Origin of the sequence: Cupriavidus metallidurans CH34 (assembly GCF_000196015.1) — a bacterium.
Lineage (GTDB): Bacteria > Pseudomonadota > Gammaproteobacteria > Burkholderiales > Burkholderiaceae > Cupriavidus > Cupriavidus metallidurans.
This window is the reverse complement of record NC_007972.2, coordinates 1-113,012: the sequence shown is the minus strand read 5'-3', so window position 1 is coordinate 113,012 and position 113,012 is coordinate 1. Positions and strand designations below refer to the sequence as shown.

General features: G+C 60.6%; 107 protein-coding genes and 3 pseudogenes (1 of these 110 running past the window's edge). 54 read left to right on the top strand and 56 right to left on the bottom strand.

All coding sequences use genetic code 11. The features are described 5' to 3' along the window. Window positions 1-709: the 3' portion of an IS21-like element ISRme9 family helper ATPase IstB gene (istB, locus tag RMET_RS31410; RefSeq protein WP_011239931.1), read on the top strand. Its footprint begins 47 nt before the window's first position; 709 of the gene's 756 nt are visible here — the last part of the coding sequence; its start codon lies off the left edge, out of view; it ends in the stop codon at window positions 707-709. 4 nt (window positions 710-713) lie between these two features. Here istB and RMET_RS33395 read toward each other — a convergent pair whose 3' ends face one another. Continuing rightward, window positions 714-2,243 carry a DUF6531 domain-containing protein gene (locus RMET_RS33395; RefSeq protein ID WP_011514897.1) on the bottom strand — a complete coding sequence of 510 codons (1,530 nt, stop codon included), beginning with the start codon at window positions 2,241-2,243 and terminating at the stop codon, window positions 714-716. A 668-nt stretch (window positions 2,244-2,911) separates the two neighbouring features. Between RMET_RS33395 and RMET_RS31400 the strand changes: the two genes are divergently transcribed. Together RMET_RS31400 and RMET_RS31395 are read left to right on the top strand one after the other, a co-directional pair. Next, the gene (locus RMET_RS31400; RefSeq protein ID WP_011514896.1) at window positions 2,912-7,336 is read left to right on the top strand and encodes an ATP-binding protein; all 4,425 of its coding nucleotides are present in this window, start codon (window positions 2,912-2,914) and stop codon (window positions 7,334-7,336) included. Beyond that, window positions 7,336-8,778 (top strand): hypothetical protein, encoded by a 1,443-nt coding sequence (locus RMET_RS31395; RefSeq protein WP_029309942.1) that lies wholly within the window; start codon window positions 7,336-7,338, stop codon window positions 8,776-8,778. Before RMET_RS31400 ends, RMET_RS31395 begins: the two co-directional genes overlap by 1 nt. A gap of 301 nt (window positions 8,779-9,079) precedes the next feature. Here RMET_RS31395 and RMET_RS31390 read toward each other — a convergent pair whose 3' ends face one another. The 8 genes from RMET_RS31390 to RMET_RS31355 form a co-directional block, all read right to left on the bottom strand. Further along, the gene (locus tag RMET_RS31390) at window positions 9,080-9,580 is read right to left on the bottom strand and encodes a hypothetical protein (RefSeq protein WP_011514894.1); all 501 of its coding nucleotides are present in this window, start codon (window positions 9,578-9,580) and stop codon (window positions 9,080-9,082) included. Then, a complete protein-coding gene (locus RMET_RS31385; protein ID WP_029309944.1) occupies window positions 9,577-11,490 on the bottom strand; it encodes a tyrosine-type recombinase/integrase in 1,914 nt (637 codons plus the stop codon). The genes RMET_RS31390 and RMET_RS31385 overlap by 4 nt, the downstream gene beginning before the upstream one ends. Next, window positions 11,487-13,145, bottom strand: a complete 1,659-nt coding sequence (locus RMET_RS31380; protein ID WP_011514892.1) for a tyrosine-type recombinase/integrase — start codon at window positions 13,143-13,145, stop codon at window positions 11,487-11,489. The genes RMET_RS31385 and RMET_RS31380 overlap by 4 nt, the downstream gene beginning before the upstream one ends. Then, window positions 13,120-14,265, bottom strand: coding sequence for a tyrosine-type recombinase/integrase (locus RMET_RS31375; RefSeq protein ID WP_011239934.1), 1,146 nt, complete (start codon window positions 14,263-14,265; stop codon window positions 13,120-13,122). The genes RMET_RS31380 and RMET_RS31375 overlap by 26 nt, the downstream gene beginning before the upstream one ends. A 779-nt stretch (window positions 14,266-15,044) precedes the next feature. Next, window positions 15,045-15,413 (bottom strand): hypothetical protein, encoded by a 369-nt coding sequence (locus RMET_RS31370; protein ID WP_011239935.1) that lies wholly within the window; start codon window positions 15,411-15,413, stop codon window positions 15,045-15,047. Further along, entirely contained in the window at window positions 15,400-16,626 is a 1,227-nt protein-coding gene (locus tag RMET_RS31365) for a DUF1173 family protein (protein ID WP_011239936.1), read from the bottom strand. The genes RMET_RS31370 and RMET_RS31365 overlap by 14 nt, the downstream gene beginning before the upstream one ends. 11 nt (window positions 16,627-16,637) lie before the next feature. Next, entirely contained in the window at window positions 16,638-18,098 is a 1,461-nt protein-coding gene (locus RMET_RS31360) for a 3'-5' exonuclease (RefSeq protein WP_011239937.1), read from the bottom strand. Further along, window positions 18,095-18,544, bottom strand: a complete 450-nt coding sequence (locus tag RMET_RS31355; protein ID WP_011239938.1) for a hypothetical protein — start codon at window positions 18,542-18,544, stop codon at window positions 18,095-18,097. Before RMET_RS31355 ends, RMET_RS31360 begins: the two co-directional genes overlap by 4 nt. 157 nt (window positions 18,545-18,701) lie before the next feature. Here RMET_RS31355 and RMET_RS31350 point away from each other — a divergent pair, with 157 nt between their 5' ends. The 4 genes from RMET_RS31350 to RMET_RS31335 all read left to right on the top strand — a co-directional run bounded on the left by RMET_RS31350 (window position 18,702) and on the right by RMET_RS31335 (window position 21,210). Next, window positions 18,702-19,226: a hypothetical protein gene (locus RMET_RS31350; protein WP_017510437.1), complete on the top strand. Its 525-nt coding sequence runs from the start codon at window positions 18,702-18,704 to the stop codon at window positions 19,224-19,226. A 162-nt stretch (window positions 19,227-19,388) separates the two neighbouring features. Further along, window positions 19,389-19,592, top strand: a complete 204-nt coding sequence (locus RMET_RS31345) for a hypothetical protein (RefSeq protein ID WP_231138460.1) — start codon at window positions 19,389-19,391, stop codon at window positions 19,590-19,592. Window positions 19,593-19,695: 103 nt separating this feature from the next. Next, window positions 19,696-20,175 carry a hypothetical protein gene (locus tag RMET_RS31340; RefSeq protein ID WP_011239940.1) on the top strand — a complete coding sequence of 160 codons (480 nt, stop codon included), beginning with the start codon at window positions 19,696-19,698 and terminating at the stop codon, window positions 20,173-20,175. Between the two features lie 141 nt (window positions 20,176-20,316). Then, the gene (locus RMET_RS31335; RefSeq protein ID WP_011239941.1) at window positions 20,317-21,210 is read left to right on the top strand and encodes an N-6 DNA methylase; all 894 of its coding nucleotides are present in this window, start codon (window positions 20,317-20,319) and stop codon (window positions 21,208-21,210) included. Window positions 21,211-21,434: 224 nt separating this feature from the next. On the opposite strand, the gene RMET_RS33385 is transcribed toward RMET_RS31335, so the two are convergent. Beyond that, entirely contained in the window at window positions 21,435-21,833 is a 399-nt protein-coding gene (locus tag RMET_RS33385) for a hypothetical protein (RefSeq protein WP_152560225.1), read from the bottom strand. Window positions 21,834-22,501: 668 nt separating this feature from the next. Between RMET_RS33385 and RMET_RS31325 the strand changes: the two genes are divergently transcribed. From RMET_RS31325 to RMET_RS31245, 17 genes are all read left to right on the top strand, one after another. Beyond that, window positions 22,502-24,187, top strand: a complete 1,686-nt coding sequence (locus RMET_RS31325) for a PRTRC system ParB family protein (RefSeq protein ID WP_029309946.1) — start codon at window positions 22,502-22,504, stop codon at window positions 24,185-24,187. Window positions 24,188-24,263: 76 nt separating this feature from the next. After that, on the top strand, window positions 24,264-24,731 hold the full coding sequence (locus tag RMET_RS31320; protein ID WP_011239943.1) for a PRTRC system protein E: 468 nt from the start codon (window positions 24,264-24,266) through the stop codon (window positions 24,729-24,731). Window positions 24,732-24,741: 10 nt separating this feature from the next. Beyond that, window positions 24,742-24,966: a PRTRC system protein C gene (locus RMET_RS31315; RefSeq protein WP_011514885.1), complete on the top strand. Its 225-nt coding sequence runs from the start codon at window positions 24,742-24,744 to the stop codon at window positions 24,964-24,966. A 90-nt stretch (window positions 24,967-25,056) separates the two neighbouring features. Further along, complete coding sequence (locus RMET_RS31310; RefSeq protein WP_011239944.1) at window positions 25,057-26,196, top strand: PRTRC system protein F; 1,140 nt, start codon at window positions 25,057-25,059, stop codon at window positions 26,194-26,196. 9 nt (window positions 26,197-26,205) lie between these two features. Then, window positions 26,206-26,925: a PRTRC system protein B gene (locus RMET_RS31305; RefSeq protein WP_011239945.1), complete on the top strand. Its 720-nt coding sequence runs from the start codon at window positions 26,206-26,208 to the stop codon at window positions 26,923-26,925. Window positions 26,926-26,927: 2 nt separating this feature from the next. Beyond that, a complete protein-coding gene (locus tag RMET_RS31300; protein ID WP_011514884.1) occupies window positions 26,928-27,569 on the top strand; it encodes a PRTRC system protein A in 642 nt (213 codons plus the stop codon). Continuing rightward, on the top strand, window positions 27,566-28,369 hold the full coding sequence (locus RMET_RS31295) for a PRTRC system ThiF family protein (RefSeq protein ID WP_011239947.1): 804 nt from the start codon (window positions 27,566-27,568) through the stop codon (window positions 28,367-28,369). Before RMET_RS31300 ends, RMET_RS31295 begins: the two co-directional genes overlap by 4 nt. A 194-nt stretch (window positions 28,370-28,563) precedes the next feature. Then, window positions 28,564-29,268: a hypothetical protein gene (locus RMET_RS31290; protein ID WP_029309947.1), complete on the top strand. Its 705-nt coding sequence runs from the start codon at window positions 28,564-28,566 to the stop codon at window positions 29,266-29,268. A gap of 73 nt (window positions 29,269-29,341) precedes the next feature. Further along, window positions 29,342-29,599: a hypothetical protein gene (locus RMET_RS31285; protein WP_152560226.1), complete on the top strand. Its 258-nt coding sequence runs from the start codon at window positions 29,342-29,344 to the stop codon at window positions 29,597-29,599. Window positions 29,600-29,749: 150 nt separating this feature from the next. Beyond that, window positions 29,750-30,223, top strand: coding sequence for an outer membrane lipoprotein (locus RMET_RS31280; protein ID WP_011239949.1), 474 nt, complete (start codon window positions 29,750-29,752; stop codon window positions 30,221-30,223). Window positions 30,224-30,445: 222 nt separating this feature from the next. Beyond that, window positions 30,446-30,829, top strand: coding sequence for a hypothetical protein (locus RMET_RS31275; protein ID WP_011239950.1), 384 nt, complete (start codon window positions 30,446-30,448; stop codon window positions 30,827-30,829). A gap of 12 nt (window positions 30,830-30,841) precedes the next feature. Further along, window positions 30,842-31,312, top strand: coding sequence for a hypothetical protein (locus tag RMET_RS31270; RefSeq protein ID WP_011239951.1), 471 nt, complete (start codon window positions 30,842-30,844; stop codon window positions 31,310-31,312). A 243-nt stretch (window positions 31,313-31,555) separates the two neighbouring features. After that, the gene (locus tag RMET_RS31265; RefSeq protein WP_011239952.1) at window positions 31,556-31,948 is read left to right on the top strand and encodes a hypothetical protein; all 393 of its coding nucleotides are present in this window, start codon (window positions 31,556-31,558) and stop codon (window positions 31,946-31,948) included. Between the two features lie 57 nt (window positions 31,949-32,005). Continuing rightward, window positions 32,006-32,359 (top strand): hypothetical protein, encoded by a 354-nt coding sequence (locus RMET_RS31260; protein ID WP_011239953.1) that lies wholly within the window; start codon window positions 32,006-32,008, stop codon window positions 32,357-32,359. Between the two features lie 65 nt (window positions 32,360-32,424). Beyond that, window positions 32,425-33,975 carry a hypothetical protein gene (locus RMET_RS31255; protein WP_011239954.1) on the top strand — a complete coding sequence of 517 codons (1,551 nt, stop codon included), beginning with the start codon at window positions 32,425-32,427 and terminating at the stop codon, window positions 33,973-33,975. A 449-nt stretch (window positions 33,976-34,424) separates the two neighbouring features. Then, complete coding sequence (locus tag RMET_RS31250; RefSeq protein ID WP_011239955.1) at window positions 34,425-35,399, top strand: DUF932 domain-containing protein; 975 nt, start codon at window positions 34,425-34,427, stop codon at window positions 35,397-35,399. A 267-nt stretch (window positions 35,400-35,666) separates the two neighbouring features. Next, window positions 35,667-36,038, top strand: a complete 372-nt coding sequence (locus RMET_RS31245; RefSeq protein ID WP_231138459.1) for a hypothetical protein — start codon at window positions 35,667-35,669, stop codon at window positions 36,036-36,038. 100 nt (window positions 36,039-36,138) lie between these two features. Here RMET_RS31245 and RMET_RS31240 read toward each other — a convergent pair whose 3' ends face one another. From RMET_RS31240 to RMET_RS31230, 3 genes are read right to left on the bottom strand one after another with little or no spacing between them, the layout of a single operon-like run. Then, the gene (locus tag RMET_RS31240) at window positions 36,139-36,558 is read right to left on the bottom strand and encodes a bactofilin family protein (protein WP_011239956.1); all 420 of its coding nucleotides are present in this window, start codon (window positions 36,556-36,558) and stop codon (window positions 36,139-36,141) included. Between the two features lie 11 nt (window positions 36,559-36,569). Then, on the bottom strand, window positions 36,570-37,208 hold the full coding sequence (locus RMET_RS31235) for a hypothetical protein (protein WP_011239957.1): 639 nt from the start codon (window positions 37,206-37,208) through the stop codon (window positions 36,570-36,572). Then, the gene (locus RMET_RS31230) at window positions 37,195-37,761 is read right to left on the bottom strand and encodes a hypothetical protein (protein WP_011239958.1); all 567 of its coding nucleotides are present in this window, start codon (window positions 37,759-37,761) and stop codon (window positions 37,195-37,197) included. Before RMET_RS31230 ends, RMET_RS31235 begins: the two co-directional genes overlap by 14 nt. A 649-nt stretch (window positions 37,762-38,410) precedes the next feature. Between RMET_RS31230 and RMET_RS34060 the strand changes: the two genes are divergently transcribed. The 10 genes from RMET_RS34060 to RMET_RS31165 all read left to right on the top strand — a co-directional run bounded on the left by RMET_RS34060 (window position 38,411) and on the right by RMET_RS31165 (window position 51,469). Continuing rightward, complete coding sequence (locus RMET_RS34060) at window positions 38,411-38,719, top strand: DUF7696 family protein (RefSeq protein WP_035822786.1); 309 nt, start codon at window positions 38,411-38,413, stop codon at window positions 38,717-38,719. Beyond that, complete coding sequence (locus RMET_RS31215) at window positions 38,668-39,984, top strand: recombination directionality factor (protein ID WP_011239959.1); 1,317 nt, start codon at window positions 38,668-38,670, stop codon at window positions 39,982-39,984. Before RMET_RS34060 ends, RMET_RS31215 begins: the two co-directional genes overlap by 52 nt. A gap of 96 nt (window positions 39,985-40,080) precedes the next feature. Next, window positions 40,081-41,529, top strand: a complete 1,449-nt coding sequence (locus RMET_RS31210; protein WP_011239960.1) for a metallophosphoesterase family protein — start codon at window positions 40,081-40,083, stop codon at window positions 41,527-41,529. A gap of 178 nt (window positions 41,530-41,707) precedes the next feature. Continuing rightward, window positions 41,708-42,223: a hypothetical protein gene (locus tag RMET_RS31205; protein ID WP_011514882.1), complete on the top strand. Its 516-nt coding sequence runs from the start codon at window positions 41,708-41,710 to the stop codon at window positions 42,221-42,223. Beyond that, window positions 42,211-44,535: a sbcc family protein gene (locus tag RMET_RS31200; RefSeq protein ID WP_011239961.1), complete on the top strand. Its 2,325-nt coding sequence runs from the start codon at window positions 42,211-42,213 to the stop codon at window positions 44,533-44,535. The genes RMET_RS31205 and RMET_RS31200 overlap by 13 nt, the downstream gene beginning before the upstream one ends. A gap of 291 nt (window positions 44,536-44,826) precedes the next feature. Next, a complete protein-coding gene (locus RMET_RS31190) occupies window positions 44,827-45,111 on the top strand; it encodes a hypothetical protein (protein ID WP_011239962.1) in 285 nt (94 codons plus the stop codon). A gap of 107 nt (window positions 45,112-45,218) precedes the next feature. Continuing rightward, window positions 45,219-46,988, top strand: coding sequence for a phosphoadenosine phosphosulfate reductase domain-containing protein (locus tag RMET_RS31185; RefSeq protein ID WP_029310261.1), 1,770 nt, complete (start codon window positions 45,219-45,221; stop codon window positions 46,986-46,988). 136 nt (window positions 46,989-47,124) lie between these two features. Further along, window positions 47,125-47,496 carry a hypothetical protein gene (locus RMET_RS31180; protein ID WP_017510401.1) on the top strand — a complete coding sequence of 124 codons (372 nt, stop codon included), beginning with the start codon at window positions 47,125-47,127 and terminating at the stop codon, window positions 47,494-47,496. A gap of 435 nt (window positions 47,497-47,931) precedes the next feature. After that, a complete protein-coding gene (locus tag RMET_RS31965; RefSeq protein WP_198162178.1) occupies window positions 47,932-48,318 on the top strand; it encodes a DUF3304 domain-containing protein in 387 nt (128 codons plus the stop codon). Between the two features lie 211 nt (window positions 48,319-48,529). Further along, window positions 48,530-51,469, top strand: coding sequence for a Tn3 family transposase (locus tag RMET_RS31165; RefSeq protein ID WP_011239964.1), 2,940 nt, complete (start codon window positions 48,530-48,532; stop codon window positions 51,467-51,469). A gap of 90 nt (window positions 51,470-51,559) precedes the next feature. On the opposite strand, the gene cnrT is transcribed toward RMET_RS31165, so the two are convergent. The 7 genes from cnrT to cnrY form a co-directional block, all read right to left on the bottom strand. Then, entirely contained in the window at window positions 51,560-52,615 is a 1,056-nt protein-coding gene (cnrT, locus tag RMET_RS31160) for a nickel diffusion facilitator CnrT (RefSeq protein ID WP_011239965.1), read from the bottom strand. Window positions 52,616-52,660: 45 nt separating this feature from the next. Then, window positions 52,661-55,891: a nickel efflux RND transporter permease subunit CnrA gene (cnrA, locus tag RMET_RS31155; protein ID WP_011239966.1), complete on the bottom strand. Its 3,231-nt coding sequence runs from the start codon at window positions 55,889-55,891 to the stop codon at window positions 52,661-52,663. Then, the gene (cnrB, locus tag RMET_RS31150; protein WP_011239967.1) at window positions 55,888-57,075 is read right to left on the bottom strand and encodes a nickel efflux RND transporter periplasmic adaptor subunit CnrB; all 1,188 of its coding nucleotides are present in this window, start codon (window positions 57,073-57,075) and stop codon (window positions 55,888-55,890) included. Before cnrB ends, cnrA begins: the two co-directional genes overlap by 4 nt. Next, entirely contained in the window at window positions 57,072-58,328 is a 1,257-nt protein-coding gene (gene cnrC / locus RMET_RS31145) for a nickel efflux RND transporter outer membrane subunit CnrC (RefSeq protein ID WP_011239968.1), read from the bottom strand. Before cnrC ends, cnrB begins: the two co-directional genes overlap by 4 nt. A 72-nt stretch (window positions 58,329-58,400) precedes the next feature. Then, window positions 58,401-58,976: a nickel resistance ECF sigma factor CnrH gene (gene cnrH, locus RMET_RS31140; protein ID WP_011239969.1), complete on the bottom strand. Its 576-nt coding sequence runs from the start codon at window positions 58,974-58,976 to the stop codon at window positions 58,401-58,403. Next, window positions 58,973-59,419, bottom strand: a complete 447-nt coding sequence (gene cnrX / locus RMET_RS31135) for a periplasmic nickel sensor CnrX (protein WP_011239970.1) — start codon at window positions 59,417-59,419, stop codon at window positions 58,973-58,975. The genes cnrH and cnrX overlap by 4 nt, the downstream gene beginning before the upstream one ends. Continuing rightward, on the bottom strand, window positions 59,416-59,703 hold the full coding sequence (cnrY, locus tag RMET_RS31130; RefSeq protein WP_011239971.1) for a cobalt/nickel resistance anti-sigma factor CnrY: 288 nt from the start codon (window positions 59,701-59,703) through the stop codon (window positions 59,416-59,418). The genes cnrX and cnrY overlap by 4 nt, the downstream gene beginning before the upstream one ends. A 238-nt stretch (window positions 59,704-59,941) precedes the next feature. On the opposite strand from cnrY, the gene RMET_RS33895 reads away from it, so the two are divergent. Further along, on the top strand, window positions 59,942-60,109 hold the full coding sequence (locus RMET_RS33895) for a YHYH domain-containing protein (protein ID WP_349677146.1): 168 nt from the start codon (window positions 59,942-59,944) through the stop codon (window positions 60,107-60,109). Window positions 60,110-60,217: 108 nt separating this feature from the next. Here the strand turns inward: RMET_RS33895 and RMET_RS31125 are convergent, their stop codons facing one another. Further along, a complete protein-coding gene (locus tag RMET_RS31125; RefSeq protein WP_029310258.1) occupies window positions 60,218-60,586 on the bottom strand; it encodes a COG4315 family predicted lipoprotein in 369 nt (122 codons plus the stop codon). A gap of 280 nt (window positions 60,587-60,866) precedes the next feature. On the opposite strand from RMET_RS31125, the gene RMET_RS31120 reads away from it, so the two are divergent. From RMET_RS31120 to RMET_RS31075, 10 genes are read left to right on the top strand one after another with little or no spacing between them, the layout of a single operon-like run. Continuing rightward, window positions 60,867-61,841 carry a chromate resistance protein ChrB domain-containing protein gene (locus RMET_RS31120; RefSeq protein ID WP_011514878.1) on the top strand — a complete coding sequence of 325 codons (975 nt, stop codon included), beginning with the start codon at window positions 60,867-60,869 and terminating at the stop codon, window positions 61,839-61,841. A gap of 42 nt (window positions 61,842-61,883) precedes the next feature. Continuing rightward, window positions 61,884-63,089, top strand: a complete 1,206-nt coding sequence (locus RMET_RS31115; RefSeq protein ID WP_011514877.1) for a chromate transporter — start codon at window positions 61,884-61,886, stop codon at window positions 63,087-63,089. 19 nt (window positions 63,090-63,108) lie between these two features. Further along, on the top strand, window positions 63,109-63,702 hold the full coding sequence (locus tag RMET_RS31110) for a superoxide dismutase (RefSeq protein WP_011239974.1): 594 nt from the start codon (window positions 63,109-63,111) through the stop codon (window positions 63,700-63,702). A 17-nt stretch (window positions 63,703-63,719) separates the two neighbouring features. After that, window positions 63,720-64,061 carry a rhodanese family chromate resistance protein ChrE gene (gene chrE, locus RMET_RS31105; RefSeq protein ID WP_011239975.1) on the top strand — a complete coding sequence of 114 codons (342 nt, stop codon included), beginning with the start codon at window positions 63,720-63,722 and terminating at the stop codon, window positions 64,059-64,061. Further along, window positions 64,058-64,480: a chromate resistance protein ChrB domain-containing protein gene (locus RMET_RS31100; protein ID WP_011239976.1), complete on the top strand. Its 423-nt coding sequence runs from the start codon at window positions 64,058-64,060 to the stop codon at window positions 64,478-64,480. Before chrE ends, RMET_RS31100 begins: the two co-directional genes overlap by 4 nt. Window positions 64,481-64,538: 58 nt before the next feature. Beyond that, a complete protein-coding gene (locus RMET_RS31095; RefSeq protein WP_011514876.1) occupies window positions 64,539-64,898 on the top strand; it encodes a hypothetical protein in 360 nt (119 codons plus the stop codon). 19 nt (window positions 64,899-64,917) lie between these two features. Then, window positions 64,918-65,226 carry a hypothetical protein gene (locus RMET_RS31090; protein ID WP_011514875.1) on the top strand — a complete coding sequence of 103 codons (309 nt, stop codon included), beginning with the start codon at window positions 64,918-64,920 and terminating at the stop codon, window positions 65,224-65,226. 22 nt (window positions 65,227-65,248) lie between these two features. Then, entirely contained in the window at window positions 65,249-66,490 is a 1,242-nt protein-coding gene (locus RMET_RS31085) for an MFS transporter (protein ID WP_011239977.1), read from the top strand. Between the two features lie 57 nt (window positions 66,491-66,547). Next, the gene (locus RMET_RS31080) at window positions 66,548-67,474 is read left to right on the top strand and encodes a DUF1259 domain-containing protein (protein WP_011514874.1); all 927 of its coding nucleotides are present in this window, start codon (window positions 66,548-66,550) and stop codon (window positions 67,472-67,474) included. Between the two features lie 16 nt (window positions 67,475-67,490). After that, on the top strand, window positions 67,491-68,537 hold the full coding sequence (locus tag RMET_RS31075) for a YncE family protein (protein WP_011514873.1): 1,047 nt from the start codon (window positions 67,491-67,493) through the stop codon (window positions 68,535-68,537). A gap of 187 nt (window positions 68,538-68,724) precedes the next feature. On the opposite strand, the gene RMET_RS31070 is transcribed toward RMET_RS31075, so the two are convergent. From RMET_RS31070 to merT, 13 genes are all read right to left on the bottom strand, one after another. After that, the gene (locus RMET_RS31070) at window positions 68,725-70,212 is read right to left on the bottom strand and encodes a tyrosine-type recombinase/integrase (RefSeq protein WP_011239980.1); all 1,488 of its coding nucleotides are present in this window, start codon (window positions 70,210-70,212) and stop codon (window positions 68,725-68,727) included. Further along, window positions 70,209-71,162: a DNA-binding protein gene (locus tag RMET_RS31065; protein ID WP_011514872.1), complete on the bottom strand. Its 954-nt coding sequence runs from the start codon at window positions 71,160-71,162 to the stop codon at window positions 70,209-70,211. The genes RMET_RS31070 and RMET_RS31065 overlap by 4 nt, the downstream gene beginning before the upstream one ends. Before the next feature lie 364 nt (window positions 71,163-71,526). After that, complete coding sequence (locus RMET_RS31060; RefSeq protein WP_011239982.1) at window positions 71,527-71,949, bottom strand: HU family DNA-binding protein; 423 nt, start codon at window positions 71,947-71,949, stop codon at window positions 71,527-71,529. A gap of 83 nt (window positions 71,950-72,032) precedes the next feature. Then, window positions 72,033-73,091 carry a hypothetical protein gene (locus RMET_RS31055; protein ID WP_011514871.1) on the bottom strand — a complete coding sequence of 353 codons (1,059 nt, stop codon included), beginning with the start codon at window positions 73,089-73,091 and terminating at the stop codon, window positions 72,033-72,035. A gap of 39 nt (window positions 73,092-73,130) precedes the next feature. After that, a complete protein-coding gene (locus RMET_RS31050; RefSeq protein ID WP_011514870.1) occupies window positions 73,131-73,565 on the bottom strand; it encodes a hypothetical protein in 435 nt (144 codons plus the stop codon). A gap of 56 nt (window positions 73,566-73,621) precedes the next feature. Then, window positions 73,622-76,591, bottom strand: coding sequence for a Tn3 family transposase (locus tag RMET_RS31045; RefSeq protein WP_011239983.1), 2,970 nt, complete (start codon window positions 76,589-76,591; stop codon window positions 73,622-73,624). A gap of 2 nt (window positions 76,592-76,593) precedes the next feature. Beyond that, a complete protein-coding gene (locus RMET_RS31040) occupies window positions 76,594-77,154 on the bottom strand; it encodes a recombinase family protein (protein WP_011239984.1) in 561 nt (186 codons plus the stop codon). Window positions 77,155-77,283: 129 nt separating this feature from the next. Beyond that, window positions 77,284-78,273: a DUF3330 domain-containing protein gene (locus RMET_RS31035; RefSeq protein WP_003132006.1), complete on the bottom strand. Its 990-nt coding sequence runs from the start codon at window positions 78,271-78,273 to the stop codon at window positions 77,284-77,286. Then, window positions 78,270-78,506, bottom strand: a complete 237-nt coding sequence (gene merE, locus RMET_RS31030) for a broad-spectrum mercury transporter MerE (RefSeq protein WP_003132004.1) — start codon at window positions 78,504-78,506, stop codon at window positions 78,270-78,272. Before merE ends, RMET_RS31035 begins: the two co-directional genes overlap by 4 nt. Further along, window positions 78,503-78,868: a mercury resistance co-regulator MerD gene (gene merD / locus RMET_RS31025; protein WP_000995360.1), complete on the bottom strand. Its 366-nt coding sequence runs from the start codon at window positions 78,866-78,868 to the stop codon at window positions 78,503-78,505. The genes merE and merD overlap by 4 nt, the downstream gene beginning before the upstream one ends. A 17-nt stretch (window positions 78,869-78,885) precedes the next feature. Next, on the bottom strand, window positions 78,886-80,571 hold the full coding sequence (gene merA, locus RMET_RS31020) for a mercury(II) reductase (protein ID WP_003158917.1): 1,686 nt from the start codon (window positions 80,569-80,571) through the stop codon (window positions 78,886-78,888). Window positions 80,572-80,642: 71 nt separating this feature from the next. Then, window positions 80,643-80,918, bottom strand: coding sequence for a mercury resistance system periplasmic binding protein MerP (gene merP / locus RMET_RS31015; RefSeq protein WP_003131987.1), 276 nt, complete (start codon window positions 80,916-80,918; stop codon window positions 80,643-80,645). Window positions 80,919-80,930: 12 nt separating this feature from the next. Continuing rightward, window positions 80,931-81,281 carry a mercuric ion transporter MerT gene (gene merT / locus RMET_RS31010; protein WP_006224622.1) on the bottom strand — a complete coding sequence of 117 codons (351 nt, stop codon included), beginning with the start codon at window positions 81,279-81,281 and terminating at the stop codon, window positions 80,931-80,933. 71 nt (window positions 81,282-81,352) lie between these two features. On the opposite strand from merT, the gene RMET_RS31005 reads away from it, so the two are divergent. Continuing rightward, complete coding sequence (locus RMET_RS31005; protein WP_003131969.1) at window positions 81,353-81,787, top strand: mercury resistance transcriptional regulator MerR; 435 nt, start codon at window positions 81,353-81,355, stop codon at window positions 81,785-81,787. 32 nt (window positions 81,788-81,819) lie between these two features. Here RMET_RS31005 and RMET_RS31000 read toward each other — a convergent pair. Continuing rightward, a pseudogene (locus RMET_RS31000) lies at window positions 81,820-82,149 on the bottom strand (recombinase family protein); the annotation flags it as partial. A gap of 238 nt (window positions 82,150-82,387) precedes the next feature. Between RMET_RS31000 and RMET_RS30995 the strand changes: the two are divergent. The 4 genes from RMET_RS30995 (at window position 82,388) to RMET_RS33380 (ending at window position 84,404) form a co-directional block, all read left to right on the top strand. Continuing rightward, complete coding sequence (locus RMET_RS30995; protein WP_011342941.1) at window positions 82,388-82,666, top strand: hypothetical protein; 279 nt, start codon at window positions 82,388-82,390, stop codon at window positions 82,664-82,666. After that, complete coding sequence (locus tag RMET_RS30990; protein ID WP_011342942.1) at window positions 82,663-82,947, top strand: type II toxin-antitoxin system RelE/ParE family toxin; 285 nt, start codon at window positions 82,663-82,665, stop codon at window positions 82,945-82,947. The genes RMET_RS30995 and RMET_RS30990 overlap by 4 nt, the downstream gene beginning before the upstream one ends. Before the next feature lie 406 nt (window positions 82,948-83,353). Continuing rightward, a complete protein-coding gene (locus RMET_RS30985; RefSeq protein ID WP_011514928.1) occupies window positions 83,354-83,914 on the top strand; it encodes a chlorite dismutase family protein in 561 nt (186 codons plus the stop codon). A gap of 133 nt (window positions 83,915-84,047) precedes the next feature. Beyond that, on the top strand, window positions 84,048-84,404 hold the full coding sequence (locus RMET_RS33380) for a cupin domain-containing protein (RefSeq protein ID WP_012435589.1): 357 nt from the start codon (window positions 84,048-84,050) through the stop codon (window positions 84,402-84,404). A 558-nt stretch (window positions 84,405-84,962) separates the two neighbouring features. On the opposite strand, the pseudogene RMET_RS30980 reads toward RMET_RS33380, so the two are convergent. The 6 genes and pseudogenes from RMET_RS30980 to RMET_RS30955 all read right to left on the bottom strand — a co-directional run. Further along, window positions 84,963-87,248: pseudogene (locus RMET_RS30980) on the bottom strand (Tn3-like element IS1071 family transposase); the annotation flags it as partial. Window positions 87,249-87,431: 183 nt separating this feature from the next. Continuing rightward, a complete protein-coding gene (locus RMET_RS30975) occupies window positions 87,432-87,647 on the bottom strand; it encodes a hypothetical protein (protein WP_011229369.1) in 216 nt (71 codons plus the stop codon). 53 nt (window positions 87,648-87,700) lie between these two features. After that, a complete protein-coding gene (locus RMET_RS30970) occupies window positions 87,701-88,534 on the bottom strand; it encodes an ExeA family protein (protein WP_008651548.1) in 834 nt (277 codons plus the stop codon). Then, window positions 88,531-89,970: an IS481 family transposase gene (locus tag RMET_RS30965; RefSeq protein WP_008651549.1), complete on the bottom strand. Its 1,440-nt coding sequence runs from the start codon at window positions 89,968-89,970 to the stop codon at window positions 88,531-88,533. The genes RMET_RS30970 and RMET_RS30965 overlap by 4 nt, the downstream gene beginning before the upstream one ends. A gap of 111 nt (window positions 89,971-90,081) precedes the next feature. Beyond that, window positions 90,082-90,627 (bottom strand): transposase, encoded by a 546-nt coding sequence (locus tag RMET_RS33375; protein ID WP_124682078.1) that lies wholly within the window; start codon window positions 90,625-90,627, stop codon window positions 90,082-90,084. 128 nt (window positions 90,628-90,755) lie between these two features. Beyond that, window positions 90,756-91,400, bottom strand: a pseudogene (locus tag RMET_RS30955) (DUF4158 domain-containing protein); the annotation flags it as partial. Window positions 91,401-91,687: 287 nt separating this feature from the next. On the opposite strand from RMET_RS30955, the gene RMET_RS30950 reads away from it, so the two are divergent. Continuing rightward, window positions 91,688-92,038, top strand: coding sequence for a hypothetical protein (locus RMET_RS30950; protein WP_011514926.1), 351 nt, complete (start codon window positions 91,688-91,690; stop codon window positions 92,036-92,038). A gap of 57 nt (window positions 92,039-92,095) precedes the next feature. Here RMET_RS30950 and RMET_RS30945 read toward each other — a convergent pair whose 3' ends face one another. From RMET_RS30945 to RMET_RS30930, 4 genes are all read right to left on the bottom strand, one after another. Then, complete coding sequence (locus RMET_RS30945; RefSeq protein ID WP_150982636.1) at window positions 92,096-93,127, bottom strand: hypothetical protein; 1,032 nt, start codon at window positions 93,125-93,127, stop codon at window positions 92,096-92,098. Window positions 93,128-93,248: 121 nt separating this feature from the next. Beyond that, window positions 93,249-93,734 (bottom strand): hypothetical protein, encoded by a 486-nt coding sequence (locus RMET_RS30940; protein WP_029306746.1) that lies wholly within the window; start codon window positions 93,732-93,734, stop codon window positions 93,249-93,251. Between the two features lie 1,132 nt (window positions 93,735-94,866). Next, window positions 94,867-95,139: a hypothetical protein gene (locus RMET_RS33365; RefSeq protein ID WP_011514922.1), complete on the bottom strand. Its 273-nt coding sequence runs from the start codon at window positions 95,137-95,139 to the stop codon at window positions 94,867-94,869. 74 nt (window positions 95,140-95,213) lie between these two features. Further along, window positions 95,214-96,482 (bottom strand): DUF5623 domain-containing protein, encoded by a 1,269-nt coding sequence (locus tag RMET_RS30930; RefSeq protein WP_011514921.1) that lies wholly within the window; start codon window positions 96,480-96,482, stop codon window positions 95,214-95,216. Window positions 96,483-96,687: 205 nt separating this feature from the next. Between RMET_RS30930 and RMET_RS30925 the strand changes: the two genes are divergently transcribed. Continuing rightward, complete coding sequence (locus RMET_RS30925) at window positions 96,688-100,482, top strand: SIR2 family protein (protein WP_152560224.1); 3,795 nt, start codon at window positions 96,688-96,690, stop codon at window positions 100,480-100,482. 64 nt (window positions 100,483-100,546) lie between these two features. On the opposite strand, the gene RMET_RS30920 is transcribed toward RMET_RS30925, so the two are convergent. The 4 genes from RMET_RS30920 to RMET_RS30910 form a co-directional block, all read right to left on the bottom strand. Further along, on the bottom strand, window positions 100,547-101,986 hold the full coding sequence (locus RMET_RS30920; protein WP_011514919.1) for a Shedu immune nuclease family protein: 1,440 nt from the start codon (window positions 101,984-101,986) through the stop codon (window positions 100,547-100,549). 48 nt (window positions 101,987-102,034) lie between these two features. Beyond that, entirely contained in the window at window positions 102,035-102,844 is an 810-nt protein-coding gene (locus RMET_RS30915) for a TIGR02391 family protein (RefSeq protein WP_011514918.1), read from the bottom strand. A gap of 91 nt (window positions 102,845-102,935) precedes the next feature. Further along, on the bottom strand, window positions 102,936-103,160 hold the full coding sequence (locus RMET_RS33360; protein ID WP_029306644.1) for a hypothetical protein: 225 nt from the start codon (window positions 103,158-103,160) through the stop codon (window positions 102,936-102,938). Continuing rightward, window positions 103,141-103,704 (bottom strand): hypothetical protein, encoded by a 564-nt coding sequence (locus tag RMET_RS30910; protein WP_029306645.1) that lies wholly within the window; start codon window positions 103,702-103,704, stop codon window positions 103,141-103,143. Before RMET_RS30910 ends, RMET_RS33360 begins: the two co-directional genes overlap by 20 nt. Window positions 103,705-103,847: 143 nt before the next feature. Between RMET_RS30910 and RMET_RS33890 the strand changes: the two genes are divergently transcribed. Continuing rightward, window positions 103,848-104,051, top strand: coding sequence for a hypothetical protein (locus tag RMET_RS33890; protein WP_029306646.1), 204 nt, complete (start codon window positions 103,848-103,850; stop codon window positions 104,049-104,051). 538 nt (window positions 104,052-104,589) lie between these two features. On the opposite strand, the gene RMET_RS31955 is transcribed toward RMET_RS33890, so the two are convergent. Continuing rightward, window positions 104,590-105,420, bottom strand: coding sequence for a hypothetical protein (locus tag RMET_RS31955; RefSeq protein ID WP_011239987.1), 831 nt, complete (start codon window positions 105,418-105,420; stop codon window positions 104,590-104,592). A gap of 612 nt (window positions 105,421-106,032) precedes the next feature. Here RMET_RS31955 and RMET_RS30895 point away from each other — a divergent pair. Beyond that, on the top strand, window positions 106,033-106,842 hold the full coding sequence (locus tag RMET_RS30895; RefSeq protein ID WP_231138457.1) for a tyrosine-type recombinase/integrase: 810 nt from the start codon (window positions 106,033-106,035) through the stop codon (window positions 106,840-106,842). Window positions 106,843-106,872: 30 nt separating this feature from the next. Here RMET_RS30895 and RMET_RS30890 read toward each other — a convergent pair whose 3' ends face one another. The 6 genes from RMET_RS30890 to RMET_RS30870 form a co-directional block, all read right to left on the bottom strand. Further along, on the bottom strand, window positions 106,873-107,529 hold the full coding sequence (locus RMET_RS30890; protein WP_008649485.1) for an RES family NAD+ phosphorylase: 657 nt from the start codon (window positions 107,527-107,529) through the stop codon (window positions 106,873-106,875). Further along, on the bottom strand, window positions 107,529-108,236 hold the full coding sequence (locus RMET_RS31950) for a hypothetical protein (RefSeq protein ID WP_008649482.1): 708 nt from the start codon (window positions 108,234-108,236) through the stop codon (window positions 107,529-107,531). The genes RMET_RS30890 and RMET_RS31950 overlap by 1 nt, the downstream gene beginning before the upstream one ends. Window positions 108,237-109,103: 867 nt before the next feature. Then, window positions 109,104-109,295: a hypothetical protein gene (locus tag RMET_RS33345; RefSeq protein WP_080710358.1), complete on the bottom strand. Its 192-nt coding sequence runs from the start codon at window positions 109,293-109,295 to the stop codon at window positions 109,104-109,106. 114 nt (window positions 109,296-109,409) lie between these two features. Beyond that, a complete protein-coding gene (locus RMET_RS30880) occupies window positions 109,410-110,588 on the bottom strand; it encodes a helix-turn-helix domain-containing protein (RefSeq protein ID WP_008649479.1) in 1,179 nt (392 codons plus the stop codon). 238 nt (window positions 110,589-110,826) lie between these two features. After that, window positions 110,827-111,825, bottom strand: coding sequence for a ParB/RepB/Spo0J family partition protein (locus RMET_RS30875; protein WP_008649477.1), 999 nt, complete (start codon window positions 111,823-111,825; stop codon window positions 110,827-110,829). After that, complete coding sequence (locus tag RMET_RS30870; RefSeq protein WP_008649475.1) at window positions 111,822-113,012, bottom strand: ParA family protein; 1,191 nt, start codon at window positions 113,010-113,012, stop codon at window positions 111,822-111,824. The genes RMET_RS30875 and RMET_RS30870 overlap by 4 nt, the downstream gene beginning before the upstream one ends.

The following is a 113,012-nucleotide window of genomic DNA, read 5'->3' as shown; positions in this document are numbered from 1 at the left end:
CGGGATGGCGCGGGCCTTCGAGGAACAGTCTGCCCTGACCGCCAGCTCCAGCCTGCCGTTCGAAGAACGCTTCTCCATGCTGGTCGACCGGGAGATTGCTTGGCGTGACACCAGGCGCCTGGAGCGGCTGCTGCGCTCGGCCAAGCTCAAGCACGCCCAGGCATGCCTCGAGGATGTGGTCTATGACGGCAGCCGCGGTCTTGACCAGCGGCTGGTCGCCAGCCTGGCCAGTTGCGACTGGATCCGCAATGCTCAGAGTCTCATCCTTACCGGGGCGACCGGTGCCGGCAAGTCCTGGCTGGCCTGTGCGTTTGCTCAGCAGGCCTGTCGGCAGGGATTCTCTGCGCTCTACCTGCGGGTGCCGCGACTGTTCGAGGAACTGCAGATCGCCCACGGCGACGGGAGCTTCACCCGCCGCCTGGCACAGCTCGCGCGCATCGATGTCCTGGTGCTGGACGACTGGGGCCTACAGGAGCCTTCTAAAAGCGCACGCGGCGATCTGCTGGAAGTTCTGGACGATCGCGTCGGCACCCGCTCGACCATCGTGACCAGCCAGCTCCCGATCGAGCATTGGCACCAGTGGTTGGATGATCCGACGCTGGCTGACGCCATTCTGGACCGGCTGGTCCACCAGGCGCACAAGGTATCGCTCAAAGGCGAATCCATGCGCAAGCGCTCGGCTACCGACGTCAAGAAACGGGCATCGTGATCACCTACGCTACAATCTCCTGACCGCGCAGTACCACCTTCCTTCCCTGATCACGTTCGCCGAAACCGCTGATCACCTTCACCGAAATCCGCACCTTCCCCGCCGCATCGTAGGAAGTCGATTTCGCAATGTCACCGCACTCCGGGCAAGCGGCCGAAGCTGAAGTCGGTCGCAAAACGGTACCTTGCAGTTCCGAGCTCAGCGTAAAGCCAGTGCCACTGGGAGAAATGACCGACGTTTGGCCATTCCCCAGGACATTGAACTGGAACCTATCTACGCCGCCAGCATGTTCAGTGCTGATGGCGCGGCCGAGCGAGTCATACGCATAGGTAGCATAGCGAACACCCTTCTCATCCGTGATGCCAGTCAGCGCATAAGCGAATCGGCTGTCCTCATAATGGTACTGCCGGATCTTTTGATCGGACCACGTTACCGTGACCAGCATATTGTTGTTGTCGTATTGGTAGTCCGTGGCTTTGCCGGCCGGACCGACCACACGCGTGATTCGCACACGCGAGTCATAGATCAACTGCATCTCACGGCCAAACTGACCCCGAATCTTGATCAGGAGCCCGCTTCTTGGCGCGATGCTTATCGGGGTGGTGGCATCGCTGTAAACAAGGCCCGTCTGCCAGCCATTTAGCGCCGTGACGGATCGCAGCAGTCCAGTGTTGTCGTAGGCCTCAACGGTGCCATCCTCTGCGGACTCATATTGCCATCCCGTAATAGCGCCCGTGCTGCTGAACGATGGAATCAACCGATCTCGCCCTTCGGAGGAAAGCCAAACCGAGCCGCTCTTGAAAAACCGCAGATAGTTACCGTCTCCTCGCAGCGCCGCCACGCTACCACCCGGTTCGTACATGATGGAGGTGTCCAGCCGCTTCTGATACTGGTGCATCCAAACGGCACCGAATCCGTTCTTGGGGGCAATGTGAAAGCTCGAACGGTAAGTGCGTATCAGCGAGAGCGCGTCCGCACCCGCTGCGGCGTAATCAATTTCGGTCGCAACCTTAATGCCTGTCCCGGGGAAGACCGGGTTCCCATATGGGCAGGACTTTTCCCGCGCTTTACAACTGGCAAGCGATACCCCATTGAACGACAAGGCCACTTTGGCGCCGCTCCCGCAGCTATCTTCCGGCCAATCCGCCACCGGGCATATATATGCGGAATTAGTAAACTCTAGACCATCAGGACACTTGAAAAAGCGTTCCACCGTCGCAAAACTACCGTACTCGATTTCCTGATTTGCTGTGTTCAGGATAATTGCGTTGCAGTGAACTAGTCGCTCAACGTAGGGATCCTGTTTAAGGTACCACCGCACGGTAGGATATTCATACACTGCACTAAACGCCTGGAATGCATCCGGACAAGCATCCTGCGGCGCGCTATAGAGAAAATCGGTGTTTAATTTCGTGCCCTGCGGAACCGCAGCGAGCTTCCAGTATGTCTTTCTCTCTGCGGCATGAGATGGGCCAATGCAGAATATTAATTGCAGAAAAAATAGAAAAAGTACAAGACAATGTCGTCGACCCACCTTCCCACTCCCCGAAATTGTTATTGCTATCCAAGCATTATTCTCTAGCTGGTGCGGCGTACTGCCGGCAGAAGTCTACGGCGAGGACGACTTCGACATGTACTGAGATGCTCACATCTGATATCAATATGGGTTACATCGGCCACGCTCTATAGGGGTCAGACAGCCTTGCCTCCGTGAGGATGGAGCACTCGCGAGCGAGCCCCGTACGAAACTAGGCGCTTGCGGCCAGTTTCGGTTCTGACTTAACCTGAAACGCGTCCGAATGGCCGTACGATATCGCGTAACTGCCGTTGCCATGGGTTGGCTGAACGGCTCAGAAGGGTCGATTCCAGCCAATCGCCGTGGTCGAACCGAGCGACGGCTCACATTAATACCCGACCTCCGAGCACAGCTGACGCGACTCCCTGCTTTACTGCGGGCTGTCGTCGAGCCGCCTTAGGAACTCCGAAGTCCAAGCACATCCTTCAGCGCAGCAACAAGCCTCCTTGCAAGGGAGTTGCTATGATCTTTTGACGTGCCCTGTTCCTTGAGCAGTTTCTGCCACTACTGCGAGGCTCCGGCGCCGCCAATGTAAGCTGATAGGTGCGTGTGCAAGAACTAGTGTTCCGCAAGCGGCGTCACAAGGCCGTTTGCTCGGTCAATACCTTTGCCGGCCATCCCATTCCATGTCTGAAGAGATTAAGAACACTGCGATAACCGCCGCCGGCTACATCTATCAGAATCGGCAGGGACTGAGGCTTCTTTGCGATTGGCTAGATGCGCCGACACGCTTCACCCGTGTGAAGTTTGAGTGTGACGACGAGGCCGTTGCGCCGAAGGGACTGGACGACATCGTCGCCGAGCGCGCAGATGACCTCATCGATCTGGAGCAGGTCAAGTACACACCGAACCCGGGTGCGCACGCGCTGAGCTGGGAGTGGATGCTTGAGAAGGCAGGCACGACTGCGCGGTCGAGGTCCATGCTTCGGAAGTGGTTTGACGCGTTCGCCGCTTTGGACCCCGCTCGGGTTGGCGTCCTATCGCTGAGGACGAATCGCCGGCCAGATGCGGAAGTTGAGGCGTGCTTGTCCGGGGGGAAGATCGACTTCGCCAAAGTTCCCGAGCCGCGGCGCTCAGCGTTAATCGCCGAGCTGGGCGACCAGGAGAAGTGCGAAGCCTTCTTCAGTCAGCTGCAGGTTCTTCACAGCGACAAGGGGTTCGAATCGCTCGAGCACGAGGTCGATGCTCGACTGCACCGGCACGGTACGCCTGAGGGCATTGCGAACCTCAAGAATGTCGCTTTGAACTGGGCGATTCGGAAGAATTCCCCGCCGCCTGACGGGTGGATCTCCTTGAACCAGGTGCTCACAATCCTGCGAGCTGCGCCGGCGGCCCCCTTGCCTGAAGACTTTTTCGTGCCGCTCGGATATGAAGTGCCAGACGAAACGTTCCACCGGGACTTCGTGCGCGACACCGCCGCCGGTGCCGGACAGGCATTCGTGCTCACGGGGCCGCCTGGCCGCGGGAAGAGCACGTACTTGAGCGCGCTGTGCGACAAGCTTGCTAGCTTGGACATTCCCACGGTCCGTCACCACTACTTCCTGTCGACGACCGAGCGGGGGCGCGACCGCGTGCACAGCTATGTGGTTGAGCAGTCCATCGCGGCTCAGGTCAAGCAGTTTCATCCAGGGGTTCAGGCACTCGGCGGTGACTTGCGAGGGCTCCTCGAAGCTTGCGCGGCGTACTACGAGGGTAAGGGCAAGCCGTTCGTGCTGGTTCTGGACGGCTTGGACCATGTCTGGCGCATCAATGCCGCCGACAAGCGTCCGCTGGACGACTTGTTCTCGCAGGTCTTGCCGTGTCCGGACAACATGGTTCTGTTGGTGGGCACGCAGCCGGTTGACGACGCCCAGCTTCCTAGGGACCTCTTGGCGGTAGCCCCGAAGGCCAGTTGGCGTGAGTTGCCAGCGATGTCCGAGAACGCAGTGTTGTCGTACCTGCGCAAGGCTGTTGACGAGGGCAGGCTGTCGACCCGATTCGACGATGAGGGGCAGTCGGAGCGCCAACTGCAGGAGGCGGCGACCGCGCTTCGCAAGAAGACCAACGGCCACCCGCTGCACGTCATCTACGCCACCGCGGAGGTTGAGCATGCCGGGGGTGACCTGGACAGCTGGGATATCGAGCGGCTGCAAGGGGATATGACCAAGGAGGTTAAGTTCTACTACGCGTCCCTGTGGGAAGAGCTGCCACCCAGTCTGAAGGACACGCTGCGCTTGGTGTGCGCGTTCCCCTTCTTCTGGCCAAAGGCTGGGTTCTTGGAGATTGCGGCGAAGCTTGGCACTGCTCAGCCCGATGTCGCGAAGGTGGAGCACCTACTGCATTCCTCAGCGGCTGGCCTGAAGGTCTTCCACGAGAGCCTGGCCGTCTTTGTGCGCTCAACACCGGACTACGACGAGCGCATCAAGGAACTGATGCCGGCGGTGGCGGGCTGGCTTGAAACATCGGCACCGCCTTCTTTGCGCGTCAACTGGCTCTGGTCGGTTCAGGCCAGGCTCGGTGACCCCAAGAACCTCATTGCCGGGTTGACCCGCGACTGGATCATGCTCCGCCTGGAGGAAGGCTATCCAGAGTCGCTGTTCGACACCTTGTTGTCGGAGGCCATGGTCGCGGCGCTGGATACCAATGCGTTTGCCGACGCCTACCGCCTTGACCATCTCAGGGCGCGGATGGTCCGTGGCAGCGAGTTTCAGATGCAGGACGACGACATGGCTCGGCTTGTGTCGTTTACGCTGAGGCTGACAGCCGACGACTGTGTTGTCCGAGAGGCTGTGGCGTCGCGGCACGAGACGGACATCCTGCGTGTGGCAGCCCTTGGCTTGGCCTTGCAGGCGCGAGGACATGCGGTACTGGCCAAGACCTGTGGTTCCGAGGCACTGCGGCGTTTCAGAGGTCTCAGCCGCTTCTCCACGCGGTACTCGTCAAACGAAGGAACTGCTGATTTCAAGTTCTTGGTCGAGGCGTTCGCGCGCTTGGGTGTCATCGGTGCGACCTCAGAGGCGTTTGCCAAGCTGGTTCGCGAGAACGCCCCTGTCGTGTGGATGCCGAGAGCCCGGATGCTGGTTGATGAGGGCGTGCTGGACGACCTGATGGACGCGGCCACCCCGCTGCCGCCCGACGATCCGGATAAGAGTGTTCTCAGCGACGTCTGCGTCCGGGCGGCTGCAACGGCGGGGGTGAGCATCTTTGACCGCGACGACTTCAACAAACTGGCGCGAACCCCATTTGTTGCCGCATTGGAGGCCGCCCGCACACGGGGCTCCAAACCGCTGAACGAGCCCATCCCCATTGAGTGGCTCAAGGGTGACTACTACGAGCGCAAGGACGACCTGAGTGCGCTCGTTCATCATTGGTTCTTCAGCGGCGTGCACCTGAGCCTTTGCATGAAGGCAGAAGGACAAACCGGCTTCGAGTTCGTGCGGGCGCCCACCTACGAGGACAGGAGGAACATCAGCTACTTCTTGAATTCCCTCTCAGCAATTGCAGCTCAGGTTGCTGAGCGCTGGTGGCGCGGGGAGTTCGTGGACTTTCATGAGCTGTTCGAACTGCTCAAGCCTATCCAGTTCAGGCGCTTTAGGCAGGGTCACGATGCCAGCTCAGCAGCGGAGGATTTCCGGGCTGGACTGCATCGCATTGCCTGCGACATCCGGCTGGGGAGCTGCCTGCTTGCCGGTCGCGACGATGTTGAACTCACTGAGGCCACCATGGTCGCCTCAGCTACTGGCGAGTGGTTCGACCCTGCGTCCTTCCGCACCCAGTACGCGGCAGGATTGCTGACCAGGATGAGCGATGAAGCTGCAGCGGCCTTCATCCAATCCCAACGCGTCCTGCTCGATGCTGAGATCCGCCAGGAGACCAGCGTTCATCTTCAGACGCCTCTGCAACTCTGCGGCATCACCCTTAGCCACGGCTTAAACACCAGCGCCCGGGAGCTCTGCACGCAGACTTGGGAGCTGGTGACCGGCTACGGGCACCGCAAGGACCCCACGTTGAACAACACCGTCGACGCCATTGACTACCTGGTGGAGGTCGTGCCAGACGATGCTCGACGGCTGCTCAGCTCGATTTCGCCCCAGATCCACCGCGTGCTGGACTTCACGGACGGAAAGGGCACGAGGCACGTGCTCTCAGCCGCTGACCGCCTGTTGGCGAAGCTCTGCCCACCAGCTCTGGTGGTGAAGTATGAGGAGCACACGGCCGCCGGCGATTGGTCGCATGCGGAGGACAGCCTGCGGGCGTACGTAGAGCAGGGCGTGCGGGACGGTTGGCCCCTGGATGCGCTTATGCGCACGGGTGTTCACCCAGAGGTCCAAGACGCGTTGATGCAGCTTGAGCGCAATGGTCAGGATGGCGCTGCCGAGCGGCTGCGTGTTCTCAGGGAGCATGCCGGCTGGGACGTCGGCGTGCTTCAGCGTGCAGACTCGTCTAGCGGCGACATTGACAGCAAGCCGTATACGGGCGATGTCACCACGTTTGCACCGGAGCAGGTCGACGAGATGCTGGCAAGCCTGTCGACCAGCTACAACGAGAAGAAGAGGCTCTTTCGGACATGGTACGAGCACTGGGATAAGGCCGGACATGGCAAGCGCCTTCTCGCGGCGTTGGACGGCTTTCTTCACTCAGACGAGGGGCGCATGAATGGCATCCTCGAACTGTCTGACCTCGCCTTTGAGACGAGGCGCAGGCTGAGCGGCTCGAAGGCTGCGTGGAATTACCTCGTTCAGGCACAGGTCCGGAAGGGTGCATGGCTGGGCTTCGCGGAAAGCGAAGAAAAGACGCGTGAGAGGCTGGATATGGTCGTTCAGCACTACCCGAGTCGTTGCGACGAGTTCGTCGCTGAGACGACGTATGGCATGTTCGGAGAGCCCGAGCCGCCGCGTGTAGCGCCGACGAATCTGATGGTCTATTTCTATGCACGGCAGAAGCGCGTTGCCGACGCCGTGAAGTTCGCCGAGATGATGGTGAATTGCGTTCTTGAAGACACCCGAACCCTTCCGCTGGAACGGCCGCGCTGGGCAGAAGAGCTCGACGCTGCGAGGGCGAAGGGCACATGATGGATGACCTTCGCATCCTCGTCGCTAGGCTGGGCTGGCCGTCGACCGCTGCACGGTGGTGGACCATGCAGGAGCTCGCCGCTCGGCTGGGCGCGCCGGCGTCCAAAGCGGCGACGGAGGCCGCACTTCTTGAATTCCTCGGCACAAGGAAGCTCGAGGCCGAGGTGGTGGAGGCGCTCTTCGTCTTTTGGATGGCCGCGCAGGCGCACGGGTACGAGGCCAGCCAGAAACTGGCCGAGAGCATTCCTAAGACGTCCGTCCTCTCGGAGCTATTGCTAGAGAGCCTCGGGCTGTGGGCGGACATCCCGGACGAAGGCCTAGAAGAAGTGCCTGAGGACTTCGAGATTCCACAGGATTTCAACGGAGTCCAAGGTGCGGACCTTCCGCGGATGTTCCGTACCTCCATGACGGAACTTGAGGCCGCTACGCGGCTGCCGTTCGTCCGCCAGATGGCTTTCGAGTGGTCGATGAACAAGGAGGCCTATCCGGATGCTCCTTTTCAGGGTGACCCTTGGCATTTCTCGCGCCTCTTGGGCGACGGGTTCAGCGGTCAAATCTCATCCCGGACTGCCTTGCGGATGATCTCCGCCTACCACCGCACGTTGGCGGTTGCTGAGGAGTTCTGGGGCATGCCTCCCGATACAGCGGAAGAATGGGCTCTATTGGCTTTGCCTGTTCACCCGACACTTGCACTGCTTAGGCCTAGGCGGCCAGCTTGGTTTCCAGGCCGAACGGAGTTCGACGGCGATGACGAGGCTATTGGTGGGGCTGTCCGCAGTCTCGTTGAACGGGTTCAGCTAGAACGTCCCGGCGACGAACTGATGGCCTTCGCGTCTCCCGTTGTGATGTCAATGGACCGCTGTGTGGAGGTCTCGGTCGTCCGGTGGGCGCAGGTGGCAGGTAGCAGCGTCGCTGATGAAGGCTTGGCTGAACACTTGAAGGATCTGTGGAGAACTGGAGAGCTACTCGCTAGCGACTTCCACGAGCCCCTAGGAACGACGACGGTCCTGGAGTCACCGGCGCATCAAGCGATAGCCGATCGGGAGAGCAGAGCTTGGCCGCTGGCAAAGCTGCTCGACTTTGAGCGCCTCGGTTACCTGCAGCTCGATCTTTATCCCGGCCGCCTCTACTTGCCTGCAATTCCAAGGCGCGACCAGTTGGAGGTCACGCCTCGTGATGGGGTGCTGGAGGTTAAGTCGGGTAGCGCCGTCATCGCCGACCTCAGCTATTGGAATGCAGGCTGGGGTCCGGTTCGCCCCATGCAGTTCGACGGAAACTGCGGCATGGCCCTTGTCTCCAGAGGTACGGCATATCGCATATCACCGGATGATGCAGTTCAGGAGGTGCGATCGTTCTACTTCTGGCGTGTGAGAACGCTCCATAGGAAGGGCGGATTCAACGGCTTTGAAGAAAAGCTGTCTTTTGGTGCCACGTTCGTGTGACCCAGCCCTCCATTCAACTAACTTTCACAGGAGCGCAGCCAGAGCTAGTGGCCGCTTAGTGGCCGACAGCGTGAGTTCACCCGTTCAAGCCGACCGACAGCAATCGCTGCGAAGCAGACGTTGTTCAGCGAACCCCGATCGGGCAGCAACGGGTCGAGGGGTGTTTCCACACGGCCTCGGTCGCCGTCAGTCTTTCATTGCCGCTGCATACGGTTGAATCCGCCTAGTGAACCTCAATCTTAGCGCTCGTGTGGCAGAGCAAATCGATCAGCCTGATCGAAATACAAAGGGGACGTCGCGATCATGCTCTGGGGCGCTTCAGCGGGGTCGGCTGCCTCGAGTCGGGGCGCTGATTCAGTTGCAACTGCAAATCTGTGATTACTCGGTCTCGTATCCGGATCAATTCCTCCAACTCCCGAATCCTCGCGTCAAGACGATAGTTGATACGTGCCAAAGCCGCGACCTCGCTTTGGGCATCCTCAACCAAAGCACGATATTCCTTGAGTTTAGCTTCACTCTCAGTGAGGTTTCTGCGAGTCTTCTTTGCCGAAGGCTTCGAGTCGCCGGCCGCTTTTCGGATCGCGTCGAGCACCGGTTGATGGAAACGATATAGCGTGGCACGATCGACACCCGCCTCTTTAGCCACATTGGAGACAGTGAGCCGGGAGCCTATGATGACGGTCTCGGGTGTGCCTCGGGAAAGCCGTTGCAGCGCCTGCTCAAGGCGTTTCCGCGTTCTCCTGGTCGACACATCTTTCTGCTCCGATAACGCCTTCCGTGCGGCCGCCGACAGTACTCTCATGCCGGGTCTTTATCGAGGCGACGGAGAACCTTCTCAGCCTTGACCAGAATCTGTTGGGCGCGAGCCTTCCCGCTTTCACCAAGGTCGCCAATGGCGATGGCTTCGATTTGCTGATCTCGAATGCCCTCCCAAACGGAGCGGTGCTCCTGACCAATAATCCCGTGATTGCAATCAACACACATTTGGGCCTCGAATACGCATAGACCGCCACAACCTACGCCCTTGGCGTTACCTACGCACCACGAGTGGCCCGTGCCATTGAGGGTGATCGTGCCGGCGTACTCGGCAATCAACTCCTCTTTGTTCGCGGCTGTGCGAACCGTACTGCGCCAATCCTCTAGCCAGTGCGAGCCGTTGGCGAGCGGAGCGTCGGAGTCAAGGTAGGACGTCATCACCTCCGTCTGCCGGATGCGCTTTTCCTCGGTCACCATCTCCAGCAGCTCCGTGTCAGTCTCGTATTCATCCGGGGCTCCGTCGGCGTAGAGCGCAGTCATGTCCAGACTCCAGTGGCCGAAGTGGTGTTGGAGTGTCAGGAGATCTCCCAGTTCGGCCTTCGCGATGAAGCGCGCATACGAGCGGCGGAATTGATGTGTCGTAAGGGGGTAAGGATTCCCATCCAGACCAACAATGTTGCAGGCCTCGCAGAACTCTTTCAGATTCATGTTGATAGCGCGGCTGGAGAGAGTGCCGATTCCCCCCGACCGTTGCCGGCCAAGAAACAGGCTCTTTTTCTGGACCCGAACCTCGTCAAGGCGCCGTCTGACGCTCGACCCAGAGCCAAGCGACGCGTCCAGTTGGCCCATGAGCGCGCGCTCCTCACCAGCCAATGCAATTCGCCACGGCTCCGTAAGGCGTGTCAAGACGCTGATAGCGTCACCGACAACGGCAGGGACCATCCACTTTTTTGCGCGGCGGCCGGTTTTATAAATCGTTCCGTGCAGCCAGAGGACTTCAATGCTCCCATCTTTGCTTCGTGACGACGAAAGGCAGTTTTCCTCCAGGGACATCATCTCAGAGTCCCGCAGCCCCGAGAACATGGCGACAGTGACGTAGCACGCAGTACGCAGCATGCCCATCTCGCTGATTACATGGTTTACTCCGTCGAATCCATTCTGGGTCGCGGCCGATGCCAGATAACGAGTCAGTGTTCCCCCAGACCGGCCCACGCTGTGTAGGCGGGCCTCGGCGACGGCGTCACGGGCCTTCAAGATAGAGTCGCCCTTCACGCGGACGTAGTCGAGTGCGGCATCCGTGATCCGCTGCGCTATTTGATCGGGGATGAACTCAGTCTTAGGTACGCGATGAGCGTGCCTCCGCCGTTCGCCCGCCAGAGACATCGCGCTTTCATGAGGCCACGGGTGACTTCGAAGCGCGTCGTCGAGTTTGTCGCGCTGCAAATAGAGGTCTTCAACAATAAACAGCTTCGTTGCCACTGTATGCGGTACGGCGGCTGAGCCATTAAGATTGAGCCTCGCGGCCGGAACATATTGAAGAGTGTGGCCCGACAAGTCCTCGAAGCGCCGCAGGCCCATCTCGAACATCCAGCGTAGCAGCGGAACGAGACTAGCGGTCTTTTCGCATAGCGTGAGCAGTGAAGGGCGCTTCCGGCCATCAACCGGATCGGCGAATAGCGACCAGATATACGCCTTGCTACTGGCGAGAAGCTGTCCGTGTTGCGGATCCGTGAGGAGCGATCCGTCGCTCAAACGTATTGCCCAATTGATGCGTTTGCTTGAGCCCTTTAGATTGAGTTGGGGAATGAACGGGTAGAAATCCCACTTGGAGTCGCCATAGCGGCTGATCACATGACGGCCACCGTCCTCCGTCGCGATCGCCGACACGGGCATGGAGTTACGATCTGCCGGATCGACAGCGCCAGCCCGCTTGATATCGATTGAGAGTGCGTTCATAGGGCGATACCACGCCAGGTCGGATGGGGATTTTGTTGGGCACGCGCTCGCGCCTCAGTGACTTTGTCCTTCGGAAACTGCGGTGCGATATCGGTATCAATGCGCCGGATAATCGGAGCGTAGGTCTTCAGCCAGTGCGCGGCATTGATCTTCGGCCGTTCGGAGATCAAGCGGTAGTAGAAGCTGAAGAGCCGCCACAGGTCATCTTCGAAGACCACCATATTTGGACAGCCGAAGCAGGTAAAGAACTTCTTGCAAACGGACGCGTCATCCCGAAATGGATTTCGACACCGCGCGACGCCGGTGTTGTATCCACCCGAGAGGAGGTCTTTTATGTTCGCCGCGGGGATTAACCCGTCGGCAGCGATAAGGACTTTGCCAGAAACGTCTTGCTTAGTGAAGCTGCTGACCATCCCATCGAGGACAAAGGCATGATCACGCTCAGCCTCGATGGGTGAGTCGACGTAGTGACGGGCAGTGGTGGAGACGCTCGCGTGCCCGAGTGCCCGTTGCACGCGGCGCAAGTCACGGGTGCGGCGGTATAACTCCGTAGCAAACGTCGGGCGTAAGCGCGCGACTCTGACCTGCAGAGGCTGGCCGCGATCATCCTCCAATTTGTGCCGGCGCATGAAGATCGCGACGGCATTCTTGGCATCTCTCGCGGACAGTCGAGATACAACGCCTTTGCGCTCGTTGAGAAGTCCGCGACGCAGGAACACATACTCGCGGTCACGCGGTGCAGCGTCATCGGCGACAGATTCAGTGAACTGGCACAGAAACCGGAAGTGTTCGCCGATCGTGGACGGGACCGATTGCATATTTGCGGTAGCAACTGGTGCCTCGGCCGCGCGGACGGACGTGTTCTGGACGGAATAGCCTCGACGTTTGAGCGTGACCAGCAATTCTCTGTCTGGGAGGGGATGGGGTCGAAAACTATCCCGCTTGAGATCCAGCAACGGCTGCTGATTAATGCCCGTTGCAAGAGCAAACAATAGCAGGTGAACGACGAGCACCTGCAATTCCGAGAGGGGTGCTCCGACGCCCTCGTGGATGGTGCGCAAATCTTGATTCAGCGCCGCAAGAAGTCGCTTCTGCTCTCTGTCCGAATAGGGCTGGCGCTTGGAGGAGTGACTGTTTGCGTTGGGAAATGGGTTGCGCGGAAAAGTCAGCTGATCGCTTACCTCGTCGGGAACCCGCTTTTGCCTTGCTACGAGGAATGCCTTGAGGGCCTTGTAGGCAGTGCGCCGAGTCCCTATCGACCAAATCTGCCCACGGTTTTGGGTGGCGACGATGATCTGGCGTTCCATCCACGCCAGATACCGTTCAATCAACGACCGCGTAATCTGGTTGAGAGCAACAATATCCTCGCCCTTTGCGGACAGGTCGTCAAGAAACAGCCAGAAGCGGCGCAGAAAGCTAACATAGGAAGTCAGGGTGTAGGCGCCTAGCTCATTGCGTAGACTCCAGGCGGCGTCGCGCATATGCGCTGCAAGATTCTCGCGGCCGCGCGCACGATACTCTTTAAAATCGAACCGCTGCTCGCCCTGGTGAGGGCAAACGAGCGAGAAAGACCAGCCGGGCGCCAGGTCAATGACCCGGCCGCCTTGAATCTGGGCGCTGGCTTTGCGATCAAGTTTTTGACGTCGGATTGCCATGTGCGAGCGCGCGGCAAATATCTAAGTGGTAGCCATCCACGTCGTCATGCTCGACCAGGTCGGCCGCGTGGACGTAGATTTCAGTCGTTGTGATCGAGTTGTGCCCCATTCTGTCGCGTACCCACAGCAATGCCTGGGTCTGGGTTTTCTGTCGGCTCATCCGCATCAGTTCATAGGTGCCGAAGGTGTGCCGCAGCATGTGAGGTGTGCACCAGATCCCCGTCTTCTGGCTGACACGCCTGAACGCGTTGTTCAGTCCGTTTACTGACAACGGGTCTCCCGTTTGCGAAAGAAACAGCAATGTCGTTTCGATGCCGAACTTGGCCCTGTGCTTGGCGAGCAAGCGCGAGCGCTCAAATGTGAAGTACTGATACAACGCGACGGCGAGATCGTACGGCAACATCACGGTCCGGTCCTTTTCCCCCTTCGTTGGGGTAATGGACGGATCAAGGTGCATGGGGATCTGCTTGTTCGAATCTCGTCCGGCTGGGTTGGGCAGCACGCGGCAATCCATGCTGACCACCTCTTCGCGCCGCATGCCAGTGAGCAGGGCGAGATACCCCATCAAGCGCATGCGGTAGGGCGTCAGCGCGTCGAGAAAGCGAATCGCGCGGTCCAGATGGAGAAACTGGGGGGTAACCTTGTGCGTTTGCACCGTAAGGGAATTGGCCTCGAATCGGTCGCCTGACGCATCGACGTGCGCGAGGAACCCACGAGGCTTCGCGACCCAAACATCGGTCCGATCGAAAGGAATCGAGTGCGTCATTCCATTCGACTTTGCCCAGTTGTAGAAGGCGTCAACGGTACGAAGCCGCTGATTGACGGTGCTTCTGGCGCAACCGCGCTCAAGCATGGTGTCACGCCAGGCCGCGATCTGGCTTTGATCGACGCGATCCCATGCGAGGCCGTTCGCCTCAAGAAACGCAAAAAACTCGTAGAGCGCGGCGCCGTATGTGCGCCAGGTATTCGCAGCGCGAGTCCGCCCTTTGACGGTCGCAATGTAGCGCAGGTAGCGATTCGGTGCGTCGACTAGCTCCATCTCCGCATCGCAGAGAAAAGGCACGTCTGGGCGAGAATAGCCAGCGACAGCAAACTGGCCATCGGTGAAGAACAGTTTCATGCAGCGACCGTCTCGCGCGGAGGATATTCGGACCACGCCTTGTTGATCTGCCAATCGAAGTCCAGTGGCACCCGTTTTACTTGGTGTCCCATAAGATCCCTAAGTGCCAAAAAAACTGCTGCGGTCCATCAGTCTGAGGATTTGTGGACTTCCTCCTTCGGAGGACGAGCTCCTTCCTATGGACGGCTCGTGGACAACCTTCAGGTTGCCCACAACCCGCCCACAGTCTCCAGCCTAGCCCACAAGCTCCACAGGCTCCGACCTACGATTGAAAGAGAAAACTATCCCCCGACACACCTGTCGCATTATATCGAGGCCCCATGCAATACGCAGCAGACAGATGGTTACATATCACGGGTTCCAGGTGTGGTCGGTCCACTCGATCTTCGTGTTTTCGCTCATGACTGTGCGTCCTCAAACATGTCGATCGTCAGGGGGTCGCGCTCGGGCGCCTCGGTCGCAGGCGGTTGCGCTGCCTCGCATTTGATGCAGGTAGGGGGCACGGCGCCATACGGTAGCCAGCCACTCCGGCGCTTCATGCGCTTGGCCGTATGGCGCGGCTTGTGTCCGCATAGCGCAAGGCCTGTGGCGAGGTCCACCAAATGCACTAGGTAGCCGCCTTTGGCTCGTGCGGCGATGGGCCGGCGGCCGATACTGACAAGCGACGGCGACTCGGCTCCAGAGGGTATGTTTTCTCGTACGGTATGTTTTTCCATATGGTCGGGCTGCGTATGGAGGCGTGGGGTGTTGGGTGCAACGCGCCGGGTTACCTCATCAGCCTATCGAGGCGGCAACGAAGTCAAGACTTGCGGCGTAATGCCGTAACGGTCGGCAGCAGCGCGGAGTTGCTCGGCGTCGATGCGACCTACGGTGATTGCCGTTAGGACCTCGCGGGCGAAACCGTGGAAAGCCTGCAGTTCGTTGCCGATGATTTCGCCGACGAACAGGTAGAGCCCATCTGGCATCCTGCGCACGAGCGTTGTCTCCCGCGACATGCGCAGCAGCAACGATTCGGCAACATCGGGGCCAATCTGCAAATGCCGCTGCAGCAGCGCTACGGACGCAGCGCGAAAGCGCTGGACCAGATCCAACGCACGTGCGTATTCACGGTCAACCAGCGCTGCCGATGCGATATCAGGCGCCGTCATTGCTTCGGTTCGCGGTTGGCAGACGGACGCTGGCGGCCGGACCGGCCTTGACGTCCCACTCGAGCAACGGGATGCCGGAGGCAAGGTAGTGTGCTCGCTTCTCGGCAATTCGGGCGTCATAGTCTGCATTGCCGGACATGCCGAGGACCTCGATGACCACCTCCGGAGCTACATCGGTCAAGATGAAGTCCGGGTGAGCGGCAGCCCGGCCGATATGGCGCAGCGGCTTGCGAAACGCCCGACGCTCGGCGATCAGGTGATCGGCCATGGCGATTTCATGCGACGAGTCACACGGCACGAAATGGCTGTTGGTCAGCATCGCCGCGATGTCGACCACCCGCAGATAGCCGCCCTTGGACATCTCTACCAGTAGGATTGCAACGCAGCGCTGGTCGTCTCTGCCCACGGCGGACAAGGCGCTGCCAAACGAACTCTGCAGGCACGCATAAAGGTCCGCATTGAGGAAATAGCGTTGCCGGCTCTGTCGCAATACGAGTTTGCCGCCGTACTGTGAGGGTTCGTGGGATTCAAGCTGGCCGATGACGATGCCACGCGGGTTGCCGGCGGCCATGGGGGTGAGCCGGGCCTGCCAAGCGTCGAACTCGGCAAGGATTTCCGCTTTGCGACTGGGATCCCATCGCTGAACGATGTGGAGCAAACCGTCGGCAGACGTGCCGTTGATCCGGCATCCCGCAAGTTCGGCGGTCAGTTGTGACCAGCAAGCAATCCAACCGCGATAGCCGGTTCCGGGCCACACGTTCAGCCCGGCCTGCTCCCAGGCATACTCTAGGAACGCCAGCAGCCCGGCGGAGCGCCGCTGGGGCTTGCTGCTTTGGCCCTGCGCAGACCGCTGGACGGTCGCCGCTGGCGTACGCGTGCTGACGCTCAGCGCTACCCCGAGCCTGATGTCATGATGGCCGTCCTTGAGCCGGAAGGCATCGAGGTTATCGGTTGGCCCCGACTTGGCCAGCGTCGGCCGGTTGAACGGGCAGGCCGCCGCGTGTTGGTGCGCCTGTTCTGGCCATCGGGCAAGCAGAAAAATGTCCCGGTGGCGGCGGATCACGAGCTTCGGCCTGGGCCGTTGCGTGCCGCACCCGCATTCAGCAAAGCCTTGGATTTTCTTGGCGCGCTCGAGGTGGCGCGCGTAGCGGCCGGGGTCGTCCAGTACATCGTCCAGGGGGAACTCGTTCCCGCCAATCCGCACGGTGATCATATGTTTCCTCTCTAGACGCCGGCTTCACGGAACATCGTGTACAGGTCGCGGCGGATCTCGCTTACATCCAGTACGTGCTTGGCGCGGGTCATGGCGACGTAGAGCAGCCGCATTTCTTCCGGCGCCATGGTCAGCTTGCCGTCGTCGCCGTTCTTGAATTTGAAATCCCCTGCCAGCTGCACGCGGTCCCATTCGAGGCCTTTGGCCCGGTGTACGGTTGAAACGATGTAGTCGGCTTCGTCCTCGGGCGATACGCGGGTGAGGATCAGCCGCAGGTAATCCACTCCCTCGTTGTCGATCAGCGTGACCAGCGGCTTAAGATCCCGGCCAGCGAAAGACTCTGCATATTCCTGCACCTCTTCCCACGTTTCGAAGAGGGCGAGAGTGGCCGGATACCCGATTCGCTGGCCGCGCATGAGCTGCTCCGCCCCGTCCGCAAAGGCCCGCAGTTCGTCGACGTTGGCGCGCACCGCGACGCGATCGCCGCGGCCGATGCCTTGGGCCAGGTGAGTCAGGACCGTAGCGTTCTTTCGGCACAGAACCGCGTCGAATCGTTCTTGTCCGAGGGCGGACTCGTGCAGGATGCGGGAAGCGACTCCGTTCTGGCCGCGCACGGGCGTGTCTTCGTCCATCAGCGCGAGGACACGACTGGCCAACTGTGCGATCGCAGGCCCGAATCGGAACGACTCGGTGAGGGCGCATTCCGGCGCGCGGATATGGTCCATGGCGTTGACCGCGCCGCGCCATTCGTAGATCTGCTGGTAGGGATCACCGACGTAAATCACCTGGCATTGCTGGGCCCGCAGCACAGAGAGCATCAAGCCGTCGGCGTCCTGCGCTTCATCGAACAGGATGAAGTCGGCGCCGATGCGGGGCCTGCTGAGTTGCCAGAGTTTTACGTACGTATCGTGACCGATTGCCGAAGGCGCGGCCGGATCGAGATATTCCGACCAGAGACGTTTCACCGAAGGCAGGAGGGCTTCGCGCAGGTGCTCGGCTTCATCGTCCTTCACGATCGCGTCGACCGGGATGTGCCATGCCAGCGGCTCGGCCTGGGCCGACCGGCAAAAGCGGGCTGCTCCGTCCATCACCATGCGTGCGACCTTGCTCGGGCTCAGCTCCAGATCCTTGCCGATCGTCGTCGGCAGGTGCAGCTTGCCCAAGCCATAGCGCAGCGCCAGTTGGTGGGGCGGCTCGACGGGATTGCGCAGCTTGCGGGTGATCTCCGGGCGTGTGCCGCTATATGCAAGGGAGTGCACGGTGCGGCAGCGCGTGTTCTGCGGAAACTTGCGGGCCGCCTCGTTGGCGATCTCCTTGTTGAATGCGAGGTAGAGGCCGCGCGCGCGGCCGCGGGCTTCTGCGGCCATGCGCAACGTCGATGTCTTGCCAGCGCCGGCGTAGGCTTTGACCTTGACGGGGCCACCGCCGCGGACGGTTTCCACAACCTGTTCCTGCTCAGTGGTCGGCGTCATGCCATCTCCAAAGCGACTTGCTCGGGCATGTTCGCGAGGACGCGGCGCCGCACTTCCAGCGTGCGGGCGCGAAGCACCTCGTCGCGTCGTGCGGCCTCGCCACTGATGTTGTCTACGATGTAAGCGAAATAGAACGCGGTGGTGGGGCCTGTCCAGGCCAGCCACTTGGCGCGGACTTCGGCTTGCTGTTCTGGGGTGAGAGAGAAGTAGACCGCGCGCTTCTGCCGCCAGACACGGGCCTGGTGGTCACGCGTGGACGCTTCGAGCCGGTCCGAACGTCGCTGCCGGCGCGCCAACTCGTCATCAGCAGAATGCTGCTCGGCGGCGACATGCTCGGCGAAGAGCGGGTACCGCTCGCGCTCACGCTGCTGTTTGCGAGCGAAGGCGGCTTGGCGGCGGGTATTGAAGTTGATGGGGGAGTGGCGTCCGAATCGGGTGAATCGCATGGCGGCTAAGGTAAATGGGTCTAGGACCAAGATACCGGGGCCACATCGAAGTCAAGGCCGCCGGCGGGCGAAGTTCGCCGCCAAACATTTTCAAGGCAGAAAAGCGGGCGTAGGCCGCGAAAGGGATAGAATTTCGTGCGCCTTTTACCGAAAACCCATGTCCCAAGTCACTACATCGATGGCCCGCGAGGTATCGCTCGGCAACCGCCCGAAGAACGAGCCGCAGTTCATTGCCCCAGGCGAGCCGCAATATGGCGAGATTGCGCGGTTGGACGCGTTCATCTTCAAGCGCTACCTGGACCGCGTGTTCTGGCATCCGCGGCCCGACGTTCTGCGGTTTGAGGTTCGGGCGAACCCCTCTCCCGTAGGGAGCATCTATGACGTCGTTGCAATCGTGGGGAAGGGCGAAGGCGAGGTTTGGTTCGCGGAGGATGCCGTCCCGACGCGGTGGGACTACGTCGCCATTACAGAGAGTACCGACGGGCTTGGGCGCCTGCAGCGGGAAAAAGCCAAAGCTGACGGCCGGCTTCCCGAAGACTATGTGCCTTTCGTCGGGGACGGTCCCGTGCAGGACTATTCCAATCTGGAGAACCCAGAAGAGGTCGAGCAACGTCGCTGGGCCGTGGTGAATCGCCTCCGTGAGGCAAATCGTCTCGCCCGGCACGCCGCAGGGAAGCGGTAGGCGTCGTGGTGTTGTAGGTTGTCGGAAGGCGAGGTAAGATTCGTCCGATTCTCCGCGCTACTGCGCATCGACACCTGCCGGCGTACCGGCCATCTGCTTTTCTTCCACCCATTGGGGCTTTTGTCCCCTATGGGTCATGGCTCCACTTTCTCTGGAGCCATCATGCCTGTTATCGAGACCCGTGAGACCGCCATCGCCGTTGCTGCGCTGGTCGTGATCCTGTTCGCCGCGCTGTTCTTCATCGTGACGACTGCAAGCCTCGCACTGCTGTACTTCCAACTGACCTCTCTCGCAGCGGCCGTCCTCGTGGTGGCCGCCGCCTGGGTGTTGTCGAAGTTCTCGCATCTCTCTGGCCATCTGGCCTGAGCATCGCCGCGCGCAGTCCTTTACCGGGCTCGCGCGCGGCCCCCCTCCTAACCGGGAAACGTCCCGGCCGGGGCGTTTCCCATATCCGCATAGGAAACGCACCATGTCTTACCCCAGAACTATCCGCATCGAAGTCGGCCCCGTGCCGGCGGAGGAATCGTGCGCACAGGTTGGCCACGAAGATTACAGCGAGCGCTCGCGGCGCGAGTGCGCCGTGTACATCCGCCAGCTGCAGCGGATCTTCGATAACCCCGATCCCGAGGATCTCCGATTCGTTCGTTGCGGCTTTCCGCACGAACTCGGGCGCTACCACGAAGTCGTAGCCGTCATGACGGCCGAGGGAGCGAAGCGCTTCGACGAGGCCATGCTCCCGATGCAGTGGGACCACATCGCACGCGCCGAGCTGACCTGGCTCGAGCTTCAAGGGAAATGGCGGGCGACTGTAATGGCCCGCCCGGAAGCACTCGCGCTGGTACCGGACGTGTTCCGGAGCGGCCAGATCCCGCAGTTTCCCAACCATCCCATCGCCCAATGGTGGGCCATGGGCTTCACGCCTGTCACGACGGCTTACCGTCTGCACTAATTCAGTTCTTCAACCCTGCCGGGATTCGTCCCGGAGGGTGCGTTTCCCCGGCCAAAAAAAGCCGATTGAAATGCCCCGAATACATACACAGATTGCCAGTCCCACCTCGGCCGCGTACCCATTTCTGCGTGAGCGGTTACGATGAGTCGCGCCGCCAAACGGAGGTTCGAAGGCAGTGCTAGCGAGCCGCACAAGGTCTTGCTGTCGCTCTTCAAGCAGTTCGGCCACCGATACTCGGTACACGAGGTGTTCTCCGATTTCGTGGAGATCGCAGCCCTGTCCATCAGCAATTCCGTTGATCGCCACCACGCCGAGGCTCGTGAGAAACGGTACAAAGAGATCGTCAGGCGATACGAGCGCGTGGATCGCGAGCGCTTCCCACAGATGTTTGGGGCGCTGGTCCAGACGTTCGAGGATTTGGTGCAGGGATGGGTGCCCAACGGCGACGGTCTGGCCGATGTCCTTGGTCAGACGTACATGATGCTTGAGCTCGGTAACGACAAGGCGGGGCAGTTCTTCACACCGTACCCCGTTTCGCGGCTCATGGCGCGAATGAACATAGGAGATGGTGCTCCGTTCGTCCAGCGCGATGGTTTCGTGACGCTCAGCGAGCCAGCGTGTGGCGCGGGCGGCATGGTGATTGCCTGTGCCGATGCACTGCACGATGCGGGGCACAATTACCAGCAGACGATGCACGCCACGTGCATCGATATCGATCCGCGGTGCGTGCACATGACGTATGTCCAGTTGGCGCTGCTGCACATCCCCGCGATCGTCATTCACGGCAACGCGCTGTCGGTGGAGGCCTGGTCTACCTGGTTCACGCCGGCACATGTCGTGGGAGGCTGGGGCGAGAAGCTCAGGTTTCGCCGGAGGGCCGAGGCCATGCGGGAGCTGCTCCAGAGTGCGAAGCGCGTGAATGAGACGGAGGTCGGCGACCGTGCGGCCGACGAGGCGTTTCGCGCTGACGGAACACCCATTCCCGCAGCGGCACTGCGGGTCCTTGTGCCTGACGACCAGCTCGCGCTGTTCTAACCGCAAAACACCCGCAAAATTGGCGAGCTTTCGCCTCCTGCGGGGAGCGGGTTCGACGATAAGATGATCTCTGTAGCACGACCCCGCTACAGGCTCTCTCAGATGGACCCGTTCCTACCAGCCCCTCCTTGTGAGGGGCTTTTTTTTTGAATCTTAATCTAGTCCGATACTAGTGAAGATTACAGGTTCGGTCGACAGAGGTCCTCGCGGTCTTTAAGGCGAATTCATGGGACGAGAAATAAAACGCCGCCGCCATACTGACAGTCAGCATACAACCCATCCCACACTGCGCCTTCGCCGTCGTGATTCCGAAGCTCGATGGAGAAACTAGCCCCTCCGCATCCGATAACGGTGACTTTCTGGTACTTTCCCTCGTCAGCACATTTTTTTGGGTCGCCGTAGCTGCATGTTCTTCCTATTGGAGCCATGGGTGTGAAGGCCGTCCACGGATTATTTCCCACCTTCATTCGCTGAAGACTCACGACTATGTTAGTTAGGTTCGCGAGCGCAATGATATAGTCATCTGTCGCAATTCCAACGACCGGTTCCGGCTCGCCGACATCAACAATTGGTTGAGACTTACCAAGCGCGGCTGCATTAAAGAGCGTGAAAGGTTTCGTCATTTTATAATCTCTCAGGAGCATCGGTAGATGCTAATGGTATTGCTGAAAGCCTCAATTACAGCTTGTCTATTGCATCAGAGAACGCCGATATCAATGGGGCGTCATCGACGCCCGTAGAGGAAATATTCTTTAGAGACATTACGAGTTCTCGTTTTTTATCGACAAAGACCTGTGAGTCCGCGTAATGTGCTCGGTAGAATTCGAGCATGGTGATGACTTGATGCGCCATTGTGAGAGCATTAACGTCCATAGGAGCGGCTAGTTTATGAAATCTTGTTTATGTCGGAAAAGTTTACGTCGTGGCTGGAAAATAATGAGGCCCATGGGTCGGCTTCCGTGTGTTACCGAACATAGCGTCGATGGGATAGGGCTCGCCCAGGATGGCGTAGGGCCTCGGAGTCACAGATTTGGAGGTGCGACTGCGATCCTGCGAGATCTGCTACCGGGGCCGGTATTGCTGGGGCACTTTAGCGATTGCCTGTTAAACAAAATTTAGGTATTCTTCTCGGCACCTACCGCGTCCTAGACGCATCGACCCCGCACCTTCCGGTGCCAGCTTTTGCAGTACGGTGGCCGGCCAGCATAGCCTGGTAGTCCATCCTTCCATCCCATCGGGAACCACGTTCCCGGTGCGGCAACGGGTTCCCCATTTCGCGAGAACCCAGAAAATGCAAACTCCGACCGTAGTTGTTGGCAAGATCCGTCCTGGCCGTAATCCGCGCAAGTACTTCGATCCTGCCGAAATGGCCGAGCTCACCGAGTCCGTCCGGGTCAATGGCGTGCTTCAGTCCCTCCTGATTCGCCCCGTGGAAGAAGACGAGAGCGGCCGCGAGTACGAGGTAGTTGCAGGTGAACGCCGCTACCGCGCAGCGCTTTCGGCCCACGGCGAAGACTATCCCGTTCCTGTCATCATCAAGGCCATGACCGATGCCGAAGCAGATAGCTTTGCGCTCATCGAGAATATCCAGCGTGCCGACATGGCTCCTTCCGAGGAGGCAGTGCAAGCGGCCAAGATTGTGGGCTGGCTGCAGGGGGACCGCGATGAGGCGGCTCGTCAGCTCGGCTGGTCGCGATCGACGCTCGACAAGCGCCTCGCGCTGATGAACTGCAGCGAATCCGTTCTGGAGGCGCTCAATACCCGCACGATCCAGCTGGGGCATGCCGAGCTGCTGGCGACGCTCGAGAAGGGCACGCAAGATAAGCTGCTGCCCGTCATCGTGAGCGAGAAGAAAGCAGTTGCGGAATTGAAGAAGACCATCGAGGCCGCCGCGTGCAGCCTCGAGAAGGCCATCTTCGAGAAGACGCAGTGCACGACCTGCCAGCACAATTCTTCGTTGCAGACGGAGATGTTCGGCGAGGCGATCGCGACGGGCAACTGTACCAATCGCGCATGCTATACGGAGAAGACCGACCGGAAGCTCGAAGGCATTGCCTATGGGCTGAAGGACGAGTACCAGGTCATTCGGATCGTGCGCGCGGGGGACAACGAGACCCGCGTTCAACTGCTGGTCGAGGGTCCCACTGGCGTTGGTGAGGAACAAGCCAAGGCGTGCCACGGCTGCCAGAATTTTGGCGCCGCCGTCAGTGGCCTCCCGGGCTCTCTCGGCAAGGTCTATGGCGGCCAGTGCTTCGATACCGCCTGCAATTCGCAGAAGGTCGCGGCTCGCATCAAGGCCGAGCGCGACGCGAAAGCGGCCACGCAAGCGCCCGCGAGCAGCAGCTCCTCTTCCGACAAGCCTGCTACCGCCAAGGGTGCGGCGGGCAAGGCCACTGCACCTGCAGAGAAGCCCGTTACGTCGATCAGTGAATCCGAGAAGGTGAAAGCCTATCGGACCGATGTCTGGCGCAAGGCGCTGCGCAAGGAAGTCGCGCAGAATGCCGAACTCGCCAACGCGTACCTGATCTCGATTGCCTTGCACGGGCTTGCACGTACCATCACTGGCGACACGATGGGCAAGTTCTTCGAGAAGCTTACCGAGCAGAAGGCGTCTTCTACGTTCCCCGGCTGTCTGACGGCGGTACAGGCGCTGGACCCTGGCAAGCGCCAGCAGCTGACTGTTGCAACGACGGTGGCGGCGATCGACGGGATGGACGTGACGAGTCTTCGTGACCTGTGCCGTTATCACAAGCTCGATCTCAAGCTGCACTGGAACCTGCAGAAGGCGCAGGACTTCCTCGAGATGCTCACCAAGTCGGAGATGAAGGTTCTCGCCGACGAGTTGGGTATCCGCAAAGCGCTGGGCGACGGCTTTGCCAAGCTGTTCAACAAATCGAAGCCCGAAGTCATCGCCGGCCTGCTGGCGGTGGACGGTTTCGACTACACCGGGAAGGTGCCCAAGGTTTTGGGCTTCTGACCGAACTTCACTCTTCACAGTTTGGATGGGCGCTCATGGCGCCTATCTGTCTTTCCATTTCCCCAAAGGACTCACCATGTTCACTGAATTGGTACCGCTCGTTCGCGCGAGCGACAAGGTCGTGATCACGCTCACGATGCAAGGCGACACCATGTCGGCTGTCGTCATGCCCGTTATCAAGAATGCCGCAGATGCCGCGCTGACGACGCCAGTCGTGTTGTCCGCAACGGCGGCAGAGCTGGACGCCGAGTTTGCCAACGCGGTCACGAGCGTCACGGCAGCGCATCGCTCTCTGGCGGAGCAGGCCGAAGCAACGAAGTCGATTCTCGATGCAGCCAAGACCACGCAGTCGTCCAAAGCGACGAAGGCACTGGCCAAGGCGGCGTCGGGATCGGGTTCGAGCGATGGCAACGATGACGATGACAACGATGCGGGAGAGGTTGCGGTACGCGGTAGCACTACGAAGGGCGACACGCAGACCGAAGCCAAGGCCGAACCGGGCACCATGGTGCCCTCGGGCACCGATCTCTCATCCCTGCTTTAAGGAGCCCATCATGGCACTCGAAATCGTCAAGCTGATCCGACAGTTCTCGTACAACGGCATGACGTTCATGGATCCCGGTGCTGCGTTCACGCCGGACCAGGTTCGCGATGTCTACTCCGCGCAATACCCCGAGCTGACCACCGCTGCGGTGGATGGTCCGGAGGTAAAGGACGGTGTTGCTCGATTTACCTTTGTGCGCGCTGCCGGCGCCAAGGGCGCGTATGCGCAAATCTGACTTGATGAAAGCGCTGGCGTCAGGCCAGTTCTCTTCCACTACGAAGCCGCCCGAGAGGGCGGTTTTTTTACATTCTGAGGAGACTCAACAATGCTGTTCGATCCTCGGTCGTTTGTTCCAGCGCTCGATGGAGGACAACCCGGATGGTCGTTTGCGCGACAGCATCCCGCTGCCAGACATCGACCTTCCCATGGTTTTCTGACGCTCCCGGCCATCGCGGCGGAGACCCCCGGTCGTGCGTTCCTGTCGTTCGGTGACGAGCCCGATGCGCTCGAACTTGCTCGCGCGCAATTCGAGACTGGCGTGCTTCGAGCCAGTGACGTCGTCAATCCGACCAGCGCCGCGGATGCGTTCGCGCAGGCGATGTTTGCGTGGCTGGCCGCGCGAATGCCTACCTGCCGCAGGCTGAACTTCAGCTTCTCGCTTGTCGACCTCAATGCGGCGAAGGATCAGCTGATGCAGTTTGGCTGGGATGACCAAGTGGATGCATCGCTTTACCTGGCCATCGACCTGCCTGGCGATGAGGTCTATTTCATTGGCAAGGCCCGGGCAGATGCGCTGCGTGCAGTGCATCCCTACCTGCTCTACACCGCCATGTCGCTGATCAATCTGGCCAGCTCGAAATCGTTGCACCTTCGTACACCGGATGTCTTGCTCGACCTGTTCGCGCGCTGGCACTGGGAGTACGACTGCACCCTGGCCAACGACGATGATGCGCGTGAGTTTCTCAAGAATGGCTGTGGCATGGATGAAGGCGACATCGCACGGTATCTGCCATCGGCCGTCCGTCCCGAGCTCGCGCCCGACGACGTGCTTCCACCGTTCTGTCATGCGTACCCGGAGTCGCGCAAGCTAAAGACCGTTGGCAGCAGGAAGCTCTACGAGCTGGCCCGAAGCCAGCATGGTTGGCTCAAGGATGTTTGCGTGGCGCTGGCGGAGTTGAATCTCGCGGTCAAACGACAGCGCGACCGCTCGGCCGTTGCTGACTCACAGTGGGCTGAGCCGGCCCACTCCGCGGCGACCTTGGCCTATGCAGAGTCGGACTACGTCACACAGGTGCTCGACGACCTTTATGACGGGTACGCTAACAGCGGTGACGCGACACTGTTCCAGTGCTTCATTCCCATCGCCGTTGAGCCAAAGGCGATCCGGCAGCAGTTCGAGGATTTGAGCGGCATGTTCAAGATCATCGCTGCGCTTGATCGCGTTCTCACACTTATCTCTGACTAGGAGGGCCACATGGCCGAAATCCTGACCGTGTCGCGGTCGCATGACGTGGCCCTCCAAGGGGCCATTTTGCTTTATGGGGAGGGTCCCGGACAGTTCTCGTACGCGACTGCCCATCGGATGGTGTCGGATGCCTCCGGGCGCCCGGTGATTGGCGCTGGCGTACCGCTGAACCGCATGGCTCTCATCCATGCGGTTCGGCAGGTTGCCGCGAACGCGCTGCCCAAGGGCGAGTTCCTGACACCGAATGTACTGTCGATCAGTGCCACCACTGTCACGTGGTGGTGCCCTGCGGCCTCGCGCCGCGTGTTCTTCAAGTGCGAGGAGTTCGGTGAGCGTAACGCGATCGTCGCGCATCCAGCCCTAGTGTTTCAGGCGTCGCATTCGGGCTTCAGCGTCTTTGCCCTGCAGGGCGAGGATCGCCCGGGCCCGGAGACCGCCTTGTTCGAGCCGCCTTACTTCAACACTTGGGACCACGGAAGGATCTGCATTGGCTCGGCGCAGGTGCCAAAGCAGATCGACGTGGCTTCGATCTCTGGCTGGGAGGAGGGCTTCTTCAACTCGGCCTTTACCCACCCCAATCACGGCGGCAAACGAGTCGCGTACGAACGCGGTGTCTACGCCTTCTGGAAGGACATGCTCGACGGTAAGTTTCCGGACTTTCCGAAGCAGGTTCTCGTTCCCATGAAACTCACGCTCGCGCAACTAATCGCCGGCAAACTGGACAACTAATCATGCATCCAGCTGATATGGCTTTGCAGCAGTCGTTTCCCTCGGTGATGGTGCCGCGCCACGGCGCGTTGCCGGCACTGGAGCAGGTAGGTGAGCGATTGCTCATCGCTGCTAACGGTGTGTTCCTCGAGATCGTGCGGCCGTGGCTGCGCGTTGTTCGCCGGCTCGGCGAGTTCCAGCATCAAACCGCCATCCCGTATGGCGATGCGACCGAAGTAACGGAACTGCGCTGCGGCCGCGTGCCTCCGGCGCTCATCGGTGAGTTTACCGACATGGCGCGCGCTGCGTATCCGAATGAAACCGGTGCGTTCGTGGTCTGGAATGCCCGTACCCAGCAGTTCCGCCTGGTTCCGCTGCGGATCCTGGCGCAGGGTACTGGCCACCTCAAGTACGACCGTCCCCGGCTCGGTGCCGATGATGTTCTGGTGGTCGACTGCCATTCTCATGGTCGCTACCCGGCATTCTTTTCGGCAACGGACGATGCGGATGACCGGCACGACGTAAAGTTTGCCTTCGTGATCGGCAACTGCAATGCCGCCGTGCCATCGCTGGCTCTACGCCTATGTGCCAAGGGCATCTTCGAGAACGTCGAGCGCATCCCGCACGGTTGGTACGACGCGGCGCGCGCGGAGGTGTCGGCATGACCTTCGTCCATCGCATTCCAGAGGACATGCTGCTTCGGGCCTGGCGCGTATCCGTTGTGGGCGCCGGCGGTACCGGTAGCGCATTGCTGCCAAATCTTGCACGCCTGCATCATGCGATGCTCGAGCTGGGCCACCCCGGCGGCATCGACTGCACGGTCTACGATGACGATACCGTCAGCGAGACCAACGTCGGCCGTCAGGGCTTCTATCCGGTGGACGTGGGCCAGTACAAGGCGACGTTGATCGTGAACCGGCTCAACAACCTGATGGGTACGCGCTGGGAAGCGCATACCCGGCGCGTCGGGTCGGGAGATCGCTTCGTGTGCGACATGGTGATCGGCTGCGTCGATAGCCGTGCCGCGCGCAAGGCGATTGTCGGTGCCATGCAGCGCGGTGCCGGTGGTTACTACCTCGACTGCGGCAACAACGCGGATGACGGTCAGGTAATCCTCGGTCAAATCGGTGGTAAGGCAAAGGAGCGCCTGCCGCACGTCGGTGATCTGTATCCGCAGCTGCTGGATCCGAAAGGGGACAAGGCTGATACCGCGCCTTCGTGCTCGATGGCTGAGGCACTGCAGAAGCAGTCCTTGGTGATCAACATGGCGATCGCAGTGCAGGCGTATAACCTGCTCTGGACGTTGTTCCGCACCGGCACGCTGCAGAACTGCGGCGCGTTCGTGAACCTGTTGACGGGGAGAACGAGTCCGCTGCCCGTTGATCCCGTCGTGTGGGAGCGCTTCGGCTACAAGCTTGGCGCACGCAAAGCACGAGCGAAGCGCAAGCCTGCCCAGTCTGTTTAAACAGCCATTCCCGATTTCGTCGGGAGTGGCTTTTTTCTTTTGCGCGCCGTTGCAATCGCGCGTGCCTGGCTGCTACTATGCAGCCACACCTCGCGCCTTAGGCGCATCGACTCAGTGGCCGCGGCCACATATCTTTCTCATCCCGTTGGGGCACCTGCCCTGGCGGAGTGCTCCACATCTTTTGGAGCACGTTCATGAGTCAAGTTCAATCGCCCGCAGCCTTTCGCCAGATCTTCGTGGCGTCTCTAAGGCTACCCAAATCGCTGGTCGCGATCGCATTCTCCAATGGGAAGCCATGGCAACCGCTGCGCTCCCCATTGTTCACGCGGACCGAAGGTCTCCAGTTGTGCGAGTACGTACGCGGCCTGGCTTTCGACGAAAGCCGGAATGCCTTTGTGGAGACCGCGCAAGACGGTGCAACGTGGTTCGACGCCGTGCCGCAGGTCCTCGACGGAAAGCTCGTGCAGTTCTATGCCATCGGACCGGACTGGGGCTGGCAGCTCGCCAAAGTTGACCGCGTGCCGCGCGGCGACTCGCTTTACGTGAACGTGCGGCCTGCCGCGCTGGAATGGATTCAGGCGCTGGCATCCGATGCCGACGTCGGTCTTGCTGCGTTCTGCTCCTTCCTCATCGCTAGCTATGTCGAACAGCGCATGGAGCTTAAGCACGCGCTCGACCTCTCGCGCTTCGACGCGCTGCTCTGCATTGCCAGCAAGGCGCCGGTTGGCGCCAACGTTGTGCGTATCGCTGTGGTCGCGGAGACCTGGATTGGCATTGTGGATGCGCTCGCGCATCTCAGTCCCGACCTCGCGTTCAATGCGCTGGCGCAGCGGACCCGGCGCGAGCGCATTGTCGAAGCCATTCTCGACCAGCTGGCCCGCGAGATCGGCCGCATCTGATCACAGCGGCATCTTCCATATCCACCCGCTCGGGCACTTGCCCGATAGGGCGTGCTCGTTTTAGGAGCATTTCTTGTCTCGACCTGCAAACGGCGCGACCGTGGACGATCTCGCCCGGTTCCATGCGCGATATCCCAGCATCGGCTTCCACATCGCCATGTGCGACGACGGTATGGGCGATCTTCTACCGTGCCTCGTTTTCGTACACAACGATACGGAGATCATGAACCCTCTGTTTTGCGAGGGCTATGCCAGCGATGTCGACCCCGTAATCGAGTACGGCATCCTGCAACAGGACGCCGAAGAGATCGCGTCGATCAACGGTTGCTGAAAGCACGGCAACGCTGCTAAGATTGCTCCACCTACCGCGTCTCAGACGCATCGACCTTTCCGGTTGTATAGCCGGACATCTGTTTTTCTCCCACCTACGGGCCACCCTGCCCGTAGGCATGTTGGCCCTTATTTTTTTGAAGAGGCCATCATGTTCAAGCGTATCGCTTCGCTTTTCCTTGCTTCGATCATCTTCACCGGCTGCGCAGCTCAGCAGACGTCTCCGAACAGCTATCGCAGTTCGGAAGCGCTCCGCACGGGTTCCGCGGAAGTCGTCACTGTCATTCGTCTCCGTCAGGTGACGATCATCGACAGTGACGGCTACTCGTCGGCCAACAGCGGTATCCCCGGTGTTGTCGGCGCGTTGGTCGGTGGATTGCTCGGCGCGCGTGTGATTGGCGGCGGCAATGGCCGCTATGTCGCAGGTGCGATGTCCGGTACCGTTTCCGCGGTGCTGGCGCAGGGCGTTGCCTCGCAGCTCAACCGGCGTGCAGGCGTCGAGGTCGTTGTCCGCAAGGAGAATGGCAGCCAGATCGTTCTCACGCAGGATGCCGATCAGCAGTTCACGACTGGCGAGCAGCTGTACCTCGTGTCGTCGGGTAACGGCTACCGTCTTACGCGTTAAGCGGACTCCAGTCGGAGTCCCATCTCGTTCTCTCCTGCGCGGCTTGCCGCGCGGGCCAACCTATCGCAAGCCCGAGAGGGCTTGCCCAAGCCCCGAGGCTTGGGCAAGTCGCTTTCACCCGCGTCTTCGACGCATCGACCATGTCCGGCATCGCCGGACTACCAACCCAGCTGGGACAACCGTCCCGTGGGGAAGGATGTCCCGTCCTTATCCAGGATATCCATGAAAATCCCCAAATCCTTTACCCGTCGGCATCCGTCGACCAACACCGCGGCATGCCAGGAGATCCGTCGTGATGCTTGCCGCGTTCTGCGCCGCGTCGCCGGAGACATGGCGTTGCGCCCACGCGATTTCACGATCAGGGAGCATCGTCAGCGTCGCCGCGAGGTCGACGTGTTCGCGCTGCACACCGATTCGTTGCTCGTCGAGATCAAGCATCCCGCCGGCGCCGAAGGCGGTGTGCTCATGTCGTACCGGACTTGTCGGAACCGTGAAGATTTGACCGGCGGCCGTGAAAACGCTGTCGCCGTCGAATCGTTGGCCAGCGACCAGGGCTACGCGAACCTCGTCGCCACGCTTCGCGTGGTGGCCGGGCGTCGCGGTTGAAAGGAGTACGCCATGAGTCGACTGATTAAGGTCACGTTCAACTCCACTTCCGGAGAAGAAACCACGGCGTTTGCCACGCTGCATACGGATGACACTGTCGAGCTTCCCAAGCGGATGGCGGCACGTGTCACAGCTGCGGTCGATGCCGGCGAGGGCTATGCGCTCGTGGCCCATCAACGGGGCAGTTCCGTTCCGCTGGTGCACATGGTGGACGCTGTCTATCGGCTCGACACCGAGCATGCCACCGGCGACGGTTGGCTCAGTCGGCTGGCCGACGCCCTTACCAACCCAACCAAGGATCAGATGCAGGCATATGGTCGCTATTACCATACGCTGTCCGCAGCCTGCTCCGTTGGCTTCGCTGGATACGTTGCCGGCGTGCAATCGATCAATGCCACGGTCGTGATTAACGCCGCGTGCCTACTCCTCGGTGCTGCTGTACTATTTGCGCTAGGAGCAGTCTTGGCGAAAGGAGAGAAGTGATGTTTGGACCATTTGTTCTTGGTTTTGCCTTGTGTTTGGCCGCCTTCGGCATGTGGGTTCAACGCAATGCCGATCGCCAGCGCATGCTCGAAGACCTCGACCGCAACGGCTGAGGCAATTCCTTCTCAGGAGCCGATTCGTCGGCTCACCGCTTGAACGCACCTCTCGGGGTGCGTTTTTTCGTTTTCCCTCCCACACGGGCGTCGTCCCGTCGGGGCGTCTCCCCACTAAAGGAGTATCCCGATGAGCCGTACTGTCTATGGCGCAGGCCTGGCCAGCTATCCTGCTGGCGTGCTGCTTCGTGCCAGTGTCTATTCCACCAACCTACGCCCAGCCTTCTCACTGGTTTGCGCCGATGACCAAATGCCCTACGGCGTGTTGTCGGTGAACCTGCCCGATGCCAATCTGGCCGACGACGAGTTCCTCGTTACGGGCGACTGGAATCTGCCAACCGATCTCAAGGCTGCCTTGCTTGAGACCGGCAAGTTCGTGCAAACCGGCCGTTGGAACCAGGTCGGGTTTGACCAGGGTGAAGTCTGGCGCATTGTCGACGCCGAAATCCTTACGGAAGTCGCTGCGGCACGGGTCGTGGCCAGTCGCAGCAGATCCGATCGGCGCACCGCTGCGGTTGCCTGACCCCTTCCTTAACCCTTGCGGGCCCATCCCGCAAGGCGGTGGGCCTGGGAGACCCCTATGCCCATCACCATCGACGGCGCCGGCCTGGCCGGATCGCCTGGTCCATTGCGCATCGCAGTGGAACTCTATGCCGTCAACGATCGCGCTGCACTGTCGCTGGTCGAAACGAAGACCGGCGATCTCTACGAGACTTTCACGAGCAACGTCCCCAGCGAAACGCTTGCGGACAATGAGGTGATCGTCTGCCTGTGGCGCTTGCCTATGTCCACCGTGGTCGCGCTGCTCGATTCGGATTGTTTCGAACCGACTCGAACGCTTGCCGTAGGCAACGCTCGCGGGGCCGTCTGGCGCATCACTTCTGTCGACCTCCTGCAGGCAATCCACGACGCGAAAGCGGGCGTGCCTGCATAGGTCATTCTTTTCCAACCCATTCGGGGCATGTCCCCGAAGGGGCATGCTCCGTCCTGGAGCTCCCCATGTACGTGATTCATATCGGCCAACGCGCCGAGCATCGCACCACGCTCGCCGGCGTGCTGCAGTACCTGAATGAAGATAGAGACGGGAAGGCAGCGCCACGCGTCGAAGATATCGCAGTGCGCCATGTCGAACGCGGCGCAATTCCAGTGGTTCGACTGGCCGGCGGAAACTTTGCCGTTCGACCCGTTGGCACGCGGCGGGCCATCCTTTCGATGATCCTCGACGAGGTGGATCGGTTTATCGTTCGTGTCGGCGGCAAGATCCTGCGCCCACACGAGATGAGCCGCGCCGCCTGGGGCGCCGTGGTGGCCGCTGGCCGCTTGGCGTATTTCCCCGAGGAGGCTATCGACATGTCTCACGACGATGCAGGTCCGCTGTTCCAGACGGTAGATCTGTTTGAGGATCGCGGAGCGTTCGATATCGCAGGCTTCGTTTGCGGTGAATTTGTCCGCCGCTTCGGCTATGGCACGAATGGCCCGCTGTATCACCCGGCCGCGAGTCCCAACTGCCGGCATGAGGTACATGTCGCCTACGCGCTGATGCGCGGAGAGAAGGTGCGGGATTGCATCATCAATACCTACCGCGACAATCCGCACCATGCGCGGTCCGAGTTCTGGATGCAGCCCTTGATCGAAGTGCCGGCCCTGCGAGGAGCCCTGTCGTCCAGCGTGCTGCAAGCGCTCTGCCAGGTCATGCGCGGGGAGAAGCTGGAGATCACGCCGCACAACGCTCCCAGACTGCTCGCAGCAGTGCGTAACGTGCCGAGTGACGGTGGCTACGTGGCTGTCGATGACGCTCTTTTCGCGGCCGGAATTGTTCCTCCGCGGACGATGCCCACGCCCAAGCCCCTCGAAGGTGAGAATGCACGGCCGGCCACCAAACTGGCGGCGCGAATCCACGGTCTGATAAGCGAGCGGCAGTACCAGGAAGCCATGAAAAAGGCGGCTGAGGAGCGCGAAGGGCAGAAAATCAGCCAGCGCGAGTTTGATCGTCAGACCAAGGCGGCCGCAATCTACCGGGCCGGTTATGGATACGATTGGGCCAACCGGGTGGCGCTCGCGGTCATGGAGCGCAATGTTGCGGCAGTACTCCACATCTTCGACGGCCCCAAGGACTGGAATACCGACTCTAAGCGCGCTCTGCGTGACGAACTCGGTGTCGATGTCTTGCAATGCAGCGCGGCAGAGCGCCGTCGTCGGCTTTTCGAGCTATGTGGGTTCTCAGTAGACGAGCAAGCGCAATGGGAAGCACATGAAGCCATCGACAAAGCGCGCAAGCGCGCTGAACGTTCGATGGCCGATGCAATATCGTTGGCGGAAAGCACGACCTACAGGCTCGAGACCGGTCAGCAAATGAACGGACGCGAGTACGTCGATTTCTGCATCGAGGCCGGCTTTACCCAGCTCGTCGACGAGCGTCGGGGCAATGTCACGCGCTACCGTATCTATGATCCGGTGAAGCGCATGTCGCGGCCGTTGCGTGCAAAGGACGGCACGCTCAACTATGCGCGGGCACGCATTGCGCAAATCGCCCCCGAGGTGACCGCTTGATTGTTTGCCCCCAGCCGAATCCGGCTGGGGGATATTCTCGATTTGGCTATCAAAAATCCGTAGCTTTCGCAGGCTCGGCTCAAGATTCTTGCGATAGGCTTTCCCGTACCACCAGAGCTTTGTTTGCAGTGAATACGTTCAGTCCAAACAAAGTTTTACCCGCGTCTCCGACGCATCGACCCTACGCCGGCACCGCCGGCCATCTCTTGAAACCGCCCACAGGGAGCATTCCCTGTCGGGACGGCTCCGTGGGCATCTTCCCGATCCCCATGCAATCCACCTTGCTGTAGCCACACGGCGCGTTGTCATTTGTCGCCGTAGGCGGTTCATGGCGAGCGTCGCATCCCCGACCGCGCACAAGCACGGTCTCCATTTCTTTCTCCCTTCATTTCCACCTTCGAGCGTCAGCACAGCCTGTCGCTCGCATTCCCATTTTTAGGAGCAATTTTATGTCCCATCTGGTTCAAACCATGGCGTACGCCGGCGCAACCCCCTGGCACGGTCTGGGCAACCGCCTGGCGGAGCATCAGCCCCTCGAAGTCTGGGCCGAAGCCGCCGGCATGAACTGGCGCATTGAGGAGACCAACGTTATGTACCGCGTTGGTTCCCATGACCTGGATCCCATCCAGTCGTTTCCCGAGCAGAAGGTCCTGTACCGCTCGGACAACGGCAAGCCGCTGTCGACGGTATCTCAGCGGTACCAGGTTGTTCAGCCTGCAGAGATCCTGGAGTTCTATCGAGACCTCGTGCAGGTGGGCGGCTATCAGCTCGAGACTGCAGGCGTGTTGAAAGAGGGTCGCAAGCTCTGGGCGCTCGCCCGTACGGGACAGTCAGCGCTCCTCAAGGGTGGTGACGAGGTCCGTGGCTACCTGCTGCTGGCCACGGCCTGCGATGGCACGCTGGCGACCACGGCGCAGTTCACCTCGGTCCGCGTGGTTTGCAACAACACGCTGCAGATCGCGTTGGGTCGCAATCGTGGCGCCGTCAAGGTGCCGCATCGTAGCCAGTTCGATCCGCGTGCGGTGAAAGAAGAGCTCGGCATTGCCATTTCGTCGTGGGATGGTTTCATGGCCAACATGCACAGCCTCGCAGACCGTAAGGTCAGCAAGGCCGAGTCCGAGCGGTTCTTCCAGCGCCTCTTTACCTATTCCTCGGCGAGGGATGGTGCCGATGCGCCTGCAAGAATGAACGAGCGTGGCCTGAAAGCCGTGCTGAGTCTTTTCGACGGGGCCGGCCGCGGCGCTGCGCTGGAGTCTGCATCGGGCACTGCTTGGGGCTTGGTGAACAGCGTCACCGAGTACGTCGACCACCAGCAGCGAGCCCGCTCGCCGGGTAATCGGCTGGACTCTGCATGGTTCGGCGCGGGCGCATTTCTCAAGCAGCGCGCCTGGGACGCAGCCCTCGAACTCGCGGAGATTGCATAAGCAACTTCGAGCGTCTCTTCTATCCGCCCTCAAGCGAGCCGCTCCGTTGCCGTTGTTTGGTAATGGAGTGGTCGTTTCAGGTCTTAAAGCCCCGGCACAGCCCGGGGCTTTTTTCTTTTGCTCGTTGCCATGTTCCACATTGATTTCTATTCACGTTATCCGCGATGGCTGTTTCGCGGAGGCGATGCCGCAATCGCCGGGCTACGGGGCGAGTACGTTTGCCGTAGCACGGCAGGGAACAGGGTGCAGCGAGTACAGGACCGACTCATGCACCAAACCATTGAACTATCCAGCCTGCAGAAGGAGCGGTTCACCGGGCAATATACCTCTTGGCTCGTCCAGACCCGCGATCGCCTGACTACCCTCAGTTACGATACGTGGATGGACTTGCGATACCAACAGAATCGGGGCGCGTCAGCTAGTTTCAGTCAAGGCGCCGTTGTCTTCGATCTGATACATGGGGTGCTTTACGAAGTCAGAGGCAAGGATCGGCTCCGACGGATTTTCCGCATACAGTTGGATGGCGATTTTCCCTACCTGTCCTTCAGGGATCCCGCCAATGCCATCGATTTCCCCTGGATCACGTTCCCAGGTGTGTTCACGCAAGCGGAGCTGATGACGCTGCGGCGTGTCTATTAAACAAGAAGGCCCGGCAACTGACGTTGCCGGGCCTTTTGTCTTTGAAAGAGTGGTCTCAGACGGTCGCTTTCGCGTTTTTTGAAAGGAACATGTTCCTTCCTTACGCCGCAGTACCGGGGACCTCCGGGTCATCGATGTGGATAGCGGGCGCATCCTCCTTTTGGGGGGACGCCACGTAGCCCACAGCGGGCACCCGAGTGATGGAGCTGCCTTCAAGCGTCACGTTTTCGCCCAGCCGGATGGTCCCGGCGTAGAAGATGCGGCCGATCACGCGGCCGTTGATCTTGAGGGAGACCCGACTCTTGACGTCACCTTCTACGGTGCCGTCGATGATGATGTGTTCGCCTTCCACGTCGCCATGGACGACCCCGCCACGACCGATATGCAACAGGCCGTGGCTGGCCCTGACGTTGCCGGTAACGAGGGCGAGGCAGGTGAAGCCGTCCTCCGAAACGAGATCGCCGTGAATGCTCATGCCGGCGCGCAGGACGCTGAAAGTTGGAGTACTTGGCATCGTCATGGGACGCTCTCTTAGAACAGTTTGATTTCGCGGTTGGGGGCGGCTTGCGGCGATACGGCTGGACGGGCGATCTGCGCAGGCACGACGGGCGCTGCGGCTTTCGCCGGCGCGGAGGCCGCCGCTGCAGGCGCTGCAGGCGCGGGGGCTGGCTTCGGGGCGGGCGCAATCGGTTTGACAGGTTCCTGCGAAGGCAGGGTGATTCTCGGGGTGTCAGCTGCTGCCGCCAGTGGCGCCGCGCCAGATGCCGGCGTTGGGCTTGTGACATTGTTCGCATCGCCGCGCACGGGCCATTCGTGCGAATGCGGTTCGGGCTCTGCCTGGGAAGCCGCAGACGGCCCTGCTTCCGACGCGGTGACGGCTGCGGCGGGCCCGTCCGAGCTATGGGTACGGGCGTCGCGCTTGCCCATGGAACTGCCAATGAGGAACATTGCGGCGGCGCCCACGACGAAGACGGCTGCCCACAACGCACGCGGAGGCACGGACAAGTTTCCACCGGCGGGAGCCGATGCTTCCTTACCAAAGCCGCCACTATTATCGTTGCCAAGCCACAACGGCGGCGTCGACGAGCGTGCCGGTGAGGGCGAGATGTCGATGGTCAGGGCGGGTTGGGCGTACTGAGCATGCAGCTGCTCGATCTCACGCATGTCCATGGTTCTGGCTCCGGGAAGAGTTGAGGAGGGTGCCGTCCGGAGCGAACTTGTCGGTGTCCGGGATGCAGAGTTGCTGGATGGCCTTGATTCGCTTGGCGGCCACTGCCGTCGTGTTCTCGCGCGCGTCAGCCGGGATGGATTCGCAGTTCAGGCCGTAGAGGGTTTCCGCGAAGAGCCTGTCGTATTGCATCAGCAGCCGGAGAAGGCGACCGGCAAACGAATGCGACACCTGCACTTCCCGCGACTCGTAAAACAGCGGGATCTCGACCTGATCCTTGTTTCCGATCCACTCCAAGGCTTTGGCGTACCACGCTTCCGCGTCTCGGAATGCCTCGTCAAGTGCCTTGACCTTACCGCCGCGCGCGACGACAAATTTGGACGAGCAAAAGTAAAAATGCGCGTCCAGGAAGTCCCGAGCGAACTTTGAGCAGTACTCGTGGTTGGTTGCGGATGCCGTTGCCGGTGTCAGTCGGCTGAGGCGTTCCTCACTGTTCAGGCGCTCGATGGGCCTGAGCCCGGTAGCGGGCTTCTTGGGTGGATCCTGTTCGGCCATTTGTCCATGTTTTCGGATGCTCTCTCACTCGGAATTGTCGGACAAGAACGGACACCACATGACTTCGAAAGCTACGCGAAATAGCCGAGCATTCGTCAGTTTTGAAAGAAAGTCCTGTGCCACAATGCTTTCACACCTAGCGTCATCGACGCATCGACTCTGACTCCTGGCGAGTCCATCTCTTTGTTCAAGTCGTGCATTTGCGCACGCGCCGACTGGTTGGCTACCAGTGTGGATATCTCTTGTGCTAAGTGTTTTCGCCGAACACTTCCCCTCATCAGCTCGTAATACGCGTTCTCGCTGTGCCTCTTCATGAGCGCACGCTGGACACCGTTCGAGCCTGGGACCATGTGGAGCTCTCTCAAAGGCCCCTCCTAGGCAGAACGGCAGACGTCGAGCCGATCCGTGAACCTGCGGCCGAACCTGTGGGTTCGCGAAAAGGGTTGTTGTGCAGCGTGACCATGCTGCACGAGGGCGACTTTACGTCCTCAACATTGAGCCGCGCGCACTAGTGCGCCGCTCCCCGAGTGCCACGCCCCCGGAAGGGGCGTGGCAGTTCGGGTTCCTGACATCAAAGCTCGCTGCCGGCGCAAACCGGGGCGGGCTTTTTTTGTTTCTGGTGAGAGACCTCGATCTTCAGGAGAAGCTCATGCACCAGAACGCCGAGATTTCCGCCGCGATCGCGGCAACGCTGAATTTGCGCCGTCCCGAGTACAGGGACATGCCGCAGGCTTGGCGATCCCTTTGTGAGGCGGCATATGTCGCCAGTCTTCCGGAAGTCGCACAGAACGACTTTCTTAATCGCGTAACGACCCAGCGCGGGGCCGACACAGCCCTGCGCCTTCGGGAGCATGCTGCGTCCATCCGGGCCAACGTCGTTCGTTTCCTCGACAGGAGAAAGAACGCATGCATGCACCCATCACCTACAGCGAGCCCGGCGGACGCCGAAGCCTGCTAGAAGAGCGGCCCATGCGGCCGCCCATCATTGGCAAGATCCGACCCGGCATCAAGGTCCTCACCAAAGCTGCGCGCGACAAGCTCGAAGCCGTGAAGATCCACGATGCTGGTCTCGCGCGGGGCGACAGCTTCGAGCGCATCGAAGGCGATATCACGCGGGCGACAGGCATCAAGACGCCGCTCGTGCCGAAAAACGTTCCCTGGTTCACCTGCCGTGCATCTGACTTCGCCAACCCGGCGTTGGCCGAAGACATCGTCCAACGCTACGGCGAAGATCGCAACGACGGCAACGGACATCGCCTCTGGCGTTTTCCCGTGGTCTTCGCGTTCGACGACTGGCTGAGCAACATGCCCAACCAGCTCGTTGCATGGACGAAGAGCGGCAGGCAGTACTTCTCGGAATATGGCCGTGACGGCAGGCGCTACTGCAAGATGTACGCACCTCCGGTGCGCGATGAGCGCGCCAATCGTGCCAAGCGCACCTGGGGCGGTCGCACCGTCATCCTGAGGCAGGACAATGATATTCAGGATGGATTGTGCGATCCGCAGGAATGTCCCCAGTACCAAGGCGGCCATTGCAACCTGTCTGCGAGCTTCTTCTTCGCGATTCCGCATATCTCCGGACTCGGGCTCATCGAAATGCCCACCACCTCGATTTACGTCCTGCAAAAAGCCCACGCGGCTATGCAGACCGTGGCAATGGCGCGAGGGCGGCTCGTAGGCGCCAAGTTCTGGATGTCCAAGCAAGAGCTTGAGATCAGCCGCATCGATGACACCGGCAAGCCGGTGCGGCAGATGCAGTGGCTGATCACGCTCGACGCCGAAATCGATATCGCGGCATTGCTTGATGGCTCGGATCGGCGCCCGCCGGCATTGGAGATGGCAGAACAGGCCGTTTCCATGCTGGAAGGGGATAGGGAGGTTCGGCCCGACCACGGGTCGGTCGATGACGGCACCATCGAGGCGCCGCAGACCGGTACGTCGGAAAGCGGCGTAGTTCAGTCCGCGGGTTCGGTGCCCCCATCCGATACGGCGGGTACTGAGGACCTGGAGAGCGAGTATCTCGATCTCGTGAAGCGCCTTGGGCTCAATAGCGAGGACGGCGCCCGCCAGTTGAAAGCTTATGCAGCGGCGACCTTCGGGCGCGGCTGGTCCAAGCGGGAACAGGATGTGCGGGGGTTCTTGGCTCAACTTCGCACTGCGCTGACCAAGCCCGCTGCCTTCCGTGAACACGTAGCGGCTATCGCCGCTGACGTCGCTACATAACTATCGCCAGCCTTGTGCCGGCAGTTGAGGGGAGCCCATGGGCTTCCCTTTCTTCTTTCTTGCCGCATGCCGGCACATTCCCTTGGAGGTTCCACAATGCTCGAAGATGGCGAAAGCCTGTTGGCTGCGCATTTCTCTGATTTGCACTACTCCCCTGGTCATTTGGCCGAGGCAGATCGTTGCTTTGGCTTTGCGGTGGAGGACGCGATCGCAAATCGTTGCCGGGTTGCCGTGGTGTCGGGCGACTCGACCGACCACCGGTTGGATGCCCACACGCCGGCGCTCTCCGCGCTGGCGCGACGCATTCACCAGCTATCCGTGCACATGCCTGTGGTGATGCTTCAAGGCACCTTCAGCCACGAGCCCCCAGGCACGCTGGATCTGTTCCGACTGATCGGCGCAAGCTTCCCGGTATACGTTGCAGACCGGATTCACCAGGTCGCGCTCGTTGGCCGGACATTCATTCCGAGCGATGGCGCGATCTTCAGCCATGCGGAAATGGACAAGCTGCTGACCCAGCAAGGGCTACCAGACGTCGTCTTCACCTGCGTACCCACGGTCAACAAGGCGGTGCTGGCGGCCGCGGCCGGCGTGGCAAACGCCGCGACGGCGGTTGGCGACCACCTGGCTGACTATCTGGCTGCCGCGGGCACTGTGAATCGTCAATGGCGCTCACACGGCGTCCGTACGATCGGCGTTTCCCACGGCACCGTCAACGGTTGCCAGACGGAGCACGGCGTGCCGATGGCCGGACTCGACCACGAGTTCACTATCGGGGCACTGTTCGAGGCTCACTGCGACGCGTTCATGCTCGGCCACATTCACCGTGCCCAGCAGTGGGAACGTGAGGGCAGGGTGGTGGCCTATCCCGGGTCTATCGGACGGTTCCACTACGGCGAAATCGGCGCGAAAGGCTATCTTCAGTGGCAGGTATCTCCGGGGGAGGCAGTGGCTATCCCGGTGAAGACACCCGCGAGCGAGACCGTCTGCATCGACTTCGACGGGCCGCCTGACATGGCAAAACTTGCCGAGATGGCCGCGGACGCAGCGCACAAGTTCGTGCGGGTGCGGTGGACGGTCAATGAGGAGCATCGCCAACTGGTCGATCGCGAAGCCATCGAGGCGCTTTTTGTCGGCAGTGCCGAGGTCAAGCTGGAAGCACGTGTCCTGCCGGCTGTTCGCAGCCGCGCTGAAGGCATCAGCCGGGCGGCCACTTTGTCCGCAAAGCTGGGACGTTGGTGCGAACTGACCGGTGTCGATGCAAATCCGTTGCTGGACAGTCTGTCGATGCTCCAAAACCTCGAGGCCCAGGCGATAGCCGATCAGGTGCTGGCTGGCCTTGATGAAATGTCCATGCCCGTTACGCAGAAGGTCGGCGCCGTAGAAGCTGTTGCGCCACCGTTCGTTGCGAAGCTGACGGACATGGAGCTCGAGGAACCGAGCGCCGCACCCGAGGCATTCCCGGTCGCGGCGGCGGAGCCAGTAGCGCCCATTGCCACTGCGTCAGCACCGATGAACTGGCTGACCGACGATCTTTTTGCGTAGCAATACGCCAATCCCTAGAACATGCGAAAGCCATGTTCCGACAGCCCGCGAGGCTGTCGAAATCTGGTTTTACCGGCGCCACCGGCGCATCGACCCAGCAGTATCCATTTCCTTCTTTACTTACCCAGACGGGTGCTTCCCGTCCGGGGCGCACTCCGTCATATCCCTGGAGTGCAAGATGATTCTTTACCACGCAGGCCCCGAGTGGCTTTTTGTCGAGGAAACCTTTATCAACCGCTCGGACATGGCCAAGCGCCTCTGCGAGCAGCACGGCTTTACGCCGTGCACGATGTATGAGCCGTTCGGCCCCGGCCGCGGCGCCGTGATCGCCAAGCGCGACCACATGCTAGTGATGGCCTTGGGTGAGGCGGGTGGCAACACCTTCTTCGCCGTAGCCCCGTCCAAGGAACTGCAGGACTTGATCTGGTCGTTCTCCAACGGCCTGGCATCACAGTGGAGCGAGCAGGAACTGCGCGCCCTCACTGGCGAGCAGGATTGGGACGCCGTGATGAAGCTTGCTGGCAAGCAGTTTTCCGCTGCGCGACGCTCAGTCGAGCGCGCCATCGAGGGCAAGCCGGAACAGGATCGCCCTGTGCTGGCCGAGATGCCCGACTATTCGGACGACGCGATGGAAGTGCCGCCCGACTATCTCCATTCTTTCACCGGCCTGGAGGTGTCCGAATGCGCCCACTGAAGCTGACGCTTTCCGGATTCCACGGGATCCGAGACGGCATGCATCGGGATAGCGTCACGGTGGATCTGTCGACGCTGCCGGTCGGCCTGATTGCCCTTGTCGGCCCCAACGGGGCTGGGAAGACAACGATCATGGACAACCTGCATCCGTTTCCCGTCATGCCAAGCCACGCCAGCAAGATGTCGGCCGACGCGTTCTCGTACTGGGACCATCTCTGCGCCCCGCGCGCGGAAAAGGACCTCGAATGGGAGCACGGCGGCAAGACCTACCGCTCCGCGTTCGCGTTTCGCAATCCGGGCAAGAGCCGCAAGGCCGAGTACTACCTGTTTGAGAAAGACGCCGCGGGTGAGTGGAAGCCTGTGCAGTTGGCAGACGGCACGCTTTCGGACGGCAAGGCGGATACCTACAACCGGTGTCTCGAAGCCGTCCTCGGGTCTCCAGAGGCGTTCTTCACGAGCGTGTTTTCTGCCCAAAACAGGCGGCCCCTCGCGAGCTATCAGCCCGGCGAGATCAAGAAGCTGCTCGCCGAGTTGCTGGGGATCGATCACTTGCGTGACCTGTCTGCGAAGGCGGGCGAGGTGGCCAAGCTGCTGACCCGCTCGCTCGACACCCTGCAGCGCGACGTGCTGACCCTAACGGGCAAGCGTGATCGTGCCGCGGTGGTGGCTCGGGAGATCTGGCAGATAGGCGAAAGCCTGGATGCGGAGCGCAATGCTCGTGACGGTGAGAGTGCAAATGCAGCCAAGCTGCTGCAGGAGCGCGCGACGCTGGCGGCGAAGCAAGCCGCCAATGCCGGTACCGAAGCGCGGTTGCGGGAACTGAACCAGCGCAAGGGCGAATTGGACCAGCGTGCGGCATCGCTGGCCAGCGACGAGCAGGCCGCTTCGGGACGTGTCCTGACACGCCGGAGCGATCTGGATCGGCAGGTGGCAGGCCATCGCGCGGTACTGGCGGAGGCCGCTGACATTGAGGCGGCGTCTGGCCAGCGTGACGTTCTGCAGATGGCTATTGGCCGAAGGCAGGAGGAAATTGTCAGCCAGCGCGCTATCGTGGAGAAGCTCGATGCAGTCCAGGTCGAGCATGCAGCGCTCAGTACCGAGTTGAAGGGCCTGGAACAGCAAGGCATTGCCGGCGCGAAGTTGGCCGATTCCTTGAAACTGCAAGCCGAGGTCATTGAAACGGTGCCATGCCGTGAGGATCCCATGCACGCGAACTGTCCGTTGCTGGCACAGGCTCGTACAGCAAAAGCGAGGCTTGGAGAGCAGGTGGTGTCGGTCAAAGCACTGCGTGAAAGCTATCGAAAGAAGCAGGAACAGGTGCAATCGATGCAAGGCCCGCTATCCGAGCGAGCCACGGCACGTGCTGCCTTGTCGGCATTGGAGGCCCACCTGGTTCGCGATCAGCAACTGCTGCAGCGACTCACAGCGATGGCCGCCAAGAAGCCACTGCTGGATGCCGCGCGCGAAGGACTGGCACACGCCGAACGGGACCTGACAGCGCTGGCCGAGGAGGATGCTTCACGCGTAGCGCGCCAGAAGCGCGATATCGCGGACGTGCAATTCCAAGTCGCTGCGGTCTGTCGGGAACTGGCGACGCTGGCCACGGAAGACGTGACCGGCATGCTTGCCAAGATGGACCGCCAGATCGCAGCCAGCCGGGAGGCTGTCGCTGCGATCGCCGGCCGGATCGAAGCATTGATTCGGCAGGAGAGCATGTTGGTGGCCGAGCGTGAGCGTCTTGAGGTCGAGCTTGCTGGTATGCCGGCAATCGAGGCCAAGGTCCAGGCGCTGTCCGACCAGATTGCGCAATGGAAGCTGCTCGCGAAAGGCCTTGGCAACGATGGTGTGATCGCGTTGTCCATTGATGACGCGGGACCCGCCATCACGCAGATCGTCAATGACTTGCTTTTGGCTTGCTATGGACCGCGATTCACCATCGCGATCCAGACGCAGACAGCGCTGGCCAGCGGTGAGCTGCGTGAGGGCTTTTCCCTCAACGTGATTGACGCTGACAACGACACCACAAAGGAGTTTGGTGTGATGTCAGGGGGACAGAAAGTCTGGATCAACGAGTGCCTGACGCGCGGAATCGCCCTCTATCGGGCGCAGGACGCGCAGCAGCCTTTCCAAACACTGTTCACTGACGAGGCGGATGGTCCGTTGGATCCGGAGCGTAAGCGCGCCTTCATGAAGATGAAGCGGGAGGTGCTGCGGATCGGTGGCTATCAGCGGGAGTTCTATATTTCGCAGACTCCTGACCTGGTCGACGACGCCGACGGCGTCATCGATGTCGTTGCGCTGGCGCTCCAGTAGATCGGCGCCATTCATTAACCGTATGCCCGCTTCCCGAAAGGGAGCGGGCTTTTCTTTTGTCTCCAATGGCCATCGAATGTCATGAAGATATTTTTGCCCAACTCCGAGCCGATGGCATCGAGAGCTACTGCCAACAGATTTGTGGCGGCGGCAATTGCGGCACTGGACCCGTTTGCCAGTACGGCATCGACGCCGAAACCGAAATGCCGGTCGGATTTTATCCCCTTCCGAAGGGCTGCCTTTGAGCTCTCCTGATCCGTTAATCACACAGGCGTAGCCCTGTTACTAGTCATGTCAAAAGTGTTCGTCACGGCCGAAGTGGCCGAAAAGTTGTTGCCAAGGCGCCGCAAGGTCCACACATTCATCCGTATATTCGGATGGCAGGGGGCCGATGTGGATCGCGAGAAACTTCTCGAGGTGTTCCACGCTGCGAAAAGCGTGGAGGTGTCGCAGGACGCCGCGTGCTTTGACCACTATCTTGCCGTCAAGATCGACGGCATGGTGACGTACGTCGAGACCAATTTGAAGGCGCTCGCGAAATTCGGTTTGCTGCCCCCTAACCGCAAGCTGGTTTGAGCGAAGTCGCTCCAGCACGTCTCATAACGCCTGCGTCATCGCAGGCTTCTTTCCTTCCAACCCAACGGGACCAGCGCCCGTTGGGCGTTGGTCCATTCAGGACCATCATGGAAACCATTTCATTATTTCCCCAAGGCGCTTTCGAGCCGATCGAGAAGAAGATCGACAACGCCCTCGCGATAATCACCGCTCTGTTGCACGCACGGCATCCCATTGTCGTTGCGTTCAGCGGCGGCAAAGATAGCAGTGTCGTAGCGGCATTGGTGTTGCACGCTGCGATGCTTTATCGCGCGGCAGGTGGCACGCCGATCATTGTTGCGACGACGGGCGACACCCTCGTGGAATCGCCAGAGGTCTCGCATCATTACCGGGCGGAGTTGCGCCGGATGCATCAGTACGGCAGGGATCACGACTTCAAGGTTATCGTCAAGGTGGTTCAACCGTCCATGGCCGCAACCTTTCAGTTGAAAGTGTTATCCGGCCGGGCCTTGCCAAGCTTTCCTGGGACGCACGGCGATTGCAGTACCGACCTGAAGATCAGTCCGCAGCGGGCGTTCCGACGAAAGCTATTCCGAGACCTTGCGGCGAAAGGTCTACCACCTCCGGTAACTTGCCTAGGAACGCGGTATGACGAGAGCGCCAGGCGGGCGGCGGCGATGCGTTCTCGAGGGGAGTCGGATCATGCGGCCATGCAGAACAAGGATGGCGACTGGGTTGTCAGCCCGATCGCACGGTGGTCCGACGACGATGTCTGGGAGGCGGTCGCCCTCTATGGGTCCGGTGCTTTGCCGGGCTTTTCGGATTTCGAAGAGATGCGCCGGATTTATGCGCATTCGGTTGGCACCAGCTGCGCCGTAGTGGCCGACGCGATCCTCGATGGAGCGGCAAGAAAGCAGGGCAGGTGCGGCGCCCGTCTCGGATGTCACGTGTGCCAAATGGCGGAGGACAAGAGCCTCGCCAACATGATCGCATTCGACGAACGCTATGCCTATGCTCGTGGCCTGCATCGGCTCAACTGCTTCATTCGAGCTACGCGCCATGACTGGGAGCGTCGACACTGGATTGGCCGGACAATTCGAGGCGGCTATATCAAAATCCAGCCTGACACGTATCATCCGGCGATGCTGCGGCAGTTGACTCGTTTCATGCTGCAGCTGGACTTCGATGAAGAGCGACGAGCGGCAGCTGCGGGTGACGCGCCGAAGTTCCGGCTGCTGCCAGTCGACCTGATGATAGCCGTTGATGCGATGCAGTCTCTGAACGGCGTGGCAAGGCCCTTTGCGGCTTGGGCCGATCTGCGCGACATTCGTGCGCGAGGGATACGATACGACATTCCGGATGTGCCTGAAGTCGCGCCGACGCCTATTCCGACCGCGCGATTTCTTCACGTAGGGGACGGTTGGGATGAGTCGGCCCCGTGCGCGGATTGGACTGGTCTGCGTGACCCGATGCGAGAATCTCTCACCGAGGGGAGTTGCTGTGCGCCAGCGATCGTCACGACGTCCGACGGTCGTGCGGTACTGGATCTCCCCACAGAGCAGCAATTCGATGTCGATGCCGAATCGGCTGCATTCATTGTTGACTTCGAAGTCGAGCGCCTGCTGGCGATGCATGACGCGGGCAACCGACCTGGGTCTATCACGGCGGGGTACCGCTGGTACCTGCATTTTGGATGTCTCACGCTATCGCATTCGCAGAAGGTAGAGCACGATGACATTGCGAGGCGCACCGCCTTCAAGGACCGACTGGGATTGACGGACGCTTATGATGTCCGAGACGTACTGGCCCGCTCTGTGCCCCCCGAGGCACTGCCGGGCAGGGCGCGCGAAGCGTGGGGAAACCACGCGATCAAGCAGGCCCAGTTGGCCCTGTGTTGATGTAAGAGAAGCCCCGACTCATCGAGAGTCGGGGCTCTTTTTTTTTGTTGACGTATCGTGCAAAGAGCGTTGTTTTTCTCAGTTGCACAGCCACCACGGATCTCGGCACAATTACGTTACTCACCCCAAACAGCTTATGCATATTCCCGAGGTACTTTCCGTGGAGACGCAGGTCTTGCGCGTGGCGGTCTCCACGCCGGTAGCTGTCGGCTGCCTGCTTGCATGGGTGCTTTTTCGATATGTACGGTTGCGCCGGCTGCGAAGACTACAGGCGGAAAGGAACGAGCGGGAGAGGAAAGTCTTGGCGGTGCTGCTCGACCCTCTGCGTCTGGTCTCGCTGACCCTGGGAGAGGCAGTCGATTTGCTGGGAGACCGCTATCAGTTTTGGATGCTCGACTACGGGCGCTGTGAGGCCCGATGGCAGATTGGCAGGATAGAGGTGTGCGCAGGATTCGACTACCAAGGTGGGCCCATCACCGACATGCAAGTAAACATGCTGCCGAGATAGTCCAGGGAAACCAGGACGAGGCGTGCCGATCATACCGGCTCTTTCGAGATCGATCTTAGGTAGACGTCAATGAGACATGGGAGCAGCGGTATTGGGCGGTTTGTGTCGTGGGAGCAGACGCTGGTCGACGTACTGATACTCGTCGGCATCGTGATCGCCTTGTTCGCGCTTGTGTGGTTGATCGACTACGGCTGGGGGATCTCCTCCCGGTTCGTCAAGAGCTTTTCGGCTTGGAGGAAAGGCCGTGCAATTCGACGAAGGAAAAGCCGGCAAGCGAGAGAGGAGCGGGCGCGTAAGCGCTGGCATCAGTAGCGCCCAGGTTAGGGTCATGTGCTATGCGTTGGCGGACGCGGCCGCTGTGCGCGTCGAATAGATAGGAATTAACGGCCTATGAAGTCGCCACGAGTTAACGGATTTGCAAATTTCCTCGGAGCCGTGCTGTTTGGGCTTCTGGTGTTGGCGATATCGCCTGGCGCCGCGGCGGGCACGGTTTCGGGCGTTGATGACCGGATGCCTCCGATTACCCCCCACAATCGCCTGCCGGCCAACATGAGCGGGCTGACCATCGTCGGCTACAACTACACGGATACTTACATCGGCAGTTTTACCGTCAACGGGGCCGGCGGCGGCAACATCGAGGTTTCGTCAAAGACTTCTGGCGGTGGCGGTGGCGTGTGCTGTGCCGCCATCCCAGCCGGCGCTGCACTACCGATTACGATCGATATCGCTTGGAAACGGGATGGGCGCGTGCCTTGGTGCAGGCAGAGCGCCGTTCTAGATGGCCCGGTGCCCGCCGATCCGCAGTATCTGGGGTGCCCTTGATTGTGCTGCAGTTTGCCGGGATAGCGACCCCAAGCACTCATGCGGGTTTCCGGGCAGAGACGAACACGATAGTCATGTAAATCAATGAGTTGCTGACTCATGATTTTCAGTTTCGCAAGTGGCTTGAGAGCCTCTTAGTCGGCGTCTCGTTGCGTCTCGGTCTTCTTGCCGCTAATCTCGGCGGTCCGTCTACTGCTTGGGAGCAAGCGCGATGGATCACTGGCAACTGGCGTATCTCGGCATGCGGCAGATGCCGCGCGAGCTCAGCGAGTTCGAGCTTGCGACATTCTTCACCTTCTCCCCCAAAGAGCGCGCGCTGATCGACGCGCGGCGCAGTCACCTGTATCGGCTGGCCTGTGCCGTCCATATCGGTTTTGTCCGTATGACGGGGCGCACCCTTGACGCCTCCAAGCAGGTGCCGAAATTTCTCTGGGCTTATGTGGGCGCCCAACTCGGCATCGCTCCGCCGGATATGGGCACACTGAGCGCCCTGTATGACGGACGCACCGACACACTGGTAGACCATCAGATGCTCGCCTATCAGGCGCTTGGTTTCAGCCCGATGGCAGAGCATCAGCGCCGCTACGTGACGCGTTGGCTCAAGGAGCGATTGGCTGGACAACCCAATCGCAGTGACATGCTGCACGAGCTGAAGCGGTGGCTGTACGAGCATCGTGTTCTGATTCCGCATGATCGTGCGCTGAAACGCCTCATCAGCCAGGCAGTGGAGATCTCCGAGGCTTCATTGACCGACGCGTTAGTGCTCGCCTATGGGGAAGCATCGCTTGATGCGTGGGGCGCCTTGCTACCTCGCCCGGAAGGCAATCAATCGAGTCTGCAGCAATGGCTGTGGGCTGTTCCCTTGCGAAGCTCCACGCATCAAATGGGGGAGCTGTTTGACAAGATCGAGCGGCTGTACAAGTTGGGCATCCAACATCGCTGGCCGGCGGTCTGCAACGAGGCGGTGGTGCGGCACTACGCGAGACGTTGCGCGAATCGACCGCCCTCGGTCAGCAAACGCGTGGTGCAACAATCCCGCCGCCTGGAGTCCGCTTGCTTTTTGCGCTATGCCTTGTGTGCTGCCACGGACCAGATGTCGTCCATGCTGCGCCACTGGATTCGCAAATCCGTCAACGATGCCGGACGACTCATTGACGCTGGCCGACCGGATCCAGACACTAAGCTGCGAGAATTTGCTTCTGCCGTCAAAGGGCTCATCGCTGACGACACGCTCACGCGTGAAGCGCTCTGCCAACATTTGGATGCGTTGGCGGACGCCGCAACCAGCCAGCAGCACCTGCGAACCCGTGCCGGCATGATTCGCGAGCAACTCTTGTCGAGGCATCGGGTTGCCAGAGCCATGTTGGCCAGGATAGTCCGACTTCCATTCGCCACGCAGTCCGCCCATCCCGCGATAGAGGCAATGGAGGTTTTGCGCAATCTCTATGCACGAAGGGCCGACTGGCTACCAAATCGGGGGACTGTGCGTTTCGGGCGAGCCTGGCAGCCAATACTGGAGGGGCAGGACCGTAGGCGAGCGCTGGCCGCCTTCGAATGGGGAACGCTGTTTGCGCTGCGCGTGGCGCTACGTAATGGCTCGGTATTCCTGGATCACAGCTTCGCCTTCCGCAGCCAGGCCACCATGCTGATATCCGGCCAGGATTGGCAGGCGCGGCGCAACCACTTCTATGGCCATCTCAAACTGCCGCAGGACGCCAACGCATTTTTGGAACCTGTTGTCGCGCATCTGGACGCGGGGCTAGCCCGACTGCGCGATGCGGCCGCGCGGGGCGAACTGAAGATCGATAGTGCCATCCATTTAGAACCGCTCAAGGCGAACCGGCCCGAGACTTCGGTTGACGCCCTGCGGCGTGCACTGTTTGACCGGCATCCAGAAGGACAATTACCCGAGATCCTTCTGGAAATCGATAGCCACACTCATTTCAGTTGGATGCTGCTGGGCAGAGAGCCTTATTCCCGCAGTGAGTTGCTCATGGTCTACGCCGCAGTGCTCGCGCACGGAACGTCGATGTCTGCGGCAGATCTCTCCCGCATGGTGCCGGAACTCTCATCAAGCGCGATTCGCCAGATGATGCAACGTATCGCGGACGAACGGAAGCTGCGAAAATCCGCTGATGCAGTGCTTGTCTTCATGCATCAGCATCCCATCGCCACGCATTGGGGTCGCGCCGACTTGGCCTCATCGGACATGATGTCGCTCGAGACGACGCGCTCGGTCTGGCAAGCGCGGACTGACCCGCGTCGACGTACCGCGTCGATTGGGATGTACACCCATGTCCGCGATCGATGGGGCATCTTCTACGACCAGCCGATCCTCTTGAATGAGAGACAAGCGGGTGCCGCCATCGAGGGCGTGATTCGTCAGAATGGCGGGGAAGACGTCACGCAACTCGCCGTCGATACCCACGGCTACACCGACTTCGCCATGAGTCTGTCACGGTTGCTGGGCTTCGATCTCTGCCCGCGGCTCTCCCATCTGCGTGATCGCCGGTTGCATGTCCCCAAAGGCTATGCGGTTCCGTCAGAACTGGCCGCGGTCGCGGACGCGGATGTTCGGCTGGTGTTGATCGAAATTGCCTGGGATGAACTGGTCCGGATCGCGGCGTCGGTCCAGACCGGCCAATGCACGGCGGTGCAGGCATTGACACGTTTCGGCGCGGCGGCACGGGGCCAACACGTCTATGAGGCAGGCGTGCATCTGGGAAGGCTATTCCGTACGATCTTCCTCGTCGACTATTTCACCAACTCCGCGTTCCGCCAAGAGATGCAGCATGCCCTGAATCGCGGTGAAGCTGTGCATACCGTGCAGCGGGCCATCCATTACGGAAAAATTCCCTTGGAGTTGGCTCGACACGATGCGTCCCTGGCAGCGGTCTCGTCCTCGTTGACGCTGCTGACCAATGCCGTGATGGCTTGGAACACACTGCACATGCAGCACGCCCTGGAGGCGATAGAAGCTCTCGGCGGCGAATCCATGCGTGCCGAGGACCTACGGCAGATCGCACCGACTCGGCTGGAAGGCATCAACTTACGCGGTACTTTCGATTTCCCGATTGCGCGCTACGCGCATCGACTACTTCCGAGTGCCACGACCGCGCAGACGTTAGCGACGACATGGCGTACCGGATGACCCAACGAGCCTATTCGGCTGAGTCGTCGGGATGTCGAGAGCCTCTTACCTATAGAGGCCTTTGCCAGGCAGAACCGAGGCAAAGCAACTCTAGTGAGAATGGCGATGATGCACGTCCGGGTAGTGTGGATGCTTGTGCACCATCACCTCGTGCCGATGCCAATGCCTGTGGGGTTCCTTCCCATCCCATGGGAAGTCATGCTCATGCTGATGGTGTTCGTCGTGCCGATGCGAGTGGCTATGCTCCAGTGGCTCATGGGTATGCTCATGCTCGTGCCTCTCTCGCAGATGTAACCACACACCCAAGGCCATCAAAGCCAAAGCCGCCCAGAATGCGAAGCCTGGCACCTCAGGCCAGATCGCAAACGCAAGCAGGACGCCAAATAATGGGGCGACAGAGAAATATGCCCCGGTTCGCGCAGTGCCCAACAGCCGCAGCGCCACCACAAACAAGGCGAGGCTTACACCGTATCCGGCGAATCCGATGATCAGCGCTGCCGCCGCAGTACTGACCGATGGAAACACCGCCCCATGCGTCAAGGCGAGGGTGGTGTTGCATAGCCCAGCGACAAGCCCCTTCAGGCAGGCGACGAGCAGCGCGTCATTGCTGGAGACCTTGCGGGTCAGGTTGTTATCTACGGCCCAGCACAGGCAGGCACCCACGATAAGCAGCGCACCGGTTGACATCTGCAGGCTGCCCGGCTGCCAAGACAGCAGAAGGCCACCGGCCACGATCGCGATCATCCCCAGGACAATCTGGCGGTCAGCATTCTCCTTGAACACCACCCAGGCGATGACGGCCGTGAACACACCCTCCACGTTCAGCAGCAGGGATGCCGAAGCGGCATTGGTTGAGACGAGCCCGGTCATCAGCAACGCTGGCCCCGCTACGCCGCCAGCGAGGATGGCGCCGATCAGCCACGGCACTTCCCCTCGCGGAATACCCACGTCATCATTTCCTGGGTCAGGCGTGATCCAGGCTCTTCGGATTGCGAGCACAAGCGCCAGTCCGATGCCACTGCCAAGATAGAGCAAGCCCGCCAACAGGAGTGGGGCAACGGAACCGGTTAGCGCCTTGGCCAGCGGCGTGCTAGCTCCGAAAAGCAGAGCGGCCAGTAATGCCGGAGATGCGGTACGAATAGACATGGGAAATCAAGGATCAAGGCGCAGTGGGAGCGTGGACTCGCAAACTCATGCTTCCAGCGCTGCTTGCGCTTCCGGTCGGCCAGCGGTCCGGCGCTTCAGTACTATGCCGCAAAGGGCCGGCAGTACAAACAGTGTCAGCACAGTTGCGGTGACGAGTCCACCGATGACGACCGTAGCTAGTGGTTTCTGGACTTCGGCACCTGTACCTGTAGCAATCGCCATCGGCACGAAGCCCAGAGAGGCCACCAGAGCCGTCATCAGTACCGGGCGCACGCGTTCCATCGCACCTTCAATCACCGCAGCGTCAGGCGCCATCCCATCGTCCAGGCGTTTTCGGATAGCGGAAATCAGCACCAGTCCGTTCAGCACCGCCACACCGGATACCGCAATGAAGCCAACTGCCGCCGAAATAGAGAACGGAATCCCGCGCAGTAGCAGCGCAAACACGCCCCCCGCAAGTGCCAGCGGCACGGCGGTCAGCACGGTCGCCGTCAGCGCCGCGCTGCCGATCGCCATGTACAGCGTCGCCGCAATCAAAATAAAGCACAGCGGGACAATGATGGCCAGGCGCTTCGTAGCCGCCTGAAGATTCTGAAATTGGCCACCCCATTCGATGTACATACCCGGCGGCAACTTCACTTCCTTGGCGATCCGCGCCGCGGCATCGTCCACAAAACTGCCCAGGTCACGGCCGCCGACATTGGCCTCCACGTAGACGCGCCGCTTTCCGTTGTCGCGGCTTACTTCGTTGAGCCCCTGCGTGAACCGGAACTGTACCAGTTGGCGCAAAGGCACCGAGGCGCGGGCCTGGCCTTCCGATAGCGGCAACATGACGGGAAGCGCGCCGAGGACGTCGAGGTTTTCCCGCTGCTCACCGGGCAAGCGGATCACAATATCGAAGCGGCGGTCACCATCGAAAATCTGCCCGGCAGGTCGGCCCGCCATGGCGGTGGAAATAGTATCGGCGACTTCCTTGACCGTGAGTCCATATCGGGCGATTGCGGCGCGGTCGAACACGATGTCAAAGGTCGGAAAGCCGCTAGTCAAAGGCACACGGACGTCCGTCGCTCCCGGCGTCTTCTTCAAGACTGCGGCAATGCGTTGCGCTGTGGCCGCCAACTCGTCGAGATTCTCTCCGTACACCTTTACGGCCACGTCGCTTCGGACCCCACCGATCAGCTCGTTAAAGCGCATCTCGATCGGTTGCGTCACGTCGTAGTTGTTGCCGACCATCGGTGCTGTCTTCTCGCGGATACGCTCAATCACCTGTTCCTTGGTCGTCACGCCCTCCGGCCATTCGCTTTTCGGTTTCAGAATGATGTAGTTATCCGATGCATTGGGCGGCATGGGGTCGGCGGCGAGGCTGGCCGTACCCGCCTTCGAATACACAGTCTGCACTTCCGGCAGCGACAAGACGGCGCGTTCGAGCGGCAGGTCTATGGCAACCGACTGGTCAATCGACGTAGACGGAATCCGAACCGACGACAGGTTCAGGTTCAACTCATCCAGCGTGGGCATAAACTCGCGACCAACAAATGTGAACGCCACTGTAGCCACAGCGACTGTCGCGATGCCTGCGCCGATGAAGGGCATTGGGCGTGCCACGGCATGCTCCAGCCATGGCCGGTAACTTTCTTTGGTCGCCACGATGACGCGCACTTCTGTCTCTGCAACCTTTTTCCGGAGCATCACGGCGACCATGGCCGGCACGAAGGTGAGCGACAGCACGAAGGCAGAGGCAAGCGCCAGCATCAGCGTGATTACCATCGGGGAGAACATCTTGCCTTCCACGCCCTGGAATGTCAGACATGGCAGGAAGACCATGAAGATCACAAGCTGGCCGTAGACCGTCGGACGCACCATTTCACGTGACGATTGGACAACTTCCTGCAAACGCTCATCGAGCGTCAGCAGGCGCCCTTCGCGGTGCTGGCGCTCGGCCAGCCGCCTGAGGGAGTTCTCGACGATGATGACCGCGCCGTCAATGATCAGGCCGAAGTCGAGCGCACCCAGGCTCATCAGGTTGCCCGAGATGTGGAACTGATTCATGCCGATTGCGCTGACCAGCAGGGACAACGGAATGACTAGCGCGGCAATGGTGGCGGCACGCCAGTTACCCAGCAGCGCGAACAGAATCGCCACCACGAGCAGCGCGCCTTCGATCAGGTTTTTTGCCACCGTTTCGATGGTTGCAATCACCAGTTGCGAACGATTCAGCGTCGGGACAATCACCACGCCTGGTGGCAGCGTCTTCGAGATCTGTTCGAGCTTGTCACCCACGGCTTGCGCCACCGTCCGGCTGTTGGCACCGACCAGCATCAGCGCACTGCCCACCACCGTTTCATTGCCATTCCGGCTGGCGGCGCCTGATCGCAATTCACCACCAATCTTGACGCGCGCTACCTGCCCGACTGTGATCGGGACATTTTGCCGCTGCGCAATCACGGCACGGGATATCTCGTCCGCAGATTTGATACGCGCGTCGGCGCGGACCAGATACGACTCGCCTGAGCGCCGAATAAAGTTCGCGCCGACAGAAAGGTTGGTATCTTCGAGCGCCCGGGCTAGGTCCGCGTAGGAAACTCCGTATGCTGCCATCTTCCCCGTGTCCGGCTCCACCACAAATTGCTTGACATAGCCCCCTAGGGAATCGACATCGGCGACACCAGGCGTGGTGCGCAATTGCGGGCGGATGATCCAGTCTTGCACCGTACGCAAATAGGCCAGTCGTGACACACGATCGTCCAACCTCTCGCCACGCTCGGTGAGAAAGCTGCCGTCGCTCTGCCATCCGGGCTCGCCGTCCTTGATGGAGGCCCCTGTGCCGTCCGGATACTGGTATTCCACGCTGTAGTGGAACACTTCCCCCAGCCCCGTCGAAACAGGCCCCATCTGTGGCTCGACGTTTTCTGGCAGATTCGGCCGCGCCTGTGCCAGTCGTTCTGACACCTGCTGGCGCATGAAGTACAGGTTGGCACTCTCCTTGAAGATCACCGTCACCTGGCTGAAGCCGTTGCGCGACATCGATCGCGTGCTTTCCACCCCGTTCAGACCAGCAATCGCCGTCTCGATTGGATACGTGACACGCTTTTCTACCTCCACGGGGCTCATCGTTGGCACCACGGAGTTGATCTGGACCTGCTTGTTGGTAATGTCCGGTGTGACGTCGATGGGGAGCAGGTTGAGCTGCCAGGCCCCAATTACGGCGACAACTGCTGTCAGAAACAGGACCAGCCAGCGATAGCGGACTGAGCCGCTGAGAATGCTCTCGATCATTCCTCGTCCCCGCCGCCTTTGTTCATCTCGGCCTTAACCAGGAAGGCATTACGGGTGGCCACCTGTTCTCCAGCCTGCACGCCTGACAGAATCTGTGCCGAGCCGCCGCTGCGGGTGCCGACGAGGACGGGCATAGGGCGGAAGCCTTCCTGCGTGCGGACGAATAGGACGTCACGGCCGTCGAGGTTCTGCACCGCGTCTTCCGGCACGGACAGGGCGGCGGCATCAGCCACCGCTGTACGCAGACGCACCTGCACACCCTCGCCAACGACAAGTCGATCTGTAGGCTGTGCTGGTACCACCACCACGGTTGCAACGCGAGCGCTGCCCGTCACGGTTGGCGTCACCGCCTGCACGCGCGCTGACAATGGCGATCCATTGGCCAACAGAATGGTGGCTTCGCTCCCAGCGACGATGCGACTGGTATCTGCAGCCGTCACGGCGGCTTCTACCTGTACGGCGCCAGTTCCGGCTACCCGAAAGAGTTCGGCTTGTGGCGCCACAAATGCACCCAGGGTGACGGACTGGGCGGTGATCTTTCCTGCAATCGGGCTGACCACGGCGACCGAGCGCCCGTCGGACGCAAGGTGAGCGGACTGGGCCACCGTAGCAGCGCGCAGCGCCTCGGCTTGCGCAACATCCAGAGCAGCCTTTGCCGCCTCCATTTCCTGGCGCGGTGTCACGCCTTGCTGAAACAGGCTCGCCTCGCGCTCGTAGGTCTTGCGCGCGAGATCGGCCTTGGCCTGGGCCACTTTCCGCTCCGCTGCCATGCCGGCGGCCTCGGGGCTATCGACCAGGGCGAGTACATCGCCAGCCTTCACGACGTCGCCAAGCCGGCGCTGGACGCGTTGTACGGCGCCGGCCGCACGCGATACGATCACGGCTTCGCTACCGGGCAGCGCAGCAACCGTGGCGGGCGCAAGTATTTCCGTTCCGACGGCGGCGCTCGCCACAGGTTCTACGGCAATGTTTGCGGCGGCAAGATAGGTTGCTGGGATCTTAACCTCCTTCAGACCGGGCTTTACTGGGGCGGATTGTGGCTTCTGTGCTTCCGGGGCCTGTGTAGATGCGGGGGACTTCTCCGACACTGGGAGATGCGCCGCGCCAAAACCTACTGCCGCTGCGACGGCGGCGACCCCTGCGATCATCGGCCAGTTGACCGACCGGCGCTCGTTCTTCATCATCGTGATTCCTCAAAGGCTAGGCGGCCGTCCGCCTGTGCCAGCGCCGCCAGGGCGCGCACGCGCGCCAGGCGCGCATCGATCGTCAGTTGCCGGGCGTCGACGAGCGCTCGCCGCACCGCTAGCAATTCCATCAGTGGCGTCTTGCCGGATTCATAGCCAATGCGCCCCATGCGATAGGCTTCTGCCGCCGCCTGCTCTCCTTCGCTGGCAGCAGCGAGCTGCTTGTCGGCGGTCGCTACCTGGGATATGGCCGATTGGCGCGCCACGTTGGCCTCGAGCCGGACGCTGTCAAGCCGCGCTTGGGCGGCTGCAACCCGCTCAACCGCGGCATTGATGCCGTTCCGGTTCTGATCGAACAATGGAATGGAGGCCGTGACCCCAACCACATAGCCACTGGAATTGGTCCAGCCATAGCGGCGGACGCCCGCACTGACGCCAACATCAGGAATCCAGCGCTTCCTCTCGACGTCAACTTGAGCATCCAGCGCATTGCGTTCCGCTTCGGCGGCCCGCACTGACGGAGACTCGGCGAGTGCTGCCGGGGCATTCGGGACGACGGCCTGGGTCGTCAGCAAGGAACTCGTGACGGCCGTATAGGGTTCGGAGGCGCCGGACATCGCGGACAATCTCGCCAGAGCCTGGGTGGCATCGTTGGTGGCTGCCGCCTCCGCGGCCTGCGCCGCCGCCACACTGGCCTTGGCCTGCGCGCTGCGCAAGCTGGCTTCTTTCCCGGAATCGACCAACGCACGCGCGGCCGCCAACTCTTCATTGGCACGCGCCAGGTTTTCCGTGGCCAGTATCTTGCGTCCGAGCGCCGCTTCAGCCGTTGCATAGGCTACTGCAAGTTCGGCGGCGTAGGCTACCTGTGCCTGACGCTCCCGTGCTTGCGCCGCAGCGAAGTTGCGTTCGCCAACTTCGATCCGTGCGCCGCGCTTACCTCCTAGCTCGAAAGGCTGCGTGATCGAATAGGTATTCTGGCGCTGACTCAGCCCATCACTACTGGGAGCGCCAAGGTTTTCAAGCACCGTATCGATTCGCGGATTCAGCCAGGCTTGGGCCTGAGCAGCATCGGCGCCAGCCGCACGAACATTGGCGGCCTGCGCGACCATCGCCGGAGCGAGTGCAAGCGATTGCTGCAACAGGTTCGGAAAAGGAGGCGCCTCGGCAGCGTGGCTCAACGCAACGGGCAGCAGCCATATTGCGGAGCCGACGAAGCGAGGTCGACAAAGGAACGAGGAGATCACCTGTTTCATCAAGAGGTCAGCGGTGGAGGCTATCCCTCTCTATACGGACCAGGTCGATGCTTCCCCTCGGTGAATCCAAACTTATTTTTCCGAGTCAGCATCCAGCAGGGCGGAAAGCTTGGCCCGTGCCCGCCCGATGCGCCCTTCGACAGCCTTCACACTCAGCCCAAGCACGGCAGCCGCTTCTGGCTGAGACATCCCGACAATGGCCGTCAGGACTATGACTTCTCGCGAACCCGTGTCCAGCTTGCCCAAGGTGCTAGCCACGCGGGCCAACTCCAGCCGGGCGGCAACCTGTTGCTCCGGGCCCGGCTCGTCGTTGGCCACGCCGCCCGCAAGCTCCAGGTCGCCGAGGTTTTCGGCACCGAAAAGGAACTGCCTGACGCGCCGAAAGCGATACAAGTCCCGCATCTTGTTCAGCCCAATGCGGAAGAGCCAGGCGCGAAATGGCCTGTCGGGATCGAAGTCATCCAGGGCGTGCCAGGCGGCAACAAAGGTGTCCTGGACGACGTCGTCCACATCGGTTTCAGGGATGCCGAAGCTGCGCGCGGCCTGAGCCAGCGCCACGCCATGTCGCGCCACAAGTTGGCCGAATGCACGCTGGTTGCCGGAAGCGGCCTGTGCGGCAAGGATCCTGTCAGCGTCTTCCGGATTCACTGCGAGCCGCGGCGTAGTGCATCGATAAGAACGCGATCGTAAGCAGGTCGATGTTCCGGCTTCAGGCCCGCACGCATTTCAAACACGTGAACCAAGGTCGCTCGCTGGAGATCGCCGGCGGCCCGCTCTACTTCCTGGGTTGCTGCTTCCACCTCCGGTGACCAGGCGGGATTCTTGGCGATGGCGTCGGCAAGCTTGCCATTTGCAGCCCGCAGGCGTGTTTCGATCTCGCGCCGACGCTGCGCAAAGGCATCTTCTTTCAACTCAAGAATCTCGCGCTCGTTGGCATCTAGTGGAACAGCTTCGTGCAGGATTTCATGCAAGTCACCATGTCCGGCTTCATTCCGATGCGAGTAATACAGCCATGCCGCCGCGACGGACACGCCAAGTAGTGCGCCAAACAGCGTAGACAAGGAAAGCCGTCGGGTACGAGATTTCATCATTTACCGATGAGGAGTCCAAAGGGAGAGGCGGCGGACGGCGTCGCCACCCACGTCGGGGCAGGCTTTTCCAACATGATGGTCGCCACGCGATTGATTGCCGCAAACGCGACCAAGGCTGCAAATGCGGCGCAGCAGATGGCACGCCACGCGTCGCGGCGCGCGACGAGGACTCTTTGGGCCGGCTCTGCACTGATGCACTCCTGAATGCTGGTCACATCGACCCCAATGGACGCCTCTTGCGTCACTTTTCTCGCGTGCGTCAGCCACTCTTCCACGTCTGCCATGGCAAACCTCCATCCAGATCCATTGCCTCTTATACGGCTGCGCGAAGGACTCCCCCTTGAACCTCGGGTAGAAAATTGCAGAAATTCGCGACTCAGGGGCTGAAGGAGACTTCAGCCTCGCGGCACGTCTTGCCGCCGAGATTCTCGGGCGTTGGCGCTGTGACACGGCCGCAACAGGCCCTCCCGTGGCGGGGAAGGCCTAATCACCGCTCTGATGATAGTTTGAGCGTGCGGCAAATTGAGACCGCAAACCAATATTCCAGGGAGACTGACTTTGAAACGGATTGCCATCATTCTCACCGCCGTTCTGGCTTGCGCATCGGGCAGTGTATGGGCGCACAGCGGCGGAACTGACAGTCAAGGCTGTCATATGGACCACAAGACCGGCATTCGTCACTGCCACTAAAGCAAAGCCAGGCATTACCTGGCGGCCGCCAACGTCGCGGCCGCCAGGGTTCTGACCGCAGTCAATGCACGAGGGTCTCCCGCCCGAACTCTCATTTCGACCAAGCGTTCATCGCACAGGCACGCTGTGCCAAACCTCATTCAGACCATCCCCTGAACGGTCGCCTGGCTTCTTGTCCATCAGGCCGCGATACAACGGCTTTCCTTGATAAGCCCATTGCGATTTACCACCGCGGCCGGGGACTAGCGTGAGCATCCCAACCGGTTTGTCGTCGGAAGCGGCGAGTGCAGGTGGAAAATTCCGCTCGCAGTTCCCCTCGCAGGATTTGGCATCGGGGCTGCTCTTTCCAGCGAAGACGTACAACGTCATTCCCTGTTCGTCGACCAGAATGCCTTCGCTTGCGTGCGGGGCGGCGGCAACAGCAGAAGGAACGGCGAGATATCCCATCACAATCAATGCGATCGAGAGTCCTTTCATAAGGCACCTCCTAAATAGACCCAACTCGGCAACAAGAACGATGGCCCGGATGTAGAGGGCTCTGTCGTATGCGCAGGGGGCGATGAATTCTTGTAACTCCATAGGGGCTGGCCATACATCCGCCATCGTCCTACAGACTGCTCGCGAGTTAAGGAGCGAGCACCATGGAGGTAAAAGTGCTCATACGGCACTTTATTGCAATCTCCAAGGCGCCGAACGTTGATTTTGTAGAGATCTCTACAACATTGAAGTAGCGCATACAGCCCGCTAAGCTGTCTGCATGAACGCTCTCCCATCCTCTCCCGAGACTGCCTGGCTACTGCTCGTCGTTAGCTTGCCAACATCCGCCTCCACTGCGCGCATGCGATTCTGGCGCGGGATCAAGGCGCTTGGCGCCACAGCACTGCGGGACGGGGCCTATCTACTCCCCAATCTGCCAGGACTGCGGGCACCTTTGCAGACACTGGCAACCGATGCGGCCAGTGAGGATGGCAAGGTCTGGATGCTGTCCGTACAGGCCGCTGACGACCAGCAGGAGGCGGAGTATCGCGCGTTGTTCGACCGGTCCACCGAATATGCCGAATGGATGGTCGAACTCTCCAGCGCCCGCTCAACATTGTCCGATTCGGACGAGGCGGAGCTGCTGCGCGTGGCACGCCGGCACGGTCGAGGGATCGACGCTATCCGCAAGGTCGATTTTTTCCCTAACGAGGCGTCCGCCCGTGCCGAATTGCAGTGGCGCGACTTCAATGCAGCGATCGACATCTTGCTTTCGCCCGGCGAGCCGCACGGAGTAGCCGGCAACATTCCGCGACGTGACCCGACCCAGTATCAGGGGCGCCAGTGGGCGACCCGCCAGCATCTATGGGTAGACCGTGTCGCCTGCGCTTGGTTGATCCGGCGCTTTATCGATCCCCATGCCACTTTTCTCTGGCTCGAAGATGTCCGTCAGTGCCCTGACGACGCACTTGGATTCGACTTCGATGGCGCGACGTTCACACACATTGGCGACCGCGTTTCGTTTGAGGTGCTGCTCGCCAGCTTCGGACTAGACGAAGACAAAGGGCTCGCCCGCCTCGGCCAGATGATCCATGTTCTGGATGTCGGCGGCACACCGGTTGCCGAAGCCAGTGGCTTTGAGGCAGTGCTGGCAGGCGCCCGGGAACGCCTCCCTAACGACGACGCACTGCTGGATGAAGTCGGCTATGTCCTCGACTCGCTGTACACGCATTTCTCAAGCCCGCGCAAACGCTAGTCGTTGCCAATCAACAAAGAAGCAAACTATTCAACAGACACGATGAACTCGCCCCAACCACCCGATACCACTGCAGCCGGTTCGGTACATACCGCGCCCACTTATACGCTACGCCAACTGGTGATGTACTTCCTGCGGCTTGGCACCCTCGGCTTTGGCGGTCCCGTGGCGCTAGCCGGCTACATGCACCGCGACCTCGTCGAGGCAAAGCAGTGGATCACCGATGCCGACTACAAGGAAGGCCTTGCCCTGGCCCAGCTCGCGCCGGGACCGCTTGCCGCTCAACTGGCCATTTACCTGGGATACGTCCACTACCGCATCGTAGGCGCAACGCTCGTCGGCGTGGCCTTTGTACTGCCGTCGTTTCTCATGGTGTTGGCACTCGGGTGGGCATATGTGCGCTTCGGCGGCCTGACCTGGATGCAGTCGGTATTCTATGGCGTAGGCGCAGCAGTGATTGGCATCATCGCAATCAGCGCGTACAAGCTGACCAAAAAGAGCGTCGGCAACGACAAGTTGCTCTGGTTTATCTATCTGGTGCTCGTGGCCGTCACGGTCATTACAGAATCGGAAGTGGCGTGGCTGTTCCTTGCCGCGGGCGTCCTGGTCTGGTTCTGGCGCGCCCCGCCGAAGTGGCTGCGCCAAGGCAAGATGAATGCGTTCGCTGCGACCCCACTGCCGGCGGCAAGCGGCATGATGAGTACGTTGGATTGGCCGCTTCTTTCCCAGATTGGCGTGTTCTTTGCCAAGGCGGGAGCCTTCGTTTTCGGGTCGGGACTTGCCATCGTGCCGTTCCTGTACGGTGGTGTGGTGACGGAGTACCACTGGCTGAACGACAAGCAGTTTGTCGATGCCGTCGCAGTCGCCATGATCACACCCGGCCCGGTGGTCATCACCGTTGGCTTCATTGGCTACCTCGTCGCCGGCCTGCCTGGCGCCTGCGTGGCTGCGGCCGCAACGTTTCTACCGTGCTACCTGTTCACCGTCCTACCCGCCCCATATTTCAAGAAATACGGAAAACTACCTGCGATCCTCGCCTTTGTGGACGGTGTCACCGCGGCGGCCATCGGCGCCATTACTGGCGCGGTGATCGTGTTGGCGAAGCGGTCGATCGTTGATATCCCGACAGCGTTGCTGGCGCTTGTCACCGTCGCATTGCTTCTGAAGTTCAAGAAGCTGTCCGAGCCCATGATCGTTGCCGGGGCGGCCTTGATTGGTCTGGTCGCCTATCCGTTGTTGCATCACTGAGATGCCACAGGAGACTCTTATGCTCTACGAAATGAAGCCGCTAGGTTGTGAACCTGCGAAGCTGACTGGCCTCTCCGAGAAGCTGATCTTCAGCCACTATGAGAACAATTATGGCGGCGCGGTCAAGCGACTGAATGCCATTACGGCCACGCTCGCAGAGCTGGATATGGCAACCGCTCCCGTGTTCACGCTCAACGGACTGAAGCGCGAAGAACTCATCGCGACGAATTCCATGATTCTGCATGAGGTGTACTTCGACAGCCTGGGTGACGGCGGTTCGCTGGACGGTGCTTTAAAGACGGCGATCGAACGTGATTTCGGCTCGGTCGAACGCTGGCAGGCCGAATTCACCGCGATGGGCAAGGCGCTCGGCGGCGGATCGGGCTGGGTACTGCTTACTTACTCGCCGCGTGACGGGCGGCTGGTCAACCAGTGGGCATCTGACCACGCCCATACGTTGGCTGGGGGTACACCGGTCCTGGCGCTCGATATGTATGAGCACTCCTACCACATGGACTACGGCGCAAAGGCGGCAGCTTATGTGGACGCGTTCATGCAGAACATCCACTGGCAACGGGCGGCCACTCGCTTCGCGGCTGCCGTGCGGGACTAACCGAAGCAGGCACACCTATGCCTAACGCCACATCTTCCTTGGAACTCGCGGCTGCCTTGCACGGATTAAACGCCCCGCAGTTGATCGACGTCCGGCGTAAGCCTGCGTTCGATGCGAGTGAACAAATGATTGCGGGGGCTGCCTGGCGCAATCCGGACGAACTTGGCAACTGGATCGCCACGCTTGATGCGAATCGCCCGGTTACCGTCTATTGCGTCCACGGCCACCAGGTCAGCCAGGACTGCGCAGCGCTACTCGAGGCCGTTGGCTTCGACGCGACGTATCTGGTTGGTGGATTCGAAGACTGGATCGCAGGTAATCACCCGACGATTCGGAAACCATTACGGATAGAGCCATGAAATGGATCACACGTGAACGGCCAAAGATCGATCGTATTGCCTGCCCATGGCTGATCGCCCGATTTGTCGATGACGCGCCCGACTTCCTGTATGTACCGTCGGGCGACGTGGTTCGCATCGCCAACGAAACCGGCGCGATCCCCTACGACATCCCAGGTGTTGAGCTCACGCACGTCGGTGAGCTGTGCAGCTTCGACGCGTTTCTGGAGAAGTACAAGTTAGGCGAGAATCCGGCCCTTCAGCAACTAGCCAGCATTGTTCGCGGTGCGGATACCTCGCGGCTCGACCTCACGCCGCAGTCAAGCGGGCTCTACGCCATTTCACTAGGGCTTTCTCATGTCTTCACGAATGACCACGAGATGCTTGCGCAAGGCGTGGTGATGTACGACGCATTGTACGCATGGTGTCAAAGCTGTTAGGCGGAAACCCATCAATGGCCACCACAGGTCTCCACCTGACTTCCCTTGGGACGTTCAAATGAAACGAATACTGACTGCGGTATGTGCAGGAATCGCTATCACCAGTTCAGCGACCGCAGCAACGGCGCAAGACGTATTTCGACACCTGAAGGCATCGGAGATCAAACGGACAATCAGCGGGAAGGTGATCACTGACGGCCCCCACTGGGCCGACAAATTCGCATCGGACGGTACCGTCGAATCCATCATGCAAGGCCAGGTGCAGAAGGGGCGCTGGAGTGTACGCGGCAGCAATCTTTGCCTGGCCTATCCCAGCGCAAAGGCCGAGGAGTGTTTCGAGGTGTGGCGGTACGGCCAAATGATTGAGTATCGCCGCGATGGCGTCCTCTTGGCGCAAGGGAAGTTGGTGATTCAGTGAAGAAAGGAGGGAGCCTGCGATGTCTTCTCGTCTTCGCAAGTTCGCATCGGCTGCACTGGCTGGTGCACTAGCCCTGGCCACGACGGGCTGCGACAGGCACCCATTCGGCGAGCGCAGTCACCAGGTGGTCGCCATCGCTCAGGTTCCCGCACCAGTCAGATCAACGATTGACCAGCAGGCGAGGGGCCGCGCCGTCGGCGACATCAAAAAGCAGGTAGCGGATGGCAGGACTAGATACGAGGTCACTTTCGGGTCCGGCGCTGACAAGACAACAATATTGATCGGCGAGGATGGCAGACAACTCGCAGACGACGATGACGAGGACTGACTCCGCACCAGGCGAGGCTGGCATGTCGGCACGCGCAACCTTCCGTACGAAACTCGCCAGTCTTGTGCTTCCGCCTGGAATCGACGCAAGCGTGAAGCCGCTTCTCGTCGGCCGTGCGTTGCGTGGATTGTGCGACGGGTATGTCGCGGTACTCCTGCCAGCGTATCTGCTGGGGCTTGGCTTCGGCCAGTTTTCTGTCGGACTGATCAGCAGCGTGACGCTGATTGGCTCCGCGCTCGGAACCATTCTCGTCGGACTCGTTGGGAGCCGCTTTTCACAACGCCGTCTGCTGATGCTTGCTGCGGTGCTGATGGCGGCTACAGGGCTGGGCTTTGCAGTCCTGACATCACTGTGGCCACTGTTGATCGTAGCCTTTGTCGGTACGCTGAACCCGAGCTCGGGCGATGTCAGCGTGTTCCTGCCGCTGGAGCAAGCCCGTCTTGCAGACGCCGCGACACCTGAGGCCCGGACGGCGCTGTTCGCTCGGTACAGCCTTGTGGGGGCATTCTCCGCCGCCATCGGCGCCTTGGCTGCTGCCCTGCCGGCATGGATCTCCGCTCATGCCGATGTGTCGTTTCTGGCGGCAATGCGGTGGATGTTTGTCATTTACGCCTTGACCGGCATCGCGTTATGGGCGCTCTATACCCGCCTTCCCAAACCTCATCCGCAGTCGACCGCACCAACTACCCCCCTGGGCCCATCTCGTCACATCGTTATCCGGCTGGCGATGCTATTCAGCATCGATGCGTTTGCTGGCGGCCTGGTAGTGAATGCCCTGTTGTCGCTTTGGCTGATGCAGCGTTTCGGGATGTCCCCGGGAGCAGCGGGTCAGTTCTTTTTCTGGGCGGGATTGCTGACAACGGCCTCCCAGCTCGCGGCGGTGCCGTTGGCGCGCAAGATCGGGTTGCTGAACACCATGGTGTTCACTCACATCCCTTCGAGCGCCTTTCTGATTGCTGCCGCCTTCGCGCCATCGTTGGCATTGACTTTGCTGCTGTTGCTTGCGCGCAGTGCGCTGTCGCAAATGGACGTGCCGACTAGAACGGCGTTCGTGATGGCTGTGGTGACTCCCGCTGAGCGTACGGCGGCGGCAAGCCTGACTGCTGTTCCGAGGAGCCTGGCCGCTGCGGTCAGCCCGGTACTTGCAGGAGGGCTAATGGCCATGGGCTGGATTGGCGCACCGCCGTTGGCCTGCGGTGTGCTGAAAATCGGCTATGACCTCGCCATTCTGACCGCCTTCAGACGGATCAAACCGCTCAACTGATCGAGATTCGGCGTGTAGCCGACCTGGCGCCTTTCAGGCGCGAAACTGGAGCGAACAATGCAAGCTGCAAAGCAAGTCGTACTGGCCGTTTCCTGCATCATCGGTGCCTGCACTATCGCGACCGCAGCCCCTGTGGAGCGACGTGTAGCACTGGATACCACTCGACTCGAGCAGATCACCGGCTTGAAGGGCAGTTTTTCCGAAGCCGAGAACGTCTTCAAGGTTTCCAAACCACGTACCGACGTGCCGATCAAAGTGGATGGTGCGGCCATGCCCCCCTTCATGGGGCTAACGTCGTGGGCAGCGTTCACTCCGGCACACGGACATCAAGTCATGCTGATGGGAGACACTGTTCTTCTTGAGGACGAAGTGAATCCAGCCATGAGCGTCGCGCTCGAGGCCGGGTTGGACGTCACGGCGCTCCACAATCACTTCTTCTTTGATCAACCGCGGGTGTACTTCATGCACATCGGAGGTATGGGCAATCCTGATCAGCTAGCCGCCGGCGTGAAGAAGCTATACGACAAGATAGCCGAAATACGCGCCGCCAACCCTTCCGTTGGGAGCGGCTTCTCAGGTGCGATTCCGCACGAGAATGCGATCAGTGCCGCACCGCTTGAAACCGTCTTCGGCAAGAAGGGACAGGCGAGCAACGGGATGTTCAAAGTTGTCATCGGTGCCAAGGGGACCATGCATGGCGTCACGTTCGGCAATGAGATGGGCCTTAATACGTGGGCGGCGTTCGCCGGGACCGATGACTCCGCCATCGTGGACGGGGACTTCGCGATGCGCGAAGAGGAGCTTCAGGTGGTGCTCAAAGCGATGCGATCAGGTGGCATCAATATCGTTGCCATCCACCAGCACATGACCAACGAACAGCCGCGCTATATGTTCCTGCATTATTGGGGCAAGGGCAAAGCGACTGAGCTCGCCGCAAGTATCAAGAAGGCCTTGGACGCACAGGCTGGCGTGCATAAACCATAGGCTCTGGAGCATCTCTATGTTCACAAGGCGCACCCCGCGAGAACAGCAATCGCTGCGATACCACGGCCTATCCGTTTTGGCACTCTTGTTTGCTATGTTGCTCGACCCAGCTCCCTGCCTGTCCGGTACGACGACGATGCCTTCTCGCGCCTTGCCGCTGCAACACGTAGGCGACTTTCGATTGCCGGGTGGGAAGACCCGATGGGACTATCTCAGCCTCGACCCGACCCGTTCCAAGCTATTCATTGCGCATCTCGGTGATAGCGAGATCGTCGTGATGGACACCAAGACGAAGACCATTGCGGCAACCATATCCAACGTGGGCCATGTGCATGGAACGCTCGCCATTCCCGAGCTCAATCGCGTGTACGCGTCGGCAACCGGAACCGATGAGGTCGTGGCAATCGATGCATCCACATTTAAGATCGTAGCCCGCATCCCAGGCGGCAAGTATCCTGACGGGATCGCCTATGCGCCAGAGGTTGGCAAGCTGTATGTCTCTGACGAGCATGGCAACACCGAAACCGTGATCGACGTCCGCACTAACCGGCGTGTGGCTACCATTGAGTTAGGCGGAGCCGTCGGGAACACGCAGTACGACCCCGTCTCAAAACACATCTTCGTGAACGTCCAGGGTCGCCAGTCTCTGGCCGAGATTGATCCGCAGACTGACAGAGTCTTGGATCGCATCGCGCTGCCGGGAGCAGAAGGCAACCACGGGTTGCTAATCGTGCCGAAGTTCCGGCTAGCGTTCATCGTCTGTGAGGGCATTGATCGCTTGCTAGTAATGGATTTGGAAGCCAAACGGATCGTCGCAAATTTCGGCGTCGGCGGGGAGCCGGATGTGCTGGGTTATGACGAAGATCTTGGCCAGGTGTATGTGGCAAGCGAGTCAGGCGTGCTGTCGGTTTTCAAGGTCACAGCTACAGACGTGACAAAGGTCGCGGAAGGCTTTGTCGGAGCGAATGCGCACAGCCTCGCCGTCGACCCCGCTTCGCATGAGATCTATCTTCCGCTGAAGAATGCAGATCATCACCCCGCAATGCGGGTTATGAGGCCTTAACGCTCGTTCTGGCAATATCGCTCGCACATCCTGACTGCTCCGGATCAGGACGTCTATATCGGCGCCCATAGCGGTCACTTCATGTCAGGTCCCCGAACGACTGAGATGGGTTGTTCCGCGCCATCTGATTTGGTCGACCAGGCGCCGCGTCGCCTGCACAACGGGTCCTCGCCGGCCCGACCGGTCACTAGGGCACATCATCAGCGAACGTGGCATCGACGAAGGCACGCAATTGCGTCAGATCTGTCTTGGCGTAGGCTGCCGTGGTTTGTACGGAGGCGTGGCCAAGCAGCGCCTGGGCGGCCGGCAGCGGCACCTGGTGGTCGACCACCAGCGTACGTGCGTAGGCGTGGCGCAGCCAGTGGGGCGACGCGGCGCGCAGCAGCATCGCCTTTGCGGGTTCGCGCGCCTGCAGACCATCGGCCACGACAGCGAAGATCGCCTTGATCTCCCGATAGAGCCCCGTCTGCTGCAGCGCTTCCCCCTTGCTGCCGTGGATCACGGGCAATGTTTCGTGCGCCGATGGCTCGGGTGGCAGGCCGCGGGCACGCCGATAGGCCCGCAGCACGACCATGCACTGGGCCGGCAGCGGGATGGCTCGTACCTTGCGCCCCTTGCCGCAGACATAGAGCGTCCACCGCCCAGGCGCCTCGGCCTCCAGTCGGGGCAGTGCAGTCTCGGCCGACCAGGCCAGTTCCGCCAGGCGCACGCCGGCATAGCGATACAGCGCCCAAATCGCACGCTGGCGAAGCGCCGGCAACAAATCGCCGGCACTGTTTGCGTCAAGCCAGGCATCGCACGCGTCTAGCAGTGCCGACGGGATCAGCCGCGTCGGCACAAAGCCGCTTCGTGCGCGGCTGCCGGCGGACAGTCCGGCGGCCGGGTTGGCATGCAGGTAGCCGGTGGCGTACCAGTAGCCGTAGAGGCTGGCTACCACCGCGAGTGCGCGCGTGCGGGTCGCTTCGGACAGCGGCGGTGTGGTGTTCGCGGTGCCGGACGAGCCGTGCTCCAACGTGTGCCGGTAGGCGAGCAGTTGCTGGCGCGTCAGATCCGAAAAAGGCCCGAAGCCATGCGTGCCGCACCAGCGCATCAGCCGACGCAGCTCGGCCCCATAGGCGCGTAGCGTGTGGGACGATCGGCCAGTCCGGTCGCGCAGAAAAAGCGCCAGCGCCTGCGCGTCGTCGACGGCGCCCAGCGTGTTGGCGGCGGCCTGTGGCTGGGCAAAGCGGCCGGTGCGCGCGAGCCACGCGTGATCTGCGTGACTGTGCGCAGCCAACCACGGATTTGCCACCAGCCCCGTTGTCTGCGCGGTCGCCGGCACTGCCCCTGCGTTCGCCGAGGCGTCGGCGGACCGGAAGCGACGCCGATGCGTGTGCAGCAGCCGAGCGAGGACCGCGTCCGGGCTCGGCGCCTGATCCGCCGGCGCGGTGCGCAGACGCCCGCGCTCCCAGTACTCGACCGCCCCGTCGTGGGTCAGCAGCAACTTGAGGACCGTCGGCTGCGCCGCCTTGGCGTCCGCGAGCGATCCGTAGCGGCGCTTGATGCGCGTCAGGGTCCAGTGCGCGTAGACCGGGTGCCCGAGCGCCTCGGCGAGGTAGGCGAGCGCCGCGTCTACCTTGGCCGGCAAGGGGCGCGGCGGCACCGCGCCCGTATCGATCCAGTCGGCCGGATTCATGGCTTGTCGCGGCGCTTGCCGTCGGGCTTACCGGCCGGCTTGGCGGTCGATCGGGTCGCACGTGCCACCTTGGCGGCGGGCGTGGCAGCGGCCAGGGTCGCGCGCAGCATTTCGTCGAGCTGGGCGCGCTGGCTGGCGGTGACGGCCTTGAGCGCGCTCGCCTCGCCGACGGCGGTCTGGCGCGCGGCGCGCTCGCTGACCAGTTCTGCGTCCAGTCGTCCGCGCTCCTCTTCGAGCGCAGCGATGCGCCGCTCCGCGAACTTGAGTTGTGAGGCCAGTTGTGCGCGCTCGGCGCGCACCGCATCGCGCTGATGGGCGGTTTCCTGCAGGAGTTGTTTCGACAGGGCCTCGTAGCGCGTCTGGATCGTGGCGATCGCCTCGGTGTGGGCGCGCTCGTCCGCCACGGCACGTTCCTGCACGGTCGCGAGTGCCGTCTCGAGTTCGCCACGACGTGCCGCCTGCTCGTCGGCCCGCGCGCTAGCCGTTGCCAGGGCCGCTCTGGCTTCGGCCAGTACGGTGTCGCGCGCGGCAAGCTGCCCGCGGACCTCACTGAGTTCCTGGCGCAGCAGTTCGACCCGCAGGTCGGCCTCGGCGCGGGCGGACTGCGCGGCCTCTGCGGTCTGTTGCGCCTCGCGCCGCAGACGCACCACATCGTCAAGCTGCACCGCGACCGCAGCTTGCCACAACGCGCGCATCGCTTCGGCGATCTCGGCGGGCAGCTCGGGCAGGGCCAGGTCGGCCAGGCCCGCGCGCACCACTTCGGCCTCGATGGCATTGAGCGTGCGCGACAGCGTCGCCGGGTCGCCGCCGCCGAGGCGGTCGCGCAGCTTGCGCACCGACACCACGCGTCGAAAGCGTGCGGCCGAAGGCGGCGCCGCGTCGCCGGCTTCGGTCAGCATGGCCAGCACGGTGGCGCGGATCTGGTCGGGCGTGGCGGCGAGGCGGGGCATGGTGGCGTCCGAGCGTAAATGTCACCCTATCTTACGTACATGTATAACGTTAGGAAAGCAATTTAAAGGTAATCTGAAATTACCGAAGACGGATAAATCTAATTATCTTGCCGAAACAGCGCGCCGCACGGGCTTGCCGGCACGCTACCGGGGGCTGAGAGGCCAATCTAGGTTCAGGGGACGGAGCAAAGGACCAGTCAGCAATGACTGATTTGACTGGGGTATCAGGCGAGCGCTGGCCGGAACCCCGCGTGGAGACTAGGGGCGGCTACCCCGGTAATGTGCAGGGAAATCAAAGGGACCCCTGCTCCAAATGAAAAGGCCTGGCAATGTGCCAGGCCTTTTTGCTTGATAGGCAGCGGTATTACAGAGCCGCGTCTTTCAGCTTCTTCAACGGACGGACCTTCACCTTCACCGAGGCCGGCTTCGCGGCGAACCATTGATCAGCGCCAGTGAAGGGGTTCCGGCCGAAGCGCTTCTTGGTCGCAGGCACCTGGATGGCCGACACCTTGAACAGTCCCGGGAACGTGAACTCACCGGCCCCCTTTTTGTGAATGGCGCTGGCGATGGTGTTCTCCAGATGGGCAAGCACCGTCTGAACGGTTTTCTTGTCCAACTCAGTCTGCGTCACCAGGTGGGCGAGCAGGCTCGACTTGTTGAACGTATCCTTGATCGGCTTGGCCACGGGCGCGGCAGCTGCCTTCTTTGCTGCTGGTGCAGCCTTCTTCGCCGGCGCTGCCGGTTTCTTGGCCGCTGTCTTCGGGGCGGCCGTCTTCTTTGTTGCCATGGAGCTCCTGTTTCGAAAATGTCGGCATCTGGCCGGACCGAAATAGCTTAGCGAGAAGGCCGCGTTTCGTGCAATAGGAATTGCTAGTCTGCGGCCTTTGCTGCGGCCTCGTAGCGCCGGCGTTTGTGCTGATTCTTTGGCGCGATGGTGTTGAGAATCGCGCATGACGGGCACCAGTGGCCAGCCTTTACCCCGGACGGGGTTGCGTCCCATACGTGGCCACGATGGCATTCCCACTTGAGCTTCGCTTTGCCGGTGCGGTAGGTTTCGGAGAGACATTTGCCGCCGCGCTCCCGTGCCACGGCGTGCATGGCTTCGATGCCCAGCTTTTGTCCCTCGTTGCGGCAACGCCGGCACCAGCCTCCCTGGAGGACGTTGTTGCCGAGTGCATCCCATTCGTGGCCAGCCTTGCAGAGGAACCGGTAGGTCGCGGCCGTTCCATGATAGGCGGTGCTCAAACATCGGCCGCCTTGCTCGTGAGCGGCCTTCTGTATGCGCGCTAAGCCCTCGGCATCGGTACGCCTTTCCCCAAGTCTGGCATCCGTGCATGCTCGGCACCAGTTCCCCTGTTTGAGAACCTTGTAGCCCATCGCTTCCCACCGGTGGCCGGCCGCGCATTCGAACGGGTAATGATCGCGACCAGTCTTCCACACGGCTGCAAAGCACTTTCCACCGTGCTCGGCGGCCTTTCTGTGGAGGTCGATCAGACCGTACTTTGACGCTTTCGGTTGCGGGGTGGAAATCGTGGGCTTTCCAGCGCAACGAGGACACCAATAGCCCGCCAATACGCTTCGGCCCTCTGGCGTCCATTCATGGCCTTTTTCGCAGCGTATCCGGTGTATCGCTGCTCCACCCAAAAATCCGCCGTCGTTCAGGCACTGGCCGCCGCGTGCGGCCACGAGCTTGTGGAACTTCGCTGCGACGTTGGCGCGATTGCATTCAGGGCAACCGGAGGCCTTGTATAGGACGCCGTATGCGGCGCGCTCGAAGCGATGCCCACTGGCGCATTCAAGGAGAATCTTGGCACTGACGCTGTGCCATGTCGTCGCGTGACAGACGAAGCCTTGCAGTGTGGCGGCGGCGCGAAGCCTGGTAAGGGCGGCCGCCGCGCGCTGCGACGTTTTGGGACTGGCTTGTTTCACTGTGCGACGCGATCAATCGATACTCAGACCTTCGGAATCCTAGCATCCCATCCGGTACTGTTGGTCGCGGATCACGCGGTGCTGCTGGCGCAGGTTGTCTTGCCACGACGATGGGTTGGGGCGTCGCATCGAAGCTTCAACGGCCCTGGCCTGCTCGGCGAGCGCATCGCATGCAACGGCCTGTGGCTGGGCCTGTACGGACGTGGTAGCAGTGGCGTTCTGCGCCCCCGCGCGAGACGTGCTCGCGCGCGCCTCGAGATACTCCTGCTCTTGCCGGCGCACGCCTTCACTTTTGCCGATAGTAGAGACCGTCCCGACGGCAGTGCTGGCAACCGGAGAATAACCTGTTGGGCAGTACAGATCCTGCGTGTACAACACTCGGCTGGCGCGCTGGCATTTCGTAAAGGCATGGGCTGTGCCCAGCGAAGCGCCGATCATGGCCAAGGCCGCCAAGCAGATCGTTACTCGACCCATGCGTAGCTCGGGTCGTTCGTGATGGGGTCGTCTCAGAAAACGGAAAATAAAGCACGCTAAGCAGGTTGCAACGGCCGCAGCGGCCTGAACTTGCCCGCGCCGATCTTGGCGCTGCTGCGCCAGAGGTAATCGCCGGTCAGGTTGATGTGCTCCCAGCCGAGCGGCGACAGGTACTGCAACAGCGCGTCATCGACGGCGTGGCCGTTGCCCCGCAGCGCGTGCGCAGCCCGTTCCAGATAGACCGTGTTCCATAGCACGACGGCCGCCGTCACCAGGTTGAGGCCGCTGGCACGGTAGCGCTGCTGCTCAAAGCTGCGGTCGCGGATTTCACCCAGACGGTTGAAGAACACGGCGCGGGCCAGCGCATTGCGGGCTTCGCCCTTGTTCAGCCCAGCGTGCACGCGACGGCGCAGCTCCACGCTTTGCAACCAATCCAGGATGAACAGCGTGCGCTCGATACGCCCCAGCTCGCGCAGGGCCACGGCCAGGCCGTTCTGGCGCGGATAGCTGCCGAGCTTGCGCAGCATCAGCGAAGCCGTCACCGTGCCCTGCTTGATCGACGTGGCCAGCCGTAGAATTTCATCCCAATGGGCGCGAATAGCCTTGATGTTCAGTCTGTCGCTGCTAATCATCGGCTTGAGCGCGTCGTAGACGGTGTCGCCCTTGGGGATGAACAGCTTGGTGTCGCCCAGGTCGCGGATGCGCGGCGCAAAGCGGAAGCCCAGCAGGTGCATCAGGCCAAATACATGATCGGTGAATCCTGCCGTATCGGTGTAGTGCTCCTCGATGCGCAGGTCGGACTCGTGGTACAGCAAGCCGTCGAGCACATAGGTCGAGTCGCGCACGCCGACATTGACCACCTTGGTGTGGAATGGCGCGTACTGGTCGGAGATGTGGGTGTAGAAAGTCCGCCCAGGACTGCTGCCATATTTCGGGTTGATGTGGCCAGTGCTCTCGGCCTTGCTGCCGGTTCGGAAATTCTGGCCGTCCGACGATGACGTGGTGCCGTCGCCCCAGTGCTCGGCGAAGGGATGCCGGAACTGCGCATTGACCAGTTCGGCCAGCGCCGACGAATAGGTTTCGTCGCGGGTATGCCAGGCTTGGAGCCAGGCGAGCTTGGCGTAGGTCGTTCCGGGGCAGGACTCCGCCATCTTGGTCAGACCCAGGTTGATGGCGTCGGCCAGGATCGTGGTCAGCAGCAGGTTCTTGTCCTTGGCCAGGTCGCCCGATTTCAGGTGCGCGAAGTGCCGGGTGAAGCCTGTCCATTCGTCTACCTCCAGCAGCAGTTCGGTGATCTTGACGTGCGGCAGGATCATTGCTGTCTGGTCGATCAGCGCCTGCGCGGTGTCGGGCACCGCCGCATCGAGCGGCGTGATCTTCAGGCCCGACTCCGTGATGATGGCGTCCGGCAGCTCGTTGGCCAGCGCCATGCGGTTGACGGTGGCGAGCTGCGTTTCCAGCAGCGTCAGCCGGTCATGCAGGTACTGGTCGCAATCGGTGGCCACGGCCAGCGGCAATTCGCTGGCCTGCTTGAGGCTGGCGAATTTCGCGGGTGGCACCAGGTAGTCCTCGAAGTCCTTGAACTGGCGCGATCCCTGCACCCAGATGTCGCCGGAGCGCAGGGCGTTTTTCATCTCCGACAGCGCGCACAGTTCGTAGTAGCGCCGATCGATGCCGGTGTCGGTCATCACCAGCTTCTGCCAGCGCGGCTTGATGAAATCGGTTGGCGCGTCGGCGGGCACCTTGCGGGCGTTGTCGCTGTTCATGTTGCGCAGCACTTCGATGGCCTCCAGCACATCCTTGGCAGCGGGCGCGGCCCGCAGCTTGAGCACGGCGAGGAATTCCGGCGCGTAGCGACGCAGCGTGGCGTAGCTCTCGCCGATGCGGTGCAGGAAATCGAAGTCCTCGGGCTGCGCGAGCTTCTGCGCTTCGGTGACGCTCTCGGCGAAGGCGTCCCAGGACATGACGGCCTCGATGGCGGCAAACGGATCGCGGCCCGATTGCTTGGCCTCGATCAGTGCCTGACCGATACGCCCGAACAGCCGCACCTTGGCGTTGATCGCCTTGCCGGACGCCTGGAACTGCTGCTGATGCTTGTTCTTGGCGGCGTTGAACAGCTTGCCCAGGATGCGGTCGTGCAGGTCGATGATTTCGTCGGTGACGGTGGCCATGCCTTCAATGGCGAGCGCCACCAGGGTCGCGTAGCGCCGCTGCGCCTCGAACTTGGCCAGGTCGGCGGGTGTCATCTGGCCGCCCTCGCGGGCGATCTTGAGCAGCCGGTTTTGGTGGATCAGCCGCTCGATGCCGGTAGGCAGATCGAGCGCCTGCCATGCCTTGAGTCGTTCGATGTGCTCCAGCATATGCCGCGAATTGGGCTTGACGGGTGACTGGCGCAGCCAGGCCAGCCAAGTCGTCTTGCCGTTGTCCCGGCGCTTGAGCAGATCGTCGAGGCGGCGGCGATGCGCGTCCGACAGTGGTTCGGCCAAGGCGTAGTAGATGCGCCGGTTGGCGCGGGTGATCGCTTCGGCGCTCGCCCGCTCGACGGCGTTGAGGGCAGGCAGAATGACCGACTGCCGCCGCAGATGCTCGATCAAGGCGCTGGCCAGCACAATGCCCTTGTCGGTTTGCATGGCCAGCTCGGTCAGCGTGTGGACGGCCTGCCGGTAGTGGCTCATGGTGAAGGGCTGGAAGCCGAACACCGTTTGCAACTCGACCAGATGCTCGCGCCGGGTCTGCTCCCGCTGCCCGTACTCGCCCCAGCTTTCGACACTGACCTTGAGCTGGTCGGCGACCAGTTTCAGCAAGGGCGGAAACGGCGGCTCATCGACGCCAAGGAGGATGCCGGGAAAGCGCAGGTAGCAGAGCTGAACTGCAAAGCCCAAGCGGTTCGCAGGCCCGCGCCGTTGCCGGATGATGGAGAGGTCGGTATCGCTGAACGTGTAGTATCGGATCAAGTCGTCCTTGGTATCCGGCAACGCCAACAGGCTTTCCCGCTCGGCGGCGGACAGAATGGAACGACGTGGCATATTTACTGATCCGCTCTCAAGTATTGATACAGGGTCTCCCGGCTGACACCAAACTCGCGGGCCAGCTTCGCTTTTTGTTCGCCGGCGGCGGCCCGCTGCCGCAGATCGGCTACCTGTTCGGGCGACAGCGCTTTCTTGCGGCCCCGGTAGGCTCCGCGTTGCTTGGCGAGCGCGATGCCTTCCCTCTGCCGCTCGCGGATCAAGGCCCGCTCGAATTCAGCGAACGCCCCCATGACCGACAGCATCAGGTTCGCCATCGGCGAATCCTCGCCGGTGAAGGTCAGGCTCTCCTTGACGAACTCGATGCGCACGCCGCGCTTGGTGAGCTTTTGCACGAGGCGGCGCAAGTCATCGAGGTTGCGCGCCAAGCGATCCATGCTGTGAACCACCACGGTGTCGCCTTCGCGCACGAAGGCCAGCAGCGAATCAAGCTCGGGCCGCTGGGTGTCCTTGCCCGACGCCTTGTCGGTGAACACCTTGCCGACTTCGACGTGTTCAAGTTGCCGTTCCGGGTTCTGGTCGAAGCTGCTGACCCGGACGTAGCCGATGCGTTGACCCTGCAAGATGCCTCCCTGGACGAAAATGTCAGGAAGAAATCTATGACCTTTTTCAGCTAGTGTCAATAAATAACACAACCGACTCTATTCTGACGTTGTGAGGCAGTCTACCCTGACATCCGGTTAGGGTATGCCTCAATCTGACGGTAGCGAGTCGCAGGCGTTCGGATCGGCATCGGTTTCGTTCCCTGTCTTGGCACGCGCTTCGAAGCGTTGATAACACTCCAACCCGCAGAAGTGCTCGACGTATTCCGCGCCTTCCGGGGTGAAGGCGGCATCGAGCGGGATTTCCTTGCAGCACACGCAGCAACTGGTGGTGGTCGAGTCACTTGCATTCATGGTGGCACCCCTCCATTGACTGACGAAGACGGCGAATGCCGCCGCCGGCATTGGCTTCGCGAACAGGAAGCCTTGTCCTGTGTCGCAGTCCGCTTGTCGCAATAGATCAAGACTCGCCGATGTTTCCACGCCTTCAGCCACCACATCCATGCCCAGCCCGTGCGCAAGCTGAATCACGGTGTGCACGATGGTTTGGTCGCGGCGGTCGTTGGCGAGCCCGGCGACAAACGATTGGTCGATCTTGAGCGTGCTGATTGGGCAGCACTTCAGATGTTGCAGACAGGAATACCCCGTCCCGAAGTCATCGGCGGCGAAGCGCACACCGATCTGCCGCAAGGCGTCCAGGGCGGGGAAGATCGCCGGATCACCAAACGCGACCGATTCGGTCAGCTCGATTTCGAGATACTCGGCGGGCAACTCGGCATCAGCCAGCACGCCCTTTACCCACCCGTCGAAGTCCGGTCCCACTTGGCTCGCCGAAACATTGACGGCCAGCCGGAACGGTCGCCATGCCAGCATTCGCCAGTCACGCATCTGGCGGCAGGCTTCGCCCAGCACCCAAGCGCCGATTTCAGGCATCAGGCCGGACGATTCGACCACGGGCAGGAACTGGCCCGGTGGCAATAGTCCAAGCGTCGGATGACGCCAGCGCAACAGGGCTTCCGCGCCGACAATCCCACCACTGCGCAGATCGACGACGGGCTGGTAGTGCAGTTCAAGCTGCCCGCGCTCGACCGCTTGGGCCAGTTCCGGCGTCGTCCATCCATCCGGCCGGAAAGCGCTCATTCTCTTTCCCTGAATGCCCGCAACGCCCGCGACAGGGACAGAAGGAACAGGCCGGTCAAACCGAGCGCCGCGATGACCCAATGCTCGCCGAGGAAAGCACCGGCGGTTGTGCCGGCCAGCACGACAGCGAGGATGGGCAGGTGGCAGGGGCAAGTCAGCACAGCCAGTCCGCCCCACAGGTAGCCGGTGATCGGTTTGTGCGTCTCGGACGGCAAGCGCTCGGGGTTGTTCATGGCAGACTCTCCGCGTGCTGTGCCGGCTCGGTCGGCAGGGTGGCCAACTGCACTTCCAGATCGGCCAACGCTTCGCGCCGACGCTCGACGAACTGACGCAGCAGGGCAAGCTGCGCGGCCGCTTCGTCGCCGTCCGCCGCATCCAGCGCCCGGCACAGCCGCGCCAGCGCGTCGAGGCCGATGCCCGCCTCGAAGGCCGCCCGCACGAAGCACAGCCGTTGCAAGGCGGCGTCATCGAACAAGCCGTAGCCGCCTGGTGTGCACGCCACCGGGCGCAGCAATCCGCGCAGCAGGTAGTCGCGCACGATATGCACGCTCACCCCGGCATCAAGAGCCAGCCGGGACACCGTGTAGGCGTTCATTGAACACCTCCTTTTTCTCACCCGGCGCAGCAGGAAAGCTGCTTCACATCCTTGTTGAAGGTCTGCGCCGCGAGCTTCAACCCCTCGACCATCGTCAGGTAGGGGAACAACTGGTCGGCCAGTTCCTGCACCGTCATGCGGTTGCGAATGGCCAGAGCCGCCGTCTGGATCAGTTCACCCGCTTCCGGCGCGACCGCCTGTACGCCGATCAGCCGATGGCTGCCTTCCTCGATAACCAACTTGATGAAGCCGCGTGTGTCGAAGTTGGCGAGCGCACGCGGCACGTTGTCCAAGGTCAAGGTGCGGCTGTCGGTCTCGATCCCGTCGTGGTGGGCTTCCGCCTCGCTGTAGCCCACGGTCGCCACTTGCGGATCGGTGAACACCACGGCCGGCATTGCGGTCAGGTCGAGCGCCGCATCGCCGCCGGTCATGTTGATCGCGGCACGGGTGCCGGCCGCTGCCGCCACATAGACGAACTGCGGCTGGTCGGTGCAGTCGCCGGCCGCGTAGATGTTCGGGTTGCTCGTGCGCATGCCTTGGTCGATGGCGATGGCACCTTGCGCATTGACAGTGACCCCCGCTGCGTCCAGCGCGAGGCTGCGCGTGTTCGGTGTCCGACCGGTGGCAACCAGCAGTTTGTCGGCGCGCAATTCACCGTGCGTGGTGGTCAGCACGAATTCACCGTCCATATGGGCGACCTGGCTGGCTTGCGTGTGCTCCAGCACCTCGATGCCCTCGGCACGGAAAGCGGCTGTCACCGCCTCGCCGATGGCCGGGTCTTCACGGAAGAACAAGGTATTGCGCGCCAGGACCGTGACCTTGCTGCCCAGCCGGGCAAAGGCTTGCGCCAGCTCCAGCGCCACCACCGACGAGCCGATTACGGCAAGGCGTTCGGGAATGGTGTCGCTCGCCAGGGCCTCGGTGGAAGTCCAGTAGGGTGACTCTTTCAAGCCCGGAATCGGCGGGACCGCCGGGCTGGCACCCGTGGCGACCAGGCAGCGGTCGAACATCACGACGCGCTCGCCACCCTCGTTCAAACGGACGGTAAGGCTCTGGTCGTCCTTGAAGCGCGCCTCACCGTGCACAACGGTGATGGCCGGATTACCGCCCAGGATGCCTTCGTACTTGGCGTGCCGCAGTTCGTCGACGCGGGCCTGCTGCTGGGCCAGCAGCTTACTGCGGTCAATCGTAGGCACAGTTGCCGCAATACCGCCATCGAACGGGCTTTCCCGGCGCAGATGGGCGATGTGGGCGGCGCGGATCATGATCTTGGACGGCACACAGCCGACATTGACGCAGGTGCCGCCGATGGTGCCGCGCTCGATCAGCGTGACCTGCGCGCCTTGCTCGACGGCCTTCAGCGCCGCCGCCATCGCGGCTCCACCGCTGCCAATGACCGCTACCTGCACCGGGGGCTCGTTGCCACTGTGCTTTTCGGCGGCGGCCATCCATCCCCGCACCTTGTCGAGCAGTCCGACGCGGTTGTCCGCCAGTGGCGCATCGGCTAGCGTTGCCTTGTAGCCCAGTCCGGCCACGGCGGCAGTCAGCGCGTCCGGCGATGTGCCCGGCACGATGGCGAGTTGCGCTGTGCCCTTCGGATAGGACACCAGCGCCGACTGCACGCCTGGCACTTTTTCCAGCGCTTCCTTGACGTGCGCCGCGCACGAGTCGCAAGTCATGCCGGTGATTTTTAGATGGGTCATGCAACAGATCCTTTATCGTTTGTGGCGCCAGACAATGACGTCCGTTGTGCTGCGGTGCCGTTTTCAGTGACTCACTGCTTGACGCTGGACGGATAGCCCGCGTCTGCGGTTGCCTTGGTCAGCTTCTGCACGCTGGTCTTGGCATCGTCGAAGGTGACGACCGCTTGGCGTGTCTCGAAAGTCACGTCAACTTTGCTGACGCCTTCGACCTTGGAAATCGCCTTCTTGACAGTGATCGGGCAGGCGGAGCAGGTCATGCCCGGTACGGACAGCGTGACGGTCTGGGTGGCGGCCCAGACGGGGGCAACAACGGCGGCGAGGGCGAGGGAGGCAAACAGTTTCTTCATGGTGAACTCCGATCAGTAGAAAAATGGCATGACGTAGGGAAATCCGAGCGCGACCAGAACCAGCGCGGCCACGATCCAGAAAATGAGCTTGTAAGTAGCTCGCACTTGGGGAATCGCGCAGACCTCACCCGGTTTGCAGGCCGCTGCCTGCCGGTAGATGCGCCGCCAGGCGAAGAACAACGCCACCAGCGCCACGCCGATAAAGATGGGGCGATAGGGATCCAACACCGCCAAGTTGCCGATCCAAGCGCCGCTGAACCCCAAGGCGATCAGAACCAACGGCCCGAGGCAGCAAGCCGAGGCGAGGATGGCGGCAAGCCCTCCAGTGAAGAGCGCGCCGCGCCCGGTTTTTGGTTCAGACATGCGCTTGTCCTTTCGAATTGAAATTGGATAGCGTAACCTTACTTCCGTACTCATGTACGGAGTCAAGCGATATGGAAAACAATTTGGAGAACCTGACCATTGGCGTTTTCGCCAAGGCGGCCGGGGTCAATGTGGAGACCATCCGTTTCTATCAGCGCAAGGGCTTGTTGCTGGAGCCTGACAAGCCCTATGGCAGCATCCGCCGCTATGGCGAGGCGGATGTAACGCGGGTGCGCTTCGTGAAATCAGCCCAGCGGCTGGGCTTCAGCCTGGATGAGATCGCCGAGCTGCTGCGGCTGGAGGATGGCACCCATTGCGAGGAAGCCAGCAGTCTGGCCGAGCACAAGCTCAAGGACGTGCGCGAGAAAATGGCTGACCTGGCGCGCATGGAGGCCGTGCTGTCTGAGTTGGTGTGCGCCTGCCATGCGCGAAGGGGGAACGTTTCCTGCCCGCTGATCGCGTCACTACAGGGTGGAGCAAGCTTGGCAGGTTCGGCTATGCCTTAGCGTGCTTTATTTTCCGTTTTCTGAGACGACCCCTGGAACAGAAACTCGCCCGAGGGCGTCGTGGTATCCAGGTTCTCCGTCAGCGAGCGGAACGCCACCTGCTTTTTCTTGAGCGAGGTCACGATGGCGAGCAAGTGCGACAACGAACGGCCGAGCCGGTCGAGCTTCCACACGACCAACACGTCGCCAGGGCGAACGAATTCGAGCGCCCGCGCCAGGCCCGCGCGGTCGTCCTTCGCGCCGGAAGCATGATCCTCGAACAGATGCCGCGCATCGACGCCGACGGCGAGCAGCGCATCGCGCTGCAAGTTCGTGCTCTGGCGGTCGGAGTCCGACGACACGCGCATGTAACCTACCAACATAAGCGGAAAACCATTAAGACGAGGTTTCCGTATGGTAGCGTCTGGCGACAGAGTTTTCCGCACAATTTTGCGGCCACTCGGAGGTTGGTGCAGAGGACCGTTGAAGGCCTGTCGAAAAACAAATGTTTTCCGACAGGCCTTGGCCTAGCGCACGCCCGCCTTGCAGCGTTCTGTGAATAGCGCTTAGTAATGACGGCGTATATACTTTGTTAGTATCAAGTGGCAGGAGGCCCCGATCATGTCAAAACAAGCCGTTTTCACGATGAAGCTGGAGCCTGAGTTGCGCGCCGAGTTTATGGCCGAAGCCGAGGCGGCCCATCGCCCGGCGTCGCAAGTGCTGCGCGAGCTGATGCGCGAGTTCGTTCAGCGCCAGCGCGAGTCGCGCGAGTACGACGAGTTCCTGCGCCGCAAGGTCGAAGCCGGCCGGGCTTCGATGCGCGCTGGATTGGGGCGGTCGAACGATGAAGTTGAGGCCGAATTCGCCGCACGGCGTGCCAGTGTGGCGAGCCAGGCGTGAGGGTTGTTTGGACGCCCGAAGCGCAGCAAGACCGTGCCGATGTGTGGGACTACATCGCAGCCGACAATCCGCGCGCGGCGGCCCGGATGGATGAGATTTTCAGCGACGCGGCCGCCCGCTTGATCCAGCACCCCATGCTGGGCAAGCCGGGAAAGATTCCCGGGACCCGCGAGTTGATCCCGCACGAAAGCTATCGCCTGGTGTATCAGATCGACGGCGAAACGGTGTGGATACTGACGCTGGTTCATACTGCCCGCCTGTGGCCGCCTGTGCGCGATTAAGATATGATCATGGCAACAATGAAACGGCGCGTTGACAGACTGCTTTCGAGCCAGACCGCGGTCGGCGGCAGGCGGCCAGTTGCGGACGGTCAAGCATCTTCCCGGTAGCGGACGTTCAATAGTGTCTCTGACCTGCTTCGCTCCCTCTATGAAGGGAGGTCGCTGGCCCATCCGCGCACTCACAGCCTGCCAGTAGGCGCAAATTGGCAGCGCTCCGTCCGGCAGCGCACAGACTGCGGCCGTACGTCCGCGTAGGTTCGCTTCAGCAGTTTCGATTCGAAAGTTCAATGTGATTGCTGCGGGCGGTCGTCGCAGTTGCGCGGAGGCGATGATGCACAAGCACGGGATCGGCAGATAGGTTCTTCGAAGCTGCAAGAGTTAAAACATTCACACATGAAAGATTGAAATGGATACACGATTATTTGCTTTCGTCGGCGCAGACATTGGCCCTTGGCGGATTGTCAGGGCCGAAACGAGAGTTGGCGAGCCCCTGCCTGAAGCCAAAAGGCTCAACGTCGTATCCGCTTCAGAGTTGCAGTCTGAAACCAATGCACCCTGGATACTTCGTGGAATAACCAGCAATGAACGATATGTCATGCGCGCAGAGAAGAATGAAATTGTAGCGAAGCAGCAAGGTCTGGCGCGCCCAGAAGCAACGTGCGGTGCGCTAATACCGATCCGGAAGAACGCAGCTTGGTGGGAGCTCACGCAAGACGAACGCCGGAGCGTTTTCGAACAGTCGAAGCACGTCCAAATCGGGCTTCAGTATTTGCCTGCAGTAGCGCGCAAGCTCCACCACTGCCGCGACCTCTCAGAGAATGAACCGTTCGATTTTCTGAATTGGTTCGAATACGCGCCAATTCATGAGGTTGAGTTCAACAGGCTGCTTTCCGAACTGCGTGCGTCAGAGGAATGGAAATACGTCGACCGAGAAGTCGATATTCGTCTTACGCAAGCACAGGTCTAACCCGCCGATGAACACGGACCCCCAACAGCGGCGCGTTGCGCCGCCGTTTCGGGCCGGTTATCGGCAACGTAGAACTCTCGGATACAGTTGTTCTGTAATAACTTCTCAAGCCAAATTGATTTTTGGAGTGGATATGGAAATGGAATCAAGAATATTTTCGGTAACAGAATATATTCGTCCGTCTGACGGCGAACCAATTCGTTCAGTGGTTCTGGAAACCAAGGACTCAGCAGTTGTTGTTTGGCATGCCCATCCTGGGCAAGAAATAACCGCTCATGTTCACCCGGACGGCCAAGATACTTGGACGGTTATCTCTGGAGAGGCTGAGTATTACCAAGGAGGCGGCAAAGTCGCTCATCTAAAGGCTGGAGATATTGCCATAGCAAAACCTGGCCAAGTGCATGGCGCTCTAAATACTAGTCCAGTGCCGTTTGTATTTGTCTCAGTGGTTGCATCTGGCAACGCGGGTTTTGCGTTGGCTGAAAAATAGTCTTTCTCAAATGTGTGCCCCAGAGAGTTCTAACCCATCCATCAACACGGACGCTGCGCGATGAAGCCGCGCCGCGCCGGCTAACTCCACGTTGAGCGTCAGCTTTCCATATGTCTGGGGGTCTGCAACGGGTCGGGTGCCGTCGCGTGCGCAGTGTCAAAGCTGACATGACTAATACATGAGATGGGCTGATGCTCGCCGTCCGGTCAGGCAGCTGCCCCCCTGCAGGACTCACAGCAGTTGTATGCCACCCGTCATCCGAGACGTCAGTCGGCCTCATCCAGACCGGAACAATCTGGACGTGACGTCCGGCTGGCATTGCCGTGATCGAAATGGCGGCTAGTGACACGACTGTTGGGTCTACCCCATCGACCGGGCGCGGGACAAGCCACGTTGATCGGCTGACGGAATTTTCGGCGGTTCCGGCTTAGAACCCCAATAAGTGACGGTACGAAAAGCTAGCACTGGCGCGGAGGTGGTGTTGGTAGATCGTTGATTTCATTGACTTTCCTGTTCACTTTCAAATCTGCGATTCGTGGCGTCAAACCGTGGTCGGTTTCATCCATTGGTGCCAGTTATCGATGCATTTGGCCGCGAAGGCAGGATTTGGTCAGCATAGCGGTCAACCGGGAAGCGAAACACACCCCGCAAGTTGATGCTCTCCAGCCTGGTGGGCGCAATCTTCCCGATCAGTTCCGGTGGAATGACCTGGCGGCGGTTCGACCAGCGATCCAGGACCGCCTGCATCTGTGAGGTATTCCACGCCATCACGATGTTGGCCATCAGGCTCAACGCATCGGCCACAGCCTGCATTTCATCGACACGTTTGGCCTGCGCCGGGCTGATCCGGCCGGTATAAATGGCGCGCTTGAGGGCGTTAACAGCCTCGCCCCGATTGAGCACCCGGCGCAACTCGTTCCTGAAAGCGTCCTTGACAAAGTAGTCAGCCAAAAACGCCGTACGCAGCAACCGCCCCAATTGCACGCCAGCCTCATAGATTGGATCGCCCTGGGCGGCAGAACCGAACCGCGCAAGAGCTGCCACCGCACTGGCATGTCCGCTCATGACCGAGGCTGCCAGGTGCACCAGACTATCCCAATGCTTTTCGATCAAAGCGACGTCGACATTGGCTTCGCACACCGCAGCGATTTCTGCGGGCACTTTGGTGCCGCGTGGCACAAAGAGGTGGCGCTGTTTGAGTTCCTTCAACCGCGGGCAAAGATCAAAACCAAGCAAACGGGCATGTGACATGGCAAAGTCGGTGTAGCCATGGGTATCCACAGCAAGCTGGCTGGTCTCCAGCTTTTCTTGGCGGATGACACCTTCAATGGCCACGCCCGCCTGGCGCTCATTGAGCACAAAGGGCTGCGCATGGAAGATGCCCCACCGGTCTTTTACATGGGAGTAGATTCCAATGGAAGGTGTGTTGCGCCGAGGATCAAGCCGGGCTTGCCACACCCGTTTGGTGGTCTCCATGCTCATCATGTCAGAAGATGCCAAATCGGACCGCCCCCAGGTGGCGGCAATCGGGTGTCGCTGCATGAATTCCAGCACAGCCTGGCAGGCCTGGCTCAGACGCCGTTCGTCCCGCGCCCAGCGCATGGCCTGGCGAATGCTGGTGGCAGACAATTGCGGAATCATGCGCGCGCATTCGACCGCAGTCAGACTGGTGCCGTGGGCCATGATGCCGGCATAGACCATCAGCAGCTCGTCGGTAGAGCGCGGCTCACGTCCGAGCATGATCCAGCTAAAGCGCACCTGGGCGTCAACGGCCAGAATCACTTCCGGCAATTGAACCTCACCGATGCGGTGATCCAAAGCCGCGCGCAGCTTGGTCACTTCTGGGTCTTCGTCCTCTGCGGGCAATGGCGACAAATGGAGTTCATCATCCACGCGCAGTACGCCACTGCGGGCTGCAGCGGCCACCGCATCGACACCGGCAGTTACTCTGGCCAGCAAAGGCTTCAAGAAAGTGGCAGCCTTGCTGGGTAACGATAGACGGGCATAGTGTTTCTTGGACTCTGCCTGCCAACGCTCGTCCGTGAAGAACAAGCGCGCACGACCCCGAAAGCTCAGGCTGTGCTCAATCCAGACCGAGCCATTGCGCACCGCGCGGCGCAGGGCAAACAGGGTGGCCACCTCCAACGCCTGAAACGCCCGTTCCCGGTCTGGGCTGGAGATCGAAACCTGCCAGATCATTCCCAGACTTGGTGCCACCACTTCAACTGGCAGCTTTCTGGATCCTTTGAGATATAAAGCTTGCAGCTTGGCAAGGTACTCGATGGCAGGATGCTCGCCGGTGGCCTGCCAGGGCAGCTTTGCAATGGCGACGAGCAACGACCGCACGGGGCGAATTCCATCAATCAATCCCTCGCGGACCAGGGAGGCCCTGCTCGGTGGTTTGCGTTTCTGGGTTTCGGTGATCAAGGCTTCAAGACGGGCACGCAACTCAGCATCTGGCACCGCACCTTGCGCGCTCAAGGCAACAAGTTCGCCGAGCAGCGTTTTGTACATTGCGGCCCAATTGACGGTAGCGGGGACATCGGCGGCAGCCTGACGCCACAGATCGGCGATCCGGCGCTGCACCATAAGGATCAACTGGTCTGTGGTGGTGAACAGGCAATACCGAAGAAAGCATGCGACCTCCACGGTGCGCGCTGGCTCTTTGATCTTGGCTCCGGCTGAGGGCGGCCTGGAGACAAGTCGGCGCGCGTAGCGGCGCAAGATGAGATCGGGGATGTCTGCCAGGTGCTTATGAACGTCCAGCGTGTAAAGCAGGTCGATGCGCTCCAGTACCTCGCTGATTTGGCGGGTTGAGTGTTTCGCCGGTGCAGCCCATATGTGCGTGAGCACGAGATTCGATGGATGCGCGAGCACGGTAATTGATGGTCGGCTGCGGCACCGTCCATCACCAATGTTGCGTGCCGTCGGGCAACGCTGATGGACGTGGCGATCTATCGCGGTGGACCGGATGCGGAGCAGCGGCACTGATGTAACAAGGGGCCCGGCGGGCCCCTTGTTACTGGATCAGAAGTCGTTATCTGCGAGATCGCCAAGGCCATCAGGATGCTCCTGCCGATCTTCGGCCAGCCACTGGGCCAAGGCCAATTGATAGTGAGCATGCAGACGGTCGCGCAGATCGTCGAGCAATTCGATCACAGCCCAGGCCTGCGCGGGCGTCCAGTTGGCATCAATGAGCAGGGGCAGCCCCTGGGCGATGCCGGATGGCTGGTGGAAGGTCATGGTGATGTCGTCGTTGTGTTGATGGACGTGGCGGCGATGGCCAACGGCGCCACTCACCGCCTGGCGCGGCGGTTCAGGGTTGCGCTGTAGGTTTCCAGATAGAGCTTCTCGTCGATCTGCGGTAGCTCCCGCTGCGCGGCCTGGGCCAGAAGCTCGCCCGCCAGGTTCATCAGGATGCGGTAATTGCCGGCGGCGTGCTCACACAGGGTCTGGCGCAATGGCATGGTCATCAGGGTGGCGTTGCCGGCGGCGGCCAGCAAGTGGTCCAGGCAGGCCTGCAGCTCGTCGATGCTCGCACTCTCCAGCGCCAGACGGCAGCGGATGCGGCTGCCCAGCGGGATCAGGTCCTCGCGGCTGAACTTCTCCGGCAGGCGAGCGTCGCCGGCAAGCACCACGCACAGCAGCAATTGCGAGTCGAAGCGTGCCTGTGCGAGCAGGCGCAGTTCCGAGAGGGCTGGCACCGCCATCTCCTGGGCTTCATCGATGAGCAGCACGCAGCGGCGGCGGCTGGCCTCCATGTGGGTGAGCCAGCGCTCGCGCAGCGCCTTGAAGCCGCCCCAGCGATTGTGGGGCTTGAGCGGTACGGTAAAGATGTCGCTGAGCTCGCGATAGAAGTCCGCCAGATTGCTCTGTGGGTGAGCGATCGAGCCGACCATCAGATCGGGGACGCGCATGAGGCGCTGATGGAGCAGGCGCAGCGTGACGCTCTTGCCGCAACCGGGGTCGCCATGCACCATGGCGAAGCCGCCTTCGCGGGCCATACCGTTCTCAATGCGCCAGCAGAAGTGATCGAGCTTGGGTGGCACGAACACGGCCTCGACGGGGATGTCCTGGGCGAAGGGGTTGAACTTCAGACCGTACAAGGCCAGCAGGTTGGGTTGATTCATAGCTTGGTGGGTGCGGGTGGGAGATAGGCCGGCGGCAGGCCGGTGGCGGCGTGTTCGGCGAGCAACTGACGCAGCAGCGGCGCAGTGCCAGCCTGCGCGGGTTCCTCGTTAGCAGGCGAGGCACCCTTGGCCGTGAGATGCGCGCGCCGTGCGTCGGCATTGGCAGACTTGTCCAGCGGGAACACGGCGGCCAGGATCGCGCCGATGCGCGCATCGATCAGGTCGACTTGGGAGAGATCCCAGCGCGCGTAGCTCAGGCAGACTTGCTCGAGGTGGCGGTAAGCGCCGGGGATCTCGAAGCGCACGCCGTCCAACGTGAAGGTGCCGTCGGTTCTGCGCTGGCGGCGATGCTGGCGGATACGGAAGGCCCGGCGCAAGGCCAGCGCCTCGGGACTGGGGCGCGAGACGTCGGCACAGGACAGGTAGCGCTGCAGAGGCGTCGCCTCGAGTTCGGCGTGTTCCTTGTGGTGGTATTCCTGCTCGACCCAGGCCTGCGTGGCGAGGTTCAATTGCTCCAGGGTGAGGTGCGACTCACCTTCGAGCATGGCCATCAGCCGGGACTCGAGCTGTCCCCAGAAGCGTTCCTGCTTGGCATTCTGGTATGGGCTGTAGGGCAAGGTAGTCTGGTGCAGGATGCCCAGACTGGCCAGCCCCTCGACGAACTCGTCGGCCATCATGGCTGCGCCGTTATCGGTCATGATGGCCCGCGGCAGCCCTCGCTTCATGATCGCCTGCGAGACGCCGTGCACCAGCGAGGCAGTGGTCTCGTCGAGGAACCACTGCAGGTGGCAGACCAGCCGCGAATGGTCGTCCATAATGCAGAGCAGCAGCGGCTTGTGCCACTGCCCATCGGGGGTGAGCACCTTGCGCGAACCATGGTGGAAGTCCAGGTGCCAGAGCGCGGCCACGTGGTCGACCTCGTAGCTACGCACCTCGCGTGCCTCGCGGCGAGCCGCAGCAGCGATGGCCCCATCCGTGCTCGAGCGCGGGGTTGGCTTGCGCACCAGACCCTGCGCCTTCAGATACCGGCACACCGTGGTGTAGGACGGCAGCGTGTCCGGGCCATCCTTGGTCGCGACGCGCAGGTTGTCGTAATGCAACTGCATGGTCCAGCCGGGGTGCTGACGGTACTGCTCGACCAGCGCTTCGATGATGGCTGGGCTCAGACTGACGAAGTGGCCGCAATCGTCGCGCAGTCGGTTCTTGAGTTGATCGACCGGATCCTGGACGTGACGGGCCCGGTAATACCAGCGTTCGATGGAAGACGCGCCGAACTGAACGTCGGCGCCGGTGATGGGGTGCCGCCAGACCTTGGCGGCCAGTGCCTGGAACGCTTGCTGCAATTCTCCTTTGGCAGGCGGCGAAGCCAGCAAAGGGCCAATGACCGAGAAGCGCAAGCGCGCCCATCGGTTGCGATGATCAATCGATAGTGACATGACTCTCCGTTGGGGGGATAACGGGAGCAGGCTACGGGCAGTGCGGGTGACCCGCCATCGACATGTTCTGCGGGAGATTCCCCTATCTGGCGCATCCCTCAGCCAGCGTGGTCAGGCCGGGCCCAGCAGCAGAAGCAACACCGCGGCCAGACGCTCGTCTTCGCTGTCGTGCTCGACCGATTGCAGCAGGCAGTCGGGATAGATGAACGGCTCGGGCGTTGGCGGGATGAGGCCACGCAGCCACCGACCGACGGGGGTCTTGGGGAAGGTCTCGGTCCACCACTGACGCCAGCGCTTGAGCGTGGCCCAACTGATCGCCGGCAGGCCGTCCAGGCAGGCGCCAGTGGCACGGCTCGATCGCAGTACCAGGACAATGGCCAGCCAGACACGCCGGCCGAGAAAGCGCACCGAATCGGGCGTCATGCGTTTGCGGCATCCGGCACAGCACAGGCTCAGGCGCGTATTGCAGTCCGGGTGTGCTGCCGGTGGGCATCCGCGCGGCTTACGCGGATAGTTGGCACTGTGCAGCACAGAGCCGCAATGGCAGCAGCCCCTGTCTCGCGCCACCTTCATCAAGTCTTCGTCGATCCGGCGCAACAGGGCAAAAAACGCTGGCGTTTGTAGCAAGGCATGGCACACTGCTGAGGTCTCCTTCATTGCTCGACACAATAAAGGCGACATCTTCCCTCAGGCGCGTGCATGCACGCTCCCTGAGGGAACCCCTCCAGCGTCCATCACCGTTCTTGCTCAAATCCCCACGCTTTCGGCATCACGAAAGCTGCTTATGCACACCATAGCCAACTCTGCTGGGTTTGTCCATCTGGGCGCAGCTCTGAAACTGAGGCTCGCCAGCGATCAAGTGTTGCTGGATCAACGCTGGCGGCGATGGCGGTGCCTGTTTCAACTTCAAGCTGGGCAAGTGCCGCCGCAATCAGTGTCCGAATTGCCCGCTCGTGCACGATCACCAGCTTGTTCTTGTACAGCCATTGACGCGCCCGCACGAGTAGCTGATCGCGGTCGGCGCAGCGCGCCACTTCGTCGCGCAGTTCACGTACCAGTGAGCGGCGCTGGTGCTCGCTCATCCACTGGAATCCAAGGACCGTGCAGGCTACTTGTTGGTGATCGAATAGCGTGCGCCCGCGTTCATACATGGCTCTCAGCGAGGCGACTTCTGGTGCTGCAATGCCAAGCTCGTTGCCAAGGTGGCGCCACAAGGCTACTGGAATTACCCGAAAGGCACCGAGCAAACGCCCACTCATGCGCAGGAAACCAATATGGAGCGCCAGACCAAGCTTGTGGGAATCACCTCGGCGTGCATTGATTGCGTCGCGCTCGGCACCATCGAAGGTGAAAAATGCCTTCATCTCGAAGTCGCTGATATCGCGGGGGAGCCCACGCATCCCCAAAAACGTTGTGTGCCAACCCTGCATCGTGAACCTCAAAAGTGGGAGGCCACCATACCCGTTTACAAAGCGAACAGGAAAGTCAATGAAATCAACGGTCTACCCAGACCACCCCCGCGCCAGTGCTAGCTTTGCGTACCGTCACTTATTGCACTGAAAACGAGGAGACCCCATGCCTCCACGCACGCGCAAATCAACAGAGAACACCGCAGACATATAGGCGGATCCCTGCCCTGCGCCACACACAACGCGTGGAGCACAACGCTCACCAGCCCAGGTCCGACCATGAGGCTTAGTACATCACGCAGGTATTCATGACCGTTGAAAACTTCTGGATTTTGTTCGTAGCTGGTGCGACCTCCGCTGCAAGCAGCGTCGGCTTCTTGATTCAAGTATGGTCAGCTCGGAAGACCGCCTTGGAGATCGAGAAACTTAAGCTCGAAATCGCTGCACTACGAGAAGCTCAGCGAAGCGCCCGTAGCCGGATAGCCCTTCCAACCTCCGAGGAAGTCAAAGACGTCGTGCGGGCTCAGCGCCATTACACGCGCGATAAGGCGCCGTCATCAGGGAATCGGCCGATTCAAAGTGAATATGGCATTCTTGGCGTGCTGCTCGGCATACTGGCATTGGCGGGCTATCTCTTGTGGAAGCACTTCATCGGGTGATTGCCATGCCACCATCGCGAAAGGCTCAGAGCCGAGCGGATTGGCGTTGACACTTACCTAAGGTCGCCAAAATGCACGGCTTCTCCCGGCCACCGAGCGTGGTCCCCAAAACTTGAGCAACGACATGCTCGCAGCTAATCCACAGGCCACACCGAGCAACACCAGGGCTGGCTCATCGGTCTTGGGACTATCAAATAGCTTCAAAAGAATTCCTACCACCATGCAGGCAATGACCGGAAACCAGTAGCGCTTCCAGTCAAGCCTGAAGGGTTCGATATCGTGGATAGTTCGGGAAACCAACTCCGCATCTGATCGCTCCTTGCGGGCGAGCTCATCAAGGTCAAGAGCCCTGTCTTCCTCAGCCGAACTGCGGGGCTGGTTATGAAAATTACGTTGACGAACGGCTTGTATGACTAGGTCCTTGTCGGGCATGTCGACGAGCTCGCGCCAGCGAGCTTCTTTCACGCCATAAGCGCGCATCATCGCGCTCGATACCTCTGGCCGTCTGAGAACTTGCACGTATCGTCCATCCAATATCGCCAGCCATTCCTCCCCCTCATCTGGCTTAACGATGGTAATGCGGTCTGCGTCAGGGTACATCGCTTCACTCACCCACGCAGCAATTGCAGGCTGGTCGTGGGCACGCATGAACGCGACACGGTGTTTTCCCTCGTGCGCGCAGAGAATCCCCAAAGCGCGATACCAGATGTAGTGGACGTTATCTATCGAACCGAACGTTTCCGCATATTTCTTGATACGGCTAGGGACTTCAGCAGCAGCTATGTCTTCCGGTTTTCCCTTGATACTCGCCCCCAACACGAACCTGGGATCGACAAAGGCCTGGAAAGGCCGGCTATGGCCATCCTCCCACCTCAAGAACGGGATTACAACCTCCAGGAACTCGTCACCCCAAAAGGCGCACGTCCCCGGTCCTCCCATCCAATCATTCAGGTAGGCCTGACCAACAAAGCGGCGCGCATGTCTGTCAAGGGTGATCTTCAAAGCGCAGAGGGCCGCAGATGCTTCCAGCATGCCTGACGATACGCCAAGCTCTAGCTGCTGCGGCTCAACAACTTGGAGGTCTGTCATAAAGAATCTCGGATCCTGATGCGCAGTGAATGCGCAGGGTTGGTGTCCATTTCGCCGAGCTTGGTCGTCGCCATGCAAATCCGGCTGGATGGCCGCTCGTGCGGCCATCCCCTCGACTTCGTTACGGCAGCTGAACGGTCACCTTCAGGGACGCTCCGTTCGATCCACTAAGCGACATCGATTCCGACTTGCCGCTGGCCAGGTTGAAATGGCTCTCGGCGCTGGCGCTATCAACGTCCGGCAGCTCGATGTAGCAGCCCCCCTGCTCCACCTTGTCCATCTTGCGAAGGCGCGTGTTGACTGCGACAACGTTCGCAATCACGCGCGTCCCATCGTTGATTTGCTTGGGATGCACTGTGACCGTCGTTCCTTCGAAAACCGTGGCACGCTCGATGCTCGGCTTACCGCTGCCATCCACCTTGCAGGATCGTGCGTAGCTAATCGTCCTGCCATTAGAGGTGACCGAAGGCGCGAGCGTCGACACCAACGCTTCTTGCTTCCCCGAAGGGGTTTCGATCGAGAGTGTCATGGACGGTGTGCCCACGTTTGCCGCCATCACCGCTGCCGAGCCAGACAGGAGGCCCGCAAACAGGAGTGTCTTCTTCATGATTTTTTCCGTTTTCTTAGTTGACAAGTACTGCATTACGCAGTCTATTTACTATCGGCTCAAGTCAAGAAAAAGTTGAGGTCCGGAGCGTTCCTGCCGGTCGATACGTACCCTGCAATAATGGGGAAAAGCACAATGGACGCCAAAACAAAGCCACGACAGTTTCGCACTCAAGAAAGTCTCCAGGCAGAGCGACGTAGCCGAAATCTCGTCAAGCCATTCCTTGAATCGAGGGGCTTCGTTGCCGTTGACGACAACAGACGTCCGGTAGGCGAGGCCGAATCACAGACCGTCAGCGCGACTAGCCCCTCAGGGACACGCATTTCGGCCCGAGTCCGATTGTGCTGGCGGTATCAGCGCGGAAAGCCCGAGACCATTTCAGCCGCCCAACTGCGCGCACGCCTTACCGACGATGACTGGGATCTCACGCTTTCGGAAATCCGCGACAGAGCAATGGAATCTGGCGTGACCCATTTTCTCCTGTTACAGCCACGAGGCGATGGTTTCGATTTTGCCGCCCTTCTCCCCGTTGCCGATGTTCCTCGCATATGGAGAGCACAGTGCGAAACGAGCGAGTCTCTGATTGCCACCGGAAAGCTCGGGCGAATCCGGAAGAACCACGCCAAAAACGGCGGCAGCCCAACGCTGTATCTGAAGGACACAAGGACACCGGACGCCCACGCGGTGCCGGATGTCCTATGGTCGTGGCCTGGCGTAAGCGACTTGTGCTCGTTGCAGGAGGTTGGAGGGGAATCGCCTTTCGGTCCGATTGACGACACGCTGGATGACCTACAGGCGCCCTCGCCTGCCGCGGCCGGTAGCGACAGCCCTGAAAGAAGGACTGCAGAGCGCTCGTACGTGAAACGCGATGACCGCGTCCGGCGTCAGGTATTGGACCGCGCTGATGGCGTCTGCGAGAATCCGACGTGCAGCATTCGTGCGCCCTTTCCAAGCTTCCTGGACGTGCATCACATTTTCGGCGTCGAAACTAGCGACCGAGCGTGGAACTGCGTTGCAATCTGCCCAAATTGCCATCGAGCCGCTCACTATGCTCCGGACAGGAGCGCCATCAATGAAGAGCTGCTGCGTGTCGCCTCTCGAGCTGATCATGAAGCGACGTAGGCACGTGCACTCAAGAAGTGGCACCGTTTTTCAGCTTGTTTCGAATCTCGATGGTAACTGCGCAATCGACTTCATCGTCCGAAGTAAAACATCCAAACGTCCGATGCCATTCGGCTTCTGGTAACCACTTGGCGCAAAGGAGTGCCTCCACCGAAGCGAGGTCCGTTCCTTTGTGCCAAACGTAACGCCCGCGATATCGGCCTCCGCCTTCGTCGATGATGCGAAGGGAATAGACAGCTGCGTCGTCGAGAACCAGCACACCTACCGGAAACTCATCCGCCATTGGCCCCTCCCATTAGTGCCGCGCAAAAGTGGGCAGCGCCCTGCCTAGCGCCGTCGCCTGCCCACACCGTGGCGTTACGAAGTCTCCCTCTTCAGCGCGGCCTCCACGATAGAAAGGCTGTTTAGCACGAACTCTCTCGGCCGACAGGATTGGTACCCAGCAGACAGAATTTCGCGTACACGCCGCACTGCCGCGAGCCTGGAGGGACCGTCCAGAAGAGGCCTGCCATTTGCGCCTCCGTAATAAAGATCCAGACTCTCGCCAAGGCCTGCCTTGTGCTCCAACGAAATCCAATTGTCCAACGTGGATCGGACTTTTCCTACCGCCATCGTTTGGCGGTACTCAAGATCGGAGACCAAAAGCGCCTTCAGCAAATACGCAGCCTCGCGGTGGCTCGACACGCCCATTGGTTTGGCTGGCCGCCATAGCGACCGGCTTCCTCCAACAGCGTTGCCGTATGGCAAGGCTCCATTGCGAATAAGGCCCGGCACAGCCGGCATCGGCCGCCGCCGACGGGGCCTATCCAATGCGGCACGCGCGGGACTGACAAATTCACTGTCGTAGCTGCCCACCTCCCACGTGCCAGGAGTACCGTTCGTTAGCCGTGCGATGGCATCCGCCACACTGGTTGCGACAGTTTCGTTATCGCAGAAGAAAAAAGGAACCGTCAGTTGAGGGGAGTAGAGACCTTCCCACGCGGGGCGAACCATCGTCATTCCATTGCGCTCTGACCAACTGGCACGCTCCGCAAGCTCCGGCTTGTTATACGGTTCGTCCATATAGATCCAATCGCCGTTGCGGTCGATCCACAGGGAATAGTGATCGGCACCAGGCAACGTCTCGAATCGCGAAAGTAGCGGCCAGCGCTCCCTTTGGGTGGTAGCCGGACGCAATCCAGTCGCAGCCAAGAAACGCAGCGTCCGCGCCGCAGCTTCCAACGTTTCACGAGCGCCCTCTTCCTCCCGTGGGATATCGAGCTTTAACTCAAGATGATCCTGGGCCTCGATGCGAAAGCCGGCTAAGTGCCTGGCGCTCATGAGCTGATGCCTGGATACAGTCTGATCAAGGGGCTTGGACAGCTGGACTGACAAAGTAAGCCGGCCGCGCTCGAAATACTCGCCTCGCGGCTTGACCCAATAGGCCGTAAGGTGGGCCGTATGATTTGTGTCAGCGACCACGGGTGCCGACAGCACAGATGAGGCATGGCGGAAGTTCTGGAAGCCGGCTTCCTTGGCGGCCAAGTCCAGAGCCAAGCTATGGGAAATCTCGTGCTCGCGCTTGATCTCGATGCCCAAGCGCTTGATTCCAGCCACAGTAGAGGGAGGGGTAGAACGACGACTCATGACGATCTCCAGCCCGGATTCAAGCGTCACCCGTCAACCGCTTAGCCCAGGGCCAAAAGATAGCCATGGAAGAATACTCATGAGGACGCAGTGCCGTTTCCAGCTTTGCAATGACGGGTAGCAGGCGCCTACGTTGAGCGCACCTGTGAATGCTAGCACAAATTGGAGTGCCTACCCTCCACACGATGGTTAAGCGGTGCCAAAATTGGCGATCTCCTTTGTCAGACCCCGCTTCGTTCCCATGCGCTTTACTCCTACTGGCCCCTCAATACCCGATGAACTGCTAACCGCCCGCGATGCCGGTGACGTTCTGTTTTTTTGCGGAGCGGGTGTTTCGAAGGCGAGCGCTGGGCTCCCGGATTTTTACCGTCTCGCCGAAATGGTGATGGACGAACTCGGCGCAATTCAAACTAGCCCACCTCGGCAAGTATTTGCAGCTACAAGAAAGCTCCAGGAAGAAATTCAGAATCCTGGCATTGGAGGCTTGGTTGCAGCTGACCGACTTTTCTCGCTGCTTGAACGAGACTTCGACGCGATCGACGTGCGAGCCGCTGTCGCTAAGTCCCTGAAACCGGTAGTCGATTCATCATCTGCGCTCACACCCCACCGTACTCTCCTAGACCTCTCAAGAGGGCCCACTGGAGAGCCGCGCCTGGTCACAACGAACTTTGACCTGCTATTTGAGCAATGCGATGCGACTCTCCCTCAGTTCAGCCCTCCCCATCTTCCAGACCCACGCCGCGAGCAAGACTTCCGCGGCATCGTCCATCTACATGGTCGGGTCAACGACTCTTACACAGCAGCGCATGACAACGAACTTGTCATGTCGAGCGCCGATTTTGGGTATGCCTATCTGTCGGAGGGATGGGCGACACGCTACATCAATCTTCTGCTGCAGAGATATCAGATCGTGTTTGTCGGCTATTCAGCAGATGACCCACCGATCCAGTACCTGCTCGAAGCGCTAAGCCGCTTCTCCACGCCAGGGAACGCCATGTATGCATTCCAGTCTGGTGACACGGCGCAGGCCGGTGCATTGTGGGCGCACAAGGGTGTTACTCCGATTGCCTACAGTAGCGACCACCAACATGCCGCACTATGGGAATCCCTAGAGCAATGGGCCATTCGCGCACGGGATGTGGATGCCTGGAACGACGATGTCTTGTGCAAGGCCATGTCTGGCCCTGTTGCCCTCGAACCTCATGAGCGCGGCATAGTCGCGCATCTCGCCTCGACACTGGACGGTGCCAGCAGGATCGCTGCTGCGCAAGTTCCGATCCCCGCAGAGTGGTTGTTTGTTTTTGATCGCAACGCCAGGTACTTCGGGCCACCCCAAGAACCCCGAATCTTGCTAAGCAATGATATTCCGCCATTCTTCGATACCGTCTGCCTCGACTCCGACGAGCCACCAATTCGGGACGAAGACTTGACCCTGAATGCTTCGAGCATGCCCGCTGAGGCGTGGGACGCGTTCGAGATCAACCGCGGGGATATCGCAGTCGTTGGACCAGAGTCTGTGGCTGGCTGGCGTGATTGCCAACATCCAGACTTGCCGCACCGGCTCAGATCCCTGCAGCAATGGTTGCTTAGAGTGTCGCACCAACCAAGCGCCTTGATCTGGGCCGCCGGCATCAGCGCCCTGCATCCGGGCATTATTTCGCGGCTACAGTACAGACTCCGTTTCGACTCGGCCAAGTATTCTCCTAAGCTTCGGAGTGATTGGCAGTTCGTCCTTTCTTCCCTTAGTCAGCACCGGTCCGATCCGGACCACCAAAAGTACTCCGTCGAAGGCAAAGCCAGCGTCAGCGGCTGGACAGCAAGCTTGGTACAGGAAGCGATGCGGCTGTATCGGCCACAGCTACGCGTGGAGCCGTCACACGGGGTGTCCGCATTTTGTGGAGCAGCCGAGCAAGATCTGATACATGTCAGCCTCGATTATGTCAGGCCTCACAGCGAGATTGATATTCCACCTCATCAGAGGAAATACGCTCTGTCGCTACTCAGACAAGAGATTGAACACGCTATACGCCTGGAGCGGGAGATCAATCCCGATTTCTACAGCTACCTACATACTCTCGTCCGCAATGACGGGGCACCAGGAGACCGCGATTCGCATGGAATCACTGGACACGTGGTTGCCTACATTGGACTGCTATTTGCGCTCGCCGATGTCGATGCAGCAGGCGCACGTCTCGAGGTATCGCACTGGGGGGACTCTGACGACATTTCCACTCGAATCAGGATTGTGGCCGCTTCAAGATCCGATCTTGCGTCGCCGGCGGAAGCCGCGAATGCTTACTTGAACTTGACGGACGTTGATTTCTGGGATGACGCGCACGAACGAGATCTGCTTATCAGCATCAGAGCTCGATGGCCCGAACTCCCGCCAAACGCCCAAGAGCAATTGACCAATCGCATACTCAACGGCGAAATTCCATACGATGGTGTGGCCAACGACACGAAGGTGAGATGCCGACTTGGTCGCGTTCAATGGCTAAAGAAGCATGGCATAGATATCGAAGCAAGCCATTCGGACAAGATCGACGAACTTCGCAATCTGGTTCCGGATTGGACTGAAGATGCAGCATTTTTTACAGGACGTCCGAAATTCGAGGTCTTTTCTGTTGACCAAGATACAGCGTTGGCTCCACTTGCGGGAGTTATGCTGGTAGACATCGTTGCCAAGGTGGAAGAGATTCGCAATCAACAGCCTCGCCATCTACATACCGTAAGCGAGCCCTTCCTTGGGCTTGTAAATCACAGTCCATCGAAGGCACTTAAAGCGCTGGTACTGGCCCAAAGAAAGGGAATCTATCACCCTTGGACGTGGGCGACACTGTTGAACAAGGAACATGCATCTCCGCGATTGGTGTACGCGCTCGCAGCGCGACTTTCGCGCCTCTCGCCACACCAACTCAGACAAGTGGTACGCGAAGCGGCCAATTGGTTGCGGCGCAATACCCAGCGTCTTGATTCCATTAGTCACCAGATGTTTTGGGATCTGTGGCAAGCCTGCGCTGAAAGCCTCCGCTGCGAGCCATTCGATGACCCCGCTGGCAAACGTAACAGGAGTTGGATTGAGCAGAGTGTGGACAGTGCGGCCGCCCGGCTCGCCGAGTCGGCTTTTTTGGTCGACAGCGACTTGGATACTCCTGTGATTCTTTCCGAATTGACGACCCGCATTGTGCAACTCTTGCAGCTGCCGGCCCCTTTTCGGCAGCACGCAATATTCCGCATCGCGATGCGTTTCGAGGTCTTCTTCGCGAAGGATAGTCAATGGACCACAGAGACGTTGCTACCGCTATCTTCATCTCAAGGCAACGATTCGGCAGCATTTTGGCAGGGCTACCTTTACCGCACTACTACCCTTTCTCCCAAGGCATTCGCCTTGTTCAAGGATGTCTTAATCAGTCACGTGCGAGATAGAACTTTATTGAAAGGTGGCAGTGCGCTAATTGCAGCAACACTTCTTGATCGTTGGATGCAAAGAACCGAGGCTGCTTGCGCCGAGGAAGCAATGTCTGACTCAGAGCTACGCGAGATCTTGGTGCTCTCGGATGAAGAGTTCCGCGACGAGCTAGTTCGGACACTTGCAAGATGGACGAAGGAGTCTCCCGCCAAGTATGACGACCAAGTCCTCTACTTTCTGGAGAAAGTATGGCCGCTGCAGAAGGTCGTGAAAAATGCTCGTATGACTGCCCGGCTTGTGGATCTTGCTTTCGCGGTTTCCGACAGGTTCAGTGAGGCGGTCAAACTCATCGTTCCAAAAGTGGTAATCGCACCGCGGGAACTATCGATGCGATATTACAAGGTCGACGAACGGGTCGTTCAGAGCCACGGCCCGGCATTAGTCGACCTCCTTTGGCAAACACTACCGACAGCGGCGTCGATGTGGCCGGACGATGTCGACAACCTACTGACAGAACTCCAGAGACTACCGACATTAAATGGATCGGCTAAGCTCTCGACACTACTTCGTCGGTCAAAGTATCGCAGGTGAACTAATCTAGCAACCACACTGTACAGCGTCGTGCCCAGAGGCCTTTTTCTTCGTGCGGGTAGGATTAAAACGGCACGGTGTCTTCGGTTGTTCCGCTTGACGGAGTTAGATGTTGAAGCAAGAGCCGCAGTTTGCCGAGTAGCTCATCGAACGTCACGACCTCAACGTCTTTACAGGCGTTCCGAAAGAGTTCGAAGCTTCGCCTTTGCGTCTCGTCGCTTGGCATCGTCCCTGCGAGCACTATGCATTTGATGGCATCCGGCTGCGAATCTCTCAGGGCGGCTTCTGCCCGATGCAACAGCCAGTTGCTTTGAATGGCACTTCGCTGGTAGAGCACCTGGGTTATTGCGCCGCTTAGTTCCGCATGTGGACCGAATACCTCGCGATTGCGATATGGGGTAGCCTGCACAAGTGACGACGATGGTTTCTTGATCTCGACGATCGCCAAGGCTTGCCCCTGCTCCGCGAAAAGGAAGTCACCTATTTGGGCCCCGGTACCGTCCAACCGAGATGCTTGCGCGTGAAATTGCGTGTGCAACAGCCGAACGGGCCGCGAAAACACGAGCGACAGAACAAAAAGGTTGTTCTCGAAGAACTGTTGCCATCGTGGTTCTGGCAGGGACTGCTCCAGCATGGTTGCGTACCGGTCGATCATCCTTGCAAGGGTGACCCGCTCGATTTCGGCGTGCAACTGCAGGACCTCTGCCGGTGCTTCCGTCGCAATGGTTGCAAGTTCCTGCCGAACAGCTCGTACCGCGGCTTGCCTCTGCGCGCGTTCACTGACATCGGCGCGCCTCCCTCGAGTACGCACGTACTCGACAAGCGGTGCAGCCGCAGCCGCAGGAGCCATGTGAGGGAATCGGTCGGGATCGAGCGTTGCGAGTAGATTATTTCTGACATCCCAGCGCCTAGCAACATGCACGTGCTCGCGGGCTAGCCGCTTGAAACGCTGGAAGTTGCGCCGGAAACGATGGAGATCACTCACCGTGATCCACGCGATGCTTTCCGTAACCGTCGAAGTTCCGGACCTGGTGACGCCGATGGCGGTAATCGCTGGAATCCCAGATAGGCTGCGCCACACCTCGTCAAGCTCCGGAACGAGGCCAAGGCCATAGGTACTTTCGGAGAAGCATTTCCATGGAAGAGACAGATCGATTTCCGTAACTGCCGCGTCGGCCGTTTCAGGCAATGGCTCGTCTACTTTGCGGTGAAAGATGACGGAAGTGAGCGGGCCATGCTTCGGGCTCAGATATCGCTGGGCGTGGGGGTTGGTAAAAACCGGATAAGTAAGAAGCCGGTCTGGATACACCCGTGCGAGGCAGTGCCACTGCTCCCTCGGTTGGGCCACCCATACGTTCGGATCATTGGCTCCTCGCTGATAGGTCTGCAGATACAGATCCCGATACTGCACGCCTTGATCGACCCCGTGCGACAACTCAAAGGATGGATTCAAGACCTCATTGTTGTTGAACGTTGCAGTAACTTCCAGCCTACCTTGCTCCATATCCCCTCACTCAAAAACACCTCCCTACACGGGCGAATACCGCCCGGATCAGATCCTTGGCGGCATGGTTGCATCATCTAGGCGACGATGAATTAGCGATACCAGAGTCAGCAGGTCCTCAGCGTCTCGTTGCGTCATGTTCCAGAGGATCTTGGGTGTGTGCGCGGTTGGGTTGCGGAACATCCCAAATACACCCTTTACCAGGGTCGCGAAGCCGCGCTGCTCGCTCCATTGGCTTTCGTCGGCCAACTCATTGATGGCTAGCATCGGAGGATTCCCCGCGAGCCCACGGTCGACAAGTAACGCACCGTCGTCCACCAGTCCCGTTTTATCGCGAATTTTGGCCGCGATACTCTTCGTTGCCTCCAACACGGCGTGAAAATAGTTGTCCGCGACGAGCTCTGCTCGACAATAGGACAGGACGTCCTCGTGAAGGCCGCGCGCAGCAAGATCTGTTCTAAGCGTTTCCGCCCTGCGTTTTGCTTCGACTAGTGTAGAGACACCGTCGCTCTCGGCGAGCGCACCCGTGGGCTCCACCTGGAGAGCGGCAAATGCCAAGGCGCGATTTAGATTCGCCCGCAAAGGTTCAAACCGATGAGCTTCATGTGCAAAGCGCTCAGGTTTCATAGCGAACCGTATGAAAGCAAGTACGTTGCGCCGATGGCCGAGCTGGTTTTGACAATGCGCGAACGCATTGAACAAGCGCTTCCACTTCGTCATCAACGGATCGCTGTCCGTGATGTGGGCCTTGGCCAATAGATACGCAATCTCGGAGCCCGTAAGACCCTCTCCAGTGTCGCCCAAGGCGCGCGCGATCGCTTCCAGTTGGCTAGCTGTGAATGTGATGTTGCCAGTCATGCCGACGATTCACTCCCCTTTTCCAGCACGACTGCTCGCGCTTACCAACAAAAAAGCCTCCCGAAGGAGGCTTGTCCGCTAGAGCGCTGCACTACTTAGTAACCGAATAAAGATCGGATAGTGCAACGCGAAGCTTGCCGCTATATGCACTGCGAGCGGGCGCGCGTGCCTTCACGCTGCCGGATTCTTCAACGCGTGATAGCAGTACTTGAACACCACGCTTTTGCATGGTCACGACATCCGTCCGCAGCCGTTTGCTCGGCTTGCGCGCGGTCGTCAGACCGACCATCGTCGACTTACCTGCGTTCAAAGCCATAGAAACCTCCTGTGTCTGCATTCGGGCGCGTAACACATTCGAACCGGGGACCGTAAGCACCAGCCTCGAAGCGCCTTCCGAGTCTATTGTAAAGCAGATCGAGTTGGCTCGACTGCGTCATATAGAAATACTGGGGGATGCCCGGGAAAAACTGAGCATGGATCGATAGTGCTCTAGCAAGCACTTCACAGAACTGCCAGATCAGCCGCGGGTGGGGCAGCGGCCAGGCCTCCGGATCGAACATCGTATCCGCGTCGGCATCTGCACGCATGAACTTCACCAAGCGAGCTGCCGGAGCAGGCTGAAATCCGTTCGCCCACTCGTCTGCCGTCTCCTCGATCCACTCTGGGTCACCCAGTGCATAGACGAGTACATCGGCAAAGAACACGACGAAACGTAGGCCTGCGAACAAGATTCCAATCACCTCAATGCCCTCGTCCAGCGACAGCGGCTCGGTAATGTCGATCACATCGGGCTGAAGACCTGCCGGTGGCTGGCCCGCAAACAGATCCTCAAGGACCTCCGGGGTAATGTAGTGATACATAGTTAAACGGCGGTAGGCATGTGCCCATTGTATCTCCCGGCTTTGAATGTCAAGCCACCAATTCATCGACTAGGAAAACGCTCCATGTCGGCGCCGAAATCGCCCCCGACAATTGCCGCTTGTCTAACTAGTAGGAGCAATCAATGCCCCTTTCCCGCACCGCCCAGATGTTCGTCAACCTGGCACGCGAACGAGACCGCGCTGATCTGCAGCACCCCTACGTCGAATGCGCCGGCCACGGCGGGCAGACCGAACGTCATCCCCACACCGGCGCAGCACGGGCCGCCAAGATGGAAATCCTCACTGACGAGGAATATGCCGTGCGCCTCGGGGTGAGTCACCTGTAGGGTAGGAGCGCCGGCTCGGTGCCGTCGGCATTCAGGCATAAGGGCGGCGCGGGGCTGACCACTGGGGCAAGAGGTGTTGCAAATGATGCGGCCGGTGCCGCTCCCGCCCAGGGCGAAACTATGGATTTCATCTATATATATATTGCGCCGCCCTGCCCCCGCCGGCGATCCGCGCCCGCGCATCGCCTCCGAGCACGGCCGAGGACCGATTCGGCGCAGTAAATCTTGGCGCGCGGTTGAGGACCGCCTATGCAGGAGGGAGAACGCAAAACGCCGCCAGCCGCTTTCTCGCCTGCTTCGCGGGGGTCACCGAGGCGCAACGCCCCATTCCTGGTCGAGCGCAAGCCTAAAAGTACCGAAAAAATCACTTTAAGGCATACTCTGCTCCCTACCATACCGTTTTTCGCATTCTTGATAATCTTTCTTATCAAGAAGCGAATCCTGGCGGCTGCCGCCCAGGAACCAGCAGACTGCCCCAGAGTTGGTCGTCTCTGCGGAAGCCTCGATTACGCCTTCACCTCCACGGCAGATCGAGAAGTTAGCTTGGACGACCGCGCAGCGCCTGTCGATATGCGTCCACGCCAGCACGCGCTGTCTTGAGCTCCTCCTCCAGAAAACTTACCCGCCCCGCCAGCGTGTCGCGCTCGGCCCGGTAGGCCTGCCGCACGGCGTCGGTCTCCAGCGCCCGCCGGCGCTCGGCCGCGGCCTGCCGCTCGCCCATGCGCGCCAGTTCCTCGGTGGCCGCCTGGAGCGCCGCCACCAGGCCCGCCTCCTTGTCGGCCAGGGCCGCCCGCGCGGCGGCAAGCGCCGCCTGCGCGGATGCCGCTTCGTCCTGCGCCGCCCGGCTGGATGCCTCGGCGGTGGCCGCACGCTCCCGCAACTGCCGATTTTCTTCCTCGAGCGTGGCCACACGCTGAGTGAGCAGCGCCGCCAGGATTCCCGACGCGGCGCCCTCCCCCACCGTATTGCCGCCCGTCGCTGACAACGCCGCGGTTGCCGGCACGGCCAAGCGCGGCGCGCCCGCGCCGGTTTCGTCCAGCGCGACCCGGATCTCCTTGTGCAGGAAAGCCCGCAGGCCGTCGTCCAGGATGCCGCGCCGCTCGGCTTCTACCGCGTCGGTCGGCTGGGCCTTGCGCTCGGCAATCACCGCCGCCACGGTCTGGCCGCTCGGCGACCGGGCGACGCCGGCGGCGGCGAGCAGGCGCCGGTAGACGGACGCCCCGAACGTGCGCCCGGTGATGCGATCAATCGCATCGAAGGCGCGGCGCAGGAAGGCGCGGTTGTCGGCGTGGGCGACGTCGAGTTGCTGCAGCGCGCGGGTGATGGCGAGCAGTTCGGCGTCGGCAAAGGCGGTGGGGGTGCGGGGCATGGGCGAACTATCAAACGGCGTCGAGACGGACGGCTGATAGTCTACCCTTTACTAATACGATTAGCAGTATCCTATACCTCTACGATTTGTCATTATCCTAATAATGACAAATGGATGCCCACAAAGGCTATACTGCACCTGCCGTGAGGCGAAGCCGCCTCCCGCCTTGGCTGGCGGGCACCTGCCGCCGCTTTTGCCCGCCGATTTCGCCGCCGTTGCCGCCTGATGGAAGATCTCCTGCCTACGCTCCCCTCGCTGGACCACCGCGACGCACTACCTAACGCCCTGGCCAGCCCCGTACTGCCAGCCGGCCAAAGCGATGCCCAGTTGGTGCGCACCTGGCTCGACACCAAGTACGCGGCGGGCCTCGGCATTCGCGCCAGCACCCGCGCCCAGTACGCACTCGAGGCGCACCGCCTGCTGTGGTACGCCCACGCGCTCGGCCGGCCGCTGGCCAGCTGGCAGGTAGCGGACGCTAATGGTTACCTTGCCTTCTTAGCCGATCCGCCAGCGCACGCGGTCGGGGACGGCCGTGTGCGGCAGGACAGCCCGGCTTGGCGGCCCTTGCGCGGCCCGCTCTCTGAGGCGTCGCGGCGTCAGACTGCCACCATCGTGGGGGGCCTGTTCGAGTGGCTGGTCGGGGTGGAGGCGCTGCGCGTGAATCCGTTCCAGGCGGTGCCGCGCGCTCGGTCGGCGCGCGGGCCAGGCTCGCAGCGCCGCTTCCTAGAGGCCGAGCAGCTAGCGGCCGTGTTCGACGCCGTCGAGGCGCGACCGGCGCCCACGCTATGGGCGCAACTGCACAAGGCACGTGACCGCCTGCTGCTCGCCCTGCTGTTCCACACCGGGTTGCGCGCCTCCGAGGTGACGGCGCTTACGTGGCCGGACTTCGAGCGTCAGCGCGGCAGGCATGGGGATTTCTGGACGGTGCGCATCCGCGAGGCCAAGGGCGGCAGTGACCAGCTCGTGCCCTGTGATAACGTCATGGCGGAACTGGCCCGCTTTCGCCAGCTGGTGGGGCTCTCGCCCGAGCCGCGTGCCACCGACACGATGGCCGTCGTCCCAGCCATGGCCGGAGGCCGGCAGCGCCTGGCCCCGCTCACCGACACGCTCGCGCTTCAGCGCCGGCTTAGCCGTCCGGTACGCACGCGCCAAGGCCTCTACACGATCGTGCGGCAGGTGTTCGAGGCCGCAGCTGTTCGGCTAGAAGCATCTGGATACGCCGAAGGCGCGGCAAACCTGCGGGCAGCGTCCACGCACTGGCTGCGCCACTCACACGCCACGCACCTGCTGCGGGCCGGCGTGCCGGTAACCGACGTGCAACGCACGCTGCGTCACCGCGATATCAACACGACGCGACGCTACACCCATGAGGCGCTGGAGGATGTCGCGCGCAGCATCGGCGGCAAATTACCGGCGGTGTAGGGTCGGCCGACTTCGCTGTGCCCTCCCCCTTCACGAGTTCCAAGGGTCTTGGGCGGGCGCGATGCCGATATCGTAGGCTTCCAGAAAAGCCGGCAGCAAGGGGAACTGCGCTAGCGGAATTGGCTCTCCTTGCGCCACGATGCGGACCCGATCGAAAATCGCCACGCTAGCTTCATTGGCAAAGCGGGACGTGAAATACAGCCCGTCAATGTCCGGGTAAGCCGCGTGGATGGCGGCGCTCCACAGGTTCGGACCGCGGTAGTCTGCCGTCGACAGAATGCGGTTGTCCATTCCAAGGTGAAAGTGGGGCTGCGTGAGGTCGGCCAGGCGCAGCGGGCGATTCGTTGCGGTGCCCAGTCGGCTTACGCAGCGCAGCGTCAGCTCCGCTTCGTCGAGCAGCAAAGGTAACGACTCGCCCTGAAATCGGTCCCGGACCACCGCTTCGGCCATACATGCCGCAAAACTCGGGGACGCATACAGGACGCCAAACGTATCGTCGGGTGCGTCAAAGCGGTAGGGTTGCCCTCCCGTGGAGCGGCGGTTGTAGTGGATCGGCCCGTAGACGCCGCGATGGATCCGCCACAACTTAGTTACCCCCGGGTCGAGTTCCTTCACCGGCATGACGCGGGCAGCCAAATCCTGCGGAGGCACCGGGCAACCCAGCGCCTCCGCTGTCAGCACCGGCATCAAGCAGCTCCCTGCTCGCCGGCGTACCGGGCGTTGATGACCTCGACGAGTGGCGCGATGGGCCGCGCGGCGTCCATCACCCAGTCCATCGGCCGTGCACCGTCAAGAACTTCCAGCGGGCGCTGCATGAAGTGATGGACCACCCAGCAACTGGCCTTGGCCGCGATAAACGGGGCGAGCACGGCTGCCAGTCGGCTAGCCTCGGCATCAAACTGCCATTGGGGGTAGCGCAGGCCGCGTTGCTTGCCTGGGGGCACCAGTGCATACAGCTGCCCGCTCAAGCGGGCTTCGTTGATCGCGCGGTCGGAGCGACCCGCGTACGCTGCCGCATCGCGTAAGGATAGGTTTTCCGGCTGCTGCAGCTCCTCCAACGCGTATTGGCGGCCGCGCTCCCGAGCAGCTTGAAGCGCATCGACAGGGCCATTCTGGGTGGTCGGCTTCGTGCCAACTTCGCCCAAAGCTTCCGCCGCGCCCAAGATCAACCGGTCCAGGAACGCGACCGTCATCTTTTGACTGTGCACCTCGTCCCCTGCCAGCTCCACGACTCGCTCTAGAAGCTTGTCGGCAAATATCCTGCGCCCGGCGTCCGTTGGCACGACGGTAGTTCTCGCTACGCCACTCGAGCCAGCGGCTTTGTAAGTGATCCTGCGATTCGGAACGGGTCGGTTTTTCGTTTCCATGCGAACATGATAGTTCATGAATTTCATGAAAGCAATTCTTGCCTGCCGATTTTCGTGGGCGTATTGCGCTTCGTTCAGTATATAAATACTGTTTGCCCTCGCCCTCTCGGCGCAGCGCATCGTACGAGGAAGGTTCATCGCAATGGCATGAGACGCTTCGGGCAACGGTAGCCCCGTTGCTGTGGGCCGCTCCGTGGTGTCATGACCAATTGCGCTCGCGCGTCCGGTGATCCGTTGCCAATTCGGCGATACCTCATCGCTCGATCATCTAACGCAGTTCCTATCCGTCGCGCTGCGACGAATTCTGGTCCGAGTGCTTCGGACGCGGGCTGGGTGACGTCTGCATGTCAATACGAATAGCAGCCGCGAATTCGCCTATGTTTGCTTGGTCGGTCTTTACCTGTTGTCGCCAGCGTACCTCTTGCCCTGCCCTATTGCCGATAGCTGCTATCACTGCTCACTTGGAACGACTGCCGTGATCAGCTAGGCCGCGTAGCGCACGGTAGGGCGAAACGAGCTTCTCCATGGCCTTTGCGCAGTTTTAGCAGCAGGTCTGTCCTCTTGATCTGATTGGTGAGCTGGAATCCCAAGAAGCCCATGACCATGTTCGCCACGGTGGGCAGGACGACTACGTAATCTGTCAAATCGGACATATGCCCGTCTCATGCGGCCGCGCTTAAATAATTTGCATTGATTTCCGGGCGACAGAAACGCCCGGATCGGCATTCAACAAGGCGTGAAGCCTTGATCTGCCAAGGCTTGCCGGACTCCCTATGGCTTCGATCTTCACGGAAGCCTCGTCGTGATCTAGGCCCACTCGCGAATGTCGAAGCGGGCCGCGAAAATGCCTAGTGGTAGGCAAGTTCCAGGGTAACGGTGACAGTGGGATCGATCTCAGGCACGTGGGCTTCCCGGTTTGGAAGGTTCGAAATCGAGCGTCACGCCGCCGTCCCATTCGAGCGTAACCGTGGCATGGCAAGTGCTGCAGTGCCCGGCGTCGCCATCGTGGGTGTCATCGTCAAAATGAACCTGGCCGCGATGGTCGCAGGCAGAGCAACGGTAGACGTACAAGACTTGGTCGGGCATGAAGCTTCCATTCGAAGTCGTCACAAGTTATGCAGCTTACTGCTTTTCAGGCGGGGCCTGGTCGAAGGACGGGCTCCGTGTTCGTTCGGAGATTCTTTCAGCGCAAAACACACCCTAGGCCATGGCATGAGCATTGTTCGTCGTGTTTGCCGCGTTGGCTGACCTGCGGTCGCGCAGCATCGCTCGCAACGCCGATAACGTCGAAGCCGCCTCCTTTCCCCGTTTCTCGAGCCGGCCGCTTGCTCTCTGGGGAGCAGCGTAGACCTCAGCTTTCTGGTACGCACCAGCGTGTAGTCGCCTTGCAAATTCGGCGAGGGAAGTTCCTACCAAGCGGGAAGTGACCGCACTTTGGACCTCGGTGACAAGCACTGAGCTTCCGTCGCTTTCGACTTCGAAATGGTTGCCTTTTTCGTCCACGAAACACTGCCGCGCTGCCCCTGCGAGTATCGAACGCACGAAATCGCGGTCCTGCACTTGGATTCGGGCTTTGTCTTCTTTGAGTGCCTTTGCTTTGCAGACAGCACTGAAATCGGTGCGGGCGGTGAGTAGGGCAAGCAGATACGCTTTTGGCACGCGTGCTTTCGCAAGACTCTCCCATGTCGCGCTTACGACATCTGAGAGAAAGTGGCCTTGCTCTTTAGCCTTTCGCATCAACCAAAAAATTAAATTTACATCAAGACCCAGGCCGCGCAGACGTGTCAGGTCCTGGGGGAGCCGATCCTGCTGTCTTTTTTGAAAGGAGTATGGGACACGATCTTCTGTAAACAGGACTCTCGTTTTGAGAGACGGTTGCGCCATAGAAGAGGGTGGTGGAACGGCCGGCTCGCCGAGCTGCGCTGTGTCGTCCTCGCCCGTACCCGTGGTTTCTTCTTCTTTTCGCGAGCTTAAGCCGAGCATCTCCGTCGCTTTTTCCGTCAGGTAAATGTAGGCTCCTGCGAATCGGCCAAATCGCTTCCGAACTTGAACGTCGACGGTAATTAGGCCCAAGTCGAGCAGTTCTCGTTGAGCACGGTACCAAGTAGCCGGCGACATTCCGGTTTCGGCACAAAGCGTTTCCCGGTGCTTAAAGATCTTACCGGTGGGGTCATCGTTATTCGCCGTGCGGGCGAGGGCGGCAAGAGCTGATCGGGCGCTACGCCCGATCCCGACGATTCGAGTTGCGCGCTCGACTGCTTCGATAGTCTTGCGTTTGAGGCGCTTGGGCGCCGGAGCAATCAGAGCGTCTGTCTGGTTAAGGTGTTTTTGTGGGCGAGCAACATCCTCGCCAGCAACGGAGCGTTGCGCGAAAGTCATATGACCTTCCCATTCGTAAAAAATGGTTGAAGTCGCTTGACTCAGGTTCGCGTTCCGCTACACTCCGACTAACGAATCCATGTCGAGTGGCTTCGGTGTGTAGCGGCCGGGAAACTGGTCAGCTTGAAGTTCTCAAAAGCCCACGGTTGCCGCCGTGGGCTTTTGTTTTTGTAGGATTACAGTCTAGACATGGCTTAAAACCTCGATTCGTAGTACGAAGTCCTTAAAAAACAAGCACTTAGCTTTTTGCGTCTTCCGACGCAGCTTTAGCTAACCCTTCCAGATGTTCGCGAATGGCCGATTGGGCCGCTTCCGCTTCTTCCTCGCTGCGGAACTCAATGCGCATGACTTTCTTTGCGATACGAACATCGCACCAAGTCGCCTTTCCCGCCTTGATTTTGAAGCCGGTAGATGCGGCAGGCCTGGTCTTAACCTGCTCGGCCTTAGTCATCCGTACGGCCTGCTGTTGATCGATCTTCTTCTCGGCCAACAACTTAACCGCTTCGACGACCCGATCCCCGCGACCGTCTTTGGTCGCCCTTGCCAACTCGGCGCCAGCATTCGACCCGAGCAGGTCTGGGCGGCTATCGAGAAGGCTTAGGACCTCGGGAGGCAAGTTCCGGAACGACAAAATCTCTGAGAGAGTCGAGACAGGTACACCAGCCTGTTCAGCTATTGCGGCTTGAGTCTTGTCTGGGCTGCGAAGCAGCAGTTCGTCGAACTTCCGAAACTTCTCGAAATCCGTTAAATCTGACTGCATAAGGTTCGCGTAGAACGCGCCCGTGTCAGCCTCGTCTGAACTAAGTTCGCCGAGCACGCAGCGTATGTGATCGCGCCCAAGCTCGCGGTACGCGTCTGTCCGGTGATGCCCGGAGACAATCTCGAAGCCTCCCGCAGGCCGAGGGCATACAATCACAGGATGAACGAGCTTGTTGTGCCTGAGGTTTTCCCTCAATTCGACATACTTCTCGGGAGGCATGAAGCGTCTGCGGCCTGGGACCTCATGCAGTTGGTCGATAGGCACATCCACTGCGCCGCCGCTGACGCGGGCCGACTCAAGTTCTGCTCTTAGTTGCGCGATCTCGTTAGCCTGTCGCTCAACCTTCCCTTGCATATGCATTAACTGACCGGGCGCAGTTCGCGGCGCTTGCGGACCGCGCGCAGCGGCTTTCTCCAAGTCTTCCGCCGTGACCTTGATGTTCCCAGCCTTTGCGGCAAGCTTTTCTCTCAAACTCATTCTTCAATTCCTTGCCAAAGCGCGCTGACCTTGTCGTCCACATAGTCGACAAACTCATCGCAGGGTTGGCGAATGCGTCGCATCGTCTCGGTGTTCGCCTCGCTAGAGGAGAGGTCATAGACCGTGCGAAATTGAATGCTGCTGTTACGGGCGAGGTCCGTCTCAGGGATCTCAATCGGCAGCACGCGCGACCCATAGACGCCGCGAATCCAGTCTGCCACCAGGCGAGGAGCGTTCTTTTTCTCCATGCGTGTCATGAGAACATCGAGAAAGTCGAACTCCTTTTTAGATCCCTCGCTCTGCTCTTCCATGCCTGTTACTAGGTCCGAGAAGAGTTGCCAGAACTGGACCATAGACGCGAAAGCCAAGGTGTCCGGGACCACCGGTACGATGACGCCATCGGCAGCGAAAATCGCGTTGATGGTCAGGTAGCTGAGGGTAGGAGCCGTGTCGAGGATGATGTAGTCATATTCGTCTTTCAACGAATCGAGGCCGTTACTTAACACGCGCTCGAACGGAATATGGCCTTCCTCTGCCGTCGCCCGAGCCGGAAGCATAAACTCCGCGTTGAAAAGCTCAGTAGACGAAGGAATCAAATCCAGGTTAGGCCAGTAAGTCTCCTGAGGAAGCCCTCGCATATCGAAGGACTCGCCCGCCAAATACGCCTCGATGAGCGGCATAATGGTGTTTTCGGACGACACCTCGGCATGTGGATTGATGCCATACAGCGTGGTTGCGCTTCCCTGCGGATCCAGATCAACGTGGCACACCTTCCGACCTCGCCGCAGACTCAAGCCCTGGCAGAGGAGGGTGGACATAGTGGTCTTCGTGACACCGCCCTTGAAGTTCGCAACTGCAATGACTTTACCTGGTCCCCTTCGCGGGACAGGCTTAAGTTCCGCTCGGATCCATTGCATTGCCTCGCTGAGGCTGAAATAGCGCACTGCACCGGGTCGCGATTGCTGGCCCTGAGGGAGATCCCCCTTTTTGAGGGACCGGTTCATCCGCGTTTTGTCGATGCCACACAATTCTTGTAGGCGGCCAGACGGGATCAGCGGGGCTTCCTTCCGAGGAAATGGCTCCAGCATCTCATCCCGAATTTTCTGCAGCATCACCGCGGAGAGATTTGCCAACTGCTTCAAATCCTCAGGCGTCGTCTTGCTGGGGTGGGCTAGCTTGATATCCAT

What these genes read in the sequence shown, in the direction of transcription:
- RMET_RS31205 (WP_011514882.1), top strand. Translation starts at nt 41,708, where the DNA reads ATGATTCTTTACCACGCAGGCCCCGAGTGGCTTTTTGTCGAGGAAACC.
- cnrY (WP_011239971.1), bottom strand. Translation starts at nt 59,703, where the DNA reads ATGGCAGACGTGGAAGAGTGGCTGACGCACGCGAGAAAAGTGACGCAA.
- merT (WP_006224622.1), bottom strand. Translation starts at nt 81,281, where the DNA reads ATGTCTGAACCAAAAACCGGGCGCGGCGCGCTCTTCACTGGAGGGCTT.
- RMET_RS31085 (WP_011239977.1), top strand. Translation starts at nt 65,249, where the DNA reads ATGTCGGCACGCGCAACCTTCCGTACGAAACTCGCCAGTCTTGTGCTT.
- RMET_RS31310 (WP_011239944.1), top strand. Translation starts at nt 25,057, where the DNA reads ATGCTGTTCGATCCTCGGTCGTTTGTTCCAGCGCTCGATGGAGGACAA.
- RMET_RS31070 (WP_011239980.1), bottom strand. Translation starts at nt 70,212, where the DNA reads ATGAATCCGGCCGACTGGATCGATACGGGCGCGGTGCCGCCGCGCCCC.
- RMET_RS31050 (WP_011514870.1), bottom strand. Translation starts at nt 73,565, where the DNA reads ATGGGTCGAGTAACGATCTGCTTGGCGGCCTTGGCCATGATCGGCGCT.
- RMET_RS31255 (WP_011239954.1), top strand. Translation starts at nt 32,425, where the DNA reads ATGTACGTGATTCATATCGGCCAACGCGCCGAGCATCGCACCACGCTC.
- RMET_RS33365 (WP_011514922.1), bottom strand. Translation starts at nt 95,139, where the DNA reads ATGGCGGATGAGTTTCCGGTAGGTGTGCTGGTTCTCGACGACGCAGCT.
- RMET_RS31290 (WP_029309947.1), top strand. Translation starts at nt 28,564, where the DNA reads ATGAGTCAAGTTCAATCGCCCGCAGCCTTTCGCCAGATCTTCGTGGCG.
- RMET_RS31245 (WP_231138459.1), top strand. Translation starts at nt 35,667, where the DNA reads ATGCACCAAACCATTGAACTATCCAGCCTGCAGAAGGAGCGGTTCACC.
- RMET_RS31380 (WP_011514892.1), bottom strand. Translation starts at nt 13,145, where the DNA reads ATGGCAATCCGACGTCAAAAACTTGATCGCAAAGCCAGCGCCCAGATT.
- RMET_RS33380 (WP_012435589.1), top strand. Translation starts at nt 84,048, where the DNA reads ATGGAAATGGAATCAAGAATATTTTCGGTAACAGAATATATTCGTCCG.
- RMET_RS31090 (WP_011514875.1), top strand. Translation starts at nt 64,918, where the DNA reads ATGTCTTCTCGTCTTCGCAAGTTCGCATCGGCTGCACTGGCTGGTGCA.
- RMET_RS31180 (WP_017510401.1), top strand. Translation starts at nt 47,125, where the DNA reads ATGCATATTCCCGAGGTACTTTCCGTGGAGACGCAGGTCTTGCGCGTG.
- RMET_RS30880 (WP_008649479.1), bottom strand. Translation starts at nt 110,588, where the DNA reads ATGACTTTCGCGCAACGCTCCGTTGCTGGCGAGGATGTTGCTCGCCCA.
- cnrT (WP_011239965.1), bottom strand. Translation starts at nt 52,615, where the DNA reads ATGTCTATTCGTACCGCATCTCCGGCATTACTGGCCGCTCTGCTTTTC.
- RMET_RS31305 (WP_011239945.1), top strand. Translation starts at nt 26,206, where the DNA reads ATGGCCGAAATCCTGACCGTGTCGCGGTCGCATGACGTGGCCCTCCAA.
- RMET_RS31210 (WP_011239960.1), top strand. Translation starts at nt 40,081, where the DNA reads ATGCTCGAAGATGGCGAAAGCCTGTTGGCTGCGCATTTCTCTGATTTG.
- cnrX (WP_011239970.1), bottom strand. Translation starts at nt 59,419, where the DNA reads ATGATGAAATCTCGTACCCGACGGCTTTCCTTGTCTACGCTGTTTGGC.
- RMET_RS31080 (WP_011514874.1), top strand. Translation starts at nt 66,548, where the DNA reads ATGCAAGCTGCAAAGCAAGTCGTACTGGCCGTTTCCTGCATCATCGGT.
- RMET_RS31320 (WP_011239943.1), top strand. Translation starts at nt 24,264, where the DNA reads ATGTTCACTGAATTGGTACCGCTCGTTCGCGCGAGCGACAAGGTCGTG.
- RMET_RS31185 (WP_029310261.1), top strand. Translation starts at nt 45,219, where the DNA reads ATGGAAACCATTTCATTATTTCCCCAAGGCGCTTTCGAGCCGATCGAG.
- RMET_RS31280 (WP_011239949.1), top strand. Translation starts at nt 29,750, where the DNA reads ATGTTCAAGCGTATCGCTTCGCTTTTCCTTGCTTCGATCATCTTCACC.
- RMET_RS31190 (WP_011239962.1), top strand. Translation starts at nt 44,827, where the DNA reads ATGTCAAAAGTGTTCGTCACGGCCGAAGTGGCCGAAAAGTTGTTGCCA.
- RMET_RS30870 (WP_008649475.1), bottom strand. Translation starts at nt 113,012, where the DNA reads ATGGATATCAAGCTAGCCCACCCCAGCAAGACGACGCCTGAGGATTTG.
- RMET_RS30995 (WP_011342941.1), top strand. Translation starts at nt 82,388, where the DNA reads ATGTCAAAACAAGCCGTTTTCACGATGAAGCTGGAGCCTGAGTTGCGC.
- RMET_RS30910 (WP_029306645.1), bottom strand. Translation starts at nt 103,704, where the DNA reads ATGTATCACTACATTACCCCGGAGGTCCTTGAGGATCTGTTTGCGGGC.
- RMET_RS31165 (WP_011239964.1), top strand. Translation starts at nt 48,530, where the DNA reads ATGGATCACTGGCAACTGGCGTATCTCGGCATGCGGCAGATGCCGCGC.
- RMET_RS30930 (WP_011514921.1), bottom strand. Translation starts at nt 96,482, where the DNA reads ATGAGTCGTCGTTCTACCCCTCCCTCTACTGTGGCTGGAATCAAGCGC.
- RMET_RS31215 (WP_011239959.1), top strand. Translation starts at nt 38,668, where the DNA reads ATGCATGCACCCATCACCTACAGCGAGCCCGGCGGACGCCGAAGCCTG.
- RMET_RS31060 (WP_011239982.1), bottom strand. Translation starts at nt 71,949, where the DNA reads ATGGCAACAAAGAAGACGGCCGCCCCGAAGACAGCGGCCAAGAAACCG.
- RMET_RS31100 (WP_011239976.1), top strand. Translation starts at nt 64,058, where the DNA reads ATGAAATGGATCACACGTGAACGGCCAAAGATCGATCGTATTGCCTGC.
- RMET_RS31045 (WP_011239983.1), bottom strand. Translation starts at nt 76,591, where the DNA reads ATGCCACGTCGTTCCATTCTGTCCGCCGCCGAGCGGGAAAGCCTGTTG.
- RMET_RS31375 (WP_011239934.1), bottom strand. Translation starts at nt 14,265, where the DNA reads ATGAAACTGTTCTTCACCGATGGCCAGTTTGCTGTCGCTGGCTATTCT.
- RMET_RS31325 (WP_029309946.1), top strand. Translation starts at nt 22,502, where the DNA reads ATGCAAACTCCGACCGTAGTTGTTGGCAAGATCCGTCCTGGCCGTAAT.
- RMET_RS31300 (WP_011514884.1), top strand. Translation starts at nt 26,928, where the DNA reads ATGCATCCAGCTGATATGGCTTTGCAGCAGTCGTTTCCCTCGGTGATG.
- merP (WP_003131987.1), bottom strand. Translation starts at nt 80,918, where the DNA reads ATGAAGAAACTGTTTGCCTCCCTCGCCCTCGCCGCCGTTGTTGCCCCC.
- RMET_RS31095 (WP_011514876.1), top strand. Translation starts at nt 64,539, where the DNA reads ATGAAACGAATACTGACTGCGGTATGTGCAGGAATCGCTATCACCAGT.
- RMET_RS31065 (WP_011514872.1), bottom strand. Translation starts at nt 71,162, where the DNA reads ATGCCCCGCCTCGCCGCCACGCCCGACCAGATCCGCGCCACCGTGCTG.
- RMET_RS31335 (WP_011239941.1), top strand. Translation starts at nt 20,317, where the DNA reads ATGAGTCGCGCCGCCAAACGGAGGTTCGAAGGCAGTGCTAGCGAGCCG.
- RMET_RS31390 (WP_011514894.1), bottom strand. Translation starts at nt 9,580, where the DNA reads ATGAGAGTACTGTCGGCGGCCGCACGGAAGGCGTTATCGGAGCAGAAA.
- RMET_RS31355 (WP_011239938.1), bottom strand. Translation starts at nt 18,544, where the DNA reads ATGCGATTCACCCGATTCGGACGCCACTCCCCCATCAACTTCAATACC.
- RMET_RS31400 (WP_011514896.1), top strand. Translation starts at nt 2,912, where the DNA reads ATGTCTGAAGAGATTAAGAACACTGCGATAACCGCCGCCGGCTACATC.
- RMET_RS30950 (WP_011514926.1), top strand. Translation starts at nt 91,688, where the DNA reads ATGACCGTTGAAAACTTCTGGATTTTGTTCGTAGCTGGTGCGACCTCC.
- RMET_RS31385 (WP_029309944.1), bottom strand. Translation starts at nt 11,490, where the DNA reads ATGAACGCACTCTCAATCGATATCAAGCGGGCTGGCGCTGTCGATCCG.
- cnrB (WP_011239967.1), bottom strand. Translation starts at nt 57,075, where the DNA reads ATGATGAAGAACGAGCGCCGGTCGGTCAACTGGCCGATGATCGCAGGG.
- RMET_RS31395 (WP_029309942.1), top strand. Translation starts at nt 7,336, where the DNA reads ATGGATGACCTTCGCATCCTCGTCGCTAGGCTGGGCTGGCCGTCGACC.
- RMET_RS30875 (WP_008649477.1), bottom strand. Translation starts at nt 111,825, where the DNA reads ATGAGTTTGAGAGAAAAGCTTGCCGCAAAGGCTGGGAACATCAAGGTC.
- RMET_RS31955 (WP_011239987.1), bottom strand. Translation starts at nt 105,420, where the DNA reads ATGCCCCGCACCCCCACCGCCTTTGCCGACGCCGAACTGCTCGCCATC.
- merA (WP_003158917.1), bottom strand. Translation starts at nt 80,571, where the DNA reads ATGACCCATCTAAAAATCACCGGCATGACTTGCGACTCGTGCGCGGCG.
- RMET_RS33345 (WP_080710358.1), bottom strand. Translation starts at nt 109,295, where the DNA reads ATGCCCGACCAAGTCTTGTACGTCTACCGTTGCTCTGCCTGCGACCAT.
- merE (WP_003132004.1), bottom strand. Translation starts at nt 78,506, where the DNA reads ATGAACAACCCCGAGCGCTTGCCGTCCGAGACGCACAAACCGATCACC.
- RMET_RS31365 (WP_011239936.1), bottom strand. Translation starts at nt 16,626, where the DNA reads ATGATCACCGTGCGGATTGGCGGGAACGAGTTCCCCCTGGACGATGTA.
- merD (WP_000995360.1), bottom strand. Translation starts at nt 78,868, where the DNA reads ATGAACGCCTACACGGTGTCCCGGCTGGCTCTTGATGCCGGGGTGAGC.
- RMET_RS30945 (WP_150982636.1), bottom strand. Translation starts at nt 93,127, where the DNA reads ATGACAGACCTCCAAGTTGTTGAGCCGCAGCAGCTAGAGCTTGGCGTA.
- RMET_RS31120 (WP_011514878.1), top strand. Translation starts at nt 60,867, where the DNA reads ATGAACGCTCTCCCATCCTCTCCCGAGACTGCCTGGCTACTGCTCGTC.
- RMET_RS31265 (WP_011239952.1), top strand. Translation starts at nt 31,556, where the DNA reads ATGAGCCGTACTGTCTATGGCGCAGGCCTGGCCAGCTATCCTGCTGGC.
- RMET_RS31370 (WP_011239935.1), bottom strand. Translation starts at nt 15,413, where the DNA reads ATGACGGCGCCTGATATCGCATCGGCAGCGCTGGTTGACCGTGAATAC.
- RMET_RS31240 (WP_011239956.1), bottom strand. Translation starts at nt 36,558, where the DNA reads ATGACGATGCCAAGTACTCCAACTTTCAGCGTCCTGCGCGCCGGCATG.
- RMET_RS30970 (WP_008651548.1), bottom strand. Translation starts at nt 88,534, where the DNA reads ATGAATCAACCCAACCTGCTGGCCTTGTACGGTCTGAAGTTCAACCCC.
- RMET_RS31950 (WP_008649482.1), bottom strand. Translation starts at nt 108,236, where the DNA reads ATGAAATTCATGAACTATCATGTTCGCATGGAAACGAAAAACCGACCC.
- RMET_RS30920 (WP_011514919.1), bottom strand. Translation starts at nt 101,986, where the DNA reads ATGGAGCAAGGTAGGCTGGAAGTTACTGCAACGTTCAACAACAATGAG.
- RMET_RS30940 (WP_029306746.1), bottom strand. Translation starts at nt 93,734, where the DNA reads ATGAAGAAGACACTCCTGTTTGCGGGCCTCCTGTCTGGCTCGGCAGCG.
- RMET_RS31200 (WP_011239961.1), top strand. Translation starts at nt 42,211, where the DNA reads ATGCGCCCACTGAAGCTGACGCTTTCCGGATTCCACGGGATCCGAGAC.
- RMET_RS30975 (WP_011229369.1), bottom strand. Translation starts at nt 87,647, where the DNA reads ATGACCTTCCACCAGCCATCCGGCATCGCCCAGGGGCTGCCCCTGCTC.
- RMET_RS30965 (WP_008651549.1), bottom strand. Translation starts at nt 89,970, where the DNA reads ATGTCACTATCGATTGATCATCGCAACCGATGGGCGCGCTTGCGCTTC.
- RMET_RS33385 (WP_152560225.1), bottom strand. Translation starts at nt 21,833, where the DNA reads ATGACGAAACCTTTCACGCTCTTTAATGCAGCCGCGCTTGGTAAGTCT.
- RMET_RS31345 (WP_231138460.1), top strand. Translation starts at nt 19,389, where the DNA reads ATGCCTGTTATCGAGACCCGTGAGACCGCCATCGCCGTTGCTGCGCTG.
- RMET_RS33375 (WP_124682078.1), bottom strand. Translation starts at nt 90,627, where the DNA reads ATGAAGGAGACCTCAGCAGTGTGCCATGCCTTGCTACAAACGCCAGCG.
- RMET_RS31075 (WP_011514873.1), top strand. Translation starts at nt 67,491, where the DNA reads ATGTTCACAAGGCGCACCCCGCGAGAACAGCAATCGCTGCGATACCAC.
- cnrA (WP_011239966.1), bottom strand. Translation starts at nt 55,891, where the DNA reads ATGATCGAGAGCATTCTCAGCGGCTCAGTCCGCTATCGCTGGCTGGTC.
- RMET_RS31230 (WP_011239958.1), bottom strand. Translation starts at nt 37,761, where the DNA reads ATGGCCGAACAGGATCCACCCAAGAAGCCCGCTACCGGGCTCAGGCCC.
- RMET_RS31260 (WP_011239953.1), top strand. Translation starts at nt 32,006, where the DNA reads ATGCCCATCACCATCGACGGCGCCGGCCTGGCCGGATCGCCTGGTCCA.
- RMET_RS31235 (WP_011239957.1), bottom strand. Translation starts at nt 37,208, where the DNA reads ATGGACATGCGTGAGATCGAGCAGCTGCATGCTCAGTACGCCCAACCC.
- RMET_RS31250 (WP_011239955.1), top strand. Translation starts at nt 34,425, where the DNA reads ATGTCCCATCTGGTTCAAACCATGGCGTACGCCGGCGCAACCCCCTGG.
- RMET_RS31125 (WP_029310258.1), bottom strand. Translation starts at nt 60,586, where the DNA reads ATGAAAGGACTCTCGATCGCATTGATTGTGATGGGATATCTCGCCGTT.
- cnrC (WP_011239968.1), bottom strand. Translation starts at nt 58,328, where the DNA reads ATGAAACAGGTGATCTCCTCGTTCCTTTGTCGACCTCGCTTCGTCGGC.
- RMET_RS33890 (WP_029306646.1), top strand. Translation starts at nt 103,848, where the DNA reads ATGCCCCTTTCCCGCACCGCCCAGATGTTCGTCAACCTGGCACGCGAA.
- RMET_RS30890 (WP_008649485.1), bottom strand. Translation starts at nt 107,529, where the DNA reads ATGCCGGTGCTGACAGCGGAGGCGCTGGGTTGCCCGGTGCCTCCGCAG.
- RMET_RS31035 (WP_003132006.1), bottom strand. Translation starts at nt 78,273, where the DNA reads ATGAGCGCTTTCCGGCCGGATGGATGGACGACGCCGGAACTGGCCCAA.
- RMET_RS31350 (WP_017510437.1), top strand. Translation starts at nt 18,702, where the DNA reads ATGTCCCAAGTCACTACATCGATGGCCCGCGAGGTATCGCTCGGCAAC.
- RMET_RS34060 (WP_035822786.1), top strand. Translation starts at nt 38,411, where the DNA reads ATGCACCAGAACGCCGAGATTTCCGCCGCGATCGCGGCAACGCTGAAT.
- chrE (WP_011239975.1), top strand. Translation starts at nt 63,720, where the DNA reads ATGCCTAACGCCACATCTTCCTTGGAACTCGCGGCTGCCTTGCACGGA.
- RMET_RS31275 (WP_011239950.1), top strand. Translation starts at nt 30,446, where the DNA reads ATGAAAATCCCCAAATCCTTTACCCGTCGGCATCCGTCGACCAACACC.
- RMET_RS31340 (WP_011239940.1), top strand. Translation starts at nt 19,696, where the DNA reads ATGTCTTACCCCAGAACTATCCGCATCGAAGTCGGCCCCGTGCCGGCG.
- RMET_RS31360 (WP_011239937.1), bottom strand. Translation starts at nt 18,098, where the DNA reads ATGACGCCGACCACTGAGCAGGAACAGGTTGTGGAAACCGTCCGCGGC.
- RMET_RS31110 (WP_011239974.1), top strand. Translation starts at nt 63,109, where the DNA reads ATGCTCTACGAAATGAAGCCGCTAGGTTGTGAACCTGCGAAGCTGACT.
- RMET_RS31270 (WP_011239951.1), top strand. Translation starts at nt 30,842, where the DNA reads ATGAGTCGACTGATTAAGGTCACGTTCAACTCCACTTCCGGAGAAGAA.
- RMET_RS31295 (WP_011239947.1), top strand. Translation starts at nt 27,566, where the DNA reads ATGACCTTCGTCCATCGCATTCCAGAGGACATGCTGCTTCGGGCCTGG.
- RMET_RS31315 (WP_011514885.1), top strand. Translation starts at nt 24,742, where the DNA reads ATGGCACTCGAAATCGTCAAGCTGATCCGACAGTTCTCGTACAACGGC.
- RMET_RS30915 (WP_011514918.1), bottom strand. Translation starts at nt 102,844, where the DNA reads ATGACTGGCAACATCACATTCACAGCTAGCCAACTGGAAGCGATCGCG.
- RMET_RS33360 (WP_029306644.1), bottom strand. Translation starts at nt 103,160, where the DNA reads ATGGCTTTGAACGCAGGTAAGTCGACGATGGTCGGTCTGACGACCGCG.
- RMET_RS30985 (WP_011514928.1), top strand. Translation starts at nt 83,354, where the DNA reads ATGGATACACGATTATTTGCTTTCGTCGGCGCAGACATTGGCCCTTGG.
- RMET_RS31115 (WP_011514877.1), top strand. Translation starts at nt 61,884, where the DNA reads ATGAACTCGCCCCAACCACCCGATACCACTGCAGCCGGTTCGGTACAT.
- RMET_RS31005 (WP_003131969.1), top strand. Translation starts at nt 81,353, where the DNA reads ATGGAAAACAATTTGGAGAACCTGACCATTGGCGTTTTCGCCAAGGCG.